110 protein-coding genes, 2 tRNA genes and 1 pseudogene (2 of these 113 cut by a window edge) are annotated in these 113,264 nt (G+C 56.7%); 51 read left to right on the forward strand and 62 right to left on the reverse strand.

Features of this window, described 5'->3' with window-relative positions; genetic code table 11:
* The 9 genes from ispG to trmJ all read right to left on the reverse strand — a co-directional run.
* Positions 1-1,107 carry the 5' portion of a flavodoxin-dependent (E)-4-hydroxy-3-methylbut-2-enyl-diphosphate synthase gene (gene ispG / locus E5Q11_RS04515; RefSeq protein ID WP_135802177.1) on the reverse strand. The gene continues 12 nt to the left of window position 1, outside the view, so the window shows 1,107 of its 1,119 coding nt (coding positions 1-1,107); it begins with the start codon at positions 1,105-1,107; its stop codon lies beyond the left edge, outside the window.
* A gap of 65 nt (positions 1,108-1,172) precedes the next feature.
* Positions 1,173-2,291 carry a RodZ domain-containing protein gene (locus E5Q11_RS04520; RefSeq protein ID WP_135802178.1) on the reverse strand — a complete coding sequence of 373 codons (1,119 nt, stop codon included), beginning with the start codon at positions 2,289-2,291 and terminating at the stop codon, positions 1,173-1,175.
* Positions 2,281-3,024, reverse strand: coding sequence for a tetratricopeptide repeat protein (locus E5Q11_RS04525; protein WP_135802433.1), 744 nt, complete (start codon positions 3,022-3,024; stop codon positions 2,281-2,283). The genes E5Q11_RS04520 and E5Q11_RS04525 overlap by 11 nt, the downstream gene beginning before the upstream one ends.
* 98 nt (positions 3,025-3,122) lie before the next feature.
* Complete coding sequence (rlmN, locus tag E5Q11_RS04530; protein ID WP_135802179.1) at positions 3,123-4,235, reverse strand: 23S rRNA (adenine(2503)-C(2))-methyltransferase RlmN; 1,113 nt, start codon at positions 4,233-4,235, stop codon at positions 3,123-3,125.
* A gap of 63 nt (positions 4,236-4,298) precedes the next feature.
* On the reverse strand, positions 4,299-4,727 hold the full coding sequence (gene ndk, locus E5Q11_RS04535) for a nucleoside-diphosphate kinase (RefSeq protein ID WP_135802180.1): 429 nt from the start codon (positions 4,725-4,727) through the stop codon (positions 4,299-4,301).
* A gap of 68 nt (positions 4,728-4,795) precedes the next feature.
* On the reverse strand, positions 4,796-5,956 hold the full coding sequence (locus E5Q11_RS04540) for an IscS subfamily cysteine desulfurase (protein WP_135802181.1): 1,161 nt from the start codon (positions 5,954-5,956) through the stop codon (positions 4,796-4,798).
* Between the two features lie 38 nt (positions 5,957-5,994).
* Positions 5,995-6,492 (reverse strand): Fe-S cluster assembly transcriptional regulator IscR, encoded by a 498-nt coding sequence (gene iscR, locus E5Q11_RS04545; protein ID WP_135802182.1) that lies wholly within the window; start codon positions 6,490-6,492, stop codon positions 5,995-5,997.
* 75 nt (positions 6,493-6,567) lie between these two features.
* Positions 6,568-7,344 carry a serine O-acetyltransferase gene (gene cysE / locus E5Q11_RS04550; RefSeq protein ID WP_135802183.1) on the reverse strand — a complete coding sequence of 259 codons (777 nt, stop codon included), beginning with the start codon at positions 7,342-7,344 and terminating at the stop codon, positions 6,568-6,570.
* A 4-nt stretch (positions 7,345-7,348) separates the two neighbouring features.
* Positions 7,349-8,194, reverse strand: coding sequence for a tRNA (cytosine(32)/uridine(32)-2'-O)-methyltransferase TrmJ (gene trmJ / locus E5Q11_RS04555; protein ID WP_135802184.1), 846 nt, complete (start codon positions 8,192-8,194; stop codon positions 7,349-7,351).
* Positions 8,195-8,378: 184 nt separating this feature from the next.
* Between trmJ and E5Q11_RS04560 the strand changes: the two genes are divergently transcribed.
* Positions 8,379-9,176 (forward strand): inositol monophosphatase family protein, encoded by a 798-nt coding sequence (locus E5Q11_RS04560; RefSeq protein ID WP_135802185.1) that lies wholly within the window; start codon positions 8,379-8,381, stop codon positions 9,174-9,176.
* A 78-nt stretch (positions 9,177-9,254) separates the two neighbouring features.
* Here the strand turns inward: E5Q11_RS04560 and secF are convergent, their stop codons facing one another.
* From secF to flgB, 17 genes are all read right to left on the reverse strand, one after another.
* On the reverse strand, positions 9,255-10,211 hold the full coding sequence (gene secF / locus E5Q11_RS04565) for a protein translocase subunit SecF (RefSeq protein ID WP_135802186.1): 957 nt from the start codon (positions 10,209-10,211) through the stop codon (positions 9,255-9,257).
* A complete protein-coding gene (secD, locus tag E5Q11_RS04570) occupies positions 10,204-12,081 on the reverse strand; it encodes a protein translocase subunit SecD (protein WP_135802187.1) in 1,878 nt (625 codons plus the stop codon). The genes secF and secD overlap by 8 nt, the downstream gene beginning before the upstream one ends.
* A 103-nt stretch (positions 12,082-12,184) precedes the next feature.
* Positions 12,185-12,547: a preprotein translocase subunit YajC gene (gene yajC, locus E5Q11_RS04575; RefSeq protein ID WP_135802188.1), complete on the reverse strand. Its 363-nt coding sequence runs from the start codon at positions 12,545-12,547 to the stop codon at positions 12,185-12,187.
* A 54-nt stretch (positions 12,548-12,601) separates the two neighbouring features.
* Positions 12,602-13,720: a tRNA guanosine(34) transglycosylase Tgt gene (gene tgt / locus E5Q11_RS04580; RefSeq protein ID WP_135802434.1), complete on the reverse strand. Its 1,119-nt coding sequence runs from the start codon at positions 13,718-13,720 to the stop codon at positions 12,602-12,604.
* 14 nt (positions 13,721-13,734) lie between these two features.
* Positions 13,735-14,823, reverse strand: a complete 1,089-nt coding sequence (gene queA, locus E5Q11_RS04585; protein WP_135802189.1) for a tRNA preQ1(34) S-adenosylmethionine ribosyltransferase-isomerase QueA — start codon at positions 14,821-14,823, stop codon at positions 13,735-13,737.
* Between the two features lie 64 nt (positions 14,824-14,887).
* A tRNA-Leu gene (locus E5Q11_RS04590) sits at positions 14,888-14,974 on the reverse strand.
* A 73-nt stretch (positions 14,975-15,047) separates the two neighbouring features.
* Positions 15,048-16,259 carry a flagellar hook-associated protein FlgL gene (flgL, locus tag E5Q11_RS04595; RefSeq protein WP_135802190.1) on the reverse strand — a complete coding sequence of 404 codons (1,212 nt, stop codon included), beginning with the start codon at positions 16,257-16,259 and terminating at the stop codon, positions 15,048-15,050.
* A gap of 37 nt (positions 16,260-16,296) precedes the next feature.
* The gene (flgK, locus tag E5Q11_RS04600; protein ID WP_135802191.1) at positions 16,297-18,345 is read right to left on the reverse strand and encodes a flagellar hook-associated protein FlgK; all 2,049 of its coding nucleotides are present in this window, start codon (positions 18,343-18,345) and stop codon (positions 16,297-16,299) included.
* A 4-nt stretch (positions 18,346-18,349) separates the two neighbouring features.
* Complete coding sequence (gene flgJ / locus E5Q11_RS04605) at positions 18,350-19,354, reverse strand: flagellar assembly peptidoglycan hydrolase FlgJ (RefSeq protein ID WP_135802192.1); 1,005 nt, start codon at positions 19,352-19,354, stop codon at positions 18,350-18,352.
* An 8-nt stretch (positions 19,355-19,362) separates the two neighbouring features.
* Positions 19,363-20,460, reverse strand: a complete 1,098-nt coding sequence (locus E5Q11_RS04610; RefSeq protein ID WP_135802193.1) for a flagellar basal body P-ring protein FlgI — start codon at positions 20,458-20,460, stop codon at positions 19,363-19,365.
* Positions 20,457-21,158 carry a flagellar basal body L-ring protein FlgH gene (flgH, locus tag E5Q11_RS04615; RefSeq protein WP_135802435.1) on the reverse strand — a complete coding sequence of 234 codons (702 nt, stop codon included), beginning with the start codon at positions 21,156-21,158 and terminating at the stop codon, positions 20,457-20,459. The genes E5Q11_RS04610 and flgH overlap by 4 nt, the downstream gene beginning before the upstream one ends.
* A gap of 30 nt (positions 21,159-21,188) precedes the next feature.
* Positions 21,189-21,977: a flagellar basal-body rod protein FlgG gene (gene flgG / locus E5Q11_RS04620; protein WP_135802194.1), complete on the reverse strand. Its 789-nt coding sequence runs from the start codon at positions 21,975-21,977 to the stop codon at positions 21,189-21,191.
* A gap of 84 nt (positions 21,978-22,061) precedes the next feature.
* The gene (locus tag E5Q11_RS04625) at positions 22,062-22,814 is read right to left on the reverse strand and encodes a flagellar basal body rod protein FlgF (protein WP_135802195.1); all 753 of its coding nucleotides are present in this window, start codon (positions 22,812-22,814) and stop codon (positions 22,062-22,064) included.
* A gap of 84 nt (positions 22,815-22,898) precedes the next feature.
* The gene (locus E5Q11_RS04630; protein ID WP_135802196.1) at positions 22,899-24,791 is read right to left on the reverse strand and encodes a flagellar hook protein FlgE; all 1,893 of its coding nucleotides are present in this window, start codon (positions 24,789-24,791) and stop codon (positions 22,899-22,901) included.
* Between the two features lie 25 nt (positions 24,792-24,816).
* Positions 24,817-25,491, reverse strand: a complete 675-nt coding sequence (locus E5Q11_RS04635; RefSeq protein WP_135802197.1) for a flagellar hook assembly protein FlgD — start codon at positions 25,489-25,491, stop codon at positions 24,817-24,819.
* Positions 25,492-25,509: 18 nt separating this feature from the next.
* Positions 25,510-25,959, reverse strand: coding sequence for a flagellar basal body rod protein FlgC (gene flgC / locus E5Q11_RS04640; RefSeq protein WP_135802198.1), 450 nt, complete (start codon positions 25,957-25,959; stop codon positions 25,510-25,512).
* Positions 25,960-25,993: 34 nt separating this feature from the next.
* Entirely contained in the window at positions 25,994-26,395 is a 402-nt protein-coding gene (flgB, locus tag E5Q11_RS04645) for a flagellar basal body rod protein FlgB (RefSeq protein ID WP_135802199.1), read from the reverse strand.
* 77 nt (positions 26,396-26,472) lie between these two features.
* Here flgB and E5Q11_RS17760 point away from each other — a divergent pair, with 77 nt between their 5' ends.
* Entirely contained in the window at positions 26,473-26,625 is a 153-nt protein-coding gene (locus tag E5Q11_RS17760) for a hypothetical protein (RefSeq protein ID WP_168215608.1), read from the forward strand.
* Here E5Q11_RS17760 and E5Q11_RS04650 read toward each other — a convergent pair.
* Positions 26,606-27,160 (reverse strand): nitroreductase family protein, encoded by a 555-nt coding sequence (locus E5Q11_RS04650; RefSeq protein WP_135802200.1) that lies wholly within the window; start codon positions 27,158-27,160, stop codon positions 26,606-26,608. The genes E5Q11_RS17760 and E5Q11_RS04650 overlap by 20 nt on opposite strands.
* 115 nt (positions 27,161-27,275) lie before the next feature.
* Between E5Q11_RS04650 and E5Q11_RS04655 the strand changes: the two genes are divergently transcribed.
* Positions 27,276-28,709, forward strand: a complete 1,434-nt coding sequence (locus E5Q11_RS04655) for an adenylate/guanylate cyclase domain-containing protein (protein WP_135802201.1) — start codon at positions 27,276-27,278, stop codon at positions 28,707-28,709.
* Positions 28,710-28,720: 11 nt separating this feature from the next.
* Here the strand turns inward: E5Q11_RS04655 and queF are convergent, their stop codons facing one another.
* From queF to E5Q11_RS04670, 3 genes are read right to left on the reverse strand one after another with little or no spacing between them, the layout of a single operon-like run.
* On the reverse strand, positions 28,721-29,542 hold the full coding sequence (queF, locus tag E5Q11_RS04660; protein ID WP_135802202.1) for an NADPH-dependent 7-cyano-7-deazaguanine reductase QueF: 822 nt from the start codon (positions 29,540-29,542) through the stop codon (positions 28,721-28,723).
* 49 nt (positions 29,543-29,591) lie between these two features.
* On the reverse strand, positions 29,592-30,365 hold the full coding sequence (locus E5Q11_RS04665; protein WP_135802203.1) for an ABC transporter permease: 774 nt from the start codon (positions 30,363-30,365) through the stop codon (positions 29,592-29,594).
* Positions 30,362-31,321 (reverse strand): ABC transporter ATP-binding protein, encoded by a 960-nt coding sequence (locus tag E5Q11_RS04670; RefSeq protein WP_135802204.1) that lies wholly within the window; start codon positions 31,319-31,321, stop codon positions 30,362-30,364. The genes E5Q11_RS04665 and E5Q11_RS04670 overlap by 4 nt, the downstream gene beginning before the upstream one ends.
* Positions 31,322-31,534: 213 nt before the next feature.
* Here E5Q11_RS04670 and E5Q11_RS04675 point away from each other — a divergent pair, with 213 nt between their 5' ends.
* On the forward strand, positions 31,535-32,665 hold the full coding sequence (locus tag E5Q11_RS04675; RefSeq protein ID WP_168215609.1) for an organic solvent ABC transporter permease: 1,131 nt from the start codon (positions 31,535-31,537) through the stop codon (positions 32,663-32,665).
* Positions 32,666-32,680: 15 nt separating this feature from the next.
* Here E5Q11_RS04675 and E5Q11_RS04680 read toward each other — a convergent pair whose 3' ends face one another.
* The 5 genes from E5Q11_RS04680 to E5Q11_RS04700 all read right to left on the reverse strand — a co-directional run bounded on the left by E5Q11_RS04680 (position 32,681) and on the right by E5Q11_RS04700 (position 37,455).
* The gene (locus E5Q11_RS04680) at positions 32,681-33,988 is read right to left on the reverse strand and encodes an HD-GYP domain-containing protein (RefSeq protein ID WP_135802205.1); all 1,308 of its coding nucleotides are present in this window, start codon (positions 33,986-33,988) and stop codon (positions 32,681-32,683) included.
* Between the two features lie 197 nt (positions 33,989-34,185).
* Complete coding sequence (locus tag E5Q11_RS04685) at positions 34,186-34,776, reverse strand: hypothetical protein (RefSeq protein ID WP_191964446.1); 591 nt, start codon at positions 34,774-34,776, stop codon at positions 34,186-34,188.
* Between the two features lie 17 nt (positions 34,777-34,793).
* Positions 34,794-35,066, reverse strand: a complete 273-nt coding sequence (locus E5Q11_RS04690) for a PilZ domain-containing protein (protein WP_135802207.1) — start codon at positions 35,064-35,066, stop codon at positions 34,794-34,796.
* A 156-nt stretch (positions 35,067-35,222) separates the two neighbouring features.
* Positions 35,223-35,711 (reverse strand): thioesterase domain-containing protein, encoded by a 489-nt coding sequence (locus tag E5Q11_RS04695; protein ID WP_135802208.1) that lies wholly within the window; start codon positions 35,709-35,711, stop codon positions 35,223-35,225.
* Between the two features lie 76 nt (positions 35,712-35,787).
* Positions 35,788-37,455 (reverse strand): AMP-binding protein, encoded by a 1,668-nt coding sequence (locus tag E5Q11_RS04700; protein WP_135802209.1) that lies wholly within the window; start codon positions 37,453-37,455, stop codon positions 35,788-35,790.
* A 652-nt stretch (positions 37,456-38,107) separates the two neighbouring features.
* Here E5Q11_RS04700 and E5Q11_RS04705 point away from each other — a divergent pair.
* From E5Q11_RS04705 to E5Q11_RS04735, 7 genes are all read left to right on the forward strand, one after another.
* A complete protein-coding gene (locus tag E5Q11_RS04705; protein ID WP_135802210.1) occupies positions 38,108-40,246 on the forward strand; it encodes an adenosylcobalamin-dependent ribonucleoside-diphosphate reductase in 2,139 nt (712 codons plus the stop codon).
* Between the two features lie 29 nt (positions 40,247-40,275).
* Positions 40,276-40,971 carry a TSCPD domain-containing protein gene (locus E5Q11_RS04710; RefSeq protein WP_135802211.1) on the forward strand — a complete coding sequence of 232 codons (696 nt, stop codon included), beginning with the start codon at positions 40,276-40,278 and terminating at the stop codon, positions 40,969-40,971.
* A gap of 289 nt (positions 40,972-41,260) precedes the next feature.
* Positions 41,261-41,716 (forward strand): hypothetical protein, encoded by a 456-nt coding sequence (locus E5Q11_RS04715; protein WP_135802212.1) that lies wholly within the window; start codon positions 41,261-41,263, stop codon positions 41,714-41,716.
* A gap of 93 nt (positions 41,717-41,809) precedes the next feature.
* A complete protein-coding gene (locus E5Q11_RS04720) occupies positions 41,810-42,778 on the forward strand; it encodes an SIR2 family protein (protein WP_225314945.1) in 969 nt (322 codons plus the stop codon).
* 107 nt (positions 42,779-42,885) lie between these two features.
* A complete protein-coding gene (locus tag E5Q11_RS04725; RefSeq protein ID WP_135802214.1) occupies positions 42,886-44,031 on the forward strand; it encodes a hypothetical protein in 1,146 nt (381 codons plus the stop codon).
* Between the two features lie 77 nt (positions 44,032-44,108).
* Complete coding sequence (locus E5Q11_RS04730; RefSeq protein WP_135802215.1) at positions 44,109-44,618, forward strand: hypothetical protein; 510 nt, start codon at positions 44,109-44,111, stop codon at positions 44,616-44,618.
* 92 nt (positions 44,619-44,710) lie between these two features.
* On the forward strand, positions 44,711-44,923 hold the full coding sequence (locus tag E5Q11_RS04735) for a hypothetical protein (protein WP_135802216.1): 213 nt from the start codon (positions 44,711-44,713) through the stop codon (positions 44,921-44,923).
* 78 nt (positions 44,924-45,001) lie between these two features.
* On the opposite strand, the gene E5Q11_RS04740 is transcribed toward E5Q11_RS04735, so the two are convergent.
* Positions 45,002-45,271, reverse strand: a complete 270-nt coding sequence (locus tag E5Q11_RS04740) for a hypothetical protein (protein ID WP_135802217.1) — start codon at positions 45,269-45,271, stop codon at positions 45,002-45,004.
* Positions 45,272-45,360: 89 nt separating this feature from the next.
* Positions 45,361-46,116: an SDR family oxidoreductase gene (locus E5Q11_RS04745; RefSeq protein WP_135802218.1), complete on the reverse strand. Its 756-nt coding sequence runs from the start codon at positions 46,114-46,116 to the stop codon at positions 45,361-45,363.
* A gap of 140 nt (positions 46,117-46,256) precedes the next feature.
* Here E5Q11_RS04745 and E5Q11_RS04750 point away from each other — a divergent pair, with 140 nt between their 5' ends.
* The 3 genes and pseudogenes from E5Q11_RS04750 to E5Q11_RS04760 all read left to right on the forward strand — a co-directional run bounded on the left by E5Q11_RS04750 (position 46,257) and on the right by E5Q11_RS04760 (position 47,991).
* Positions 46,257-47,144 (forward strand): LysR family transcriptional regulator, encoded by an 888-nt coding sequence (locus tag E5Q11_RS04750; RefSeq protein ID WP_135802219.1) that lies wholly within the window; start codon positions 46,257-46,259, stop codon positions 47,142-47,144.
* A gap of 134 nt (positions 47,145-47,278) precedes the next feature.
* Positions 47,279-47,407 (forward strand): annotated as a pseudogene (locus tag E5Q11_RS17935) (isoprenylcysteine carboxylmethyltransferase family protein); the annotation flags it as partial.
* A 140-nt stretch (positions 47,408-47,547) separates the two neighbouring features.
* Positions 47,548-47,991, forward strand: a complete 444-nt coding sequence (locus E5Q11_RS04760) for a YtoQ family protein (protein ID WP_135802221.1) — start codon at positions 47,548-47,550, stop codon at positions 47,989-47,991.
* Between the two features lie 47 nt (positions 47,992-48,038).
* On the opposite strand, the gene E5Q11_RS04765 is transcribed toward E5Q11_RS04760, so the two are convergent.
* Positions 48,039-48,452, reverse strand: a complete 414-nt coding sequence (locus tag E5Q11_RS04765) for a glutaredoxin family protein (protein WP_135802222.1) — start codon at positions 48,450-48,452, stop codon at positions 48,039-48,041.
* Between the two features lie 118 nt (positions 48,453-48,570).
* Here E5Q11_RS04765 and E5Q11_RS04770 point away from each other — a divergent pair, with 118 nt between their 5' ends.
* From E5Q11_RS04770 to E5Q11_RS04795, 6 genes are all read left to right on the forward strand, one after another.
* Complete coding sequence (locus E5Q11_RS04770; RefSeq protein WP_135802223.1) at positions 48,571-48,837, forward strand: DksA/TraR family C4-type zinc finger protein; 267 nt, start codon at positions 48,571-48,573, stop codon at positions 48,835-48,837.
* A 95-nt stretch (positions 48,838-48,932) separates the two neighbouring features.
* Positions 48,933-49,904 carry a transcription termination factor Rho gene (gene rho, locus E5Q11_RS04775; protein ID WP_135802224.1) on the forward strand — a complete coding sequence of 324 codons (972 nt, stop codon included), beginning with the start codon at positions 48,933-48,935 and terminating at the stop codon, positions 49,902-49,904.
* 22 nt (positions 49,905-49,926) lie between these two features.
* Positions 49,927-51,066, forward strand: coding sequence for an alcohol dehydrogenase family protein (locus E5Q11_RS04780; protein ID WP_228260621.1), 1,140 nt, complete (start codon positions 49,927-49,929; stop codon positions 51,064-51,066).
* Between the two features lie 6 nt (positions 51,067-51,072).
* A complete protein-coding gene (locus E5Q11_RS04785) occupies positions 51,073-51,363 on the forward strand; it encodes a hypothetical protein (RefSeq protein ID WP_135802225.1) in 291 nt (96 codons plus the stop codon).
* A 54-nt stretch (positions 51,364-51,417) separates the two neighbouring features.
* Positions 51,418-51,774 (forward strand): thioredoxin family protein, encoded by a 357-nt coding sequence (locus tag E5Q11_RS04790; protein ID WP_135802226.1) that lies wholly within the window; start codon positions 51,418-51,420, stop codon positions 51,772-51,774.
* Positions 51,775-51,779: 5 nt separating this feature from the next.
* Positions 51,780-52,199, forward strand: a complete 420-nt coding sequence (locus E5Q11_RS04795; RefSeq protein ID WP_225314998.1) for a DUF4399 domain-containing protein — start codon at positions 51,780-51,782, stop codon at positions 52,197-52,199.
* A gap of 22 nt (positions 52,200-52,221) precedes the next feature.
* Here the strand turns inward: E5Q11_RS04795 and E5Q11_RS04800 are convergent, their stop codons facing one another.
* Positions 52,222-52,458, reverse strand: coding sequence for a DUF1289 domain-containing protein (locus E5Q11_RS04800; RefSeq protein ID WP_135802228.1), 237 nt, complete (start codon positions 52,456-52,458; stop codon positions 52,222-52,224).
* 153 nt (positions 52,459-52,611) lie between these two features.
* On the opposite strand from E5Q11_RS04800, the gene E5Q11_RS04805 reads away from it, so the two are divergent.
* Positions 52,612-53,781: a CaiB/BaiF CoA transferase family protein gene (locus E5Q11_RS04805; protein ID WP_135802229.1), complete on the forward strand. Its 1,170-nt coding sequence runs from the start codon at positions 52,612-52,614 to the stop codon at positions 53,779-53,781.
* Positions 53,782-53,793: 12 nt separating this feature from the next.
* Here the strand turns inward: E5Q11_RS04805 and E5Q11_RS04810 are convergent, their stop codons facing one another.
* The 4 genes from E5Q11_RS04810 to E5Q11_RS04825 form a co-directional block, all read right to left on the reverse strand.
* Positions 53,794-54,717, reverse strand: coding sequence for a LysR family transcriptional regulator (locus tag E5Q11_RS04810; RefSeq protein ID WP_135802230.1), 924 nt, complete (start codon positions 54,715-54,717; stop codon positions 53,794-53,796).
* A 49-nt stretch (positions 54,718-54,766) separates the two neighbouring features.
* Positions 54,767-56,047, reverse strand: coding sequence for a TRAP transporter large permease (locus tag E5Q11_RS04815; protein ID WP_135802231.1), 1,281 nt, complete (start codon positions 56,045-56,047; stop codon positions 54,767-54,769).
* Positions 56,040-56,540, reverse strand: coding sequence for a TRAP transporter small permease (locus tag E5Q11_RS04820; RefSeq protein ID WP_135802232.1), 501 nt, complete (start codon positions 56,538-56,540; stop codon positions 56,040-56,042). The genes E5Q11_RS04815 and E5Q11_RS04820 overlap by 8 nt, the downstream gene beginning before the upstream one ends.
* Positions 56,541-56,626: 86 nt before the next feature.
* Positions 56,627-57,634 (reverse strand): TRAP transporter substrate-binding protein, encoded by a 1,008-nt coding sequence (locus tag E5Q11_RS04825; protein ID WP_135802233.1) that lies wholly within the window; start codon positions 57,632-57,634, stop codon positions 56,627-56,629.
* Between the two features lie 400 nt (positions 57,635-58,034).
* Between E5Q11_RS04825 and E5Q11_RS04830 the strand changes: the two genes are divergently transcribed.
* Positions 58,035-58,823, forward strand: a complete 789-nt coding sequence (locus E5Q11_RS04830) for a polysaccharide deacetylase family protein (RefSeq protein WP_225314944.1) — start codon at positions 58,035-58,037, stop codon at positions 58,821-58,823.
* On the opposite strand, the gene E5Q11_RS04835 is transcribed toward E5Q11_RS04830, so the two are convergent.
* Both E5Q11_RS04835 and E5Q11_RS04840 read right to left on the reverse strand, forming a co-directional pair.
* Entirely contained in the window at positions 58,820-61,387 is a 2,568-nt protein-coding gene (locus E5Q11_RS04835) for an ABC transporter permease (RefSeq protein ID WP_135802235.1), read from the reverse strand. The two genes, E5Q11_RS04830 and E5Q11_RS04835, sit on opposite strands and share 4 nt — an antisense overlap.
* Positions 61,377-62,030, reverse strand: coding sequence for an ABC transporter ATP-binding protein (locus E5Q11_RS04840; protein WP_135802438.1), 654 nt, complete (start codon positions 62,028-62,030; stop codon positions 61,377-61,379). The genes E5Q11_RS04835 and E5Q11_RS04840 overlap by 11 nt, the downstream gene beginning before the upstream one ends.
* Before the next feature lie 164 nt (positions 62,031-62,194).
* On the opposite strand from E5Q11_RS04840, the gene E5Q11_RS04845 reads away from it, so the two are divergent.
* Together E5Q11_RS04845 and E5Q11_RS04850 are read left to right on the forward strand one after the other, a co-directional pair.
* A complete protein-coding gene (locus E5Q11_RS04845; protein WP_135802236.1) occupies positions 62,195-63,100 on the forward strand; it encodes a histone deacetylase family protein in 906 nt (301 codons plus the stop codon).
* A gap of 10 nt (positions 63,101-63,110) precedes the next feature.
* Positions 63,111-63,401 carry a DUF1330 domain-containing protein gene (locus E5Q11_RS04850; RefSeq protein WP_135802237.1) on the forward strand — a complete coding sequence of 97 codons (291 nt, stop codon included), beginning with the start codon at positions 63,111-63,113 and terminating at the stop codon, positions 63,399-63,401.
* Positions 63,402-63,442: 41 nt separating this feature from the next.
* Here the strand turns inward: E5Q11_RS04850 and E5Q11_RS04855 are convergent, their stop codons facing one another.
* From E5Q11_RS04855 to E5Q11_RS04870, 4 genes are all read right to left on the reverse strand, one after another.
* A complete protein-coding gene (locus tag E5Q11_RS04855) occupies positions 63,443-64,060 on the reverse strand; it encodes a TPM domain-containing protein (RefSeq protein WP_135802238.1) in 618 nt (205 codons plus the stop codon).
* 74 nt (positions 64,061-64,134) lie between these two features.
* Complete coding sequence (locus E5Q11_RS04860; protein WP_135802239.1) at positions 64,135-64,896, reverse strand: TPM domain-containing protein; 762 nt, start codon at positions 64,894-64,896, stop codon at positions 64,135-64,137.
* Complete coding sequence (locus E5Q11_RS04865; protein ID WP_404802769.1) at positions 64,896-65,456, reverse strand: LemA family protein; 561 nt, start codon at positions 65,454-65,456, stop codon at positions 64,896-64,898. Before E5Q11_RS04865 ends, E5Q11_RS04860 begins: the two co-directional genes overlap by 1 nt.
* Positions 65,457-65,647: 191 nt before the next feature.
* Entirely contained in the window at positions 65,648-66,367 is a 720-nt protein-coding gene (locus tag E5Q11_RS04870) for a substrate-binding periplasmic protein (RefSeq protein WP_168215610.1), read from the reverse strand.
* 399 nt (positions 66,368-66,766) lie between these two features.
* Between E5Q11_RS04870 and E5Q11_RS04875 the strand changes: the two genes are divergently transcribed.
* The 18 genes from E5Q11_RS04875 (at position 66,767) to E5Q11_RS04955 (ending at position 91,069) form a co-directional block, all read left to right on the forward strand.
* The gene (locus E5Q11_RS04875; RefSeq protein WP_135802241.1) at positions 66,767-68,908 is read left to right on the forward strand and encodes a hypothetical protein; all 2,142 of its coding nucleotides are present in this window, start codon (positions 66,767-66,769) and stop codon (positions 68,906-68,908) included.
* A gap of 614 nt (positions 68,909-69,522) precedes the next feature.
* Positions 69,523-74,424, forward strand: a complete 4,902-nt coding sequence (locus tag E5Q11_RS04880) for an OmpA family protein (RefSeq protein WP_135802242.1) — start codon at positions 69,523-69,525, stop codon at positions 74,422-74,424.
* Positions 74,425-74,716: 292 nt separating this feature from the next.
* Complete coding sequence (locus E5Q11_RS04885) at positions 74,717-75,649, forward strand: AraC family transcriptional regulator (RefSeq protein WP_135802243.1); 933 nt, start codon at positions 74,717-74,719, stop codon at positions 75,647-75,649.
* 123 nt (positions 75,650-75,772) lie between these two features.
* Positions 75,773-78,124 (forward strand): Tad domain-containing protein, encoded by a 2,352-nt coding sequence (locus E5Q11_RS04890; protein WP_135802244.1) that lies wholly within the window; start codon positions 75,773-75,775, stop codon positions 78,122-78,124.
* Between the two features lie 322 nt (positions 78,125-78,446).
* Positions 78,447-78,704, forward strand: a complete 258-nt coding sequence (locus tag E5Q11_RS04895; RefSeq protein ID WP_210426282.1) for a Flp family type IVb pilin — start codon at positions 78,447-78,449, stop codon at positions 78,702-78,704.
* An 85-nt stretch (positions 78,705-78,789) separates the two neighbouring features.
* Entirely contained in the window at positions 78,790-79,773 is a 984-nt protein-coding gene (locus E5Q11_RS04900) for a TadE/TadG family type IV pilus assembly protein (RefSeq protein WP_135802245.1), read from the forward strand.
* Positions 79,770-80,501: a hypothetical protein gene (locus E5Q11_RS04905; RefSeq protein WP_135802246.1), complete on the forward strand. Its 732-nt coding sequence runs from the start codon at positions 79,770-79,772 to the stop codon at positions 80,499-80,501. The genes E5Q11_RS04900 and E5Q11_RS04905 overlap by 4 nt, the downstream gene beginning before the upstream one ends.
* Positions 80,502-80,524: 23 nt before the next feature.
* Positions 80,525-80,647 carry a hypothetical protein gene (locus E5Q11_RS18070; protein WP_263641508.1) on the forward strand — a complete coding sequence of 41 codons (123 nt, stop codon included), beginning with the start codon at positions 80,525-80,527 and terminating at the stop codon, positions 80,645-80,647.
* A 25-nt stretch (positions 80,648-80,672) separates the two neighbouring features.
* Positions 80,673-81,527: a Flp pilus assembly protein CpaB gene (cpaB, locus tag E5Q11_RS04910; RefSeq protein ID WP_135802247.1), complete on the forward strand. Its 855-nt coding sequence runs from the start codon at positions 80,673-80,675 to the stop codon at positions 81,525-81,527.
* Complete coding sequence (locus E5Q11_RS04915; protein WP_135802248.1) at positions 81,524-82,855, forward strand: type II and III secretion system protein family protein; 1,332 nt, start codon at positions 81,524-81,526, stop codon at positions 82,853-82,855. Before cpaB ends, E5Q11_RS04915 begins: the two co-directional genes overlap by 4 nt.
* Before the next feature lie 12 nt (positions 82,856-82,867).
* The gene (locus E5Q11_RS04920; protein ID WP_135802249.1) at positions 82,868-84,508 is read left to right on the forward strand and encodes an ATPase, T2SS/T4P/T4SS family; all 1,641 of its coding nucleotides are present in this window, start codon (positions 82,868-82,870) and stop codon (positions 84,506-84,508) included.
* Entirely contained in the window at positions 84,505-85,344 is an 840-nt protein-coding gene (locus tag E5Q11_RS04925; protein ID WP_135802250.1) for a type II secretion system F family protein, read from the forward strand. The genes E5Q11_RS04920 and E5Q11_RS04925 overlap by 4 nt, the downstream gene beginning before the upstream one ends.
* A gap of 41 nt (positions 85,345-85,385) precedes the next feature.
* On the forward strand, positions 85,386-86,321 hold the full coding sequence (locus E5Q11_RS04930; protein WP_135802251.1) for a type II secretion system F family protein: 936 nt from the start codon (positions 85,386-85,388) through the stop codon (positions 86,319-86,321).
* Positions 86,322-86,332: 11 nt separating this feature from the next.
* Complete coding sequence (locus E5Q11_RS04935) at positions 86,333-86,713, forward strand: DUF192 domain-containing protein (RefSeq protein WP_135802252.1); 381 nt, start codon at positions 86,333-86,335, stop codon at positions 86,711-86,713.
* Positions 86,706-87,917 (forward strand): hypothetical protein, encoded by a 1,212-nt coding sequence (locus E5Q11_RS04940; protein WP_135802253.1) that lies wholly within the window; start codon positions 86,706-86,708, stop codon positions 87,915-87,917. Before E5Q11_RS04935 ends, E5Q11_RS04940 begins: the two co-directional genes overlap by 8 nt.
* Positions 87,901-88,443 (forward strand): tetratricopeptide repeat protein, encoded by a 543-nt coding sequence (locus E5Q11_RS04945; protein ID WP_135802254.1) that lies wholly within the window; start codon positions 87,901-87,903, stop codon positions 88,441-88,443. Before E5Q11_RS04940 ends, E5Q11_RS04945 begins: the two co-directional genes overlap by 17 nt.
* Positions 88,440-90,248: a hypothetical protein gene (locus tag E5Q11_RS04950; protein WP_135802255.1), complete on the forward strand. Its 1,809-nt coding sequence runs from the start codon at positions 88,440-88,442 to the stop codon at positions 90,246-90,248. Before E5Q11_RS04945 ends, E5Q11_RS04950 begins: the two co-directional genes overlap by 4 nt.
* On the forward strand, positions 90,245-91,069 hold the full coding sequence (locus E5Q11_RS04955; protein ID WP_135802256.1) for a serine/threonine protein kinase: 825 nt from the start codon (positions 90,245-90,247) through the stop codon (positions 91,067-91,069). Before E5Q11_RS04950 ends, E5Q11_RS04955 begins: the two co-directional genes overlap by 4 nt.
* On the opposite strand, the gene E5Q11_RS04960 is transcribed toward E5Q11_RS04955, so the two are convergent.
* The gene (locus E5Q11_RS04960; RefSeq protein ID WP_135802257.1) at positions 90,994-91,755 is read right to left on the reverse strand and encodes an SDR family oxidoreductase; all 762 of its coding nucleotides are present in this window, start codon (positions 91,753-91,755) and stop codon (positions 90,994-90,996) included. The genes E5Q11_RS04955 and E5Q11_RS04960 overlap by 76 nt on opposite strands.
* A 174-nt stretch (positions 91,756-91,929) precedes the next feature.
* On the opposite strand from E5Q11_RS04960, the gene E5Q11_RS04965 reads away from it, so the two are divergent.
* A complete protein-coding gene (locus tag E5Q11_RS04965; RefSeq protein ID WP_135802258.1) occupies positions 91,930-92,949 on the forward strand; it encodes a class I fructose-bisphosphate aldolase in 1,020 nt (339 codons plus the stop codon).
* 41 nt (positions 92,950-92,990) lie between these two features.
* On the opposite strand, the gene E5Q11_RS04970 is transcribed toward E5Q11_RS04965, so the two are convergent.
* The 7 genes from E5Q11_RS04970 to E5Q11_RS05000 form a co-directional block, all read right to left on the reverse strand.
* Positions 92,991-93,992 carry an MBL fold metallo-hydrolase gene (locus tag E5Q11_RS04970; protein WP_318527260.1) on the reverse strand — a complete coding sequence of 334 codons (1,002 nt, stop codon included), beginning with the start codon at positions 93,990-93,992 and terminating at the stop codon, positions 92,991-92,993.
* Positions 93,993-94,088: 96 nt separating this feature from the next.
* Positions 94,089-95,054 (reverse strand): tRNA dihydrouridine synthase, encoded by a 966-nt coding sequence (locus tag E5Q11_RS04975; RefSeq protein ID WP_135802259.1) that lies wholly within the window; start codon positions 95,052-95,054, stop codon positions 94,089-94,091.
* Positions 95,055-95,126: 72 nt separating this feature from the next.
* On the reverse strand, positions 95,127-95,348 hold the full coding sequence (locus E5Q11_RS04980) for a DUF2835 domain-containing protein (protein WP_135802260.1): 222 nt from the start codon (positions 95,346-95,348) through the stop codon (positions 95,127-95,129).
* Between the two features lie 60 nt (positions 95,349-95,408).
* Positions 95,409-97,301 carry a molecular chaperone HtpG gene (htpG, locus tag E5Q11_RS04985; RefSeq protein WP_135802261.1) on the reverse strand — a complete coding sequence of 631 codons (1,893 nt, stop codon included), beginning with the start codon at positions 97,299-97,301 and terminating at the stop codon, positions 95,409-95,411.
* Positions 97,302-97,675: 374 nt separating this feature from the next.
* Positions 97,676-98,110, reverse strand: coding sequence for a PaaI family thioesterase (locus tag E5Q11_RS04990; RefSeq protein WP_135802262.1), 435 nt, complete (start codon positions 98,108-98,110; stop codon positions 97,676-97,678).
* Positions 98,097-98,576 carry a PaaI family thioesterase gene (locus tag E5Q11_RS04995; RefSeq protein ID WP_135802263.1) on the reverse strand — a complete coding sequence of 160 codons (480 nt, stop codon included), beginning with the start codon at positions 98,574-98,576 and terminating at the stop codon, positions 98,097-98,099. The genes E5Q11_RS04990 and E5Q11_RS04995 overlap by 14 nt, the downstream gene beginning before the upstream one ends.
* Before the next feature lies 1 nt (position 98,577).
* On the reverse strand, positions 98,578-99,315 hold the full coding sequence (locus E5Q11_RS05000) for a DUF599 domain-containing protein (RefSeq protein ID WP_135802264.1): 738 nt from the start codon (positions 99,313-99,315) through the stop codon (positions 98,578-98,580).
* Positions 99,316-99,490: 175 nt separating this feature from the next.
* On the opposite strand from E5Q11_RS05000, the gene E5Q11_RS05005 reads away from it, so the two are divergent.
* The 4 genes from E5Q11_RS05005 (at position 99,491) to E5Q11_RS05020 (ending at position 103,513) form a co-directional block, all read left to right on the forward strand.
* On the forward strand, positions 99,491-100,771 hold the full coding sequence (locus tag E5Q11_RS05005; protein ID WP_135802265.1) for a M48 family metalloprotease: 1,281 nt from the start codon (positions 99,491-99,493) through the stop codon (positions 100,769-100,771).
* Between the two features lie 75 nt (positions 100,772-100,846).
* On the forward strand, positions 100,847-101,395 hold the full coding sequence (locus E5Q11_RS05010; protein ID WP_135802266.1) for a hypothetical protein: 549 nt from the start codon (positions 100,847-100,849) through the stop codon (positions 101,393-101,395).
* Complete coding sequence (locus tag E5Q11_RS05015; RefSeq protein ID WP_135802267.1) at positions 101,392-102,579, forward strand: iron-containing alcohol dehydrogenase; 1,188 nt, start codon at positions 101,392-101,394, stop codon at positions 102,577-102,579. Before E5Q11_RS05010 ends, E5Q11_RS05015 begins: the two co-directional genes overlap by 4 nt.
* Before the next feature lie 145 nt (positions 102,580-102,724).
* On the forward strand, positions 102,725-103,513 hold the full coding sequence (locus E5Q11_RS05020) for a substrate-binding periplasmic protein (RefSeq protein ID WP_135802268.1): 789 nt from the start codon (positions 102,725-102,727) through the stop codon (positions 103,511-103,513).
* Between the two features lie 37 nt (positions 103,514-103,550).
* Here E5Q11_RS05020 and E5Q11_RS05025 read toward each other — a convergent pair whose 3' ends face one another.
* Together E5Q11_RS05025 and E5Q11_RS05030 are read right to left on the reverse strand one after the other, a co-directional pair.
* A complete protein-coding gene (locus E5Q11_RS05025; protein ID WP_135802269.1) occupies positions 103,551-106,037 on the reverse strand; it encodes an ABC transporter permease in 2,487 nt (828 codons plus the stop codon).
* Positions 106,037-106,735: an ABC transporter ATP-binding protein gene (locus E5Q11_RS05030; protein ID WP_135802270.1), complete on the reverse strand. Its 699-nt coding sequence runs from the start codon at positions 106,733-106,735 to the stop codon at positions 106,037-106,039. Before E5Q11_RS05030 ends, E5Q11_RS05025 begins: the two co-directional genes overlap by 1 nt.
* Before the next feature lie 89 nt (positions 106,736-106,824).
* Here E5Q11_RS05030 and E5Q11_RS05035 point away from each other — a divergent pair, with 89 nt between their 5' ends.
* Positions 106,825-107,457, forward strand: coding sequence for an arylesterase (locus E5Q11_RS05035; RefSeq protein WP_135802271.1), 633 nt, complete (start codon positions 106,825-106,827; stop codon positions 107,455-107,457).
* A gap of 29 nt (positions 107,458-107,486) precedes the next feature.
* Here the strand turns inward: E5Q11_RS05035 and E5Q11_RS05040 are convergent, their stop codons facing one another.
* Positions 107,487-108,452, reverse strand: a complete 966-nt coding sequence (locus E5Q11_RS05040; RefSeq protein WP_225314941.1) for a YheT family hydrolase — start codon at positions 108,450-108,452, stop codon at positions 107,487-107,489.
* A gap of 73 nt (positions 108,453-108,525) precedes the next feature.
* Between E5Q11_RS05040 and E5Q11_RS05045 the strand changes: the two genes are divergently transcribed.
* A tRNA-Asn gene (locus E5Q11_RS05045) sits at positions 108,526-108,601 on the forward strand.
* A gap of 23 nt (positions 108,602-108,624) precedes the next feature.
* Here E5Q11_RS05045 and E5Q11_RS05050 read toward each other — a convergent pair.
* Positions 108,625-109,917 (reverse strand): M18 family aminopeptidase, encoded by a 1,293-nt coding sequence (locus E5Q11_RS05050; RefSeq protein WP_135802272.1) that lies wholly within the window; start codon positions 109,915-109,917, stop codon positions 108,625-108,627.
* 113 nt (positions 109,918-110,030) lie between these two features.
* Between E5Q11_RS05050 and E5Q11_RS05055 the strand changes: the two genes are divergently transcribed.
* Complete coding sequence (locus tag E5Q11_RS05055) at positions 110,031-110,510, forward strand: hypothetical protein (RefSeq protein ID WP_135802273.1); 480 nt, start codon at positions 110,031-110,033, stop codon at positions 110,508-110,510.
* Between the two features lie 101 nt (positions 110,511-110,611).
* The gene (locus tag E5Q11_RS05060; RefSeq protein WP_135802274.1) at positions 110,612-111,232 is read left to right on the forward strand and encodes an outer membrane beta-barrel protein; all 621 of its coding nucleotides are present in this window, start codon (positions 110,612-110,614) and stop codon (positions 111,230-111,232) included.
* 43 nt (positions 111,233-111,275) lie between these two features.
* Here the strand turns inward: E5Q11_RS05060 and rlmKL are convergent, their stop codons facing one another.
* Positions 111,276-113,264, reverse strand: the 3' portion of a protein-coding gene (gene rlmKL, locus E5Q11_RS05065) for a bifunctional 23S rRNA (guanine(2069)-N(7))-methyltransferase RlmK/23S rRNA (guanine(2445)-N(2))-methyltransferase RlmL (RefSeq protein WP_135802275.1). It continues 195 nt past the right edge of the window; the window shows 1,989 of its 2,184 coding nt (coding positions 196-2,184); its start codon lies beyond the right edge, outside the window — the gene reads right to left on this strand; its stop codon occupies positions 111,276-111,278.

The raw sequence follows: 113,264 nt of genomic DNA on the forward strand, positions 1-113,264 counted from the left end.
GCGGGTAATGATCGACTCTTCCTGCTCCTTCTTGCGGGCGACCTGTTCGCGAATCAGGCGCTCCAGGTCGTCCGTCAGGGTGGCGTTGTCCAGTTTCTGGTTGGGCTTGCCGGCCATGTACAGAAGATTTTTCGGGCTACCGCCGGTCAGGCCCATGTCAGCGACCTTGGCCTCACCCGGGCCATTGACAATGCAGCCGATAATGGCGACGTCCAGCGGGGTATTGACGTCCTCAAGTCTGGCTTCAAGGTCGTTCATGGTCTGAATCACATCGAAATTCTGACGCGAGCAGCTCGGACAGGCGACAAAATTGATGCCCCTGCTGCGCAGGCGCAGGCTTTTAAGTATATCGAAGCCAACCTTGATCTCCTGAACCGGGTCGGCCGCCAGGGACACCCGGATGGTATCGCCAATGCCGTCCATCAACAGCATGCCAAGGCCGATGGAGGATTTAACAGTGCCGGACCGCAGCCCGCCTGCTTCGGTAATACCCAGGTGCAGGGGCTGTTCGATCTGCTTCGCAATCTTGCGGTAGGCCTCAACCGTCATGAACACTTCTGAGGCCTTCAGGCTGACCTTGAAGTCCTGGAAATTGTGGCGATCCAGGATATCGATGTGGCGCATGGCCGACTCTACCAGCGCATCCGCGTTTGGCTCGCCGTATTTACGCTGGAGAGCCTTTTCCAGCGAGCCGGCGTTAACGCCAATGCGAATGGGAATGTTCCGGTCCTTGGCTGCGCTGATAACGGCACTGACCCGATCATCCCGGCCAATATTACCCGGGTTGATGCGAAGGCAATCGACACCAAGTTCTGCAACCCGAAGGGCTATCTTGTGGTCGAAGTGGATATCGGCGACCAGGGGTATAGAGACCCTGGAACGGATCTTTCCGAACGCTTCAGCGGCGTCCATATCCGGAACAGAAACCCGGACTATGTCGGCGCCGGCCTCCTGGAGTGCAGTAATCTGGCCGACGGTGGCATCGACGTCACAGGTGTTGGTGTTGGTCATGCTCTGAACAGCAATTGGCGCATCACCACCCACGGGCACATTGCCCACCATAATCTGCCGGGATTTACGTCTAACGATTGGAGATTCCTGTTTCATAACGTTCTAACCAGGGACTGAAATGTTAAAAATGTCGGGTTGCCAGAGTAACTGCCAGAGTAAACTCAAAGTGTCAGCGTGAATTCTGTGCGATTGTTGACCACCCGGAAACTGGAGAGATCAACAGGCTCCCCACCAAAACTGACCTCATCCACTGCGTCAACCGCGCCAATGACCACATTGAAGGGCGCCCGCCCCGATACTCGCACCTGATCGCCATTGCGCTGCAAAGAGGCCACCAGCCTGGCTCCGGAAGCATCCGTTACCTGCACCCAGCAATCGGCAACAAAGGACATTTCAAGTTGCGTCGTTGCGGCAACCGATGTTGGCTGGGCGCTTTCTTCGAACACCGGATCAGGTTGAATGACCGGTTCTACTGCAGCAACAGCCGGCGACGTTCCGACCGGCTCGTTCGATGGCTCCGAGGCCGTCAGGGACTCAACATTGTTTGTCAGTTCGGGACTGTCCAACGCCTCCGGGCTATCTGAGGGCTCAGAGCTATCCAACAGCTCAGAACTGACCAATGGCTCAGGGCTACTATCCACAGGCTCAGGGTTATCCAAAGGCTCAGGGCTGGCCAGCGGCTCTGCGCCGCCGGTCTGCTCTTGGGCATTTTCCGGCATGGTGCCTACGGAAGATTCAGAGACCTCTGTTGCCTCAGAGCCATCGGCGCTGGTCTCCTCGAGCATACCGTCTTCTGCCGGAGCCTTATCCTGTTCGGGCGCGATTGCCCCCTCATCCGCCGGCGCTTCAGCCACTGTGCCAGGCTCCAGAATCAGCTTCCAACCGGCCAGAGCCAGGCCCCCAAGCACCAGTATGATAAAAAGCGTCTTGGCCACCTGTTTTTTTTTGCGCCGCCGGCGCTCCAGATCAACCAACGGATTTTCCTGTTCCTGCTGCGCCCTCTGCCGGCGCAGCGGCTCCAGTTCGATATCCAGCGACTGGATCAGCGAGTCGGCGTCAGCTCCAACCTGTTTGGCATAAGCCCGCACATACCCTTTGAGGAACAGCTCACTATCAATCTGGTCGTAGTTGCCCTCCTCAATCGCCTGAATAATAAAGACTCGCAGATGCTGGGCATCCGCGACATCTTTCTGGCTCAGCCCAAGCTTTTCGCGGATCTGCCTGAGCTGCTGCCCTGCAGGCTCACCCACCGCGGGCTGTTGTGGCTCTTCACTGTCCATCAGCGTTCAACACCTTGTATTGTTGATATTCTAAGGAGCTTGGGAAATCGCTTTTCAGAAGCAGCGCAAGACTTGCTTCCCGATCAGAATCGCCGAAATAACGGGCGATCCGTATGCCGGTAATCAGACTTTCAGGGGAATGCCGAAGGTTGCTGTTTCTCTGCATTATCCCCATCAGCCGGGCGTAATAACCCTCTGCGGCTGCAAAGTCGCCGTTGGCTACCAGGGTTCTCGAAAGGGCAAGCAGGCTCTTCACGTCGCCCCGTGACAGCTCAACGGAGCGGCGGTACGCGCGGACAGCGGCATCCGTATCCTCAAGCCGCTCCTCAGACAACCCGAGGTTGAAGAAAACCGACGCCCGGTCCTGGTATTCGGTATCTCTCGACGCAGCAGCAAACTGGTCCCGAGCCTCCTCAAAACGCCCCTTGCCATAAAGAAAAGCGCCGTAATAGACCCGGGCACGGGTATAGCCTTCGTCGTTACTTATGGCAGAGCGATAGGCGCGCTCAGCAAGCTCATCCTCACTGTCAACCTGGTACAGCAGCCCTTTGGCAGCCAGAACCGACGCAGCGTCAGGAGCCAGCTCTGTGGCCCGGTCCAGGTGCACCCGGGCGCGATCCACGTTTCCCTGGCCAATGTATGCGGTCGCCAGTCGTACGTAATTTTCTATCGCTTCTTCCCGGTCAGCCTCGCGCTGGAAACGGCTATCAGTGGACGTGACGCAGCCGGACATCAACAGCCCCACCACGACCAGCGTTAACCAGAGACAGCTTTTACGGCACCATGGGTCTGTCACTGTCCAATCCCTCTTGAAACGTGAGGCGCCCGACACTAAGGGGCAACCTGCTGAACCTGAATGTAGCGCTGGCTTCGTTTGGTTCGATCTTCAACGCGCCCGACCAGTTGCCCGCAGGCGGCGTCGATATCGTCACCGCGGGTTGTCCGGATGGTAGCGACATAACCCGCCTCGTTCAGAACTTTCTGAAACCGGCGGGTGGCGTTCATGCTGGGCCTGCGGAAATCGCTTTCCGGAAACGGATTGAAGGGAATCAGATTGATCTTGCAGGGCAGATCCTTCAGCAGAACTGCCAGTTCCCGAGCGTGCTCAGGCTGGTCGTTCATGCCTTCAATGACCGTATATTCAATGGTTGCCTTACGCTTTTCCGGCAACCGTGCAAAATAACGTTTGGTGGCAGCCAGCAGTTCGGCGATCGGGTATTTCTTGTTCAGCGGAACCAGCTTGTTTCGAAGCTCATCATTTGGGGCATGCAACGAAATTGCCAGTGAAACATCAGTAACTTCCGCCAGTTTATCGATAGCGGGCACCACACCGGAGGTGCTCACCGTGACCCGACGCTTGGAAATGCCGTAGGCCAGGTCGTCCATCATCAGATTCAGGGCGTCGACCACATTGTCAAAATTCAGCAGCGGCTCGCCCATACCCATCATGACCACGTTAGTAATCGGCCTCTCGGGGCCAGGCTCAAAGGGCATGAAGGCTTTGCGCGCAACCCAGACCTGGCCGATGACTTCTGCCGCCGTCAGGTTCCGGTTAAAACCGCGCTTGCCCGTCGAGCAGAAGGTACAATCAAGGCTGCAGCCAATCTGGGAAGATACGCAAAGGGTGCCGCGCTCGCCATCGGGAATCAGCACCGTTTCAACGCTGTTGCCGTTATCCATGCGCATGACCCATTTTCGGGTGCCATCTTTGGAGGTTTCATCGAAGACCACCTCTGGACCACGGATTTCAGCAACCGCTTTCAGTTTCTCCCGAAGCGCCTTGCTCATATTGGTCATTTGATCGAAGTCATCGGCTCCGCGCTGATGAATCCACTGCAGCACCTGAGTTGCACGAAAACGCTTCTCCCCCAGGGAATCAAAAAATGCCTCAAGCTTTGCCTTTGGCATTCCCAGAAGGTTGGTTTTTTCCGCAACTTGCGTCATTTCATAACCTCGATCAGATAACCAATACGGGCCGGGGCGTTCCCCCGGCCCGATACGACAGGATCAACCGCGCGGGCAGATCTCGTTGTCGTTGAAAAAGTAAGCAATTTCTCGCTCGGCAGACGCTGCGGAATCAGAGCCGTGAACGGCATTCGCGTCGATGGACGAAGCAAAGTCGGCACGGATGGTGCCCGCGTCAGCTTCCTTGGGGTTGGTGGCACCCATCAGATCACGATTTTTCAGAATGGCGCCTTCCCCTTCCAGAACCTGAACCACGGCCGGACCAGAGGTCATGAACGCAACGAGGTCATTGAAGAAAGGACGCTCTTTATGCTCCGCGTAAAAGCCTTCGGCCTGCTCCTGAGTCAGGTGCATCATCTTTGCCGCGACAATGTTCAGACCGGCTTTTTCAAAGCGGGAATAGATTTCACCGATCACGTTCTTCGCAACGGCGTCGGGCTTGATGATCGAGAGCGTGCGCTCGTTAGCCATGATATTTCTCCAGTTGGTTTCCAATAAAAATTCAGGGTTGGGATTATACGCAGTCCGGGGCCGACTGCCTACCGCACTGCACGGAGACGGGTCACGACTTCAACAATCCGGGACGCAGCAAATTCAACCTCTTCCGAGGTTGTAAACCGGCCCATGGAGAAACGCAGAGCCTGATGGGCCTGCCTGTCGCTGAGGCCTATTCCACGAAGTACAAAAGAAGGTTCTACCGTCGCCGAGGAGCAGGCGGATCCCGAGGACACCGCGAGATCGTGCAGCCCAAGCATCAGAGACTCTGCATCAACGCCATCAAATGACAGATTGATAATCCCCGGAACCCGATGGTCTGGACTGCCGTTGACCGAGACGCCCTCAAGCTGGCTCAAACCCTCAACCAGCTGCGCTCGCAGATTTTCCAGGTGGCCCTGCTCTTCTTCGAGTTTGCCGGCCGCCATGTCGAACGCTTTGCCCATGCCCACAATCTGGTGCGTTGGCAGAGTTCCGGATCGCATGCCACGCTCATGGCCGCCACCGTGTATCTGCGCGGCGACGCGGACTTCAGGCGCCCGGCGCACATAGAGCGCCCCAATACCTTTTGGGCCATACACCTTGTGCGCGGAAAGCGATAGCAGGTCGGCGTTCAACTGCTCGACACTTATCGCTATCTTGCCCGCAGCCTGAGCGGCATCCACATGGAACATGATGCCTTTCTGCCGCAACATGGCGCCAATAGAAGCCACATCCGTAATGCAGCCAAGCTCGTTGTTCACCAGCATCAGACTAACCAGCCGCGTGTTCTCACGCAGTGCGTCCGACACCTGATCATAACTTATCCGCCCATCCCTTCCGGGAGTCAGCCAGGTGACGTCGACACCCCTCTGCTCCAGCCATTTACAGGTGTCCACTACGGCCTTGTGTTCGATGGCCGAGGTAATCACATGAGCGCTGCCCTGACCGGCAAGTGCATCCTCGACCGCCCCTTTAATGGCAATGTTGTCGGATTCGGTCGCGCCGCTGGTCCAGACGATTTCCCGCGGGTCTGCGTGGATCAGGTCGGCGACCTGCCGCCGGCTTTTCTCAACCGCCGCTTCGGCCTGCCAACCATAACCATGGGTACGGGACGCAGGGTTACCAAACACCCCGTCAAGGGTGAGGCATTTCGCCATTTCTTCAGCTACCGAAGGGTCTACGGGCGTGGTTGCCGCATAATCGAGATAAACCGGCTTTTTCATAGGCGTGTCGGGGCTTTACTCTGGATCGGTTCAGGCATTCAGGCTGAAGCCTGGTCAATAAGCCGATCGGTATTGATGGTCTGCGAGTCCTGCTCTGACTTGCGGAGATTCTGGCGGGTCGCCACAACCTGAATTTCACGTTTTTTCATCAGGTCGCCCAGGCTGATATCACTGAGAAACTGGTGAATCTGATCACTGAGGTCAGACCAGAGATGGTGGGTCAGGCACTTCTCACCTTGCTGACAGTCACCCTTGTTACCACAGCGCGTGGTATCCAGGGATTCACTCACCGCATCGACCACTTCAGCAATAAATACCGCGTCTGCACCACGGCTGAGCTGATAGCCGCCACCCGGGCCGCGAATGCTCGAAACCAGCTTCTGGCGTCTCAGCCGCGAGAACAGCTGCTCAAGGTAGGACAGTGAAATGCCCTGTCTCTCAGAGATATCAGCAAGGCTGACCGGCCCCTGGTCGCCATGGAGCGCCAGATCCAGCATTGCCGTTACCGCGTAGCGGCCTTTGGTGGTCAGTCTCATAGAGTCAGCACCGATCAGTGTTCGTTGCAGAATGCCTGATCGAGTATGAATTGACCAAGTATTTCAGTCAAGTATTCAGCCCCGGGGCGGCTCGTCCTCCCGGACACAGTCGAAATCCTCTTCCTGCAGGGGTGGAAGCGCTCCGCCGTTCTGATATTCACTGTTGACCTTTCTAAGAGCCTTGCACATGTTCTCGATCCGGTCGTCGACCACATGCATATGATCCAGAAGGCTACGCATGGCTCGGGCGACGGGGTCCGGCATTTCTTCGGTCACGCCGTAGGCGTCAAAGCCCATCCGCTCTTCCATTTCCTTGCGACGCTGGTCGTCATCCCCCTTGCGCTTGGCCACAACACGGCCGGGAATGCCAACCACGGTTGCGCCAGCAGGCACTGCCTTGGTGACCACTGAATTGGAGCCGATCTTGGCACCGGCACCCACCTCAAACGGTCCCAGTATCTTGGCACCGGCGCCCACAACCACGCCATTACCCAGGGTTGGATGACGTTTTCCCTTGTTCCAGCTTGTGCCCCCAAGTGTCACCCCCTGATAGAGCGTGACATCGTCGCCAATAATGGTGGTTTCGCCAATCACCACACCCATGCCGTGGTCGATGAAAAACCGACGGCCAATCGTCGCGCCGGGGTGAATCTCAATACCCGTTAGCCAGCGGGCAAGCGTGGAAAATGTGCGGGCAAGCCATTTAAGCCCCAGCCCCCAGAGCCAGTGGGAAAATCGGTGGCACAGGAGGGCATGAAGACCGGGATAATTGGTCAGCACCTCGAACGTATTCCTTGCCGCTGGATCACGATGGAACACACTGCCAACGTCTTCCCTCAAACGCTCAAACATAATGTTAGTCCTGTTCACCTGCGATTGTTTTCACTCGGGACCCACTGGCGGGCGCCCCTGAGGCCTTCTGAACCGATGTCAGAATGCCTCTGAGAATATTGATTTCCATCTGATCCATCTGCGCCCGCTGAAACAGGCGACGCAACCGGGTCATCAACTGCCGGGGCTTTTCCCGGCGGTGGAATTCCACATCCACAAGCACCTGTTCCAGGTGCTCGAAGAAGCCTTCAACATCCTGAACCGGCGCCGGAGGCACATCCCAACCAGGGTCGCCAGGTGCCACCATCGGCTTTAAATAGGGGCTGACCTCACCGCCTTCAATCCCCCTGAGGAAATGCATTCGTAATTCGTAGCAGACAACCTGAACCGCCATCGAAAGGTTCAACGAGCTGTAGTCCGGGTTGGACGGAATGTGAATATGAAAATGGCATCGCTGCAGCTCTTCATTGCTCAGCCCGTGATTTTCGCGGCCAAACACCAGGGCAACCGGTCCTGCAGCGGACTGCTCAGCCGCTTTTGCGGCGGCGTCTGGCGGCGCAATCACCGGCCAGGGCACTTTCCGGCCACGGGCACTGGTGCCCATCACGCAGACACAGTCCGCAATCGCTTCGTCCAGGCTATTCACAACCATGGCATTATCGAGCACGTCGGATGCGCCGGCGGAGCGGGCGTAGGAAGCTTCATCCGGAAAGGATACCGGGTTCACCAGACAGAGATTAGCCAGCCCCATGTTTTTCATGGCACGCGCAACGGCGCCAATGTTACCGGAATGGGACGTTTCAACCAGAACGATCCGTATCTGGTCGCCGAATCCACCGGCGCTCTCCTGGGGCAATGCGGACTTGTGCATGTTACGACTGTCTCTGTTTGAGTCTGGAAAGAACGCAATCATATCAGACTTGCGGTTTACACTGACCCCCGGTTTACCCGTAGCACCATGGTAAAGGTACTTCAGGCCGCGCTAAAACCATACAAGCGGATTCAGTTTTTGATATGATGTGCGCCCTTCACACACCTGGGAAATGAACACTCAGATGCAACCAGCGATTAAAATGGCCCTTCGCGTCGCAAGACAGGGCTCCGATTACCTCAAAGCACACTTTGAGCGCCAGGAACCTAACGGCGACAGCGAAGACCGCGCAAAACAGCTTGAACGTGTCGAACAGTCGGTTTATGGCAGTTTTTCCGAACAACTGGAAAAAGCCTACAAAGACCACTCCATTGCCGAACTGAACCAAGCAGATGCCGGTACCAGCGAGAAAAGCTGGCATATCTTTCCGGTTCTCGGACGTGAGAATTTCCTCAGAGGCATCCCGGATTTTGCGCTGGCCCTGGTTCAGAAAAAGAACAACCGCACGGAAAGCCTGCTGCTGGTTAACCCGGTCACTGGTGAGGAGTATTCCGCCAGTCGTGGCTATGGCGCTGCGCTGAACAGCCGGCGCGTGCGCACCAGTGAAACCAAACACGCCGACCGCGCCGCCATTGTCAGCAACCTGCTGGATCAGACCCGCAAGGGCGAAGACCCCCTGCTGTGGGGTGAGATGGCCTCCATGCTGGCGAAAGACAGCAGCATGTTCCGTACTGCCGGTTGCGTGGCACTGGATATCGCCCGGGTTGCCTCTGGCCACCTGGACGCTGCCGTTATTTTCCGACCCGAGCCAGCGGACCTCGCCATCGGCGTTACCCTGGCAATGGAATCCGGCGCATTGACCGGAGACTTCGCGGGCAACCCCTCCGCCGGCAAGGCGAAGCATCTGGTTGTCGCCAATCCCAAACTGTTCAAGGAAGTCCTGAAGACCCTTCACCCGTTCCGCGGGCGTTTGCCGCAATAAAAAAAAGCCGCTTTCCCACGGGAAGCGGCTTTTCTGTCAGGACCGGCAGCTAAGCCCGGCACCAATCACATCTTGGAACTACATCCGATTCAGCCATTCTGGTGGCTCTTCGTTCTCTTCCTCTTCACCTGCCAGGCCCTCTTTGGCCGGCACCATCAGATCATGGCGATCCACATGCAGCGCCAGCAGCAGATTTGCTGATACGTAAATGGATGAGTAGGTACCCACAACCACGCCGATAATCAATGCTATGGCAAAGTTGTTGATGGCTTCACCACCCAGGAAGAACAGGGCCAGCAGAACAACCAGCGTGGTGCCGGACGTATTGATCGTACGGCTGATGGTCTGATGGATGGACGTGTTGATGATGTGCCAGGAATCCCCTTCCCGCATGGTCCGGAAGTTTTCCCGGATGCGGTCCGCCACCACAATCGTGTCGTTCAGGGAGTAACCGATGACTGCCAGCAGAGCTGCCAGCACGCTCAGGTCAAACGTCCACTGGAACAGGGCGAATATACCCAGCACGATGATGACATCGTGAGCCAGCGGAACCACTGACGCGATGCCGAATTTGAACTGGAAACGCATGCCCACGTAGATCAGAACCACAGCCAGCGCGATCAACAAACCAAGACCGCTGTCTTCCTTGAGTTCATCGCCAACCTGGGAACCAACGAACTCAGAGCTGACAAGCTCTAGCTCCGTTCCATCCGCTGACAGAACCTCAACCACTTCCGGGGCCAGTTGATCATTAGACGATTCTGCCATGCGCACAAGAACCGTGGTATCGGCGCCGAAATTCTGCACGACAAACTGCTCATAACCGGCATCCGACAGCCGATTACGGATATCGTCCAGTGCTGGTGCCTGCCGGTATTCAAGCTCAACCGACGTACCGCCGGTAAAGTCGAGGCCGAAGTTCAGCCCGCGAACCGCCAACATGGCGATGGAGACAACGATCAGCGCAATGGACAGAACGGAAGCAATTTTCCGAAAGCCCATGAAATCAATAGGTTTCTTGGTAGATTCAGACATTGGCTTGCTTCCCTCCGATCGACAGCTTGTTGATGGTGCGGCGGCCGAATACCAGATTGACGATGCCACGGCTGACCATCAACCCAGAGAACATGGATGTGAGAATACCGATGGAAAGCGTTACGGCGAAACCTTTCACCGGGCCTGAACCCATGGCGAACAGAATGACGGCAACCAGGAGGGTCGTGATGTTCGCATCAACAATGGATACGAACGCCCTCGAATAACCGGAGTTAATGGCCGACTGGGGCGGCACACCGGTTTTCAGCTCTTCCTTGATCCGTTCGAAAATCAGAACGTTGGCGTCAACGGCCATACCGACGGTCAATACAATGCCAGCAATGCCCGGTAACGTCAGAGTTGCAGACAGGATCGACATGCAGGCAATCAGCATCATCAGGTTCAACGTCAGAGTGGCACTTGCGATCACGCCAAACCCACGGTAGTAAACGATCATGTAGAGCAGTACCAGCCCGAAGCCGAGCATCACCGACATCAGGCCGGCATCGATGTTCTTCTGTCCCAGGCTTGGCCCGATGGTGCGCTCCTGCACGAAGTACATGGGGGCCGCCAATGAGCCCGCCCTCAATAGCAGTGCCAGTTCAGAGGCTTCAGGAATCGAATCCAGCCCGGTAATACGGAAGCTGGCGCCCAGAGCCGACTGAATGGTCGCCAGGCTGATGATGCCCTTTTCCACAATCCGCTCGTCCACCAGCTGGGTTTCACCGTCGACCACTACTTCTTCTGTTTCGGTGCGATACTCAATAAACAGAACCGCCATACGGCGCCCGATGGCATTCCGGGTTGCCCGGTTCATCAGGTCGCCGCCAACCGAATCCATGGTGATGTTGACCTGCGGCTGGCCGTTTTCATCGAAGGCCGACTGGGCATTGGACACGTTGTCACCGGTAACAATCACATCTCGCTGGAGGCGAGCCGTGCGGTTTTCGCTGTCTCGGAAGGGGAACACCTCAACTTCGCTGCTGGGGGCGTCCGAACGTGCTTCCAGCCTGAACTCCAGATTCGCAGTGGCACCGAGTACCCGCTTGGCAGCGGCGGTATCCTGAACGCCGGGAAGTTCCACGATAATGCGGTCTGCGCCCTGGCGCTGAACCAGCGGCTCGGCAACACCGAGTTCGTTAACCCGGTTGCGGATAGTCGTCAGGTTCTGCTCAAGGGCGTAGTCCTGGATTGACTGGATTTCCGCATCGGACATGGTAAGCGTCAGCTGGTAAGCACCGTCTTCGGTCTGCTCATCATCAAACTGGAACTGCATGTACTGGTCGCGGATCAGGCTTTCCGCTTCGGATAGCGACTCCGCATCCCTGAATATCAGCGCAATGGAACGATCACCGGCCACGTCACCGCCACGATAGCGGATGCGCTCGTCGCGGAGCTCCTGCTTGATCTGCCCGGCCATGGCTTCCAGACGCTGGTCCACTGCAGTTTCCATGTCTACTTCCAGCAGGAAGTGAACACCGCCGCGCAGGTCCAGACCCAGCTTCATGGGGCCAGCGCCCAGGGAACGCAGCCAGTCTGGCGTCGACGCTGCCATGTTGAGAGCCACAAGGTAGTCGCGGCCCAACGCTTTCTGAACCGCCGGACGGGCTCTGAGCTGATCTTCGGCACTGTTCAGGCGGATCAATGCATCCCGCTCCTGAAGTTCGGCAGCCTTGATTTCGATGCCTTCGGCCTCGAGTGCGCCGACCGCACGGTCCAGAATGCGCTGGTCGACCTGTGTGCTGCTTCTGGCACCTGTGATCTGAACGGCATAATCGTCGGGGAACAGGTTCGGAGAGGCATAAATAAACCCGATCACCAGCGCAAACACGATGATCAGGTTCTTCCAGAGCGGATACTTGTTCAGCATGGGGTCCCTTTAAGCGGGTCGAGCGACCGGCTTTCTTACTCAGCTTGGCAAAAGAAACCGGCCCTCGAGGGCCGGCGTCAGATATCGGTCATCGATATCCTTCTCAGATGTCTTTGAGAGTACCTTTGGGCAGCGCTGCAGCAACGGCAACTTTCTGGATTTTGACTTCTACGTTGTCTGACACTTCCAGAACAATGAAGTCATCCGTTACTTTGGTAATTTTCCCTGCGACACCGCCGGAGGTGACCACTTCATCACCCTTGTTCAGGCCTTCCATCAGGGCTTTGTGCTCTTTGGTGCGCTTGGACTGCGGGCGCCAGATCAGGAAGTAGAAAATCAGGATAAAGCCGGCGAAGAAAATGATCTGACCCATCGCGCCCATGCCCTGCGGCGCTGCATCCTGGGCCATAGCCAGTGCCGGCATTGCAGCAATAATAGCGGCAACAAGCAGCTTGATTGATTTCATGTTTGTTTCTCCATTGGTCGATTAATTTGGCTAGCGCAGACACATTGGGCGTCGTCAGTCCGCAAGTGGCGGGACCGGCTGGTCCCGGCGCGCGTAGAAGTCGCTAATAAAGTCCGACAATGTACCTGCTTCAATGGCCCCACGCAATCCGGCCATGATGTTCTGGTAATACCGCAGGTTGTGGATGGTATTCAGTTGCGATCCCAGCATTTCTCCACACTTATCCAGATGATGGAGGTAACTTCTCGAAAAATTCTGGCAGGTATAACAGTCGCACTGATCATCAAGAGGCTGAGTGTCGTAACGGTGGCGGGCATTGCGGATTTTAACAATACCGGTGGACGTAAACAGGTATCCGTTGCGGGCATTACGGGTGGGCATAACGCAATCAAACATATCCACGCCCCGGCGCACCGCCTCGACAATATCTTCCGGCCGCCCTACTCCCATCAGATAGCGGGGCTTATCGTCCGGCATCTTTGGCGGCAGATCGTCCAGGATGCGGATCATATCCTCTTTTGGCTCGCCCACCGACAGGCCACCAATGGCGTAGCCATCAAAGCCGATATCCACCAGGCCCTCAAGGGAACGCTCGCGCAGGGATTCATACATACCCCCCTGCACGATTCCGAACAGTGCAGCCGGGTTGCCTTCGTGGGCGTCCTTGCTGCGCTTTGCCCACCGCAGCGATAACTCCATGGACTCGCGGGCTTCGGTTTCGGTGGCCGGGTAAGGGGTACATTCGTCAAATATCATGACAATGTCTGAGCCCAGGTCTCGCTGGACCTGCATGGCAATTTCCGGGGACAGTTCCACTGGCGAACCATCCACCGGGGAGCGGAAGGTCACCCCCTGCTCGGTAATTTTCCGCATTTCGCCCAGGCTGAACACCTGAAAACCACCGGAATCGGTCAGGATAGGCCCATGCCACTGGGTAAAATCGTGCAGGTCGCCGTGGGCCTTGACCACTTCCGTGCCGGGACGCAGCATCAGGTGAAAGGTGTTACCAAGAATGATATGGGCGCCAATATTTTCAATGTCCCGCGGCAGCATCCCTTTAACCGTGCCGTAGGTGCCCACAGGCATGAAGGCAGGGGTTTCGACAGCGCCTCGGGGAAAAGTCAGCCGACCGCGGCGCGCCCGGCCGTCCTCGCCAAGCTTTTCAAATGACATAAAGCTGGGTGTGCTCATTGCGCCGCTCCGGATTCTGGCTGTGTGTCGGTGTCAGTTTGGCAGGCGCCCAGGCTCGGCTGCTGCCCGGTAATGAACATGGCATCGCCATAGCTGAAAAACCGGTAGCGGTCGGCCACTGCTGCCCGGTAGGCCGCCATGGTGTGGTCATAACCTGCGAACGCACTGACCAGCATGATAAGAGTGGATTCCGGCAGATGGAAATTGGTGATCAGCGCATCCACCGTGTTAAAGCGATAGCCCGGGTGGATAAAGATGTCTGTCTCCCCCTGAAAGGCCGAAAGCACACCATTCCGGCTTGCCGATTCAAGAGAGCGCACAGAGGTGGTACCCACAGCCACAACGCGCCCTCCCCGTTCCCGGGCGGCCTGCACGGCCCGGACGGTCTGACCGGTGACGCGCACCACCTCGCTGTGCATCACGTGATCTTCAATCCGGTCAACCCGCACTGGCTGAAAGGTGCCAGCGCCCACATGGAGGGTTACGAAGGTGCTTTCAACGCCCTTATCCGCAAGCCGTGCCAAAAGCTCATCATCAAAGTGCAGTCCCGCAGTGGGCGCTGCCACAGCGCCAGACTCACGGGCATAAACGGTCTGATAGCGTTCGCGGTCGGTGGATTCGTCCGGGCGGTCAACATAGGGCGGCAATGGCATATGGCCGATGCGTTCAAGCAGAGCCAGCAGGGTTTCCGGGCCGCTGTTATCCAGCTGGAACAGTGCCCCTTCGCGCCCGCGCATCGTCACTCGGGAGCCATCTTCAAGAATAATGATCTGCCCTGGCCGAAGCGCCTTGGAGGCTTTTACATGAGCCAGCATCTGATGATCGCCGGTCAGCCGCTCCATCAGTATCTCAACCTGACCGCCGGTCTCTTTTTTGCCGAACAGTCTGGCGGGGATGACGCGGGTGTCGTTAAACACCAGCAGGTCGCCACTGTGCAGAAGGTCCAGAAGATTCTCGAAGCTGCGATGGCCGATATCACCGGTGCTGCCGTCAAGGGTCAGCAGACGTGAGGCGCTTCGTTTTTCCAGCGGGTATCGGGCAATCAGTTCGTCAGGCAGATCGAAATGGAAGTCAGAGACGTTCATGGGCAGGCTTGCACAGGTTGCAAAGGAGCTTTGCGTGAGTCGGACAGGCATCACTCTCGACAAATGGTAGCGGTGGGCGGACTCGAACCGCCACGCCCGTTAAGGCAACGGATTTTGAATCCGTCGTGTCTACCAATTTCACCACACCGCCATCTGTTGAGTGCTGGCGATTATACTGACGTCGTGTGCGAAAGCAATAACCGGCCGATCAGCCGGTTACAGGCCTAGAGCCGGTCAAACAGGGACAGCCGTGAGACCTGGGCAAAAGACTGCTGGGCAGCCTGAAGCACAAAACTCTGGAAGCTGAGCCTGCTGATGGCTTCTGCATAATCCACATCCCGCAGCTCTGAGCGGATTTCTTCGCTGTAAACCGACGAATCCTCAAGGAAGGATTTGGTAGACTCGACGGCGTTCAGGCGGCCCCCTATTTCCGTCTGCTTGAGAACAATACTTTCCTGGGCGTTATCCAGGTTGTTCAGGCTGTTGGCAATGAGGTCGTCGTATGCATCCCTGCCCGCTTCAGACCCTTTGTCGATGCCATCCAGGCCAGCGATCAGGTTTTCAATGGTCCGGAACACGGACTGCTTTTCACCGGTGCGGATGGTGAACTGGTCGCCGTCGCCTGCATCGGTAATGGTTGCGCGCACTCCGGCTATTTCAACTGGCTCGCCGCTGGTGTAGGGCAATGGCGGTGCCGTCAGAACAGTGCCCGTCCGGCTGTTTACCGCGGTCAGGGTTCCGGCGGTGGCGTCAACGGTAATCTCGATATCGTCCGGCGCCACGGCGTCGAAAGCGGTCTGATCGATCACTTCAACGCTGTTGATCCTGGCCCCGGCCTGGTTTCCGGGATCGCTTTCGGCAAAAGTCGCGGCAGGCACGGTGGAATAGATACCCTTACCGTGGTCGCTGATGGGCACGGTAACACCGTCATCAATTTCCAGTGACCGCTGGCCTTCATCGCCCTGGTAAACCCAGTTACCGTTTCCGTCCCTCGCATAGGCCGGGTTGGCCCCCTGGAAACCGCTGAAAATGTATTCGCCGGACGCGTCCCGGGTGTTGGTAATGTCCGCCAACTGCCCCAGTCGTTCCTTCATCTCTGCTGAAATGGATTTGCGATCATTGGCGGACAGGGAGCCGCTACCGGCCTGTACGGTCAATTCCCGAATCCGCTGGATCACATCAACCGACCGGTCCAGCGCGTTTTCTTCCTGCTCCAGCCGATTCTCAGCCAGGTCAGTATTGCGCTGATAGGTACTTATGCGCTGCAGTTCCTGGTCCAGTTTCAGAATCCGGGCGGCCGCCACCGGGTCATCCGATGGTCTGTTCACCCGTTTGCCCGTGGAAATCTGTTCCTGGGTCTGGTTCAGGGTTGAGTTCAGATCCTGCAGGCGGTTGATCCCACCCTGGAAAATTTGCTGTGATGAAATTCTGATCATGTCAGATCACCTCTTGTGCTGGCCCGGCTGCCACTGATCACCGGAAAGTCTGCAGCAACGTGTTGAACAAATCCTGGGCAACGCTCATGACCTGGGCAGAGGCGTTATAGGCGGCCTGGTACTGGATTAACCGCCCTGCCTCTTCATCCAGATTCACCCCGGACACAGATTCCCGCTGATTATTGGACTGTTCCAGCAGGGTCTGGCCGGAATCCTTGTCCAGCTGGCTCTGCCGGGTTTTAACGCCGATTTCACCCACCAGCCCGGCATAGCCCTCGGCAAAGCTCTGGCTGCCGTTGTTCAGGGTATTTCTGGTACCAAGCGCCGCCAGGAACTCGGCGTTGCGGTTATCAGAAATACCATTGGCGTTGTAGCCAATGCTGAACGAATCACCCGGCTGCGGGTTTCCGGACACTTCGAACTGGAAGCCATAATAGTTATCCGCTCGGGGGTCTTCGGTAAACAGCTTGTTGGAGACGCCGGGCTGGAAAACGTTGACCGGCGGAACAGCGGCAGCGTCCCCGGCCTGCAGCACCGTGCCGGTGTTGCCGTTAATCACGTCAAATACCAGTTGACCGCCGTCGTCCCGGAACTGGATGTCCAGTGGCGGCGACAGCTGGCCCTGCTGGCTGAAATTTGGCAAAAGCGCGTTGGTAAAGGGGTCCCGTACGTTCAGCATGGTGCCCTGGCTGATTTCGCCGTCACCGCCGTTGCCATCGCTGGCTTCGGCCCGAACCGGGCTGGCAAACGCGATGTCTTCCTCGCGGTTGATCGCCAGGTCGAGGTTAGCAGCGGCCTGCCGTGTAGGCTCAATCAGAAAGCTGTCACCGGCATTGAACGTGCCGCCCTCAATCCGGATGTTGAACCCGGGCATGGAAATTTCTGATTGCACGGGGTCGGGCAAACGCCCCTGATTCACTACATTACCCGTAGCGCGATCAACCAGTTCAAAGTTCCGGCCATCGCCCCCAAACCGCAGCGACCAGCTTCCCGCCGGCAGCGCTGAGCTGTCGATGATTTCAACCGCCAGCTGGGCATCACCCGGGGCACTGTTATTGGCATTGGGAATCACCCGCCCGCGTTGGGCGGCTGTGCTGTTGATGTCCGAGAAAAACGGCCCGCCCAGATCCCCTTCCAGGTCCATGCCGATTTCGTGCTGCTGGTTTATCGAATCCGAAAGCGCAATGGCAATGCGGCCCAGTTCGGCCTCGGCAGGGCGCAGCCCTTCCTCCTGGAAGCGCCGCAGGCCGCCCAGTTTGCCGCCGGTGATCTGTTCGTCCACCGCCAGGGTGCGCCCACCACTGGTCAGTGTGAACTCGAGGTAATTGGGATCTTCCGAGTTATCACGGGTACCCAGCTTTGATGCCGTGGATTCAAGCACCAATGACTGACCGTTCTGCAGCGATACATTGACCTGACCGCCGTCGGTCTGGAGCACCCGGATACTGACAATCTCGGACAGCTGGCGAAGCTTCTCATCGCGCTGGTCCAGCAGTGAATTCGGCTCGCGGCCCTGGGCCAGCCCCGGGGATTCCGCGATGGAACGGTTCAGGTCGGCAATGCTCTGGATCAGTGAATTGGCATCCTCCACGCCCTGTTGCATCTGGGTCTTGATGGATTCCCGCTGCTGAACAAATTCATTGTTGATGCCCTGAAATCGGTTAACGATCTGCTGGGCCTCGCTAAGCACCAACTGACGCTGGGGCAATGACGTTGGGTCTTCCGCGGCATTCTGCAGGCTGGAGAAAAAATTGTTCAAGGCGTTGCTCAGGCCAGTGGCGTTTCCGCCCAGAAGATTGTCCAGACGCGACAACTCCGAGTTGAGGGCGTCCTGCTCGCCAAACAGCGCACTGTCTTCCCGCACCTGCTGGGTGAGGAATTCATTGGCCAGCCTGCGGATATCGGTTACCTGAACACCGGTACCAATGTAACCGGCACCGGTATTGCGCCCGGACTGGGTATCAAACTGAACCTCCTGGCGGCTGTAGCCAGGGGTGTTGGCGTTGGTGATGTTGTTGCCGGTGGTATTCAGAGCGGACTGATGCGCCAGAATGCCGGTCAGACCAATATTGATCAAGCCTGCCATAACCTTACTCCTCAGTACCGCCAGCACCCAGCGACAGGATATCCGCAGGTTCAGGGTTCAGGGTGTCGGTATTCAGAATGCGCCGTATCTTCTCGCCGTAATGGGGGTCTGTCGCATAACCGGCATCCTGGAGTCCTCGTGCAAACTGCTCCGGATCATCCGCAGCCGACAGCACATTCCGGTATCTCGGGTTGGATTCCAGGAAGGACACATAGTCCCGGAAGCTGCTTTCATAGTCCGGATAGGCACGGAAGGAAGCGCGCTCGCTCATGGGTACGCCGTCGCGGAATTCGGTGGTGGCAATGTCCACGGAATCACCGGCCCAACGCTGGTCTGCCTTGATACCGAACAGGTTAAAGCTGGGCGCATCGGCTTCGCCTTTGATCATGTGTCGGCCCCAGCCGGTCTCGAGGGCCGCCTGGGCAATCATCACTTTCGGGTTAATGCCACTGGCTTCGGCCGCGCGCGCTGCCATGGGCAGCAGCTGACGGACAAAGTCCTCCGGGGACTCAAAACGCTCTGGCAGCGGCTCTGCAACGCTATCCTTGGGCATGGCTCCGACAGACTCCGCTACCCGATTGACCTCTTTGACCTGCTCCGGTAGACGTTTCGACAGCACCGGCAAGCTCCGATCATAATCATTCAGGTCGCTCTTATGGGCCGCCATGGGCTTGCCTTCCTGATCCATACCCGGAATCTGTCGGCTTAACTGGCGCACCAAGGCTTCCGCCAGGCCCGTGCCCTGCTTCTGGGAGAGGGTCAGACTCAACTGGCTGTCAAACATCTCGCGATAGAATTCGGACTGCTTGCTGTTCAGGAAATTACCCTCAGCAAACACATCTCCGGCTTTTCGCATGGACTTGACCATTTCCTGCAGAAACAGGCCTTCAAACTGCTTTGCCACCTCACGCAGCGCACCTTCCTTATCGGTGCGGGCCCGGGTTTTGAGGGAGTTAAGTCCCTCAAACTCGGTGTAAACCTGGGCTTTCTGAAGATTGAAGTCCTGCATCATCGCACCTATATCACGATCAGCTCGGCGCGAAGCGCACCGGCGGTTTTCAGGGCTTCCAGCACGGCCATCACGTCACCCGGTGCCGCGCCTACCTGGTTCACCGCCTGAACAATCTCGTTCAGGGTGACCGCAGGGCCGAACTGGAACATGCGCGCCGGGTCTTCAGTAATGGCAATCTGGGTGTTCGGTTCAATCACGGTGTCAGCATCCGTAAAAGGGTTTGGCTGAACCGCTTCCGGATTTTCCTGGATGGTGACAGTCAGGTTGCCGTGGGTCACCGCCGCGGCGGTGACCTGAACATTCTTGCCCACCACAATGGTGCCGGTGCGGCTGTTGATCACCACCTTGGCGGCGGCTTCAGCAGGCTCGACGGTCATATTTTCCAGGATCGACAGAAAGCTGACCCGCTGGGACGGATCCCGTGGCGCCCTCACGGAAATAGACGTCGCATCATGGGCGTATGCCATATCCGGGCCCAGAGCGTCGTTGATCGCTTCGACGACCCGGCGCGCCGTGGTGAAATCCTGACGCAACAGATTGAAGGTAATAGTGTCGCCTTCGTTAAACGGCGAGTTCACTTCCCGCTCGATGGTGGCGCCATTGGGAATCCGGCCCACGCTGGGCACGTTCACGGTAATGCGCGAGCCGTCTGCGCCGCCGGCACCAAAGCCGCCAACCACCAGGTTACCCTGGGCCATGGCATACACATGATCATCTACGCCTTTCAGGGGCGTCATTAGCAGGGTTCCGCCCCGCAGGCTGTCAGCGTTACCAATCGAGGAAACCGTGATATCCATCTCCTGGCCCGGCTTGGCAAACGGCGGCAGGGTTGCAGTTACCGTCACGGCGGCTACGTTTGCCAAACCGGGGTTCACTCCCGGCGGCAGGGTAACGCCGAACTGGTTCATCATGTTTCTGAAAGTCTGGTTGGTAAACGGTGCGGAATCACCGGTGCCGTCCAGGCCCACCACAAGGCCATAACCCACCAGCTGGTTATTTCTCACACCCGCAATCCGCGCCAGATCTTTCAGCCGGTCCGCCAGAACCGGGGCCGCAACCACTGAAAGCGCAATAAGTGCCAGAAGCAGACGAAGCGTTTTCATAACGGGAACCACTCGCTGTTGAAGAATCGGGACAACCAGCCCATCTGGTTTGCCTGATCAAAGTCACCGGTACCGCCATAGGCAATACGCGCGTCGGCAATGCGGCTTGAGGTCACCACGTTGTCTGGTGAAATATCCTGGGGACGCACCATGCCAGTCAGGCGGATGTATTCATCGCCGTTGGTCAGGGAAAGCCATTTTTCGCCCCGAATACGCAGCACGCCGTTAGGCAGCACTTCTACTACCGTGACGGTAATATTGCCATTCAGGCTGTTGCTCTGGTCTGCTTCAGCGGAACCCTCAAAGTCACGCTCGGCCTCCACTTCCGTGGCCAGATTACTCACGGCCCGGTTCAGCACGGTCGGATTTGGCAATGAGATTTCGTTATCCTTGGTGATGCTGCTCTCGGCGTTCTTGCTGGCCTGGGTAGACTCCTGTAATTCCACGGTCAGCACGTCACCTACGTTCAGGGCAACGGTGTCGCCATAGAGGCTGTAATTTCTCGACGGCTGGAAAATGGCACCGGAATGAGGATCACTCTGCATCATGGTTTCAGCACGAACCGGCGCGTAGTAGGGGTCGTCAGGTACCGGGCGCTCGCGGCTCAGCGCCGTGCAACCCTGCAGCAACGCCAGGACCGCAACCAGCAACCAGGTGCTTATTGGCGGCAGGCTGTTTCTGTTATCAATCGGATGCATCATGACGATCCCCCCGGTGGCCGTTCAGGCCTAACCGATGTTATTGGTAATGAACTGCAGCATCTGGTCGGTGGCTGACACCACCTTGGAGTTCATCTCGTAGGCGCGTTGGGTGGTAATCATGTTGACCAGCTCTTCTACTACTTCCACGTTGGATGACTCCACCATGCCCTGCTCCAGCGAGCCGAGACCTGCCAGACCGGGTTCACCCTCGGTGGGGTCGCCGCTGGCGTTGGTGGCCTTGAACAGGTTGTTACCAATCGCCTGCAATCCCTGGGGGTTGATGAAATCCACCAGGGTGATCTGTCCCAGGTTCTGCGGCGCCGCCTGGTCATCGGTAATGGCGGACACAGTGCCGTCCTTACCAATGGTGATGTTGGTGGCGTTTTCCGGCACGTTGATGTTCGGCTCCAGAGTGTAGCCATCCGGGTTGACGATATCGCCATCGGAATTGAGCTGGAACTGGCCGTCGCGGGTGTAGGCGATCTGGCCATCGGGCATCAGTATCTGCATGAAGCCGCGACCATTCACGGCCATATCCAGGGGCTGCTCGGTCACTTCCAGGTTACCCTGGGAAAACTGCTTGGCAGTACCGACGATGCGAACACCGGTACCCAGTTGCAGTCCCGACGGCAGCTCGGAATTCTGGGTGTTCAGGCCGCCCGGCTGGCGATCAATCTGATACAGCAGATCCTGAAACACGGCCCGGTCGCGCTTGAAGCCAGTGGTGTTGACGTTGGCCAGGTTGTTGGAAATGGTGGCCATATTGGTGTCTTGCGCGCTTAACCCGGTCTTGCTGACCCACAGTGCTGGATGCATGTCTCTATCTCCTTGCCGGCGCCGGGTCCAGGCGGCCAGATTTTGCCGCTTTGGCCCCCGCGAGGCCGATAATCATTCGGTGTATTACAGGTTCTGCAACAGTCGTGCCGAAGCCTCGGAATTCTCATTGGCGGTGGTCATCACCTTGACCTGCATTTCGTACTGGCGTGACAGCTGAAGGTTAGAAATCATCTCCTCCACTGCGTTCACGTTAGAGCTTTCCAGAAAGCCGGAGGCGATACGCTGGTTGGCATCCGGCTCCTCAGGACCATCAATCGCCTGATCCGCCTTGCGCCGGATAAATCCGTCCAGCCCCTTTTCCAGGGCTTCCCTGGGTGGGTTCACCAGTTTCAGGCGATCCACCTCTACAAGCTGATCCGGCGGCCCGCCCACAGGCACCACTGAGATGGTGCCGTCATTACCGATCTGGACATTGTCAAAAGGAGGGAGCGCCACCGGGCCGCCGTTGCCCATCACCATTTCGCCGCTGGAAAGGCGCATCAGCCCGTTCACATCGATCTGCAGGCTACCGGAGCGGGTAAAGACTTCCTCGCCGCGCTGGTTCTGTACCACCAGCCAGCCATCGCCATCAACGGCAACGTCCAGCTTTCGGCCAGTGTCCATCAGGGCGCCGGAAGACAGATCAGTGCCGGGCCGCTCAGCCATGGCGTAAGCGCGGGTAGGATGATGTTCGCCAAACACCGGCATGCTGCGGGCCTGCGCAAAATCGCGCTTGAAACCGGTGGTGCTGACGTTCGCCAGGTTGTTGGCGTGGGCGCGCTGGGACAGCATATTCTGCTTGGCGCCGGACATGCCGATAAAAAGGGCTTTATCCATGGGAAAACTCCTGCCGGATTATTGACTGTTTCCAGCCTTCTAAACCTGATCCTGCAGGAGTTATGCCATGTTCCGTTTTATCGGTTATCTGAGGTTGATAATGGTCTGGGTGACCGCATCGGAGGTTTCGATGGTCTTGGCGTTGGCCTGGTAGTTGCGCTGGGCAACAATCAGGTTCACCAATTCCGCTGAAAGGTCCACGTTGGATTCCTCAATCGAGCTGGACTTGATCGAACCCAGGGTACCGGTGTCCGGCGCGCCAATAATCGGCTGGCCGGATTCAAAGGTCTCAACCCAGGAGGTCTCGCCCACCGGCGACAGGCCGTTGGTATTACTGAAAGACGCCAGCGCTACCTGCCCCAGAGACTTGGACTGGCCATTGGTGTAGCGGGCAAACAGCACGCCCTCACCGGAGACGTCCAGGCCAGACAGGCGGCCAGTGGTGTAGCCATTCTGCTGCTGGTCGGTTACCCCGAACTCGCTGCCGTACTGGGTGGTTTCCGACAGGTTCAACACAAAAGCTGACGTTGTTGGGGGTTCCGGAATCGGTGTAGTGATAGTGGTGCCCGGAGCGGGCGGGCCATCAGCGCCATTGGGTGTGCCATCGGCGTTCTTTGGCGTCCAGTCATCAATCAGGATTTCACCGTTAGGGTCGCCATTGATGGACTGCAGGTTGCCATCCTGGTCGAACCGCGCCTGGTAAGGATTGGTGTCAGTACCGCCGACAAACTCACCGTCGATCTGCAGGTAAATAGACCATTCGCTGACGCCAACACCATTGCCGGGGGAAGGCTGCTTAACGTAGAACTGACTGACTTCATGGGAGTTACCCAGGCTGTCAAAAATCGTCGTGGTCGTGGCGTGATTGAAGGTGCGCTGGTCGCTGGGATTGAACTGGTTGGTGATGTTGATCGACCGCGTATCCCATGAATCAGCCAGGTTGGTCGTACCGGCAGTTGATTCAATGTCCACAATTTCACGATCGGCCTGCGGCCTTACTGTGCCGACCGTGGTCACCGGCGCCTGGTTCGGGCCATCGCTGGTGTAACCGGCGGTCAGATTGTTGCCACGGTTGTCGATCAGGCGCAGATTGCCTCCCACCAGAGACGCAGAGATCGTCGGGGCCTGGGCGTCATTGATCGCATTCACCAGAGAGGCCGCATCCGTTACCCCGACCGTATCCACCGGCACAGAGACATTGCCAACACTCAGGTCGAACTGGAAGTTGCCGGCAGCAATGGCCGTATTCAGATCAGCTTCACTGATGCCCTCATACTGGGTTGTCGCCGAAGCAGACAGCCCGTCAGGGCCATTCAGCACATCGACGACATCCGCCGCAGAGTAGTCGGCAACGTTGCCCGGATTGATCGTGGCCGTCACAACCGAACCATCGTCATAGGTGATTTCCAGCGTTTCCTGGGGAAATCCCGGCGCAGCGGCGGTGAAGTCACCCATATCGGCAACCCTGCGCTCAAGCACCGATTCCCGGGAATCCAGGTTCAGGTCGGACTGCAGTTCCGTGGTCCGTCTTGGCGCCAGGTTGCCGGATTCAATCTGAAGATCCCCGCGCACACCAGACAGGTTACCGTCTTCATCGGCCGTAAAGCCCTGAAGCCGCATGTCCTCGCTGTTGGTGATGAAACCCTCTTTATCCAACCCGAACTGGCCGGCCCGTGAATAACGGATTTCGCCGCCGTTGCTCAGCGTAAAGAAGCCGTCGCCGTTGATGGCAAGGTCCAGACCGTTATCGGTAAAGCTGATATTGCCCTGGCTGAACGACTGTTTAACGTCCTGAACCCGGACACCATCCCCCACCGGGTTATTGCCGGAGCTGAGAAAACCACTGGCATAAAGGTCGCCGAATTGCGCCTTGCTGCCCTTGAAGCCGACGGTGCTGGCGTTCGCGATGTTGTTGCCGGTAACGTCCAGGTCAACCGATGCTGCCCTTAACCCACTAAGACCCGTGTTGAAAGCCATACTTCACCCCTTCCGTCTTCCGGAATCAATTAATCTGCTGTACATCAGACAATGCAATCGAGCCCATGCCCGCCAGATTCAGCGTGACGCTGCCGCCCTTACCCAGGGAAACGCTGTCCACATTGGCGCTAACCATGGTGCCAAGCTGTTGCTGGCCGTCCGGGTAGGAGGCTTCAGCGACAATGCGGTAAGGTCCGGGTGGCAAACTGTTGCCGTTGCCGTCCTTACCATCCCAGCTGAATCCAGCGACACCGGCCTGCCGGGAACCCAGGTCAATCTGTCTTACCCGCTCGCCCGCGCCATTCTCAATGGAAACCCGAAGGCCAGACGTCGTTGCGGGCACTTCAACATTGCCGGAAATCTTGCCAGACGCGCCCAGCACCCCCATATCAGACGGCGCCAGAACGGTTCGCCCCACCATGGCCGACGCCTGAAGCGCCTGGGTTGAGCGGAACTGGCTGACCACGTCATCCACGCTGCCGGAAAGACTCTGCATTTCCTCAAGGGAACTGAACTGGGCAAGCTGCGAGATGAATTCCCCGTTGTTCTGGGGCTCAAGCGGGTTCTGGTTCTTGAGCTGTGCAATCATCAGCTCCATGAACTCGTTCTTGCCAAGCTCATTCTTGTTGCCGGTCTGTTCTTGATCGAGCCGGTATTTGCTCAGCACATCCGAGGCGTTAGCCGGGTTGACGACACTCATAATGAAATCCTCGCTCGATTACTGCTGACCCAGAGTCAGGATGCGCTGCATCATGGACTTGGCGCTGTTCATGATGTCCACATTCATCTGAAAGCTGCGGGAAGACGACATCATGTCTGCCATCTCTTCCACCACATTCACATTGGGGTAGAACACATAGCCGTCTTCGTTAGCGGCCGGGTGGTCTGGCTCGTAGCGCATCTGCAGCTCGGCATTACTCTCCACGATACCTTCCACCTGAACGCCAGCCCCGGGGCCATCGTCGCTGGGCAACCCGAGCCCCTGTTGCGAGGGATTCAGCATGGACTGCTGAATGGCCGCAAATACCGGCTTTCGGGCGCGGTAGGTCTGGTCAATACTGGAACTGGCAGTTTCAGCGTTGGCGATGTTGGATGCGGTGGTGTTCAGCCGCAGTGACTGGGCTGTCATGCCCGAACCCGCGATGTCAAAAATGCTACCCAGAGACATGATGGTGCTCCTTATTCAATGAATCGCAGCCCGCTTACTGGCCGGAAATGGCCTTTTTAAGCCCGGTAACCTTGCCGTTCAGAAACTGGAAACTGGCCTGGTATTCCATGGCATTACGCATGAACCGGCTCTGCTCCTGCTGGGCATCCACCGTGTTGCCATCGACCGACGGCTGGTGCGGAATGCGGTAAAGCAGTTCGCCGTCCGGTGCCATCGAGGAATCGATGTCCATATGACGCTCATGGGTTTTATCCATACCCAGGCCGCCCAGGTCCTGCTGCGCTTTCTGCATCATCGCGGCGAAGTCGATGTCCCGCGCCTTGAAGCCCGGTGTATCGGCGTTCGCCAGATTGTTTGCCAACACTTCTGCACGCTTGATGCGGGCCTCGAGTGCGGGTTGATGAATCCCCAGGGCGCTGTCGAGGGAAATAGCCATAATGCCTCCAGAATCTGAGCCTACCGGCACAACAGTTATTGCCGGTTATCTGCTTTGAGAGGGTTAAAGCAATCGCAATGCCAGTTTGGAGGAGTCAGCAGGAAAATGGCCCGGGGCGGGCTCTGGATGGCAAAAGGCGGGAAAAACGGGGCAGCTTCGGCCTGCCGGGAGAGCGGCAAGCGGCAAAAGCTTTCCCCAGCGAGCGAGTGGTCAGCCCGGCCAGCGGCTGACAAACTCGGACGGGTCCGGGCGAGGCACTGCCGGTTTGGAGCTGGCAATGGTCCCGGCATAAAGGAAGCCGGTAATCTGCTCGTGGCTTTGCAGTCCCAGGCCTTTGGCCACCGCTGGGTGATGGGTAATGGAACCTGTTCGCCACATGGCCCCGTAGCCAGCAGATTGAAGCGCAAGCAACAGGTAACCCATGCCCACCGCCGCAGACATCGTCTGCTCCTGCTCCGGCACTTTCGGGTGAACCTGATGACTGGCAATACCGATGATGACCATGGGCGCGCGCAGTGGCGAGTTCAGTAATTTCGTCCGTTGCTGCTCAGTGGCATCCGGGCCCAGGGTTTCTGCAAACAGCTCGCCCAGTCGGCTCAGGCCATCGCCCTCAACCACCAGGTAGCGCCAGGGGCGAAGCAAGGCATGGTCCGGCGCCCGCGCGGCACAGGCAAACGCTTTTTCAAGGGTCTGCGGGTCCGGTGCAGGCCCTTCGAGCCTTGGTTCCGAAGACCGGTTGAGTAACGCTTCTATGACTGCGGTCATAACACCTCGCTTTTCGTCAATTGTGACACAGTGGGTTTGCTGTTAGGCTTTGGTCGTAGTTTTCTAACAAAAATAAGGCCTATCGGCCACATCAGACCCCGACATCAGACGCTGAATGATGAATGCACCCGTAGACCTCCGGAGTACCGGTTCGACTGCCAGCAAGAGCGCCCTTCTGGATGCTCAGAACAATCCGGTGGCCATCCCTCCCATGCCGGATTACAACGGCAGGATTCTGGCCTACACGGCAACCGGCAGCGTTATCGCGGCCGGGCTATCCCAGAATCTGTTCCCGGCCTGGATGATCTGGACGCTCGCTGCTGCCCTGATCTGGCCCCACGTGGCTCATCAACTTACCCGCCGGACCTTTCTACGCCATTCTGCCCGCATCCGGCAGAAAATGCTGCTAGTCGATTGTGCCATTGGTGGTGGCTTTATCGGCACCATCGGGCTTGTGGTCATTCCGTCAATTTCGGTATTGCTGATGCTGATGTTCAGCTGCCTGATCATCGGCGGGGTCCGCCAGTGGGTGTTTGGCAGCCTGCTGACCATCGCCGCTGCGGCCGTCGCTGTCTGGATTGTTGGCCTGGCGCCCTCACCTCATTCGCCACTGCTGACCAGCCTTGTCTCGATACTGGCAACCGGCAGCTATATCTGTGTCACCGCATTCTATTCCCATCAGCAGGCCAGAGCCCTGATGATGGCGAAAACGCAGATCCAGAACCAGCGGGAGCAGTCCATTGCGCTCTCGCACAAGCTGTCGAAATATCTCTCGCCCCAGGTCTGGCAATCCATTTTCACCGGCGAGCGGGACGTCCGCCTGGAAACCCAGCGCAAAAAGCTCGCCGTGTTTTTCTCCGACATCAAAGGCTTCACTGAATTGTCTGAAGAAATGGAACCGGAAGCCCTGACCGAACTGCTGAACCACTACTTCAATGAAATGTCCGAGGTTGCCCTCAAGTACGGCGGCACCATCGACAAATTCGTGGGCGACTCCATCATGATCTTCTTTGGCGACCCTACCAGCCAGGGCCAGAAACAGGACGCCCTGTCCTGCGTGTCCATGGCCATCGATATGCGAAAGCATATGAAGATCATGCGCCAGAAATGGCGAAGCCAGGGCATCAAGACACCCCTGGAAATCCGTATGGGCATAAGTACCGGCTATACCACTGTGGGTAACTTCGGTGCCGAGAACCGGATGGATTACACCATCATCGGAAAAGAGGTCAACCTGGCCAGCCGCCTTGAATCCCTGGCGGAACCCGGTGAAATCCTGATTTCCTATGAAACCTTTTCACTGATCAAGGATCGGATCATGTGCCGGGACAAGGGCGAGATCACCGTGAAAGGCTTTGGCCGCCCGGTACCGATTTACGAAGTCGTGGATTTCCGCCGTGACATGGGGCCGAACCGGAGCTTTCTGGAACACGAACACAGTGGCTTTGCCATGTACCTGGATTCCGACAAGATCACCGAACGGGAACGGGAAACCATCCTATCGGCCCTGGAAGACGCCGCCGACCGGCTTCGGCGAGAAGAGGAATAATCAAGACACAGTTATTGCCTGATCAGCCTTGGCCCGAAAGGCGCGTCCGGCGCCGTACTTCTCAGCGGGTTGATGTCCAGCCCCCCACGCCTGGTGTAGCGGGCACAGACGGTCAGGTGCTCCGGCTGGCACCTTGCCATCAGGTCGGTAAAGATGGTTTCCACACAGTGCTCATGAAAATCCTGGGTCTGACGAAAACCCACTACGTAGCTCAGCAGCGCCGCCCGGTCCATCGCCGGGCCAGTGTATTCCACCAGCAGTGTTGCCCAGTCCGGCTGGCCGGTGACCGGGCAGTTGCTTTTCAGCAGGTGCGAGCAAAGCCTTTCGGTAACCCTCTGATCTGACGCTGCCGACAGCAATTCAGGGTTGTACTCATAGGCAACGCTGGCGGGGCTCTCGTCATCGATCAATACAAACCCCTCCGGCCGGCCCGACAACCTGACGCCTTCATCCACACTGTGCAGCTTTACGGATACCGCCGCCCCGCTGACGCTCGATAAATCCTGCGCGACCACTTCTTCAACTCTTTCAAAGGATGAGAACACCGCCTGGTTCAGGGAGTTCAGGTAAAGCTTCATGGATTTGGATTCAATAATGCACGGCGACGCGGCGGGGACGAAGATCTCTGCCCAGGCGACGGCGGGAACGCCATCCGGCCGCAACCACGAAATTTCCCAGCCCTGCCAGAGATCGTCACCGAACCAGGGCCAGCGGCCATCGTCCAGGCCAATCCTGCGCCGGTTAACGTCGCGGGATACCGGAAACAGCAGAGCCGGGTCATAGCTGTCCGGGTATTCGCTGGCTTTTCCCAGTGGTGCATCAATCAAAGACATAAAACGGCCCCCGAGCCAGCCAGCAAAGATTCTTTCTGCATAGGTTCTATCAGCTGCGGATGCCTTTACCGCGCTCAAGCATGCGCAGCGCTATCGCAGACAGGATGGTAATAAACACCAGAATCATACCCAGCGCAATAAACGGGTTGACGTCCGATACCCCGAGAATGCCATAACGGAAGCCATTCACCATGTACAGAATCGGATTGATCATCGACACCCCCTGCCAGAATGCAGGCAGCAGGTCGATGGAGTAGAACACACCCCCCAGGTAGGTCAGCGGGGTCAGCACGAAGGTAGGCACGATTGATATGTCGTCAAATTTCGTCGCCAGCATCGCATTGATGAAACCGCCGACCGCAAACAGCGCGGACGTCAGGAATACCGTTGCCACCACCATCAACAGGTTATGTATGGACAGCTGGGTGAACGCCAGGGACAGCAGGGTTACTATCAGCCCGATGCCCAGCCCCCTGGCCATGCCGCCGGCCACATAGCCCGCCAGGATGATCCAGTTCGGCACCGGCGAAACCAGCAGCTCTTCAATGCTGCGCTGGAACTTCATGGAATAGAACGAAGACACCACATTGGCATAGGAACTGGTGATCACCGCCATCATGATCAGGCCCGGGACGATGAAAGCCATATAGTCAAAGCCCCCCATGTCGCCAATGCGGGGGCCGATCAGGTTGCCGAAAATGATGAAATACAGGGTCATGGTGACGGCCGGCGGCAACAGGGTCTGCGGCCAGATTCGCGTAAACCGGCGCACTTCGCGCAATACGATCGTGCTAAACGCGGTCATCATTGCATCGGTTTTCATGCCGCGCTCCCCCTGACCGTTTTTGCGGATTCAGACGGGCGGGCGTTGTCCTCCACCATGCGGATGAACAGCTCTTCCAGCCGGTTGGCTTTGGTACGCATACTCACTACCCGGATGTTCTGCCGTTCCAGTTCGATGAACATGCCATTCAGGCTGTGGCCCTTCTGAACCTCAACCAGCAGCGCACCCTCGTCGTCCAGGCGGCAGTCGAAATTTTCCAGCTTCGGCGCGGTCTTCAGGGGTACGTCGGTATCCAGAACGAAGGTTTCAACGCTGAGTTGCTGCAGCAGGTCGCGTTTGCTGGTGTGCTTCAGAATCTCGCCGTGATCGATAATGGCGATATTCCTGCACAGGGCCTCGGCTTCTTCCAGGTAATGGGTGGTCAGGATGATCGTGGTGCCTCGGCGATTCATTTCCTCAAGGAAGGTCCACATGGACCGGCGAAGTTCTATATCCACGCCGGCGGTGGGTTCGTCCAGAATCAGCAGTTTGGGTTCGTGAACCAGTGCCCGGGCAATCATCAGCCTGCGCTTCATGCCGCCAGACAGCATCCTTGCCGGGCTGTCCCGCTTGTCCCAGAGCCCCAGCTGCCGCAGGTATTTTTCCGCCGACACCGCCGCTTTCTTGAGCGGAATGCCGTAGTAGCCTGCCTGTGTGGTGACAATATCAAACACTTTTTCGAACTGGTTGAAATTGAACTCCTGGGGCACCACGCCAAGGTTCAGTTTGGCATCAGACAGGTGGGTATCAATATCCGAACCAAACACCCGGACCTTGCCGGACGTTTTGTTCACCAGTGAGCACACAATGCCCAGGGTTGTGGACTTGCCCGCACCGTTGGGGCCCAGCAAGGCAAAAAAATCACCCTGGGCGACATTCAGGTTGATCCCCTTCAGGGCCTCAAAGCCATCGCCGTAGGTCTTAACAAGATTCTCGATTTCAAGTGCGTTGGTCATAACCATTCCAAGTTCGAACCGGACAGGAGCACCTTTATGTGGCGACCAGGTGCCGGGAATTCAAGGTCAGTGAAAAGCCCAAACTGCGACAGGTTTCCCGATATAGCCCTGCGCGCATCTCTATAATGCCGGTTACAACAAATTACAATCGGTGCTGCGGCCACTCTACCAAAGGCCTGCGGCACAATTCTGAGCAGGGATGTACGCGCAACCATGAAATCCGTTCACCTTAAAACCGCTTCCTCCATTCTGATATCTGCATGGCTTACAGCGGGCTGCCTGGGCGGAGACGACAGCAGTGGCGGTGGCGACGGATCAAAAGCGGGCAGCATCACCCCCACCGGCATTTCCGGCCTGTCTTACCAGACTGCCAGCCGAACCGGCAAAACCGGTGATCAGGGCCAGTACCGTTATTTCCCCGGGGAGACCCTCACCCTTTCGGTTGGCAATCTGGAACTGGCAACCGGAGTACCGGTCGAGCCGGTAATAACGCCACTTGAATTCTTCACCTTCGAACGCGAGGCGCTGAAAATTGCCGGCACCACGGATGAAGGGCTGCAGAGCCACCGCATAACCGAACAGCAGCTGATTCAGAATTCTGACGCGGTGATGAACCTGACCCGATTCCTGATGGCGCTAAACTGGCGCCAGCGCACCAGCAGTGGTGACGGCATTGAAATCCGTGACCGGGTAATCCAGCAGTTGAATGCAGCCCTTCCACTGATCTCTGAACCCATAGATTTCAACGTTCCCCGAGGCGAATTCGCCCTGGAAGAAGAAGAGGCTCTGTCTCCGGCTAATCAGTTACTGGCTGAAATCTGTTTCTATCCGCCCGACGACGAGCTGTGTGAGGAACCACCAACACTGGAAGCCATTGAGAATGCACCACCACAGCCGGAAGAGGCTGAGGACCGGGACCCGGACATCGAGTACAGCGAAGACCTTCGCTCAAAACGCGAACGCATCCTCAAGGCCATTCGCACCGTGGGCGACGTTGCTGTGGACACTGCCGAAGCCTACCTGACGCGGGAGCTGGATATTCTGACCACCCGGCTTGGCATCCGCTATTACCTGAATGAGTTTGTCGCGGATTTACCGGCATCAGACACCGGCATCAAAACCGTCAACGTCAAGAAAATTGCGGGCAAACCGGACCTGGCAGACATAGAAGCGATCAGCACCCGTGATCAGGACGTCGTGGTCCACTCCTTTGGCTGGCAATCGGCATCGGTGGATTACTTTCTGGCGGGCGAGTCCGGCGGGGAATCGGAAATTCTGGTGAACTTCAAACCCAGCGATACCTACCGCTGGGTCAAGAAATCCTTACGGGTGGTGATCAACTAGGGCCTGTTTGAGCGATCAGGCCCCAATCATTCGGGACAGCGCCCAGCGGGTTTCTGCCCCGGTCACGTCGTAATTTTCAGGGTGCAGGCCATCAGTGCCGGTTGGCAGGCATTCCAGAATCGACATGGCCTCTTCCGCACTCCTGCCTTCATTGTATTTCGCAATATCGATAATGCGGGCCGTCTTCAGCGGTTTATGGGCGCGGTCCGTCATCACCATGACCTTCGGCCATAAGCGGCGTTCCGGTGAATGTGAGACAACCACGCCACGCTGCCCGTCGTTCAGTTCGACCAGGCTGCCGGTGGGGTAAACCCCGATGGCCGAAATGAACTTCTCAACCAGGTCTTCCTGGAATTCGATATTACGCAGATCATAAAGCAGACTGACCGCCCGGGCCGGTGTCATGGCTTCTGTCAGTTTGCGCGGGCCGATCAACGATTCAAAACACTCGGAAAGCCCGGCAACCTTGGCCAAAAGCGGAATTCGGTCACCGCGAATGCCCGCAGGGAAGCCGGAACCGTTGTGCCGCTCGCGATGGTGCTCGACAACGCTCAACACCGCGCGGGACACACCGCTGTCTTCAAGGCTCTGAACGCCCTTCTCTACGTAGGTCCGGTAAAGAACATAGTCTTCCGAATCCAGTCGCCCCTCATTTTCCAGAATCGAGGCAGGCAGCTTCAGTTTGCCAACCTGCGACAGCAGGCAGCCCATAGCCAGGTGATTCAGCAGGCCTTCATTAAGCCCGAGTTCACGCCCGCAGATCAAAGCCCACACCGCCGTGTTCATGGCGTGCCGGTAGGTGTAATCATCGTAATGACGGGTACGGCTGAGCCACAGAACCGCATTGGGGTTGCGAACAACGCTCGACACGATACCGCGGGTGACCCTGGCTACGTCGGTCAGTTCCGGCAGCCGGTTCTGGTGAACGCTCTGGAAGACCCGGTGAAGTGCCGTTTCGGCGTCAACCATCAGCTTGCGGGACACTTTCAGCTCTTTGCGCAGGGTTGTTACCGTCTCATGGTGGACCGGCTCGCGGATATTCAGCGGGGGCAACTTGATTTCCTGACGGCGGGAAGCGTCTGAAGACCGGGAGCGCCCAAAGACCGTCTTGCCGTCCTTGCTGGCGTTCTCTTTGTCGCGGCTTTCAGCAACGTCTACCGATACCCACTTGCAATGTGAGGTAATGGCGCGGATGTCGTCCTGCGTGCGAATGTAAAAACCCTGGATGGGAAACGGCGTCTGGTGCCACGGACGATCCAGATCAGACACAAACATGCCCAACTCCAGGTCGTGCACAAACACTTTTTTCTGTTGAACACCCATAACCCACCTCTATACATTCACTACTCGATGTTTCCATTCTGACTAAGCGAACGCCAGATTCCATTACATTTTTGTAGTAGCAGGTAACCTAAAGGCCACAAACAGTAACCATTACTATCAATAGGCAACAAATTGTAGTGTTGTGACACCTCGCACACTTCGAACAAGTTTACAAAATAGTAAGGGAACGCAGAGGGTTATTCGTCGTCGCAGACGGCATCGTCCAGTTCTGGCGGCTTGCTATCCAGCCGTCCCCGCGGGCCCTTGCGGCTGTAGACGGTATACGGAACCGAGGATGCACGCAGGTAATCGGTATTTACCGATTCGTCCCCTGCGAGCCGGCTGGTCCGGGTCGGGCGGCAGCTCATCAGGAGCTCAAATGATGATGAAATATCGGCAACAAGGGCCTCCGCATTCCCGGGATTGACCCTTACGCAGGCCCGTTCAGCAAAATCCTGACTGCCTTCGGTGGCGAACTGGTCCTCACCTGCCGCGCCACAAGCGCGTATGCCGGGCGCGCAGTCAGCGTCGCTGGCGCCGGAATGAGTACGGTCAACAATCCGCCAGGTGCGAGTGCTGCACTGGGTTTCCAGGCTAATGGGCGTGGATTTGTCGTCTGCAAACCACCATCCGGGATAATCGGCGGTCTGCCAGGTCAGTTTGATCTGGCGGTCTTCCCCCTCCGAGTTCTGTGCAGGGAAAACGGCGTAGTGAGTGTAATAGGACGCACAGCCGGAGAGCAGAACCGGAAGAATGGCAGTCAGTCCCTTGGCAAAACCTGAAGTCATGGTCAGAACAATCCCTGTTATTCGTCAGCAAACTGGAGGCCGAAACCATCGATGGTTTTTCGAACAACCACCATGTCCAGAACCGGCGCAGGCACTGGCAGGCCCTGAACCTGTACCTGAACTTTATCACCGATGGCAGGCCCGAATGGCTCGGTATCCACCACAATAAATACGCCGCCGTCCGAAATATCCCGAGTCGAGAACACGAACTCCCCCAGGGATTCGTGGGTCACCTTTACCTTTGCACTCATGGCGGTGCGTGAGTGTATACGTCGATCGTTCTCTGCCATAGTTCCGGCGCTCACCACTTTTTGCATAGTTTTTATAGTCTTCCGAAGCATAGCACTATTTGGGGGTACCATAGTGCCCAGGTCCGGTTTTGCGTGCGCGGAGCGGTTTCTGGCGGGGTATGTTTCGTTTATTCTGATGAGCCGGTCAATTGCCTATCAGCCAACGCCCATCCGGGAGCGTATTTCCTGCACCACAAACCGGCCCTGGAATACCGCGGCCGGTTCTGCACTGGGGGTCAGCGACGGCTCACCGCAGTAGACTTCGGCAATCAGTGACAGTCGCGCGCGGCCGTGGCGGGCCAAGCTCTTACGGAAACGGTCAGGCACTTCACCACCGGGTAGACGGCACAGAGCGTAGAAGTCGGACGTAACGGGCTCCAGGTGTTCAATCTCACCCACCTGAATCACCACATTGCCCTGCAGACCCATGTCGCCCAGTACAAGTTCAACCAGACCCCAGGCAGAGACAACCGCGACGGAATAGACGCTGCCGCCGAAGCCAGTGCCCTGATGGTTATGGTTGGGTTGAAGCGGAGCGCTGACCAAAAGCGCATGGCCATCGTACGACTCCAGGCGGATGCCCAGGGCCTCAGACAGCGGAATCATTTCGTTGATGCGTTTCTGAAAACGACCTAACTGGGGCATATTTCCTCCTGAAATCTGCCCCAGTTTAGGCACTACATACGCAATTCCCTATGCGACTTATGTCGATTATTTCTGCTTACTGCCAGATCACCGGCTGACGCTTGGCGTACCAGGCATCCACCTTGTCCAGGTAAGCATCTTCAACCACATTACGCTTCAGCTTCAGGGTGGGCGTCAGGAAGTTGTTCTCGATGGACCACTCATCACTGACCACCGTAATAAACGCCAACTGCTCGTGGGGATCAACGGTCTTGTTCACGTCCTTGATCAACTGCTTGAAGCTTTCCTCGATCTCGCGGCGGAAAGACTCATCCGCCATTTTCGGGCGGAGTTCTTCGCTCAGCATCACCAGGGCAAACGGCTGGGTCTGATTCGCACCGGACACACACACCATTTCAATGGAATCGTGAGACATCAGGCGGTTTTCAATCGGCGCCGGGGCAATGTATTTGCCTTTGCTGGTCTTGAAAATTTCCTTGATACGGCCGGTCAGCTTCAGGCGGCCCATCTCATCGATTTCACCCTTGTCGCCGGTTTTCAGGAAACCGTCTTCGGTGAATGTCTCTTTGGTTTTCTCTTCGTCTTTATAATAGCCGACCATGGTCGCCGGGCTTTTCACCAGCACTTCACCTTCGTCGCTGATTTTCACTTCAACGCCCGGCGCGGCCTCGCCCACATAACCGGTGCGTGAACGGCCCGGCTTGTTCATATGCGAATAGGCGAAGTTTTCTGACATGCCGTAGCCTTCAAGCAGCTCCAGGCCCAGGGCGCGGTACCAGTCCAGCACATCATGGGACAGCGGCGCCGAACCGCTGCCGGCCAGCTTGACGTTGCTCAGGCCCAGACCCTTGAGGACCTTCTTCTTGATCAGCTTGTTGACCACCGGAATCTTCAGCAGCTTTTCCAGCTTCTCTTTCGGCAGCTTCTGCAGCACACCGTGCTGGAACTTCACCCACAGGCGCGGAACAGACAGGAACAGCGTGGGCTGGGCGCGCTGCAGATCCTGAACAAACGTATCCAGAGACTCTGCAAAATACAGCGTAAAGCCGTTGTAGATGGAGGCCAGCTCAACAAAGGTACGCTCGAACACGTGGGCCAGTGGCAGGTAAGACAGCATGCGGTCTTTCGGGCCGACACCCAGAACTTCAGCACCACCGATGGCGGCAAACGCCATGTTGTTGAAGCTCAGCATCACACCTTTTGGCCGGCCGGTACTGCCGGAGGTGTAAACAATCGTGGCCAGCTCGTCGGGGTCACGCTTTACGTTCTCTTCAAGCGGCGGGTACTTGGCAACAATGTCGTCCCAGCTGTCAAAATCTGTGGGCGGGCTCAGCGGGAAAGACACGCAACGCAGGGATTCTGGAACTCCGGGTTTCATCATGTCCCAGTCGTCCAGCTTGCCAACGAACAGCAGCTTGGCCTCGCTGTGGTCCAGTATATAACTCACGGTATCCGCGTTCAGTGTGGGATACAGCGGCACGGAAATGTGGCCGGCCATCCAGATTGCCCAGTCCGCCATGATCCACTGGGCGCAGTTCTTGGAGATAAGGCCGATCTTGCTTTTCTCCGGCAGATTCAGGGATTTCAGGTAAGAAGCAACGCGGCGGGCTTCATCCACAGCGCGCTTCCAGGTGTATTCCACCACCTGGCCATTGCCGATGGGCTGGGTCATATACACGGAATCGGGAATGGTTTTTTCCCAGTGGTAGACCATATCGAGCGGGAGTTTGTTCGTTGTGTCCATGGACCTTCCTTGCTTGCGGTTTCTGTCTTTTAGTTTTTGGTGTTTTCTTATAATTGCGCCACAGAATAGGCATTCGACTTTAGTCGAACATTCGAGCACATTCTAAACCATCAAAACGTGATGAATCTAAAACTATTACAGTTATGACATTAAAACGGCACTCTAACAGACTGATTCATCAATCGTCGTGCAGGCGTCACTTTTATGGCATCAATCCGGTGATAAACTGATCAGATTCCGACCACTACATCTTGTGGTTTCGACATAAATGCCTTAACAGCGGGATTCTGCAGGCATTCCGGGATTTTCAAGCGCCCGGCGATTGATTTTCTATGTAGTCAGCCGCCTATCCATAGTTCTCTTCTTGTTCACAAACCACTACATACTGTTGTACTCTTCGTATATCCGCCCATATATAGGGTTTTTGGGAAAGCAGCTGACCACAAGGCAGCGCTCAAAAACCGGCAATAGCATGGGCGAGAAGCTTTCCCGGCATGTCGGCACCCGCCGGCGAGCCAAGCAGATCAAACACCAGATGTAGTGGTTGAATAAAAGTACGTCAGAAACACTTTCAAACGGGGCATGGCCAGCCGCTGAAACGCGCTGGCCATTCAGAACAGAACGAACGTAATCAGTGAAACAGAGGGTGGCAATGAACGCTAAAGCACAGGCCGTGGTAACAACAATTCCAATGCAGGAAGCTTCGCTGGACATCTGGAACAGCAAGTACCAACTCAAAACAAAAACCGGTGAACCGGTCGACAAGGACATCGAAGCAACCTATACCCGCGTTGCCACTGCCCTGGCCGAAGTCGAGAACAAGGCTGACCGCGCCAAGCACATGAAAGACTTCGCCTGGGCCCTGCGCCACGGTGCTATTCCGGCGGGCCGTATTACCTCCAACGCCGGTGCCGAAGCCCACAAGCCGGCAACCTCTACTATTAACTGTACCGTGTCCGGCTCTGTTCAGGACTCCATGAACGACATCCTGGAGAAAAACCACGAAGCCGGCCTTACCCTGAAAGCAGGCTGCGGTATCGGGTATGAGTTCTCTACCCTGCGCCCCAAAGGCGCCTATGTTGCTGGCGCCGGTGCGACCACATCCGGCCCGCTGTCCTTCATGGATATCTTCGACCGCATGTGTTTCACCGTGTCTTCTGCCGGTGGCCGCCGCGGTGCCCAGATGGCCACCTTCGACGTTCACCATCCGGACGTGATCGACTTCATCCAGGCCAAGCGTGAAGACGGCCGCCTGCGCCAGTTCAACCTGTCGCTGCTGATCACCGAAGACTTCATCGAAGCCGTTCGCAACAACGACGACTGGCACCTGTCTTTCCCGATCACCGAGAAAGAAGCCGCCGACGAAGGCCTGGACCTGAACGACGCCAGCCAGTTCGTGTACCGCGACTTCCCGGTGCAGAAAAACTACGTGGTGAATGAAGAAGGCAAGGTAGCCTGCAAGATCTACCGCACCCTGAAAGCCCAGTTCATCTGGGACACCATCATGACCAGCACCTACGACTATGCCGAGCCGGGGTTCATCCTGATCGACAAGGTCAACCAGATGAACAACAACTGGTTCTGCGAAGACATCCGCGCCACCAACCCCTGTGGCGAGCAGCCCCTGCCCCCTTACGGCAGTTGCCTGCTGGGCTCTGTGAACCTGACCATGTTCGTGGACTACCCGTTCACCGAAAAGGCCAGCTTCAACTACGAGAAGTACCGCAAAGTGGTCGGCATCTTCACCCGCATGCTGGACAACGTGGTTGAAATCAACGGCCTGCCGCTGGAAGAACAGCGCCACGAAATCACCTACAAGCGCCGCCACGGCATGGGCATTCTGGGCCTGGGCTCTACCCTCGCCATGCTGCGTATGCCCTACGGTTCTGCCGAATCCGTACAGTTCACTGAAGACGTTGTGCGGGAAATGGCCGTTGAAGGCTGGCGCCAGTCCCTGGCCCTGGCCGAAGAGAAAGGCCCGGCGCCGATCATGGACGACGAATTTGAAGTTACCCCCAAGATGTTGAGCAAGTGCCCGCAGCTGTCTAAAGACGGCTACAAACTGGGCGACAAACTGAAAGGCAAGGTGCTGCACGCCAAATACAGCCGCTACATGCAGCAGATTGCCGGCGTCGAGCCGGAGCTGATTGAGAAACTGGCAGAGAATGGTGGCCGCTTCACCCACCACACCTCCATCGCGCCGACCGGCACCATCAGCCTGTCGCTGGCCAACAACGCCAGTAACGGCATCGAGCCAAGCTTCTCGCACCACTACGCGCGCAACATCATCCGCGAAGGCCGCAAGACCAAGGAAAAAGTCGACGTATTCTCCTTCGAGCTGCTGGCCTACCGCCACCTGGTCAACCCCGGTGCCATGCCCTTCTCCGAAGAAGAAGACAAGCGCCTGCCGCTGTACTTCACCACCTCTGAAGACGTAACACCGGCACAGCACGTCGACATCCAGGCCGCGGCGCAGCGTTGGGTGGACTCGTCCATCTCCAAAACCGCCAACGTGCCCCAGGACTTCGCCTACACGGACTTCAAAGACATCTACATGTACGCCTACGACAAGGGCCTGAAGGGTTGCACCACTTTCCGCTTTAACCCGGAAGCCTTCCAGGGCGTACTCGTGCAGGAAAAAGATCTGGAAAACACCCTGTACGAATTCACCCTGGACGACGGCAGCAAAGTGACCCTCAAAGGCAACGAACAGGTGGAGTACGACGGCGAAATCCACAACGCCGCCAACCTCTTCGATGCGCTTAAAGAAGGCACCTACGGCAAGTACTGATCTGCGAAACCGACACAGGACAAGACATCATGACAGTTAAAATCAGCAACAAAATCGTCGGCTACCGCGTCAAGAAAGCCGACCCCGAAGCCGCGGCGGCAGCTGCCCCGGCGCCAACGGAAATCAAACCCGTTCAGATGAACGAATACATCGAACGGCCGGACTTCCTGCTGGGCACCACCTACAAGATCAAGCCGCCAGTGGCGGAGCACGCGATGTACATTACGATTAATGACATCCTGCTGAACGAAGACACCGACCACGAAAGCCGGCAGCCGTATGAAGTGTTCATCAACTCCAAGTCGATGGAACACTTCCAGTGGGTTATCGCCCTCACCCGCGTTATCTCTGCCGTATTCCGCAAAGGTGGCGACGTGACCTTCCTGGTGGAAGAGCTGCGCAGCGTATACGACCCAAACGGCGGCTACTTCAAGAAAGGCGGCGTATTCATGCCATCCCTGGTGGCTGAGATCGGCGGCGTAATCGAGAAACACCTGAAGGCCATCGGCCTGATGGAAAGCGAGGAAATGAGCGAAACCACCAAGCGCATCCTCGCCGAAAAACGCGCCGAATTCGAAGCCAGCCACACCACCGCCACCAACGACGACAAGGCCGGCGAATTCCCGCCCAACGCCACCATGTGCGGCAAATGCAGCACCAAGGCGGTGATTGTGATGGACGGGTGTGCGACCTGCCTTTCCTGCGGCGACAGCAAGTGCGGCTGAGGTGAAAACAGAAAGGTGAGAAAACCGGCCCGGGGTGCGAACTTCGGGCCTTTTTTGTTTTGGGCGATGGAATCATTTGAGCGCCACATGATTAGCGGGGGTTTGACAGCTTCGTTATTACATTTGGCCTAGAAGAATGACCGGCGGGACGGAGATCCAAATGGTTGGTTTGAGTGGTTTTTCAGCCTCAGCGCCACTTGTAGGTGTGCAGTTTTCACCGGGACAACGTTGCGGTCACATTTGGCGCGGCGCTGCGACCGACGCCTAATCACTGTTAGGAGGAATATAGATGCTGACTGAGACCATATTCTCTCCCATCTGGTGGATCAGCGTAGTTTTCGTTGGTCTGTTGGTAAGTTTATCTGCATCGTATCTCAAGGAGTCACTGGACAACGCGCTAGCTAAAGTTAGTGCTCACCGCCGAGAGAAGAATGCGCAACGAAAGCAAGAATTTGATCAGACGGTCGAGCGTTTAAAAAGCGATCGATCTGAGTTTGCGGAGTATGTGTTACTTACCAATGATCTATCGCACCGTTTCCTCACGGCATCTTTTGCAGCAATATTTATTGTTGGCGGAGTAAATCTGCTACTCCTTTCTTTCGGCGAAGAGACCTTGGATGGAATAGCCAAGGCTGCCTTTCTTTCTGGGATGGCGCTGCTAAGCGTTTGCATGGTATCCGCTTACTCGGATATCGAAAAAATCGGAGAAAGACGCAAGGTCATTGATCATGTTTCGCGCTCCTAACAATCACAGGCACGGCGACGGTTACTGCATTGCGGCTACGCCTCCATTCCGTAACCGCGCGTGCTGAGCGGCGTTATAACTAAAGGAGGGGCCGTGAGTAGGTGCGCATTTATATTCGGGAATGGTCTGGGGCGGTCTCTTGACAATGACTATTTCCAGCTTTCCTCCGGGCTTTCGCATGTATGGAATGATCGAGAGGGATTTACCCAGGCCCAGAAGGATTTGGTTATTTCAGCCATCGAGGGATTGAATGCTGAAGAATATCCACAGTCTGAGGAACAGCTTGATAAATTGCAGGTTGCCATCGTTGCGGCGGGGTTCTTACGTTCATTCGAGACCGATAAAGTTCAGTGGCTGAATGACCATTCGAGAGATTTGCCGGTAGCTTTTCGAAAATTCATTCACGAAGTTGCATGTTATTTCCATGATTCTGGAAAACAGCTACCGAGAGAATTTATAGATCCTCTGGCGCAATTTGTAAGGGAAACTGCATCGCATATTGGCGTTTTGAACTATGACAACCTTCTTTATGACGGGTTTGTTAAAGAGGGCATCCTAAACGGTTATCGGGATGTCTTGAATGATGGGTTTAGAGCCGCTGGGTTCAATCCTGACTTCATGAATCGACATAGAATTAGCCGTCAAGCATGGTACATGCATCTCCATGGTTCACCATTGTACATCGGAAATAAAAAGTTAATGGGAGGAGCTCGAGCAGACCTTTCGCCCTCTTCAAATTCGCACATCGTTCTCACTCACGTCAGACATAAGCCCCTGATCATCAGCTCGTCAAATGTCCTTTCAGAGTATTGGCAGCGCTTAGGAAAGGCTCTCGGAGAGTCAACGCGTGCAATTCTCGTGGGTTACTCAGGGTACGATGAGCATTTAAACCAGCTCATACAATCAAGGCTTCGAGAAAAGAATATTCAAATCCTTGAAAGGAAGGATCAGGAAACACAGGAAAGCCGAGAGCGATTCTGGAGAGCACGGTTCACAAAATGTGATGTTCGTGTCACTCGTGTCGAGAATATATTGGAGTTCGCAGCATGGCGCGACCTTTAGTTTATAACCATGTGGTCAACGGGACGCCAACTGCGCTGCGCTCCGTTGTCGCCCATTACCACTGGCGTTAGCTAGGAATGGATTGCATAACATAAATCGGAGTTTTTATGGCGGACAAGTCTGAAGAAGAGCGTATTAATGATGCAAGAGCCAAAAAGGCGGGAAAGCAAAGGCCGTTCCCAGCTTGCCCTTTTTTGGAAGCGTTAGATTTGGCGAAGTCCCTGCTTGAGTATGGGAGTGGGCAGCCAGTTCGGAGGATAAGTCTTTTTGATCATATTGGTAAATCTCCGGAGAGTGGTACATCTAGACAGTGGATAACCAACGCTAGCAAATATGGTTTAACAAAGGGAAGTTATAAAGCAGAGCATCTGGAATTAACCCCAGAGGGAGCGAAAGCAGTTGACGAGGAGCTCTCAGAGCGAGAAAGAACGAAGGCAAAAGTGGGCCTCGCAATTGAAAATATTGACACATTCAACCAGCTTTACGAGAAGTTCGTCGGGAACAAATTACCTGCACGTGCTGCTATGGTCGATTCAGCCAGAGATATCGGGGTGCCAGAAAAGTTTCTAGAGGAGGCTGTAGATACTTTCATTGTTAACCTCCGGGATTTGGGATTGTTGCAGACTTTATCTGGGGCAGAGCGCATAGTAACAGTTGAACACTTGCTCGACACACTCCCAAGCGGGACACCTAGACAAGCTACACCAAAACCCCATCCTCATTCCCCTAGCAATTTGGTTACGCTTGAGCATGCTTCGTTCGAAAATACTTGTTTTTATATCACTCCGATTGGCGAAGATGGTAGCGAACAACGTAAACACTCCGATTTATTTTTAGGATCAATTATAGAGCCCGCCCTTGAGCAGTTTCAGCTAAAAGTTGTTCGAGCTGATAATATCGATAAGCCAGGATTTATAACACGTCAAATTATTGATTACCTGCTACGCTCGAGGCTTGTTATAGCCGATTTGTCATTTCATAATCCAAATGTCTTTTATGAGCTGGCTATAAGGCACGCTGCTCGGTTACCGGTCGTGCAAATAATTCGTGCAGCGGAAAGAATTCCTTTTGACCTTAATCAGGTTCGGACAATAAAGATTGATACTACCGACATATACTCACTCGTGCCGCGTATCGCTACCTATCAATCGGAAATTAGCAATCAAGTTCGGCGGGCACTGGAAGATCCTGATTCGGTCGACAACCCAGTTTCGTTTTTTTACCCAAATTTTGTGGCACGTATCGACGGTTGATAGCTAACAATTGCAGCCAAGGGACGCTCCTGGCGTCGCGCCCCTGCTGCTGGCGTTAAGCATAAAGGATTCACAATATGGCAGGACGATTTGATCCCTCAAGGATTATGCAAGGATTTCAAGGTCTGACGGATAATTTCGCGTCGGACTACGAGCTGCCATCAATACCTGTACCGGACAATCGCAGTAGGACAGAGGTACGGGAGGATTTCGAGAGGAAATTGGAGGAACTGGACTTTGAGTCCATTGAGTTGTTGAAGGAAAAAGCCGACAGCATTATTGAGCCAGACGAGTTCTTTAAGCTCAAAGATGATCTTGAAAATTCCTTGGTCAAGTTTCTTCGTTTTTATAGAACATTCCAAGATCTGAACTCAGAAGAATCACGCAAAGTGGCTCTTAAAGAAAAAGAATTAAAGCTAGAGGCCAAGCACGACTGGAGAAGCAAGTTTCGGCTGTTCTTTTTCCGAATTTTAGCATCGGTACTCTTGGTGGTTACTCTGTTTGCCATTGGTTATATTGAACACCAATACGATTGGGCAAGGTTACCAATGACGAAGTATTTCTCGCCGACCGTAATCCAGCCATAGATGCTTAACAAATAGTTCCAGTTCGTTATGCACTTCCCGCTGAGCTCCAAACCAGCGGAAAATGGGCGCGCTGTGTGCAACAGAGAAAACAAATGAAGATTGAAATCTTAGTCCCTTTCTTCAAATGTGAAGAAGATGAAAATATCTTCTTTTCACGAATATCCTCTTTACTTGGTTATGACCGCGTTGTAGTCAAAGGAAAATATTTATACCTAACGCTCAAAGACGATTCTGGGAATCTAGCCCTCGATCAGGTTCAGGAAATTTCTGATTTCTGGGGCATTACCTATAAAGTTTTGGAGTAGTGAACCCAGAATTCCTGCTAACGCAAGTATCTTTCTAATGCGGGCAAGCCAGACTCGACCGCCACTCCAGCACCACCATCACGCCGATAAGAACTTGCGCTTTATAAAAACCGCAACCGCAATAGGCAGCAGATAAGTCACCAGGAAAATGGGCAATTCCTGCATAAACGTATAACCGGCCTGCGTCACCCCTACCCAGATGTTCCAACTGGTGATCACCAGCCAAACAGCCGCGAAAATGCCTGTAGGTGTCCAGCTACGTCCCGCCTGATTATTCAAAAGTTTGGTGACTCCTGTAATAACTGCCCAAAGCAGAATTCCCCCAACAATAATCACTAATGTTCTCATGCTTGCCTCCAGCCATTCTGGGTATGGATCATTCGAACTCGATCATCGCCCCCGGCACACTCGGCCGGGGGCGTTATAGGCTCAATGCGCTATCGGGTGGTGTATCCGCCGTTCGCAAAGAGCGTCTGGCCGGTTATCCACCTGCCCTCGGTTGCCAGGAATTTCACAATGGGAACGATGTCCTCAATCATTGTGAGCCGGTTACCCATGCCCTGCGACTTGTGGAATTCTACGCGCTCCGGAGTTTCCTGGCCGTAGAAAAACGGTGTGTCCATCGGGCCTGGTCCAATATTGTTGACCGATATACCCCGGCCAGACAGCTCCTTGGCCGCGGCGCGGGTAAAGTGTTCCACGGGCGCTTTGCCGCCGGCGTAGGTTGAGTAGCCATCGGTGAATGCGGCCAACAAGGCGGTCACGATGGTAATCAGCTTGCCGTTGTCGTTCAGGTGCAGGCCTGCCTCTTTGATAAAAAAATAGGCGGACTTGGCGTTGATGGCCATCATCTGGTCGAACTCTTCTTCCGTTGTTTCGATGATGGGTTTGCGCAGCACTCTGCCAACGGTGTTGACCGCCACATCAATGCCACCGAAGTGGTCTTTTGCCTGTTGGAAAAGCGCCGCGACGTTATTGGCTTTGGTCAGGTCGCTCTGGATGGCAATGGCGTTGCGGCCCAGGCCTTTGATGGCGTCTACCGTTGCGTCTGCGTCTTTCTCAGTGGCGTCGCTGTTGTAGTGCACCACAACATCCATGCCGCTTGCCGCAAATTCCCGGCTGATAAGGCCGCCGAGGTTCTTGGCGCCGCCAGATACAAGAGCGACTTTCCCGTTCAGATCATTACTAGCCATGATTACTCTCCTGCAGTTTATGAAGGGGTGATCCCGGCCCTGTTTGCGAGCCCGATCACCGTAGATTCAGAGTATGCAATTGGGTTAGGCGCAGGAAGGGTGATAATCTGCAATCAATAATTGCATTTGGCGCAATAAGCATGGGAAGTGTTGAACAGATTTTTGTGCGGGTGGTGGAATCAGGCAGTTTCAAAAAGGCCGCAGAATCCCTGAATCTCGAGCCCTCCTCCGTCAGCCGACAGATTGCGGCCCTGGAAGATCGCCTCCAGGTCAGGCTGCTGCGTCGGTCCACGCAACGGACCACGCCAACGGAGCTTGGGCAGCGCTACTATGAGCGCCTTCGGGTGATTATCGATGATCTGACCGAACTGGAAGAGGAAATCAGGAGCGGCGTTTCCCTTCTTACCGGCAAATTACGCATTACTGCGCCGGTGGATTTTGGCACCCGGTTCGTAGTGCCAGTCACTTGCCGACTGCAGGAGCTGGCCCCGGATTTGTCGGTAGAGCTATTACTGGGCAGCCCTTTTGAGAGCCTGCTGGAGAGCGATATTGATGTCGCCGTGCGAATCGGCGCCCTGCCCGACTCTAGCCTCATCGCCAGGCATCTGGGCCACAACAGACGGGTTCTGGTGGCCAGCCCCGAGTATCTGGAGAAACACGGTACGCCAGCATCCCGGGAGCAACTGGAGCCGCACAATTTCATTCTGTACTCGTCCAGTCAGGCAAGAAGTGACATCGAGTTTTCCGATGGAAATCGCTTTCCGCACACGAAGATCCGGAGCAATATGACTGTCAACAGCGTGTCTGCGGTGCGCAGGCTGGTGCTGGAAGGCAAAGGCATTCACCTTGGCCCCCTGTGGGTATTCGCGGAGGATATCGAGAGCGGCAGGCTGGTTCGTTTACTGCCAGACCAGCCTTTGCGGAGCTTTCCGGTGCACGCGGTTTATCCCGCGCGCTCCTACCTGCCTGTTAAGGTGAGGGAGTTTATCCGGCTGTTGTCGGAAGAGCTGGATTCTCAGATCAACTAGGAAACCAGCCCAGATCTATTTTTCTGAGAATGCACTTTCGGAGATAGCCATGCTTGAGAAACGCATACCTCCCCTGATTCTGGTGCTGATTGTCGGCGCCGCCATGTGGGGTGTTTCTGGGGTCTGGCTGGGGGTTACTCGGAATTGTGTTTTTTGTGCTCTATATGAATCGCTTCCAGATCATTCCTGAGGAACGTGCCCTGCAGCATCTGTTTGGAGACGAATTTCGGGCCTACGAGCAGCAAGTTCGGCGGTGGCTGTAAGTCAGACTCGGCTGCTCAGGCGCTGGCTGCATTTTCGACAGAGAATTGGCTGAGATTCTGTAAAGTGGCGAGCTATGGTAGTGTCTCGCCACTTCAACGCTCCCCATTAACCCTATCCGATGACAACTTAGGAGAACCCCATGATCTGGACTGTCTATCTTTCCGGCGAAATCCACACAGACTGGCGCGAACAGATTAAGGCCGGAGCAGAGGCCGCCGGCTTGCCAGTGGAATTCACCGCACCGGTCACCAATCATGAAGCCAGCGACGCAGCAGGCGATATGCTCGGCAAACCAGACGTAGGCTTCTGGCGTGATCATCAATCGTCCAAAGTAAACGGCATTCGCACCAAGACGATGATTGAGCAGTGCGACCTGGCGGTCATTCGCTTCGGTGACAAATACAAACAGTGGAACGCAGCCTTTGATGCCGGTTACTGTGCGGCTCTGGGCACACCTTATGTCACCCTGCACAATGACGACATTGTGCATCCGCTGAAAGAAGTAGATGCATCCGCCATGGGTTGGGCGCAGACGCCTGAGCAAGTGGTTGAGATTCTGAAGTACGTTACGACAGCCCAGTAGAATCTGAACGCTCTTTGATCAAACGCTGAGATGACAGCCGCTACCGCTCAGGCGTTGGCGGCATCTTCGACAGACGGATCAAACCGCTCTCTCAGCCACTGATTGATGGCTGAGGATTCGTACAGCCACTCCTGCTTTCCATCGCTTTGGGTAACGCGCAGGCAAGGCACTTTGATTCGCCCGCCGCCCTCTTCCAGTTCGGCGCGATGGTATGGGTTGTTCCGGGCATCGCGGTATTCGATGTTCAGGCCCAGCCGGGCAATTTCTTTCCGCACTTTCACGCAGAAGGGGCAGGCCTGAAACTGGTACAGAGCCAGATCCTTGCAGGCGCTATCAATAGCAGCCTGGTCTTCAGCAGACCGGGCCATGGCCTTGGGGGTGGTGAACTTCTCCATCACCAGAATTACAGGGGTCAGTACCAGGCGCAAAAATCGAAAGAAATAACGCATAACGATGTTCATTTAATCAGCCTTGGGTCGGAATATGGTCTTTGGCGTGGGAAGATGGTAACAGTTTGCTGCCCGCAAGGTCAGTGCAGGAAACAGCGGCTCGATTAGACTTCACCCATCGGAGGGTATCATGGCAGGTGGATGGTCACGTGATGGTGCGGTTCAGGATCAGATAGACGCAAGCGTAAAGGATGAGATTGAGCGGGCTCGCAGCCAGTTGAGCAAGGGCGAAAGTGCCGCGGAATGTGAGGAATGCGACCGCCCTATTCCGGAAGCCCGGCGCAAGGCGATTCCCGGCGTGCAACTGTGTGTGGAATGCCAGGCGGCGCTTGAGAAAAAAGATACTCATTCCGGCGGCATCAATCGTCGGGGCAGTAAGGACAGTCAGCTCAGATAATTAGATCGTTAAGGGATAAGCCAAAAGAAACCGGAAAAGATCTTATTCAGCTTAATTCGAAAACATATTCCTCAGATAAGAGCCATCAGACACCCATGACGAGAAAGACATTAGGGTTAACCCGGAAACCAAGTAAAGCAGCTCAACCAGCGACGAACGAAGCCGGAGCTGCGGCCGAGGTTGAAACCGAGACTGATCCTCAAAAACGGTTTTTGAACGGTGTGGCGATCAATCCGGCGCCGGGGATTCGCCTGGAGTCAGGTTCAGACAAACTCACGGTGCGCGCGATAGACTTGATCACGCCGATTGGTATGGGGCAACGAGGGTTGATCGTCGCACCACCGGGGTCTGGAAAATCGACAATCTTAAAGGACATCTGCCAGGCGGTGGGAAAAGCCTACCCCGATATCAAGCTTTACGCGTTACTGATAGATGAGCGACCCGAGGAGGTCACTGATTTCAGGCGCAGCGTTCCGGCTGAGGTACACGCGTCTTCTTCGGATGAAAGCTATGCCCATCACGCCCGCGTTGCCGATGAGCTTCTTGATACCGCACGCCAGCAGGCTGGTGAGGGTCACGATGTAATGATTGTGATTGATTCCCTCACCAGGCTCGCGCGGGTGCATAATGCACAGCAAAAGAGCGGCGGCCGAACCATGTCTGGCGGTGTTGATTCTCGCGCAATGGAGATCCCGCGGAAGCTGTTTGGCGCGGCAAGAAACCTTGAAAATGGCGGCTCGCTGACCATCCTGGCAACCGTTCTGGTTGATACCGGCAGCCGAATGGATCAAGTCATCTTTGAGGAATTCAAGGGCACGGGCAACATGGAACTGGTGTTGTCGAGAGACGTTGCGAACCAGCGAATCTTCCCGGCGCTGGACATTTCCAAAAGCAGTACACGCCGTGAAGAGCTGCTACTGGACCCGAAAAACCTGGACAGCATCAGAGCGTTGCGTCGGGCGCTCAGCAGCCTCAAACCGCTAGAGGGCACAAAAAAGCTGGTTGAACTGCTTGAAAAATACCCTACAAATGCCGAGCTTCTCGAAAACATCCCCGGCCTGACATAGCATCGCCGAGCAAGGTCCCTCAATGCCCAATCTGACTTACCTACGCCCCTTCAACCCTGCCCGCTTCACCCGTCAGAGCGGGCAACCGACCATGAAAGCAGTAGTCACCACCGGCAACGGCGGCTATGACAAGCTCGAATACCGCGATGTGCCCATTCCGGTACCCGCACCCGGCGAGGTTCTATTGAAGGTGTTGGCCGCCGGGGTCAATAACACGGAAATCAATACCCGGCTGGGTTGGTATTCGTCGTCGGTTGAGGGTGGCACCGAACAATTATCGCAAGCCGGGGACGGACCAGCCTCTGAAGACGGCGGCTGGAACGAGTCGACACCCTTCCCTTTCATTCAGGGCACCGACTGTTGTGGGGAGGTAGTTGCCTGGGGTCCGGGTACGAATGGTCCGGCTATTGGCAAGCGGGTTCTGGTCCGGGCCTGTATGCGGCTGAACGGTTTTGATTCGCTGGACAATATCTGGATGGCGTCGGATTTTGATGGCGCTTTTGCCCAGTATGTGACGGTACCGGCCAGCGAAGTCTTTGAAATTCACTGTGACTGGAGCGACGTGGAGCTTGCGACTATCCCCTGCGCCTATGGAACGGCGGAGAACATGCTGCACCGGGCGGGCGTAACCAGCGCTGACCGGCTGCTGGTGACCGGGGCGTCGGGCGGGGTTGGTTCAGCCGTGGTTCAGCTCGCCAAGCGCCGGGGTGCCCATGTAATCGCTGTTGCGGGTGAACGCAAGCTGGATTCTGTAAGGAGCCTGGGCGCGGACCAGGTGGTTGCAAGGGGCCTGGACCTGGCTGTACAGATTGAGGATTCGTCAGTGGATGTGGTGATCGACAATGTCGCCGGTGAGCAGGTGGGCACACTGCTGAAGTTGATGTCCCGCGGTGGCCGGTATGCGTCGTCCGGCGCTATTGCCGGGCCGATCACCACCATCGATATGCGCGACTTTTACCTTAAGGACCTGAGAATGATTGGTTGCACCGCCTGGGACGAACCGGTCTTTCCGAACCTTATCGGTTACATTGAAAACGGTGAGCTTCGTCCGCTTGTTGCGAAAGCCTTTGAACTACAGGACATTGCCACGGCACAGCAGGAATTCCTCAAGAAGACGCATTTTGGTAACTTTGTGCTGGTCCCGCCGCTTATAAGAGAGTAACTCGCCATGACAGATCAATCGCAACATCAGGCATCGAATATCGAAAGAAAATGGTGGGTCGCCGGTATTGCGACCATTCCGGCCTATCTCGTTATTGCACTCATGATCGGTCAACTCGGCCCTTTTACCTGGGTTCTGGCGTTTATTGGCGCCATGCTTGGCACTGGGCTGCTCTACCGGCTGTTCGTATTTCGTCTGGTCGACCGAGGTTTCAGCCCGTGGTATGCGCTGGCCTGGTGGGTGGCGATCCAGTTTATTGCGATCAGCCTTATTATCTGGGCGCTTCAATCATTCTAAGGCGGGCCTTGCGGTAACTGAGCCCAGTTTGAACGCCGGTTTTCTGGAGACTTCATGAGCTTTGATACGAAATACACCGACGACGAACCCGGCATAGAAGAAGTGCGCCAGTCCCGCGGCCTGCTCGTTCTTGAATTCGGCACCAACTGGTGTGGCCATTGCCAGGCCGCTCAGCCTCACATCAGGGAGGCCTTTGCCGCCCACGACGATCTGCAACACCGAAAGATCGAGGACGGCAAGGGTCGGCCCCTGGGCCGGGCCTTCAAGGTCAAGCTCTGGCCAACGCTGATTTTTCTGCGGGATGGTCAAGAGGTTAAGCGCCTGGTTCGCCCTACGGATACGGCCGCTATCGATACTTCACTTACTCACCTATACTCAGATGGGAATAACAAAAACGAGGAAGTGAAATGAACAGGATCAAGATGACACTGTTGTCCGCGCTGCTGATCGCGCCTATCAGTGCGTTTGCACAGGATATGTCCTCAGCCGCACCCGATAACGCCGAGGTATATTTTATTGAGCCAGCCGACGGCGCCACGGTTGAAGGTACTTTCAGGGTTGCGTTTGGTTTACGCAATATGGGCGTAGCGCCTGCAGGTGTTGAGAGAGACAAGACCGGGCACCACCATCTGCTGATCAATACGGATGTGCCTTCGGACATGAGCAAGCCGCTGCCAGCAACAGACCAGGTGAAGCACTTTGGTGGTGGACAAACAGAAACAGAAGTTACGCTACCACCCGGCAAGCATACACTGCAGTTGCTACTGGGCAACTACGCCCACGTGCCCCACAGCCCTGCTGTTGCTTCCAAGAAGATCACGATCACCGTCAAGTAATTGAACACATCATGGGCGGGGCTCAGGATTTCTGGGCCCTGTCTCTCGCCTTTTCATAAAGCTTGCGCAAGGCCCTGGGCTTTTTGCCTTTCCCTGTCCCGTGGGATTCCAGAATCCGAGTCCAGATCGCCTGTTTTTCGTCTGCGGTAAGCTTTTTCCATTCTTTCTTTTCCTGCCGGGTTCGACCGCAAGCTTTGCAGATCTCTTTCTTGTTGAACTCGCAGATGTCGATGCAGGGCTTTTTGGTGACGGGTTCCATCGTAGGTCGGCTCTTTACCTCTCACTAATGTGTGATCAATATGGTGGTGTCCGATCACGCTGTATTCAAGCTATTGCTCTGATATCAAGGCTTGTCCGGTGGGCAGTTCGTATACGCTTTTACAGTAAATCTTTTCAATGACAGGAGCACCCCATGACTGGCCCGCTAGACGGCATCCGCATTATCGACCTTACCGCCATGATATCCGGCCCGCTGGCCACGATGATGCTGGCAGATCAGGGGGCGGAGGTGATCAAGGTGGAGAATCCGGTAGGCGGGGATTTCACCCGCTCGGCCGCGAACCGTCAGGGGGACATGTCTGCGCTGTTTCTGAATAACAACCGCAATAAGAAGTCAGTAGCGCTAAATCTGAAGGAGCCGGCGGGTCGCGAGGCCCTGCTAAAACTGGTGGCCACAGCGGATGTATTTGTACAGAACTTCCGGCCGGGAGTGATTGAGCGTATGGGCCTGGGGGAAGACGAGTTACGGAAAGTAGCGCCAAACCTGATCATGGTGTCCATCAGCGGTTTCGGTGATACCGGCCCCTATTCCCAGCGACCGGTCTATGACCCATTGATTCAGGGGCTGTCCGGCCTAGCGACGGTTCAGGCAGGCTCTGACGAGCGGCGCCCGCAGCTGGTGAGAACCATTCTGCCGGACAAGCTCACCGGCGTAACGGCCGCCCAGGCCATAACCGCTGCCCTGTTTGCTCGCGAACGCACCGGCGAAGCCCAGCACGTAAAACTGTCGATGCTGGATGCGATCATCGCGTTTCTGTGGAGCTCGGACATGGGCAGCCAGACATTTGTGGCTGGTGATCTGCCACAACAGGAGGCTGCCAGCTTCCAGGATCTGATCTACGAAACCACAACCGGTTACATCACCATTGCGGTGCAGAATAATCGCGAATGGCAAGCGCTGATCCGCGCAGTCAATCGGCCGGAATGGGCCGAAGACCCTCGCTTCAAAACGGCCGAGCTAAGGCAGCAGAACATCGATGCACGATTGGAGCTAATCCAATCCGTAATCAGAACCGAATCCGCTGAGCACTGGCTAGAGAGGCTTGAAGAAGAACAGGTGCCCTGCGCACCGGTGCTCACGCGCACCCAGATGCTTGATCACCCACAGGTGAAGGCCAACGACCTGCTGGTGAACTACGACCACCCGCAAGCTGGCGAAATTCGCCAGGCCCGAGGGCCTTCAAGATTTTCCGGGGCGCCGGATCAGCGCATGCAGAGTGCGCCCATGCTGGGCCAGCACACAAAGGCCCTGCTTCTGGAATGCGGTTACTCCGAAGATGAAATCGACAGTCTGATGGCCTGATCGATCAAGGCTTTACTTATCAACTTCCTGAGTCTGGGCGTTGAACACCTCAACGATGGTTTCGCATAGCCATTTATGGCCGGATTCCTTTTCTGAACTCTTGTCCCAGCAAAGGTCAAAGGAAAAAACGACCTCTTCAAGCGGAAGCGGCGCGGCCTTCAGCTTTTTCAGACGTTGATCAAGAGACAGAAGGTGGCTGGGCACGATGGCAATCATGTCGGTCTGCATCAGCAGGTCGGGGATGGTATCCCAGTTGGACACGATCAATGCAGAGTGGCGTTGAAGACCGCGCTCGGCCAGTGCGTCATCAATAACGGTGGTACCTGTTGAAGACTGGGACAGCTTAACGTGGGGCAGGCTGGCATAAAGCTCTGCCGTCATGGGCTCTGAGGCACTGGGGTGATCGGGCCGCATGATCACCACAACATCATCCAGCATCAGCCTTTGGCTGCGCACGGCCTTTGGTTTCAACCGGCCGGGTGTCAGCCTGATCTGCACATCCACCCGGTCCCAGACACTGTCTGCGGAAATGGAGAACGGCACTATATCAATGGTGATGTTTGGCGCTTCCTGGCGGATTCTGCTGGAAAAACTTGGCAGGAAGAAACCGGAAACATAGTCTGCCACCTGCATGCTGAACACTCTGGTTGAGGTGGCAGGCACAAACTGCTGCTGTGCGCTGATGGCATTGGACAGGAACGCCAGCCCGTCCTCAACCTGAACTATGATCTCGTTCGCCCTATCCGTTGGCTCAAGCCCTTTCGCGGTTCGGTAGAACAGCTGATCATTCAGCATGTCGCGTAACCTGCCCAGGGCGTGGCTGACCGCCGAGGGGGACAACCCCAGCTCGTTTGCGGACCTGGAGATTGACCGCTGTTCCATAATCGTTTTGAAGATAACCAGTAAATTTAGATCAAAATCCCTCAGATTCACCATTGTTGCGCGTTCTCTTGGCCTACGGATCTCCACGAAGTGTAGACTCAGCTCAGCCAAATTTCTCGGGCAACCAGAGGGTAACGGCCGGAACATAGGCCACCAGGGCAACCACTGTCAGCAGTACCAGCATAAACGGCCATATGTGCCGTGCCACGGTTTCCACCCGCAGGCCACTGATGCTTGAGGCCACAAAGATGGAATAACCGACCGGTGGTGTCACCATGCCTACGGCAAAGTTGATGACCACCATCGCGCCCAGTTGAACCGGGTCCAGACCGATCTGCTGGCCCAACCCGATCAATACGCCGCTGAGGATAACCATGGCAGAGATGTTGTCCATCACCGCGCCCAGCAACAGCAGCATCACGTTTACGATCAGCAGCAGAATGATCGGGTTGTCCGTTAGCAGCAGCAGTGCCTGGGTCAGCCGAGCGGGAATCTGCTCGCTGGCCATCACCCAGGCAAAACCATAGGCCACTGCGATGATGAACATGATCATGCCGGTGGTTTTCATGGAACTCATCAGAATGGCCGGTATCTGCCGCCAGCTCAGGTCCCGATAAACGAACAGGCCAATGATCACACTGTACAAAGCGCCAACCATGGCCGCTTCTGTGGGTGTGAACATACCGCTGTAGATACCACCAAGAATGACAACCGGCGCCAACAATGCCCAGATCCCATCTTTCATGGCGATCAGAACTTCTTTCACGGTTGCCCGGTTTTCCTTGGCAATACCGTGGTAGCGGGCATAGATAACGCTCACAAGGCAGAAGCCGGTGGCCGCAATCAGGCCGGGGATGATCCCCGCCAGGAACAGCTTGGCGATGGATTCTTCCGCAAGCACACCCCAGATGACCATGGGAATTGAAGGTGGAATCATCTGCCCGAGGGGGCCTACTGCTGTTGCCAGTGCGGCAGCGTAGCCCCGTTGGTAACCGCGGTCCTCGAGTTCATCAATCATGATGGAGCCGACCGCAGCTGTCGTCGCCGGGGCGGAACCGGAGATGGCGCCGAAGAAGGTGCCCGCCGCCACCGTGGACATGGACAGGCCACCGGTCAGGTGCCCGAAAAACTTCTCGGCAACACGAACCAGCCTTCGAGACAGGCCACCGGCGCTCATGATCTCCCCTGCCAGGATGAAGCCAGGAATAGCAAGCAGGCTGGTAACACTGCTTCCGGCAATGAACTGCTGGGGAAGAATCATCGGGTTGATATCCGACATCCAGATACCCACCGCCGCCAACAGGCCAATGGTAAAAGCAATTGGTACGCCCAGTGCCAGCAAGACCACCAGTCCAATCATCATGACTGCGCCAATGTCACCCATGATCAGTCTCCACCGGTTGCCGAATTCGCGTAGGGCGCACAATCAATACCAGCGCATGAAAGCAGATCAGAAAGCCGCTGAAGGGCACGGCCGCGTTCTTGATCCAGATAGGGTATCGCAAAGCTGCAGATTCCTGACCGCTGGTAAATTCAGCAAAGTTCCAGCCGGACCAGAGCATCAGCAAACCGAACGCGAATATAAGCACCAAAATCAGCCTTTCGGTTAGCTCGGCCAGTAAAGGCGGCAGCGCATCCACCAGCAGGGTGACACGCACATGCCCGCCCTCTCTGACCAGGGCACTGGCAAACAGAAAGATGGTCCAGGTGAAAGCCAGCGACGCCACTTCATCGTTCCAGATCAGGGAGTCTTCCAGCACATATCGGTAGAAGACGCCGAGCAAGAGGCTTGCAACCATGATCAGTGCCGTCACGGCGCCAGCCACCTGAGCCCCGAAAGCCAGGCCGCGTCCCACATTATCGAGATAGTGATACATCTGAACGTTTCCTGGTTTCGGGGTTTCGGATTTAAGGTATCCGGATTTAAGGTTTCAGGATGGCCGGGGTTCACAGCCCGTGGCCGTTATTCAGCCACTTGCTCAAGGGCCTTGTTGACGATGTCTTCACCGATCACCTCGCTGTACGCATCATAGATGCCGGCGACGCGCTCGCGGAATGCAGCCACGTTAGCCACTTCGTTAACAGCCATACCGGCTTCCCGGATCTGATCCAGAACCTTGTCGTTATTGGCAGCAACGGTCGCACGCTGACGATCAATGGCGCGTCTTGCGGCCTTATGGACGGCTTCCTGATTTTCCGCAGACAGCTTGTTAAAGGTCTGCTTGGACATCAGCAGCGCCAACGCGTTGTAGGTATGGCTGGTCAACGAAAGGTAGTCGGTCACCTCCGGGTATTTGTTGGCATAGATCACCGGTAGCGGGATTTCCAGGCCATCAACGGTTCCCTGCTGCACGGCGGTGAATACATCGCTCCAGGCCATCGGTACCGGGTTCGCGCCGATTGCACGGAAGCTGTCGAGGAACAGATCGCTGGGCTGAACCCGAAGCTTCACGCCTTTGAAGTCGGCAGGGCTATTGATGGGGCGTTCGTTATTGATGGTGTGACGGAAACCTGCTTCGGGAAAACCGAGCCCGACGATGCCCTTGGAATCGAGCAACGACAGCAGCTTCTGCCCCACTTCGCCGTCCAGAACCTTGTGAGCCTGCTTGTTATTCGCGTAGAGGAACGGAAGATCATTCAACTGGAATGCAGACTCAATTGTGCCGACCTGGGTTCCGGTAATAACACCCGCACCCATGGTTCCGAACTGCATGGCCTGAAGCATTGCGGTGTCGTCACCCAACTGGTGGTTCGGGAAAAACTGAACATTGAACTCGCCGGGTGCTGCAGCTTCGAGTTCTTCCGCAAAGTAACGGGCAGCAATGGCGTAGGGGTCTACTTCGCTGTCGGCCGTTGTCCAGCCCAGCTTGATGGTTGTTTCAGCATGACTGATTGCCGCAGCTCCAAGAAAGACAGCAGCTGTTACACCGCCAAGAGCGGATGTCAGGTACTTGCGGTTAAGTATTTTCATTGTTGTTCTCCGGTGCAAAGCAGACTGAAAATCAAGCCCGGGCATACTGTTTTCATTATTTCAGTGAAACCTGTTTTGCCAGACTTAATCTCATTATTGTTTTCCCGATTTGTGTCGGTAGCAAAAATATAGAGTAAAGATTTTTAAAGCGCAAACTTAATATTATGCAGCTTAAAGTGCATGTGATTCAGGTTGATCAAATTCAATTTCATTCACGCTCAAGTGCATGAAATTGAACTAACAAAATACTTTTATTTTCTCAATATCAGGTATATATTCAATGCACGGAATCCTTAAGCGGGCTTGACCCTGGCAGGAAATAATAATGAATAATATTATTAAATGTGAAAATAAATATTTAAATAAAGGATTTAAATGGCCAGATAATAAAAGACTGGCCATGGTCTTCAATGTGGCCTATGAAATGTGGACTCCGGGCAACTGCTCCAGCGTCAACCCGATGGGTAATGTGCTGTCAGGCAATGTCACTGACCCGAACGCCGACAGCTACGGCCGCTACAATGCGAACGCCGGCTGCCGCAGGCTGTTTGATATAGCCGAGCGCCATGGTGTCATCACCAGCGTGTTTACCTCAGGGCTGGTTGCAGAAAACCACGCGGGGGAACTCAGAACCGTGGCGGATTATGGCCATGAAATCATCGGCCACAGTTACGGGCAGGATATGCTTTTCCCCTATCTGACCGACGAGGAACGGGAAGACAACATCGTAAGCTCCACCCGCTTTTTCGAGCAGGCCACCGGAAAGCAGCCCCAGGGCTGGATAAGCCCCCGCATCACCTCGGATCTGGATGTGCAGCGCAGGCTAGCCAGGCACGGCTACCAATGGCACGGAGACGCACTTGACCATGATCTGCCCTACCTGCAGTGCTTTGACGACAGTGAGATCCTGGCGATACCGGTGACCATTGATTTCAACGACCTGCCCCACGCCATGCGCTTTGGCCGGACCCCCGAACAGTTTGTTCAGATGTTCATAACGGCATTGGACAAATTGCTGGCATGCAACACGGAAACGCTGATTCTGGATGTCATCGTGCATGGGCACTGTTACGGCAGGCCAGCCGCAGCCTGGGCCTTTGAAGAAATCGTGAAGCGGTGTGCCAGCGAAAAGGACCTGTGGCTGACAACCCGCGGTCAGATTTTCGATTACACCCGGCCGTTTTTCTAACTGTCCCGCAACAACTCCGCCGGGTTCAGGCGCATGGCCTTCAGCGTGGGTAGCAGCCCACCCAGCAGTGCCAGAGCGCTGACACCCCCGGCCACCAGAGCACCGATCCACCAGAGATCCCCCGCCGGTAGCTTCAGGGCCAGATCCGCCACTGGCAATGCAATCAGCGAGCCCAGGCCGGTGGCAAAGACCGTCGCCAGTAACGTCAACAGGCCCGTTTCCAGCAGCATGGACTGGCGAATGGCCTGATGCCGGGCACCCAGACAGTGAAGCAGGTTGGCCTCGTAGAGCTGCCGCCTGCGGCTGACACTGACCACGCTGGACAGCACCAGCAGACTTGCCATCAGGCTGACTGCAGCAACGGCGGCCAACCCAGCCGCCGCTTTGCCCAACAGATCACCGGCGGTTTTCAGCCAGTCTGCGGTGCGCAGGGTGATAACATTGGGGATATTTCTGGCCAGCCACTGCTGGGATTGTTTCGCCGCCGCGTCACTCTGGTAAACCGCCCCCACGTACAGGTTGATCAGCTCGTCCAGCGCCCCCTCCTGAAGAATCCCTTCAAACCAGAATCGGGTCTGCAGGCCTTTCTGGCGGTAGATCGCGCGGATCTCGATGTCAATTGGCTGATCCTGGGCGGTAAAGGTGATTCGATCACCCACAGTCAGCCCAAGCTGGTAGGCCTCCCTGTCTTCCATGGCCATGTATGCCGGTTCACCTTCAGGGGCGGGCTCCTCCCACCAGCTGCCCTCAATTACTTCCAGGCCTTCCGGGTTGCTGGACAGGTAGCTGAGTTTGTATTCGTCCCCCATGGCCTCGCGCCGCGCTCGTGAGTCGTCTGCCAAGACTTCGGATAACGGCTCACCGTTGATGGTGGACATGCGCGAGCGCACCAGTGGCAGCAGCTCTACCCTGCTGGAATCATCCAGTTCGGCAAGGCCGGCTTCCAGGTCGGCCATCTGGTCCGGGAACACTTCATACAGAATCAGCGCCGGTGCATCCGCCGGTATGGTGGTTTCCAGAGCGCGCAGCAGTGTGGTGACCACCAGGGTACAGGCAACCACCAGCGTCAGCGCTGTCCCCAGGGACAGAAGCGTTGCCCTTAGGGGTGAGTCGGGCCGGTGAAGGTTGGCCAGTGCCAGCCGCCGTGCGAAATTACGGTCCGCGAAGCCGCTGTCTTCCAGCCTTTTTGCGCCCTTTCGAAGCCCTTTGATAATGGCTTCGAGCAATCCCCAGAGCAGGACCACCGCCAGCAGGAACAGAAAGCCCAGTTGCGGTGACGGCAACCAGAACAGGGTTGCGGAGATATACACCGCCAGCAGCAGGTAGCTGGCCATCCGCCAGCTGCGCGGTTCATTCTTGGCCGCCTGGACCTGACCCCGGAACAGCCCGGCCGGCGAAGCCGCAAGGGCCCTGGCCAGTGCCGGCAAGGCGAATACGTAGGCCGTAAGCACCGCAAACAGCCAGCTTAGCAACAGCGGCACAAACCACAGGGAGATCCAGTCACCGGCGCCGGCAGGGCCTGCCAGATCGTAGGCGTCACCTGCCATGCTGATGGCCACAGCAGCAAAGCCCAGCCCGACACCGCCGCCCACCAGGCCAGCAATTGTGCCCAGTATGCCAATCTGTAACAGGTAGATGCCCACCAGTGGTTTGCGCCGCAAGCCCAGCGTCTGCAGGGTGGCGATGGTGCCCAGTTTTTCATCCAGATAGGCATGGATGCTGTTAGCAACGCCCAGGCCGCCAATAAACAGCGTGGTAAAGGCAATCAGAATCAGCGCCGTGGCGATCTGATCCAGCCGTTCGGAAATGCGTTCGCTGCGTTCGGCAAAGGTGGTGGTGTCCCAGTTGGTTGCCGGGAAGGCCCGTTCGAAGTCTTCCAGCCAGACCTCCAGGTTCTGGTCGGTCTGGACCCGGTATTCATAATCGACGCGGCTGCCGGGCCGGATCAGGTTGGTGGCATCCAGTGCCTCTTCAGAGATCATGATGGGCAGGCCTCGCCAGTTGGCGTTCAGGCGCCGGTCCGGTTGCTGTTCAATAAGGCCACTGATGCGAAAGGTAGCAGCACCGATGTCTATCTCATCACCAATGGACTGACCCAGACGCTCCGCAAGCATGGGGTCGATGATCGCACCCCAGCGCCCATCCTGTTTTGCGTTAAGCTCAGCTCGAGGCTGATCCGGCGTCAGTTGCAGGTCGCCGTACAGTGGGTAGGCCTGGTCCGGGATCAGTATTTCCGCCCGGAAAAAGCCGTCACCTTGGCTGCCACTGACAATGGTGTCGAATTCCCGCACCAGGGAAATACGACCGGTATTGCTGATCCAGTTCCGCACGTCATCCGGCAGGGGTTCATTGGAATCCAGCTCCACATCCCCGCCCAGAAGCGCGCGGGTATCCGCCAGCAGGCTCTGCTCGATCACCCGGTAAAGGCTGGCCGTGGCCGCTACCAGGGTAACGCCCAGAATCAGGCAGGCGAGGAAGACTTTCAGGGCTGAAATGCGGGATCGCAGATCGGTCACCGCGAATTTGAGCATCCACAAGGGCTTCGCGGCAGTTTCAGATTTCATAAAGACGCCCGCCCTCCATCCGTACCCGGTGGTTGCAGCGCTCGGCCACGCGTTCGTCGTGGGTGACCAGCACCAGGGTGGATTTGCTTTGCTTGTGCAGGTCAAAAAGCAGCGACAGCACTTTTTCTCCGGTTTGCTGGTCCAGGTTGCCGGTTGGCTCATCGCCCAACAATAGGCTCGGCTGGTGAACCAGAGCCCGCGCAATGGCTACACGCTGCTGTTCGCCGCCGGACAGCTGCCCCGGATAATGCTGAACCCGGTGGCTGAGCCCCACCGCATCCAGCATGGCCAGCGCCTGTTCCCGGGCACTGGCCTGCCCCGCAATTTCCAGCGGCAGGCTGACGTTACCCAGCGCAGTCAGGCCCGGCAGCAGGTGGAAAGACTGGAAAATGATGCCAAGATGTTCGCTGCGCCAGTCTGCCAGGGTGTTGGCGTCCATATCCCCAAGGCGCTGGCTGCCAACCAGGATTTCACCGCTGTCAGGACGTTGCAGGCCGGATAGCAATAGCAGCAAAGAGGTTTTACCACTGCCAGAGGGGCCGGTTATGGCCAGTGTGTCACCAGGCGGGACCGTGAGTGAGGCTTGGTTAAGCACCGACACGGTGCCTGATTCAGTCGGGTAAGCGAGCTGGATGTCACTCATCTGGACGCTGGTGGACACTGAATATTCCTCTGTTTGCTGGCGTGTTTGGATAAGGTGTTGAGTGTACGAGCCAACCCGGGCACTGGCGCACTATGAATGACCGGCAATCCCACCTGCAACCGGGTCCGTAAGACCTTATCTGATTCATCGTTGCCGGAAACCCCATGGCCGTCCCCATTGTCTATCACCCGGATTACAGTTTTCCGTTTCCGGACAAGCACCGCTTCCCAATGGAAAAGTTCGGGCTGCTTGCCGACCACATGCGCGCGCTGGGACTGCTCACGCCCCGGAATGGCTTCAGGCCAGGCCCTTGCCGTCAGGCCTGGCTGACCCAGACCCACTGCCCCGACTACCTTGCCCGCTTTGCCGCCAACCGGCTTTCAGCCACAGAGACCCGGCAGATGAACCTGCCCTGGAGTGAAGGGCTGGTACGGCGTACTTTTCTGGCGCCGTCCGGTACGGTTCTGACGGCGCAACTGGCCCTGCAGCACGGCATTGCCTGCCACCTGGCCGGTGGCACCCATCACGCGCATTTCGATTACGCGGCCGGTTTCTGCATTCTCAATGACCTGGCCATAACGGCGAAGGTGCTTCTGAAACAGCCGGGTATCAAGCGGGTCCTGATTTTCGATGTTGATGTCCATCAGGGCGATGGCACCGCCGCGCTTCTGGCGAACGAACCGGGCGCTTTCACCTGCTCAGTTCACTGCGAGCGCAACTTCCCGTTCGAGAAACAGGTCAGCGATCTTGACGTAGCATTGCCGGATGGAATGGTTGACGAGGATTATCTGGCGGTTGTGCATGACACGCTGAACAAGGCGTTGATGTTAGCGAAGCCGGATATCGTTCTGTATGACGCCGGGGTAGATGTTTTTGAGGGGGACCCACTCGGCAGGCTGAATATTTCAGAAACGGGCATCCGGGAACGGGATTATCAGGTGCTCAGCGAACTCAGGCGTCGTGGCATTCCGGTGGCGACGGTGATTGGCGGCGGCTACGACGATGATCGGATGGCATTGGCCCGGCGCCATGGCATTGTAGTGGAACAGGCAAGCCGCGTTTTCCAATAAGAGAATAAAAATGACAGCCTATGCAATTGGTCAGATAACCATCAAAGACCCCGTGAAATGGCAAGAATACAGAAGCCGGGTTCCGGAAACGGTCGTACCCTGGGGCGGCGAACTTGTGCTTCGTGGCACCCGCGCGAAAGCCCTGAGCGGACAGCAGCGCCACACGGATACGGTTGTGATCCGGTTTCCCGATATTGAAGCAGTCACCGGGTGGCATGACTCTCCTGCCTATCAGGAGCTGGTACCACTTCGAAAAGAAGCCGCCGATGTGGACCTGATCAGTTACGAAGCGGACCAGTAGACGTCAGAGCGAAAAAGGCGGCCCTGTCAGGCCGCCCTCTGCTAGTCCAGAATCACCAGGTGATTCGGTAACTCGTTTCGCTCATGGGTTGCCGGCAAGTTGCTCTTCAGCAGCGTTCCGCAGGCAGCTATGCACTCCAGAAACCCTTCACGCGTTTTGCCCTGACGGACCTTGGCCGTGAAATCCGCCACTATGCCTTCCCACATTCTGTTGTCCAGAACGTCCGCGATGCCCTGATCCACCAGGATTTCAACGTAGCGCTCAGCTTCTGAAACAAAGATCAGCATGCCCGTGCCACCCCGGGTGTGATGCAGGTTCTGCTCCAGAAACTGACGGCGCGCCAGGTTTGAGGCGCGCCAGTGCCGAACCTGCCTGGGAATCAACCGGGTATTGATGCCTGGCAACCGGAACACCAGGCTCAACATAACAAACATACCCCATTGCACCAGCATCAGAAGGTCGGCGCTGAACCAGCCGCCAAAATAATTGGCAATACCGGGCACCAGCAGTGCCAGTATGCCGGCCCAGACCAATGGGATGTAGCTGTAATTGTCAGACTGGGCCGTCAGCACGGTCACCAGCTCTGCGTCGGTTTCCCGCTCCACGTCGTTGATGGCGGCGGTAACGGCTTCCTGGTCGCTCTTACTGAGTAATGTCATGATTTTTGGCTCTCGCTTCTGTGGCTTTCCATGTCAAACGTGGGGATTCAGCGGGTGTGTTGCCCGGTGCGGGCTTACCAGCCACCGGACGCACCACCACCGCCAAAGCCGCCTCCGCCGCCGCCAAAACCGCCACCGCCGAAGCCACCGCCACCACGGCCGCCCATGGCACCGCCGAGCATGGCTGCACCCAACAGCGCTGCGCCGCCCCGGCCGCCGCGCCCACCGCGGCTGCCGATGAAGAACACCGTTGCCATCATGATGATAAAGAACAGCGCGACCATTCCTCCGTTTGGCTTCTCAGCAAGCGCAGTGCGTGGGCGACCTTGGGAGACCGCCAATGGGTCACCGCCAAGCACCTGAACCATGGCTGAGGCACCATTGAATATCCCCGCTTCAAACTGGCCCTTTTTAAATGCCGGCGTGATAATCCGGTTGATAATGACTGAGGAATCAGCGTCAGTAAGCCTGCCTTCCAGGCCGTAACCCACTTCGATTCGCACTTTTCGCTCTTCCTCTGCAACGATCAGCAAGGCGCCATTATCTTCGTCCTTCTGACCGATGCCCCACTCACGGCCCAACTGATAACCATAATCCTCAATGGTATATCCCTGCAGGTCTGGCAGTGTCACCACCACAACCTGCTCCGTGCTGGCCTGTTCGTGGGCTTGAAGCATCTGGGTCAGGCGGGTTTCAACCTCCGGGGACAGCATTTCGGCACGGTCGACTACCCTGCCCGTCAGCTCTGGGAAATCCGGAGTCGACTGAGCCAGTGCCGTGCCCGGAAGTAACAGTAATAACGACAACAGCAGGCTTTCGCGCGGCAGAACAGACATCAGAATTCCACCGCAGGTGCTTCGTCTGCATTTTCCGTGGTCGCTTCAAAATTGGCGCGGCGCTCAAGATCGCTGTACAGAATGCTGTGCCAGATCTTGCCCGGGAAAGTACGCAGCTCAGTGTTGTACTGCTCGACGGCCTGGATGAAATCACGGCGCGCGACTGCGATTCTGTTCTCCGTGCCTTCAAGCTGTGACTGCAAGGCCAGGAAGTTCTGGTTGGATTTCAGATCCGGGTATCGCTCAGACACCGCCATCAGCCTGCTCAAGGCACTGCTCAGCTCGCCCTGGGCCTGCTGGAACTGCTGCAGTTTTTCTGGGTTGTTGAGGATGCTTTCGTCCACCTGAATCGAGGTCGCTTTGGAACGCGCCTCAATAACGGCGGTCAGGGTTTCCTGCTCCTGGGCTGCAAAGCCTTTGACGGTCTCAACCAGGTTCGGAATCAGATCTGCACGGCGCTGATACTGGTTTTCTACCTGAGCCCAGGCGGCGGTCACCCGCTCATCGTAGGTGGGAATGTTGTTAATACCGCAGCCAGTGAGCAGAAGAACCAGCGCCATAAGCGAAGGTAGCCGCCAGAAGGACCGGCGGTAGAACGAAATTGAGGGGGTTTGCATCATGCTCTATCCCTGAGTTGGTTGCTTTGCAAGGGTGGATAGTCAGCCGCGGGGCCAACTTTTTCTGATGGTCCGTAATTTGGGCCAGATCCTGTGTTTTCAAGGATCTTACTTTCGCAATCATGGCGAGAAGATTAATCCGTTATGACAGGCACTTCCGGAAGGTTCAACTGATAGCTCTGGAGAATGGAATCAAAAGTGGCGTCCGCCTTGATAGTTTGCAGTGCCTCGTCAAATTCCCGGACATAGCCAGGTTCAACTCGCCGTTTTGAGAAAGCGACATAGGTTGGCGATGTAGACACAACCAGGGGAAGGCCAGTTTCGCTTGCCCGCACGATCTGGATCTGGTTTTCCAGGCCCATTTCCTTGAGGTAGTACATGGTCGGCAACAGGTCCCCGATGAACACATCAGTGCGCCCTGCTTTGAGCAGCTGAAGATTCCGTGGGATGGTCTGGGACACCTCCAGCGCCCGGAAGGGCTGGTTTTTCAGCATGCGATCAAAGCGCTCGCCATAGTAGTAACCCAGCTGGATTCCCACACTCAGGCCCGGGGCTTCACTCAGCTCACTGGACAGGGTCATAGGCCCATGGGAGAAAAACACGTAGGTTTCATCGATCAGAACAGAGTCGTGGTAATGGCCCCAGGCCGAGCGCTCTTCTGTGAGCCCTGCGTTGAATGCGGCATCGGCGTTACCTACGGCGACCTCCTGCAGCACGCGCTTCCAGGGATCGATTCTGAACTCGACTTCATGCCCGGTCTGGCGAACCGCTTCCCGAATGACGTCCACCAGAATTCCGGTGATGTTGCCGTTTTCATCGGTGTAGGCCAGCGGTGGGTTTTCCAGGGTACGCATCTGCAGAGGCTCACCCTCTAATGGGCGCGGGGGTTCATTCAGGGCGTACTCACCAGAAACGGGGAGGCAGAATATGAGCGCAGCCAGCCCAACCATCAAAGGCCTGGCCGTGACCCATTTGTGAAATTTATTACCCTTACGGTAAACAACTAACAAACTATTCTCCCTTGCGCCCTGTGGCATTTTCCCGCCTGTCCTTCCGGGAAATATAGCCCCTATTGCATAGAATTTCCCATTCTTATCAATGTTTATTGCCCGGGTAAAAGTAACGACGACCAGACCTGATGAAAACCCGTCCTCATACACCATATGGGGTATGACCGCTCACAAACGATCCTCTATTCTCGATCGGCGGGTAATCATGCCTGCAAAAGCTAGTAGATCACTGAGGATAAGTGCATGAAAAAGCAGTTCACGACCTTATTAACAGCTGGGCTTTTAACGGCATGTGGCGGCGGCGGTTCGGGCAGCAGTTCGTCTGACGGAAATACCAATCCGGGTGGCAGCACTCCGGAGATTACTGCATCCAATGTGGGCGTGCTTTCTGACAGCCCGGTCGCCGGTGTCAGTTACCTCACATCACCCAGCGGAAGCTCTGGCGTAACCAACGCGCTGGGCGAATATGGTTACGAAGAAGGCGATATAGTTCAGTTCAGCATCGGCGGCATTCAGTTTCCGCCTGTACCTGCAAAAGGCAAAGTAACACCCCTGGACATGGGTGGTGACGGCGCGACCCTCGCAACACCAAGTGTCGTAAACGTGCTGCGCCTGCTTCAAAGCCTTGACGAGGATGGCGACCCGGACAACGGCATCACGGTCAGCCAGGCAACTTCGACTGCGCTCATTGATACAGTGCTCGATTTTGAGGCGGGCACCTTTGAGTCCGAAGCTAATACGGCTGTGGGCGTTGCTCTCAATAGAACTCTAATTACCGAAAACGAGGCGATCTCGCATTTCGAGGGTTCCCTACGTAACGATCTTCTGGGCAGCTGGATCTACACGGAGCCCAATGGCGGCAACAATGTGCTGACGTTTTTCGGCGATGGCCTATACGTGATTGCCCATTCCATGGCTGATGATGGCGATCAGCAGGCAGGAAGCGCGGAGTACGGATCCTACACCTGGGACCCGGTGACCGGTGATTTTTCAGTCACCCTGATCCGCGAATCCGATGGCAGCGGTGGCCTTTATGACGCCAGCAACCCTGCAGCATCCCAGGGGATCCAGTTGACCGTCGGCGATGATGCCCTGAACTTCACCCTATCTGACGGTGAGGTACAGTTCACCGCCATTGAAGACACAGAGAATGATCTGGTGGGCAGCTGGTTCTTCCCCGAAAGCCCCGACGCCTCTGTGCTGCTGACATTCCTGGATGACCAGAATTACGTCCTGGTCCAGACGAACAACGTCGAAGCCTACGCCGGGGACACTCTCACTTCTGTTTCCTCAGAATGGAATACCTACACCCTTGCCGCCAGCGACAGCAGTTTCGCTGTGGGCATGCCGAGTGTTGAGACTGATGGCCCAGGCGGACTCTACAACGCCGAAGGTAACGAGGGCGAGGTTGATCCTAAACTGTCGCTGAGAACCGGGGGCCAACTGATCTTCCAGCCCAACCCGCAGGAAAGTGTGGCCTTCGCCGATGTGCGCCCATTCGATGCGCAGCTGGTGAGAGTTGACGGCACCACAACGTCAGCACCGGTCAAGCGGATCTACGGCGTCTACACCAGCAGTATCGCTGCTGAATACAATTTTGAGATTCCCGTTTCCGGGCAATTTGAAAGATTTGCCGCATTGCTGTCAGATAACACCATCGAGTTTGACCTCGAAGCCAACGGCACCGGACTTGTCTCATTCTCATCGACCAGCGCCAATGCGGCTGAATGGACGGTGGCCACCAATGGTGTTCTGAACGTGACTGAGACTACCGCGACTGCAGATGTCTGGCTCTGGGAGATCATTCCGATCGAGGGCAATGTCGGCAGTGCCATCATCTCGACCGGTTCCCTGGGAAGTGCTGCCAGTGCCAGCTTTATCGGTATCGTGAATGATGGGCCTGCTACTTTTACGCCGGAATTCGTCTCTGGCCCTTACCTGCTGACTGACACCATTACCTCATCCGTTGGACCGAGTCAGGACACTGCCTTAGAAGGTGAAGGCGCAGACGGGACCTTCTATAGCGTGTTCTGTCGCGGACCGGAAGATGCCATTGGTATTGTAGAACAGGACCCGGGCCAGTTGACCTTTAACCCGGATGGCGGATCTTTTACGCTTACCATCGGCAGCGGGCCGGACAGTGACGTAATCAGTGGTAGCCTGACCTCAGATGGCCGGCTTTCCTATTCGGAGCCGGTTGAGGAGGAGATTCCAGTGGAAGACTTTATCAGCCGCAGTAGCGCCAGTTATGTTGGCCAGTACGACTTCGAAACCGGCGTGGTCAGTGGCACCTACACCAGCCAGCGGGAGACAATCTATACCCCCGAAGGCGTCTCGGCATCCTGCACCATCACCAGCTCATCGGTTTTTACCCCGACCCAATAGGTTGAAGCACTCAACAAACCCCCGCCGCACTGGCGGGGATTGGTTGCCAACGAAAAAACCGCAGCTCAGGCTGCGGTTTTCGATATAAAACCGGTTCCACACGGTGGGTGTGACTACCAGTTGATGGAAGGAGCAACACGTACTCATTCTCGGAAGCCTTGTACAGGGACGAGTTATTCTTCGGATGCACAGAGGTTTATCTGAATGCGCTTGGATTTGTGCTTTTGGAGAGACCACGGATTCCCGCCGCTGAGAACTGTTACACACGCTATTACTGCAGATAACCGTTTTATATTGTTGCGGTGACGCAAGGCGACACATGTCGGAAAAATACGGATTCAAACTTTACAAAGTGGCAATTTTCCACAAAGCTGAAACCGCTGGGAGCCCGCCTGTCATGCGTCGCTAAAGCGCACGCATCGATAGCCGGGCTGTAAAGCCAAGGATGCATACCAGTCTTCGTACCCCCGCAAGGGGTTGCAACGAAGCACCAATGACAAGGTTGTCTTGCCTAAAGTGACACTGTCACGTTCGGGCCCGGTTGTATTGTCTGACGAGTCTGCCCTTTGTGGTGACGTCGACAGGGATGCTGATACAACAGGACAGGACCGACTATGTCAGAACAACTGCGTTTATACATCACCCCTAAGGAAAACACAGATAACACGGACGCCGAATCGCTACAGGTTCGAATCACCTACCAGACACCTGAAAGGAAAGGCGATGAGGAAAGTAGCATTCGTCCCGCCAGTGAAACCTTTCGACTGGACCGGCACGCCCGTGCCGAAGCAACCATCGAGCCTATCGAGATCGAGCAACCCATTACTGCCATACTCGAGAACCGACAGGGGCTGGAGCTTGCCGACCTGGGCACGATATCCCCCGACACCGAATCCGATTGGTACGCGGCCAGGCTGACGATACCGGCAGCCATCTTGAAGCAGGCCTTGACCCGTCTTGAGCCCTCAGAACAGCCAGTGCTGGACCGCGCCGGCCGGTTCGTCCGTATCGGGCAACCGGATCAGCGCTTTGATACCTACTCACTGAGCGTGGATATTATCGATACCCCGGCGAAACAGGAGGCCCTGAAAGGGCTGCTGGGTCAGTCTGACCACGACGGCCTTAGTCCCCTCTCCAGCAGGATTGCCATGAGTCCGGAGGCCGGCAACCAGCTGGGAGCATTGGCACTGACCGCCGCCGACCTGAAATTCGACGGCACCTTTCACATCAACCGGCCGTTTGACCCCGGCACAGAAGCCGCCGGCTGGGCGTGGATGCTGAACGGCCCGGAGCTGATCATTGGCTACCGGGAGGACGGCTCGCTGCGTCGGCCGCAGCATGACCTGAGGCTGCTTCTGCCGTGGCATGAGGAAAACCAGAACGACGGAGAGACGCCCCAACCCGCTGCCGGTAAAGGCTCAAAGAACCCGCCACTGGACGTTGATGAAGACAGCGTTCTGAACAAACCCGACATGTTCAGTGATGACCCCGGCTCTTTCTGCAAACCCTTCAGCAACCCGGCGCGAATTCTGGGTGAGCGTCGGTTTCACACGGTCTTCCGGGTCGAACAGCCGGAAATAGAATCCACATCAAATACCCGGCCTGACTACAAGGGCTTGATGCACCCCAAAGACGCCGGTCGGCCCATGGTTTTGATGAACGCCATGGTTCGGGAGGGCGGAACCAACAACCCGGATTTTGCTGCAGACCTGCCCCGAATACGCAACATGAGCGCCAGCCTGACTCGCTTCCTGCCCCAGGACCCGGCGTCGCTGCTGACACCGGTCAAGGCCATTGATTTTCTGCCTTTATTTCCGGTTGGGCGGGGGGCAGACCGCCGCCAGCCCGTAGGCGCCAGCAACCCGATTGACTGGGACGGCGACTCAACGCAATATCAGGCGCTTTCAGTGGCTGGCGGCCACATTATGGAATGGCGTGTGCAGTGGCGCTCCAATGGCTATTCACTGGGGGATGTCGCCCATACCCTGACTCTAGCTCCCAGACAGACGCGCCGGATCGTCAAAATGGACTGGCGTCGACGCGAAGAGAGCTCTCGCAGGGAACGCAGCGGCGTCTCGGAAGAAGTGGCCCAGAGCACATTCCGGGAGCGTGACTATAGCGATGCAGTGCGCTCTAACCTGAACGAATGGAGCAAGGGCGGCAGCGAATCACAGACCACTGGCGTGGCCGGAGGCATCGGTTTCGCCATGGGCCCCGTGGTTATTGGCGGTGGCGCCGCACACGGCCAGGCCAGTTCCAGCAGCTGGCAGAAAGGCGGCCGCAGCGTTGCCGCCGCCGAAGAACAAAGTCTGCGGGATGCCGTTCGCCAGTATGGGGATTCCCTACGGCAGTTTGAAAGCACGGTTGTCAACGAGGTCACCCAGGAAGAGACCGTCGAAGGCGTTTCCGAGGTAGTTCGCAACCCCAACTATTGCCATTCGCTGACCGTGATCTACCACGAAATCCTGCGCCATATCAGGGTCGATACGGTTCTGGCAGGCGTCCGTGAATGCCTGTTCGTGCCCTTCTCAATCCGGCCTTTTACCCTGCCCAGGCTGGCCCGATGGCGAGACGTGTTTGAGCGATACCTCAAGAAGCCGGAACTGCGCTGGGCCCTCAAATACGCGGAAGACATCGCCAACGGGTGGGAAGGCGTGGACGAGCCACCAGATGGCCAACGGATGAAGCAACGGCTGGAAAGCCTGACCGGTTCAATCTATATAAAACTGGGTATTGAGCGCCCCCGCGACGAAGTGGTCTCCGAAGACATCGATGACCAGCTAAAAGAGGAAGGCGCGGTTGGCGAACGGGTCACCACCAAGGTCTGGCAGGCCTATGCTGGCATTCTGCCCTTTCCCGTCGGCCAGATTGTCGCCCGTATACGTGACTACAGTGCCGCCCAGCGTGACGCCTATTTCCAGCGTGAAATTGCACCGGGTATGGCCCGCCGGTGGTGCGATCGCCTCAAACTTGAAAGCAACAATGGAACCCTGGAGGGCGCGGATTTCACTCTTGTCGGGGAATACCGGTTCAACCGTACCGTTCGGGTGGATTTCACCGTTCCCGCCGATGCCCTGGAAGACAACAAACGGGAGGACATCAGCACACTGGTGCTCTCGGCCATCGAAAGCCTGCCTAAGGGTTCTGTCGCCAACGTCACCAGTGCTTCCGTGGAATTTCACACCGCGCACTATCATCGTCGGGTCAGCGCACCACGAGGCACCCATGACCTGATTGCACCGCCCGCCTGGGACGACGATTCAGCGCGGCCGGCGTCTTCAGAAAGCGCCACCCTCTCATTCCGGCCCACCAACTGGGAAACACAGAACCCGAGGAGGGACGCCGAAAAGGCCGTCGACAAGGTTCTGGGGCACATCAACGATAACCTTCACTACTACCACAAGGTTCTGTGGTGGACGATGGACCGGGATGAGCTCTACATGCTACTGGACGGCTTTGCCATTTCCTCCAGCGACCGACGCTCGATTGCCTCGGTGGTTGAGCGGGAGCCCATTGCCATACTGGGCAACTCACTGGTGTTCAAGGTGGCCGCCGGCGCTTTTCTGGGCATCAACGGCCACGACAGTTACGAGGACGCATTCAATTACTACAAGGGCGAAGGTGCGCCGTCTGCGCCCATGCGTGTCAGTCTGCCCACAGACGGGCTCTATGCCCAGGCTATCATGGACCAGTGTGAAGCCTGTGAAGAGCACGAGGGATCGACCGACTGGGTTTTGAATGATACCGACCCTGCACTGGCCGATTTCCCCAGCAACTTCTTCGATTCCCGCCGCAGTCAACCTCAGAACACGACACCGTCGCAGATGCCTGAATCCATCATCAACCTGCAGAATGCCCCGGCAGCGCCCTCTCCCCAGGGCTTCGGTGACATTCTGAGCACGCTGGGCAGTAACAGTGGGTTCCGGGACATGGCCGGCCTGGAAGGCACCCAGAACAATGCCCTGTCTGCCATGCAGTCCGCCTCTGACCTGGCGGGCAAGTTTGGTAATTTCGCACTGCAGGCGCGGCTGGCCGATATTCAGGCAGAACGGGACGCAGGCAAGAATTTTGACCGTAACCGCGCCGCTGTGGATCGAGCAGTCGCCAATGGCTCTATGTCAGAAGAAGACGGCCAGAGGGCGATGCGGGCACAGGCGGACAATCTCGGGCGCGACGCGGCAAGAGGCGTTTCCGACCGGGCCCGATCCATCGTCGAACAATTCGGCAATGACCGGGATGTCACCGTTTCCGAGCAGGACGCGGAAGGCTCAAGATCGGTTTCGGTGAGAAGACCGGCCGCCACGGACACAGTGTCTGATGACGTAGGCGATGAGTCGCTGACACCCGAAACCACCACCGCAGAGCTTGAGGAGCAGCGGCGGCTGGAATCCCAGGCGCCGGCCTATTTCCTGAAAGAAAAGCGGCCGGGGGTCTGGGAGTTGGTGTTGCTGAATTTTGGTGTTGAGTCCAGCACCCTGAAAACCGCGCACGATGAAGGCCTACGGGCAGCCAGCCACCTGATGACCGAAAACCCCGCGCTGGGCACCTATCGAACAGAGGCATACACCAGCGCAACCGGCTCTGACGCATACAATAGGGAGCTAGCCTGGCGACGTGCCCGATCCGTTCTGGATGGTCTCAGAGATAAAGGCATTCCAGATGTTCAGATTGATGGAACCGAATTCGGAGCGTTCAGCGTGCATGCGGTAGGCGAATCCAGGTCAATGGCCGACTATCTTCGGGAGCGGGGCTATTCCGTTCCCAACGACCTGCCCCGGGAAAACCCATACGACCGCGGCGTTGTTATTCAGCTATCCACCTACCCCGAACTGCGGGAGGTCGATGCAGCCGCACCCTACTGGAAACAGCCTACCGATCAGTGGCGCCTTCGCCTGCTTTTTCCGCAGGAGGATACCGGCCCCGACCTTGCAGTGCCCAAGGGCCTGAAAGACCTGTTCGAAATCGGCCAGTATGGAGAGGTTACCTTTGAAGCCTACGGCATCTATGACGTCAACGGAGAAAAAGCCAACGGCCCTCTGGTTACAGGGGTGATTCGTGGCCACCTGATTAAAGCCATTACCCTGGCCACATCCCAGCGCAAAAACTGGACCGAGTGGCTGGAGCTGGATCTTGATCACGCTCCCATGGCGACCGTTGAGGAAGACTGGCTTTCAGCGGAGGCCAGCTTTGTCGGTGGTCAGTTCGATGTGTTCATCGAAAAAATTCTGGGCATCAGCCCGGTGCTGCGCGCGCTAATCGATGCTGAAGAGCTGATGGACGATGTGAGAGACAGGTTTGACCTCCCCGCAGGTGGTCAATTCGGGCTGCGACTCCTTCGACATATGAGCAGTATGGTCGGCCCGTTCACATTTGAGCGTATCGAACAAGAGCGCACGATATTTGGTGCGCTACACGCGCCGCTGCCGGAAGCAGTGGCAAAATGGACTGGCAGCCTGCCACCCGCCGAATTTGAGATATCGGAGATCGGGACAGAACCCTATTCACCCAATCCATGACATCTGCAATTCGTTAGAATCCACCACCAAGATCTGAATCATTATTCAGAGCATTCACCTCCACTGGCCTGAAACACCAGTGGAGGTCAAATAAAAGCATAACCGTAGTTTTTTGCAAAAACACAGGAGCTTTCTGCAAAATTTCTTCGACTTGATGACTTATCTTATTTGTGAAAATAAATTTAACAAAATATCTAACCACTGAAATAAGGAGCCAAACGCTACATGAAACGCCGTCGATAAAAGACGGGTATTAAATGCATCTTGGTGACATTGAGTGGTAGTAGACGACATGAAACCAAAAAAAGAAACTTTGAAACTAACAACGAAAACAATTATTCAATGTTTTCATACCGCCCACCAGTCTTTAAGTGATAGCTGGCATTATTATGAAGAGTATGAACTTCGTTACTGTCCCGATTTTAAAGGCGAAGTACATATCGGGGATTATTGCGGCCCGGTTCCATCATCATCTATTTTCCTGATCGCTCCCAATCTGGCGCGCAGCTGGGTAAGAACAACCGAAAACCCTCCGGGCGTTAAGAGTCACCACGACGGGTTGTCGTGCGCAGCCTTCTTTCCTGGCAGCGCCATCAGTAATGCTCAGCGCCTTTTCCCAGAGCTGAACAACCTGACCAGCATGATGGATGATGCCAGGTTTGGCTTACGGTTCGACCTCGGCCCGGAAACTACCGAAATAGGCACCGCTATTTCGCAGTTGAAGGAAGAGAACGGCTGCAAACGACTGTGCTCCTTTTTAACCATCCTTGATCGTCTAAGGCACGTGAGCTATCAGACCCTGTCCTCAACAACCGACACTGGCGAGAGCCAGAGCCAGCGATGCGAAGCCCTGGACCGCGCCCTGGACTACATCAACAGAAACTTTGACCAGGCAATAGACCTTGAAACTGTCGCCGGCGTGGCCTGCATGAGTCCAAGTCACTTTTGCCGCCTGTTCAAGGCAACGTTCAACACCGGCCTGATTGACTACGTCAACAGCCTGCGAACCCAACGTATGTGCGTGCTGCTCGCCCGAACAAACCGGTCCGTGTCAGCCATTGCCATGGAGACAGGGTTTACCAATCTTTCCAATTGTAACCGGGCATTCAAGGCCAGGATGAAAATGTCACCCTCCAAGTACCGGGATAAGTGCTGGGCGAAACAGGATGACCAGATTCCTGACCTGAGAGACGCACTGGGAATGGCCCGCGTTCAACCGGTGTGAACTGATCAAAATCCTACAGGCCTCGCGCAATTTTTGCGCAGCGCCTGTAGGAATCCCTGAGTAACCTCATTGTTAAAACCCGTAACAGCGGTTTAAGTTCTGTATCAGTGAGGAGAAACCGTCATGAGACAAAATCAACGCGGCCAGGTAATGCCCGTTCTTATGTTGGTTGTCATGGCCGTTCTTATTGTCGCGGTTGTTTCATACAACATGTCTCGTGCCACTGTCTCCAAAATGGAACTGGTCAACGCGGCAGATGGCGCGGCCTACAGTGGAGCACTACAGGCGGCCAGATCCATGAATTTCATGGCTTACACCACCCGCGGGATGGTCGCTAACACCATTGCCTCCGGATACATGGTTGCCTATGTGAGCCACCTGCGGCAGTTGGCGGATGGCATCGACACTATCTCCCGCCCAAGAATGCTGATGGCGGAGGTCATCAAGATTGCGGCAGCTTCCTATAAGGAGCAGGCAATGGCGTTGGTTGGCGCGGGCGACTCCGAATTCGCCGACGACGCAGATGAACCACTGCTTCCGGACGGCACCCCTCTAAGTGATGACGGCGAACCGCCAGATGACTGGACAGATGCTTACGAACCACCGGGCGATGGCAGCTTACAGGAGGAGGCGGATGACGCCAGAAAGAAAGCCGGCAAATCCGCAGGCGACAAGTTCCAGGCCGCCGGCCGTGCCGGTGGTGCCGCACTCGACATGCTGGCCACAACTCTGGGCTACGGCACAATCCCGCTGACCGATCTGCTGAATACGGCCTACGCCGGCATTCAACTTGCCGAATATCTTGCCATGAGCACCGTTATCGACAACACCATGAGCCAGGTCGCCCTCGGTTATGGCGCTGACATCAGCGTCGCCGACACCACGTCCAAGGAAATGTATGCATGGATGTTGCCCATCAGGCCGGGCCTCGACGGATTCGGGCTGTCGGTACCGGGCAAGGTGGATTTCAATCTGGGCAATCATCTCAGAACCCGTATGGCCTCTGGGGGAAGCCCGATCGGCGCGATTGCGGGCACCATTTCGGGGCTGGCGTTCAATGGACTGGATGCAGAGAACGACTTCAGCCATAAAGACAACACCTCTTTAAGCCCCATGGACCGGCTGATTGGCGATACCACCACGACCGAAGACGACCATTATATTTCCAAGCAACGGGCATGGCGTCAGTGTTTTCAGATGGTACCGCCGGTTCCCCCGATTAATTACCCGGTACCGGTTCCCCTGCCACCAGTCGTTCCTCTCGGCACGGATGACAGCGGCAGAATCATTACCACCCCACCCTGCACACCCCCGTTTGTGCCCCCGGCCCTGCCGTCTATGTCACAGATTGCGATCGACAAAACCGGCGGGTCGGATTTTTTCTTCGCCCAGGCAAACGGCTCTGAAAACGGCCGGGACATTCTTAAAAAACGCCGCGAAAAATGGGAGGGGGATCCAGAGCCAGACCCGAGCGGTACACCGGGCTATGATTTTGACCCTTTCGACGGTTATGCCGGTGACTCCGCGAACTCTGTTTCCATTTCAAGCGAGCCGCGTCCCAACGCCGACATTGCCGGTAGGGCCAATACGGACGCCAGCGGGCGCCGGCGCTCCGGCACCTCCAGCAACAATTCCTATTCAGACCTGACTGAAACAAGTCCCTATCGTCAGGCAGCCAGGAATGCCAAGCAGGCCGTGGTTGAAGCCTTCAAAACCCGGCTTTACAACAGCCCACTGGGGAAAAAATCCGGCGTGAAAGGACTGGCAACAACCCTGGCCCGCGGGGCCTCCTGGGGCGCTGACTGGCAATCCGAGGACTCGATCAAGATGGGTGCCTTTATCTGGCGACCACAGTGGTCAAAGAAGGTTCCGTTTATCGATATCAAAGACACCCTCTACAATTCCGGATTCGATTTCGAAGGTAATGAGCTTGCCTGGGGCGGCGCGACCGCCAAAGAATTCTGGCCAACCTATCAGGGCGTGCCGCTGTATATGGCGCTTATGGAAGTACCCTGGACGGACGGACTGTCGTTCGGCCTGGAAGCCCGGGAGGACCGGGCGATAGAGGTAACCGTCACAAGGCCAATCAGCAATTCATCCCTTGATCTGGGCTTTATGGCACCCCCGGATGACGGCGAATTCCAGGCAACCGCCAGTGCTGAAGTATTCTATTACCGCCAGCCTGCCGACGCCGACAACCCGTCCTATAAGTTTGGCGGCGACCAGGTTCCCGGATATTTCCCCAAGCCCGGCTCTGACACTGCGGAAACCCTGTCGCCATTCGGCTGGCTTGCCGCAGACACCATCTCTGGAATGCCCTGGATGGACCTGATGAAGAACTGGTACGGGCAGAAATGGCCCCATGACCAGATAGCCACGCCCATTGTGGGTAAACTCCAGGAAAAAATAGGTATATCAGAGGAGCTTCCAAACCTGTTAACGCCTTTGTGGGATGCCAGGCTGGTTAAATACTAAGAGGTATATCACATAAATAATAAATACATTTACGGTTAATAAAATACCCAATTAACTTGGTTCACTATTATTTTTTGGTAGTGAACCTTTTTTATGTGTTTCTTATTGTTCCCTATTCTGTTTTTTCTCAATTTTTCATCAGCATTGGGCAAAATCTGCATAGCCCGGAATGTAACGGCCGGTTAACTTTAAGTTGTGCGCTGCGGGTATTTTTACACAAAACCGCAACAATCCGTAACCAAACGGCCGGGTTGTCAGCAAGTGTAAACCGATGGCCGCGGAACACTGTTTTACTCTTTGAAACAAAAACCAGGAGTGCCTTATGAAAACTTCAAATCGGAAAATTTTTGGCCGCCAGGCCGGTCAGGGGATGTCGGAATACATCATCGTTGTCGCCCTGGTGGCACTTGCTGCCATCACCGTGGTGAGCATGTTTGGCGGCGTGGTCCAGAGCCAGTTCTCAAATATGGCCGCGTCCCTCGCAGGTGAAGACGGGGCGGATGCAACTGTCACCCGCGATGACACCGGCGAAAGCATGAACGACTTCTACAGCAGCGGCGGTGGTGGTGGCACACCGTAAGCCCAAACCAACCTTTCCAGGAGACAGGCCCTTGCCAGGCAGGGGCCTGTCAGAGCATAACTCATGCCCATGAGTCGGAGTTGCCATGGACAACCAGCATCAAAAAGGTCAGGCGCTTGTTGAAATGGTGGTGATCGGACCACTTATCATCGCGATTGCAGCTGGCATCATGGCGTTGGCTTTGTACTTTCAGGCGAAAACACTGTCGGTGAACGCTGCCCGTTATGCGGTGTGGGAGCGCTCAGTGTGGGCTGATCCTGAACGGCCCTGGAATGGCGGCCACGATGAAGAACTGGGCGGAAACGCCAGTTCGGTCCTCCGCTCCGACTATTCAACGCTCGACGCCGGCCTCGCCCTGTACTCTAACCCGAATCTCAGAATCCGCTCGGATCGCAGCATGAGTGAACTCGCTGACTACGGCGGAGACGACCATAACACTCAGGAAGTGCTTTCCTGGGGCGGCGAAACCCGTTCCGGCTTTGGTAGCTTTGGTGGCAACGTCGGCACGTTTATTCAGGGTGCGTCAGACACCGAAACCCGCAGTGCCTGGGAGCATCTGCACTCGCGGTATGCCGCCACGATGGATTACGAAGAACAGTCTGGCGCCAGACCCTCAAGCACGTTGCATGATTTCAACATTGACCCGATTGCCAACATGGGCCTGGAAATGCCGACGGAAGCCCTGGCCTCCGCAGACGCCACCATCAATCTTCGTAATGTCTTTCAGGGCGCCTGGAGCCTTGGGTGGCTGGATTTTGACAGCACGGACGGGTCCGACGAATTCACCATGACCTCGACAGCGTCCTTGCTGACCAACCCATGGGCGCCGAAGAACGAGGCCGTTTATAAAAAGAAAGTTCATAGCCTCTCTGTCAAACAGCTAATGGACTACATCACCATCGCCACTGACAAGATAAACAGCGGTATCACCGGGCGTCTGGGTGATCAGAGCAAGCTGCTGGAGTACGTGCCAATACTGGGCCCGACCATGCAAGCCAAGAATCCTGAGCTCGAGCCCACCAGTACCGCAATGCCGCTAACCCGTGTAATTCCGGGGAATGACGAATGAAAATCCCAACTTCCCCCGTGGCGCAGTTGCAGGTGCTGCTGATTCTGTTGGCGCTCGTAGACATCGCCGGGGCCGGTGGCAAGCCCCTGCCCGGAGACCTGCCCGAACTGGAATTCCCCAGATCGGTCGAGGTGGTCAGTGTCGCCAGCGACATGATCCGAAACGGACTGCCCATGCGCATTTACAGTTTCAAATCCCACCAACGGATCGACCAGGTCATTCACGCAGTCAGCGACCGGCTATCCCGTAACGGCTTTACCGTCGGCCAGGTCCAGGAAATGGGCGAGATGAAAACGCTGGGCATTTCAGATAGCAGACACTTTATCAATGTTCAGGGCCAACGTGCCCGTCACGGCCATGGCAGCAAGGGTTTTGTGGTGCTGACACCACGGCCGGACATCTTCAAGCCCGAAATGACATCACCATCGGTTCCCGTCCCTGAGGGCGTGACCCTTCTCAGCCATGAAATCTATCGGGACGGGCCCCGAACCGGCGAAACCTATCTCGGTTTTTCCGAGCGAATGGCGTCCGATGTCGGCGCATCACTGGTTGGTGCCTTCCAGAATGACGGCTGGCAGTCCGCCTCTGATCAGCATCAGCCTCAATCTACCGAAGTGGCGGTTTACCGCATCCTGAAAAAGGGGAACCGGGAATGTCGACTCATCTCTATGGATCAAACATTCAGAGGCCAGAACATGGCAACCGTAAACGTCACCTGTCACGACTGAAAAAAACCAGGAACGGCGGCAATGTGCTGGTGGAATACGTGGTTGTGGCGTCTTTTCTGATGATGAGCTGGTTCATGGTGAATCTGTTCGTCCAGGGCGCGGAAAGCTACCAACGCGGCTACTTCCAGGTGCTTGGCGCCGGTTGATTTCTCGGAAGAGGTATAAAAACAGATGCAGGTTAATGCAAAGCGCTCAATCATCATAATTGCCATCGCCTCGCTTCTTGTGGGCGGCGTTGCGGTCTGGCTGTCTGCCCAGTATATCCAGGGGCGTGTATCCGGCATGCAGGAAGAACTGGAAAGCAAGTACGATCTGATGCCCGTGATTGCCGCTGGTCCAACCATGGAGCAAGGCGCCAAGATCACCCGCCAGAACCTGATCGTGAAGGAGCTACCCAGAAAGTTCATTCCGTCGCAGGCGCTGCATCCCAGGCAACTGGAAAAGATCCAGGGTGCAAATCTGGTCGTGGATGTGGAAGCCGGTCAGCCCATTCTTTCCAACTATGTCAGCCGCGGCATCATCAGCCAGGGAACCTTCTCCGGTCAGATTACGGATGGCATGCGAGCGGTCACTTTTCCGGTTGACGTGGTGTCCTCGGTTGGCGGGCTGCTCAACCCGGGCGACAACATTGACCTGATGGCAACCATGAGAATGCAGAATCAGGAAGGCATCGTCACCCTGCCCCTGCTGGATAACCTTGACATTCTTGCTGTCGGTGAGGTTTACCAGGGCGCTAACGACCGCCGCTACCAGCACATTACCCTGGAAGTTTCCCCGAAAGACGCAGCGCGACTGCTGCAGGCAAGACAACAAGGGTCGCTCACGGCAGTGCTGCGCTCGCCCGAGGACAGCGATTCCGGCTTTGATAGCGCGATGACGGCAAGCGCACTTTTTGACGGGCCCTTCAGCAAGTATTTCAGCCAGCCCGAACCAACACCGGCCCCGATTCTTCCGCCACAACCGACGACTCCGCGCGTCGAGCCGCCCAGAAACATTGACCTGATCATCGGGGGAACCGGCCAATGAAACTGCATACTCAACGGATAACGCCAGCCTGTCGCCGCCTGGCAGAAATCGCCTGCCTGGTTCTAGCCATGATGTTGATGAGTTCGACACCAGCGACCGCCCATAACCTTTCCGTTCCGGTTGGCTTTACCCACCTGATGGACGTTCCCGGCGTCACCCGAGTCGCCATCGGTGATGGCGAGCTCGCTGAGGTTCACGCGCTTAACGAAACCGAAGAGGTGCTGGTCATTGGCCTGGTGCCCGGTTCCACCGACCTTCGGGTCTGGACCGATGACGGTGAGCAGCACCGTCACCGGCTAACGGTAGGATCCTCAGAAGCAAAGGTCTCCAGCGAAAAACTCCAGAGCCTGCTTGGTGAGCTTGAAGGCATCGAAATGCGGGAAATGGGCAACGGCGACATACTGCTCTACGGTCAGGCGCTTCGCCCCCAGGACGCCGCACTGATCGAAGCCCTGGCTGAGCGCTATGACGAAGTCATTAGCGAAGTGACGGTTTCCGAGGTTCTGGCCAAACCGACAATTAACCTGAATGCCCGCATTATCGAGGTTCGCCGCAACGGTCTGACCCAGCTGGGCATAGACTGGGCGGACACCCTCGCGGGCCCGGAAGTGGCCACCGTCAATGACTGGAGCACCAATTCCCTGTTCAGGCCAGCCTTGCCCAGCGGCGTCCAGGCACCTTCATCGCTCACCGTTCCACTGGACGCTGGCAGCCAGAGCTATTTCGGCTGGTCCACCCGGGTAACCTCGGCGATTAACCTGCTTGCCAGCGATGGCGTTGCCCGCCTGCTGGCCGAGCCCCAGGTGTCGGTTGTCAGCGGCAAGGAAGCGCGCTTTGTGGTGGGCGGCGAGATTCCCATCAGTGCGGTGGACACCAACGGCCAGCTGCGGATTGAGTACAAGGATTACGGCATCATTCTGGAAATTGAACCCATCGCTGATGGCGCCGGCGGCCTGATCAATACCCGTATTGGCGTTGAGGTCAGCTCCATCGATGGTTCGGTCAGCATCAACGGCATCCCCGGGATCGTCTCCCGCAAAACAGACACCCATGTCAGTCTTCTGAGCGGCGAGAGCTTCATTGTGTCCGGGCTTCTGAGCAGCGAAGAGTCCAAGGACGTGGATAAAGTGCCAGGCCTTGGCAACATTCCGATCCTGGGCGAACTGTTCAAATCACGTGCCTTCCAGAATAACGAGACGGAGCTGCTGGTCCTGGTCCGGCCGACCATTGTGTCTGCCATCGACGACGTCAACCAGCAACGTCTCGACCAATTTGACGACCTGGTTAATGAATCAGGCGATTCCGTTCAGTTCAGCCTTTACGATTGAGGAACCAGGCCTATGTGGTTAGTCAACATCTACGACTCATCCGGAAACCTGCTTCAGTCAGAGAGCCTGGCAGACGGCCGGTACATGATCGGAAAATCGGACGACTGTGATTTCCCGGTCGGTGATGCCTTTGTTTCCAGGGAACACGCGCTGCTGTCAGTAAACGGCCCCGAATGTGCGATTGAGGACCTGGACAGCACCAATGGTACCTGGCTGGACGAGGAACCCATTTCCGGCCCACAGGTACTCACCGAAAAACGAAGGGTCCGACTCGGCCGACGCGTCGAGATGCTCCTTAAGCCCGGCACCGAAGCATCCAGAGCCGATCACACGTCCGGAGCAGAAACCGCCCCTTCGAGGCAGACAGGCGCCATCACCAGGGAGGCACAGGAGAAGGTCCTCGAGTACATGAACCTGCGTAAGCGCGGCGACCTGAACAAGCTTGATTACAACGAACTACGGAACGAAACACGGAACGCTGCCGAAGCCTTGATCCAGTCCGGCAAGATCACACTACCTGCTGGTGTCGACCGGGAGGCCCTGATATCAGACATTGTCTCAGAGGCGATTGGTTTCGGACCCATTGAGCCTTTTCTGAATGACGATGACGTCACTGAAATCATGGTCAACGGTTCGTCACAGATCTATATCGAGAAAGCCGGCAAGCTCTTGCCCACGGACGTGTCCTTTTCCAGCGTCCAGTCGCTGATGAATGTCATCGAACGCATTGTCAGCCCTCTGGGCCGGCGAATCGACGAAGGCAATCCGATGATTGACGCCCGGCTGCCGGACGGCTCACGGGTCAATGCCATTATCCCGCCACTGGCACTCACCGGCCCCACCCTGACCATTCGAAAATTCGCCAAGGACCGCCTGCGGATCAGCGATCTGGTACGTTTCGGATCCCTGAGCGAGGAAATGGCAAAGTTCCTGGAAATCTGCGTCAAGTACCGGCAGAACATCGTGGTGAGCGGTGGTACCGGTTCCGGTAAGACCACCACGCTCAACATTCTGTCTGATTACGTCTCAACAGACGAGCGCATCGTCACCATTGAGGATTCCGCCGAACTTCAGCTTACCCAACCCCACGTGGTGTCGCTGGAATCCCGCCCGGCAAACGTGGAGGGAAAAGGTGCCGTGACCATCCGCGACCTGGTGCGTAACTCCCTGCGGATGCGCCCGGACCGGATTGTGATTGGCGAGTGCCGGGGCGGCGAAGCACTGGACATGCTGCAGGCCATGAACACCGGCCACGACGGTTCGCTGACCACCGGCCACGCAAACAATCCCCGGGACATGCTTGCGCGCCTGGAAACCATGGTGCTGATGGCGGGCCTGGACCTTCCCGCCAAGGCGATTCGTGAGCAGATAGCCTCTGCGGTGCAGATCATTGTTCAACAGATGCGCATGAGTGACGGCAAACGGCGCATTGTCTCGATCGTTGAAGTGGGTTCCTGGGAAGGGGACATCATCGGTCTACAGGAGGTGTTCCGGTTCAAGCAGAAAGGGATTGATGCCCAGGGCAATGTGCTTGGCGTCTATGAAGGCTGTGGCTACGCGCCTTCTTTCTATCAGAAGCTGAGCGACGCTGGCATCGAACTGGATTGGGACATTTTTGCATCAGAGAATCAGCAGGAGGCGGTGATCTCATGATTCTTGTACTCACTCTGATCGCTGTCGCCGCCATTACATTGTGCCTGACCCTGTTACTGATCGGACGGCAGTCTATCAACTGGTACAGCAAGCGGGTGGTTGATTCGGCCGTGTCCGACCTTGAGGGCGCGTTCATGTTCGTCAGCCCCAGCAAGCTGCTGCTTGTCAGTATTGCGGGCACCATCCTGCTTTCTGTGCTGGGCTACCTGATGATGTCCGTGCCAGGCGCCCTGCTCGGCTTTATCGGCGGTGCGGTCGCCCTGCCCCTGTTCATCATGCAGTTGAAAAAACGGCGTCGGGAGCAGTTTATCTATCAATTGCCAGACGCTCTTCGCTCCATGGCCGGCGCCATGCAGGCCGGGGCCACCGTGGTTCGGGCCATTGAACTGGTCGGAACCCGGCAGCCAAAACCGCTGGGCCAGGAATTTTCGCTGGTGCTATCAGAGTACCGCCTTGGCCGGGACCTGGAGCAAAGCCTGGAGAATCTGAAACAGCGGGTTGATTGCGAAGAACTTGAACTTGTCAACGCCGCAGTTCAGGTCAGCCGCACCGTGGGCGGCAACCTCTCTAATAGTCTGGAATCACTGGCCTCAACGCTGCAGAGCAAAGCCCAGACCGAGGGCAAGGTAAAAGCGCTGACCTCCATGGGAAAACTTCAGGGATGGGTACTGTCGCTCATGCCAGTACTTGTCGGTATCGCCCTTTACCTCCAGAAGCCGGAACAGATGGGACTGATGTTCACCACGCTGGTGGGTTGGCTGCTGCTCCTGGTTGCCGCCGTTCTGCTGGTGTCGGCGATTTACACCATTCGCAAGATCGTAACCATCGATATATAGGTGACGCCCCATGAACCAGGAAACGGTCACACAGGTGGAAGATGTTTGAAAGTGCCGGAATTACGCTGCTGGGCTGGGCAATGCTGGTTCTATTTGGCCTGCTTGCAGCCGGTTCAACCGCCCTGCTCTTGAAGCTTTACGCGATCACGCCGGAGAAAACGCCGGCGGACACTGAAATGGAAGAGCTACGCGAAACCCTGCCCGGCGGTTTTCGGATTGCGCTGTCGATTGCTGACCCGTTTGTTGAAATCCTTGACCGGCTGTCGACCCCGCGGCAACGTGATTTCATTCGTGCCCGCCTCACCATGGCCGGGCTGAGCTTCGTACTGGGGCCTGAAGAGTTCCAGGCAACCCGAATCGTCGGCCTGCTCGGCGGCGTATCCTTTTTTGCCATCCTGTCCATCAGCCTTGGCCTGTCAGGAACCGTCTATGCCATCACTTTTGTGTTTTTTCTGCTGCTCGGCACTTTCTATCCGGACATCGCCCTGAACGACCGGATCAAGAAACGCCGAAAAAAAATCACCAAGATGTTCCCCTTCTTTCTGGATCTACTGGTGCTGTCACTCAGGGCAGGCCTGACCTTTACCGTTGCCCTGCAGCAGTCTGTCATCAAACTGCCCAAAGGCCCACTGCGGACCGAACTGGACCGCTGCCTGAGTGACATCCGCGCAGGTATGCCCCGTAACCAGGCGCTGACAAAACTGGCAAACCGGGCCCAGGTGGCGTCTGTCAGTAACTTCATGGCATCCGTCAACCAGGCCGAAGAGACTGGCGCAGCCATTGCCCGCTCACTCGAGATACAGGCAGAGCAGCGCCGCACAGAGCGGTTCCTGGAGGCGGAGCGGCTGGCAAACCAGGCGCCGGTGAAACTGATGTTTCCACTGATGGTTTTCCTGTTTCCACTCACCTTCCTGATCCTTTTCTTCCCGATTGTGGTGCAGGTCATCGAGTCCGGCGGAATGGGCATGTTTCAGTGAGGAGTAACGCCATGAATCATCGAGTGTCACATCAAATTATCACCCGTGATCGCGACGGCAGAGTCATTTCCAGCCCCCTGCAGCTGGCCACCAGTTTCACCACTCGGTTACGGGGCCTGATGGGGCGTAGGGGCCTGGATCCGGAAGAAGGTCTGTTGCTCTCACCCTGCAGCGACATTCACACCTTCGGCATGAAATTCGCGATTGACGTGATTTTTCTGGATAAGCAGCTGAACGTTGTCGGCCTGCGGCCGGAGTGTCGTCCTCGCCGTTTTTTCCGGGGTGGCCGAAACGCCGCTATAGCCCTCGAAACCGCAGCCGGTCGCATTGCCGCAACAGGACTGGAGATCGGGGACACACTGAGACTGAGCAGGACAGACAGCCATGGTTAAAGACAGTGAACAGCACCCGGATAAGACCCCGGTTTTCGGCCTGGATGAAGTGGAGCCGCAAGTCACAGGGAGCGAAAACGCCGTCGCAACAAAAACGGATCCGCCACAGGACGTTGAAATTTCCCTGCATGACGCCCTATCCGGTGCCCGTTTGACATCCAAGGAACCCATTGTCGAGATTGGTAACGGCCGGCGCTTTGATCTTGCACTGAGGGGGCCGGGACCGGACGGTCTCTACGCTCGCCTGGAACAGGATCGGAAAAACGGCGTCTGCACCATTGAGAAAGCCCAGGACGGTCTGTTCATGGCCGTCGACACGGTAGAAACCGACCAGGCGGTACTGACGGATAACGCCACAATTCAGCTGGGCGATCACACCCTTCACTTTTCCCTGATCGAAACCAGAGCGGACTCCAACCCTAAAAAACGCCCGGCAAAATGGATTGCACTGGCCGTGGTGCTGGTGGTTGCAACCAGCGTCTTTGGCCTGAAGTTTCTGCTATCAGCGGATGAGGCCGACTCCCGCGTTACCGTTGTGGAACCAGACCAGGCGCCGAATCAGGAAACCGCCCCACAGATCCCAGAAAATCCGGAGCCACAAGCCCAACCACAGTCGGCCCCAAAGTCTGAGGCTCTGCCAGATTCGTCGCCAGACCCTGCCAAGAAGCCACAGCCCCCAAAGCAGGAGTCAGTTGCATCCAATGAGCCTGAAGCCCTCACCAGAATTGTCCAGACCAGCCCCCCAGCGCCTGCCTCAGCGGATCAACAGGCAGAACCACAGGCGCCGGCCCCTGAGCCAGAACAGAAGCCGGATCAGGGCAACCGTAACACCCTGGCCGAAGGCAATGAGGACAGTACCCCAGAGACACCGGATTCTGACCCACAGGCATCGAGTGCAGCCTTGCAGGCCAGAGCCGCAAGTGCCCGGGCCGCTGGCGATCTGCATATGGCTTATAGCCTCTACGCCAGGGCCGCTGAGCTTGGCAAGCAGATACCCGAGGGACGTCAATTCATGGCGAAAATGGATCAACAGGCAGAACGCCTGTATCGGTTTGGCTATCGCCTGAAATATTCAGACCCGGAAACGGCCAGTGACTACTGGCGTCGAGTCATCGATTCAGCCCCACCCCAGTCACAGTGGTACCAGAAAGCCAACCTGGCCTTAAACGACACGACAGGAGCCCAGAATGACAGAATTCAATAGCAGACAAACCCGCAGAAAAACAGGCGTCTGTCTGGCCCTGTTGTCAGCATCCCTGCTTATCGGGGGCTGTGCCATGGCGCCGATGAACTCCCAGGAAGATCAGCCGGCTGCGACCGAGGTACTCGAAGCCTGGAAACAGGCTGATCAGTATTATGCCCGGGGCCAGTTCACCAAGGCCAGGGAGTCTTACCAACTGGTTCACCAGCGTCAGCCCGACAATCCGGACGTGCTGTTGAAACTAGCCAACATCGCTTACTACCTGCAGGAACATGACCGGGCCCGGGACCTTTACGCCGAAATTGAGGACATCGGCAGCTCCAACCCCAGGTTCTACTACAATCGCGCCGCGCTGAACCTGACGTCCGCCTACCGCGACCTGGCCCAGTATCGCGCTGACGTCGGGCCCGGGGAAATCTCCAAAGAAATCCGTGCTGTCATGGCAGCCATTGAACGCATGTCCGAGGCCGACCGCCCGGATACCAGCAACGAACGCCTGAGCCCGCTGGAGGCCGAGGAGGCGCAGTGAACACTCGTAAACCCGGACACACCCAGAGGGGTGCCCTGCACGCGACCAGCGCCGCCATGATTGTGGTGATTGCACTGGTTGCGGCCATTGGCACCATTCAACTGGCCCTGGTCAGCAATGCAAAAACCACGCTCGACTACGCGGCGCTGATGGCAGCGCGAGCAGGGGCCGTGTCCCACGCTGACAGTCTGGAAATGGCCGTCGGGCTGCTGAACGGGCTGGCCCCGATGTACGGATCCCGATCTGCGCCTGCTGGTGGCAGCAGTGAAGCTGAGGGCGTTGACTGGGCGCTTCCGGACCCGTCCGCGGTGGCCGGCTTCGACTCGGGCCTGATGTCGGGCACGACACTGCTTGAGACTTACGAGGAGGGAATCGAACTCACCAGCAAAGGCGATGCAACCAGGGCTGGCGCAGCACTGACCGCGCTGGCGGACCTCAATAGTGCCGGCACGCTCTATGGCATCGCTATTACCAACCCGGTGCAGGAGGCCTTTGATGATTTTGGTGAATCCCTGGACGGTTATACACAAATCCCCAACAAGGGCATCTGGCGACGCACCGGGAATCCGGAGGGCGCGGCGAGCAGCATGGTCGAAATCTGCGAGCCGGTGACCATCCCCTACTATGAGGATCCTTCCACGCCGCCTTCTTTCAGCGAGCCCTCGGTGAGCACAGTCAGAGATATCGTCGGGGCCTTTACCTGGAATGCGGATATATTAAAAGAAGAACAGGATACCGACTGCGAATCCGCAGGTTTGATCGATGACTGCGACGGAATAAGCATTTCCGGTGATTCTATAGCAGAGAAGTACATTAACGAGGTTAGCGGGCCTCGCGGGCAAGCCTTTGCTAGCGAACTGGATGGGATTATTGACCGGTATTACAACGCAGAGATAGATGCCTCCGAGATGTATAGACTGATCCGAGTCGCAGCAGAAGACTTCAAAGCAGACTTCGCTGCAGCTGATGTTGAATCCATAGAATACTGTACGAAACGAGGCGGATTACTGGGAACTTGCCTCCCAAGAAACCGTGAAACCTACACCCCCGATTCCCCCGACTGGGGCCCCATGGAACGTGTCGACGAACTTATAGCAACAGTCACCGTTCTCGAGGCTGGCACCGGCCGGGTTCCATCCAGAGATACCCTGAACATGGAGGCCTTTGAACAGGCTATTGGCGATGCCCGGGAGCGCAACCAGCGTAACGGCTCCCCGGTCAGCGAATGGGACAGCTTCGTTGCCAACGAACTGGATCCACTCTGGCAGACCTGGGTCGAGGACCCACCAACGCCCATGTACAAGGAATTCATTTCCAGGGCCTCGGTGGCTGCCGATAATCAGGAAACCGGCGCGGACTGGACCACCACCCAGCAGAACTATCTGACCTATCTTCAGGCCATGGGAAACAACATAGACCGTCCGGAAAAAGCCTACGAAAAAAGCCAGGAGTGCCGAACAGAAGAGGTCGCCGGCTATGTCGATCCAACCATCGGGGCCCGGAGTGACCTGAACATTCAGGATGCCAACCTGCTGCGCATCTTTGTGATTTACGGCCATGAGCCTTTCTTCGAACTTCCCGACGCTTTCTACAGTGCCATGGACTGGTCCAACGATATGGTGCCTCGAAGCCGTGATACCGTGCCCGGGCCGCTCAGAGGCATCTATGACAACATCGTTGAAGCCGGGCGAATACCGCTCATGTCAACGTCGGTTGTCCGTATGCAGAGCGAGGCACGACTGAACGACTCAATGCTCAGTGCCAGCGACCCGTTTTTCATGTGGGACAACGTGGGGGTGGAATGAACGCTGATTGTCAGGTGTACACCAAAACCCTGGATCAGGTCGGCTCATTGCTGCATGACCGACGACAGGACGCGGAAATCCGGCTTATCAGGCAGCTGAATTGGGCGCCCGGGCTGCCAGAGTTTATTGATCATGGTTTTACGCCGGGTGGGCGACGTTACGTTAGCTACCGGCGACTGCCGGGGAAGAGCCTGGCCGAACGGCTGACATCAATCAACGCAGAAAGCTCTGATGTTTGGCTGAAGACCGCTGACTGGCGATCATTCGCAACCGGACTGCTGGGACGCATTGCCCACCTTCATCAGCAAACGCCACCCATCTTTCACGGTGACATCAGCGCCAATAATGTGCTGCTCAGTGACAACGGTACCGTCGGGCTGATTGATTTCGGAATTTCCAGAAGCCGCGCCCTGCCCTTTGTTTTGCGCTTGCCCAGCCAGATGAGCATTGCTGCCCCGAGGTATCTGAGCCCAGAGCAGGCCCAGGGAAAATTCTGGGCCAGCGCCAGTGACGTCTACCAGTGCGGCCTGGTAGTGATGACCCTGATCAGGGGCAAACCCATCAATCCCACACTGACCGTCAAGGAAATGCTGGAACGTCTTCGCAATAATCCATCCAGAATTCAGGAGCAAGCCGCCGAGATCGATGGGGCCGCAGGTCGTTTTCTTGCCCGGCTGTTACACCCACGACCACACCAGAGGCCAAGGGCCTTTGAAGCGCTGGCCATGTTGGAGACCAAACCCTATCAGACAGCAGTCGCACCACCGTCTAGTGGCAGCGCTACCCCCGTTGTAAATGCAGCCTCGTCGGAGCAGAGGTAAAGCACGGCGCCAGCGATTTCCTCTGGCTTGCCAAGGCGCCCGACCGGGTGCATCCCCGCTGCGTATTCCGCCTTTCGCGGATCGCTTTCTGCGGCGCGGCGAAACATGTCGGTGTCAATGACGGCGGGGCAAACGGCGTTTACCCGAACCCCTTTTTTGGCGTACTCAACGGCGGCTGATTTGGTCAACCCGATGACCGCGTGCTTGCTGGCGCTGTAGATACTCATCTTTGGAGCAGCCCCAAGTCCAGCAATGGATGCGGTGTTGACAATGGAACCGCCGCCCTGCGCCAGCATAACGGGGATCTGATGCTTCATGCAGCGCCAGACGCCCTTCACGTTCACATCCATGATGCGGTCAAACTCGTTCTCACTGCCGTCGGCCAGTTTGCTGTGTTCGATCTCAATACCGGCATTATTGAAGGCAAAATCCACTCGGCCGTATTCGTTGGTGGCCAGGGCGACCATTGCCTCAACGTCTGAATCAATGGTGACATCACAGCGGATGAACTGTGCCACACCACCCGCCTGGCGAATTTCTTCCACGACAGCTTCGCCGGCCTGGCTGTCAATATCAGCAACGATCACCGCAGCGCCCTGTTCGGCAAACGCCAGGGCTGTAGATTTTCCGATACCGGCAGCGGCTCCGGTGACAATAGCCACGCGGTTTTCAAATTTACGACTCATCAGGATTCCCTCAGGCGTTCAGTAAAAGAGTCGATAAGAGTAAAAGTTTCTTACGGAGTCGGGAAATGGATCTTACTAATGACTGCGAATAAGAAGGGCTGATGGTTAAGCTCAGTTATTGGTAGACTCTCTTCAGATCATTCCGATTCCAAAGATTCATCAGAGGAGTTCAGCATGACAGTTCAGGAAGAATTGCAGGCGACGATTCGCGAGCTGGTCCAACCCGGCAAAGGCGTTCTCGCTGCCGATGAGAGCAACCCGACCATTGCCAAGCGTTTTACGGCCGTGGGTGTGGAATCCACGGAAGCCATGCGGCAGCAATACCGCAGCATCATTTTTTCTGCACCGGGGCTGAATGAACACATCAGCGGCGTGATTCTGTTTGAGGAGACGCTGGAGCAGAAAAATCTGGACGGCATTCCCATGCCCGAATTACTGGCCAGCCAGGGCATCGTGCCCGGTATCAAGGTTGATAAAGGCAAGGGGCCCCTCGCTAATGCGCCGGATGAGGAAATTATCTTCGGACTGGACGGCCTGGAAGCCAGGTTGTCCGCTGCCCGAGAGTTGGGCGCCCGTTTCGCCAAATGGCGCTGCGTGTTTCACATTTCAGACACACTACCTTCCGAACTGGCCATCGGCGCAAACGCCGAGACCCTGGCCCGCTACGCAGCTATCTGTCAGTCCCTGGGCATTGTGCCAATCGTAGAGCCGGAAGTGTTGATTGACGGTGCCCATTCTATCGAGCGCTCCGCCGAAGTGGGTGAACAGGTGATTCGGGGCGTGTTCCGGGCGCTGGACCTGCATCGCGTGAACCTGGAAACCATGATCCTGAAACCCAGCATGATCACCCCCGGTAAGGACTCGCCGAAGGCCTCACCAGAGCAGGTGGCGGCCATGACTATCCGGACCTATCGCCGCTGCGTTCCGGCAGCAGTGCCCGGCATCTTCTTCCTGTCCGGCGGCCAGACCCCCGAGGAAGCAACACTCAACCTGAATGCCATGAACCAGCACGCCGACCTGCCCTGGACCATGAGTTTCTCCTATGGGCGGGCATTACAGGAACCAGCACAACACGCGTGGAAGGGTGAACTGGCTAATCGGGGTGCCGCGCACAAGGCCATGACAAAGCGCGCCAGGCTCAATGGTGCGGCTGCACTGGGGAGCTATTCATCTGACATGGAAAACCAGGGCTGAGCGCAACGCTCAGCCCTGTGATTACCGCTATTGGATGGCGATCAGCAACCGCTGACGCATTTGCCGTTGCCGCCAAAGGCCATGGTCTGACCGCTCAGGGGCACGTGAACCGCCATGTTGGCGTGCTCGATAAACGCGGCAGTGCGCGTGCCTTTTTTCACTTTCCCGTTTTCAGTGGCCGCCTCATTGGCGTGTGAGGCAATCACCGACGCCGGCCGGATCAGATCATTCACAACGTGGGCCGCCTGGGACGGGCCTGTGGTGAAGGTATCGCCAATGTTCATCACCACGAGGTTGGCGCCGTAATAATCACCAACCACGGTTTTCTGCTCCGCCGTGATACCGGTATCCCCAGAGAGATAGACCACCAGACCGTTAGAGAAAGTGATCACATAACCGGTAGGTGGCCCAACGCTGGCACCTACGCCCGCTGCCGCCAGATAGTCCGCCAGCGGACCGGTGAGAAAACTGGGCGATACGCCGTTACTGTGAGCGGCAGGCACGGTAGTGAAGTCGACGTCCCCAATGGTCCGGTTAGCACCAAAGCGCACCAGCGCCGATTTCGAAGGGTCACCCCCACCGTTTTTAAGCTTGGCGGCGAAGAAAGCGGGCATCTCGCTGCCGGTCAGGATGGTCGCCTTTTTCTCCAGGGCGATATCCACAGTGTTGGACTGGGGTAATGCCGATTCCGGCGTTTCCGGGCTGGCACAGGTGCCCGCGTTGGTTGCGGTGATGCGCTGATCGCCAACATGGTCACCGTGCATATGGGACACCAGAACCACATCGATATCCCCCAGGCGAGGATCATCCGCGCCAGCCACCGTGCGGCCTGCATCATAGAGAATACGGGTGCCGTTGGGGTCTTCAAATATCAGGGCGCGGTCGCGGCTGCAGAACTCGCCGTCATGGCTGCCGAGGGGCGTGACTTTGACAGCCTGATCGTCGGCCATGGCCGGCGATAAAACAATACTGGTGGATAAGACAGCGGCCGTGACCAATGACGTCACGCGGCCGTTCATCGATTTGGAGCGGGTTGATTTCATGGTGCCTCCGTTGCGTTATTTGTTATTTCTTCTGGCACCCATTTAATACGTACCGGAAAACAAATAAACGCAAAGGGTCGGCGAAATTTCCGCGGCTCAGGCAGCCCGAATGCCGGGAACCGGCTGTTTCAGGCAGTCCAGCATGGGCGGCACGTCGCGGATTTTTCGGGCGGCTGGCCACAGGGCCTGGGCTTCGGAGTATCCGCCACGCAGGTAATTCAGCCATTGCTTGATGCGCCCGGTAACGAATCGGTCTTCCAGGCGGGTTTTGAGTGCAGCGGCGTAATCGTCGATCAGGGCCACCACTTCCGGCCAGCTCAGCTCCGGCACCGATTCCCCGCGCTGGCTGGCGCGGATCTGCCGGGCCAGGTCCGGGCGGGCAATCAGGCCGCGGCCGATCATCACATCCTCACAGCCGGACACTTTCCGGCATCGCCAGTAGTCTGCGACCGTCCAGATCTCACCGTTGGCAATCACATGGGTCTTAACAGCCTCACGCACTCTGGCGACATCTTCCCAGTAGGCAGGCGGTTTGTAACCGTCCATTTTGCTTCTGGCGTGAACCACGATTTCCGAAGCCCCCGCGGCTTCCAGGGCCTGGCCGCAGGCAACGCCCATGGTGCGGTCGTCATAGCCCAGGCGCATTTTGGCGGTTACCGGGATGTCCGCCGGCACTGCACGGCGCACCGCAGCCGTGATGCCGTGCATCAGCTCCGGTTCGCGCATCAGCACGCAGCCGCCCTTGTGCTTGTTCACCGTTTTGGCCGGGCAACCGAAATTGATATCCACCTGCCCCGCACCGAGTTCGGCCGCCCTGGCACCATGAAGGGCCATCTGGTCCGGGTCTGAGCCCAACAGCTGCACGGCTACCGGTATTCCGGCACGGGTGCGGCACTGGTTTTCCAGCTCGGGTGCGAATTTGTAAAAGATACGGGGCGGCAGCATGCCATGAGTGACGCGAATGAATTCGGTAACGCAGCGATCGATCCCGCCGACACCCGTCAGTGTCTCGCGGATGGGCGCGTCAACCAGACCTTCCATGGGGGCAAGGATAATTCGCATCGGTGTTTGTCCAACAGGTGATCAGAATTCGTGCAGGGCCGCATTGTAATGAGTTTTGCGGTCAGATGATATTCAGGCGAGGCGCTCGACGCTTACGAATTTACCCTGATCATCGAACAGGATTCGGAAGCTGCCCCTGATGCCGTCTTTGAGGTAAAAGCGGGAGAGAATACGGGCCGGGAAGCGGACAGAGCGTCCGTCCCGGGCCGTGGTGTGAACATCGGTAGCAGTGCCCTCGTAGATCTTTATCCACTCGTCAGGGCTGATGAGGAGGTCCACGATGATTTGCTGCATCTTATTCCAGTCTGATTGTCGGATTAGCCCTCGGCGTAATCCGACATCAGTTTCCAGGCCTTAGTTCGCCAGTTCAAGCAACAGGCGGTTCAACCGGCTGACGTAAGCACCCGGGTCCGGCAGCTGCTCGCCACTGGCCAGGGTAGCCTGGTCCAGAAGCACGGCAGACAGCTCACCGAACCGGTCTTCGCCCTGCTCTTTTTCAAGACGCTGAACCAGCGGGTGGTCCACGTTGATTTCGAAGATCGGCTTGGCGTCCGGCACTTTCTGACCGGCGGCTTCCATGATCTTCTTCATCTGGGCGCCCATATCGAAATCACCGACGACCAGGCAAGCGGGAGAATCGGTCAGGCGGTTGGTCACCCTTACTTCCTGAACCCGGTCGTCCAGCGCTTTTTTGATGCGCTCAAGCAGGTCCTTGTGCTCCTCGGCCGCTTCTTCCTTGTGCTTCTTGTCTTCCTCGGTTTCCACTTCGCCCAGATCCAGGTCGCCACGGGCGACGTCCTGGAATTTTTTGCCGTCGTATTCGGTGAGGTAGCCCATCATCCACTCATCGATGCGATCGGTGAGGATCAGCACCTCGACGCCCTTCTTGCGGAACACCTCAAGGTGCGGACTGCTCTTGGCGGCCATGAAGTTGTCGGCGGTGATGTAATAGATCTTGCTCTGGCCTTCCTTCATCCGGGCGATATAGTCATCCAGGGACACGTTCTGGGTTTGCTCGCCGGTGTTGGTTGAGGCAAATCGCAACAGACCGCCAATCTTCTCGCGGTTGCTGAAGTCTTCCGCCGGACCTTCCTTGATCACGGTGCCGAACTCATTCCAGAACTGCTGGTACTGCTCCGGCTCTTTTTTGGCCAGCTTGGACAGCATGTCCAGTACGCGCTTGGTCACGGCGGTGCGAATGCTGTCTACCGTGGCATCGTTCTGCAGAATCTCACGGGACACGTTCAGGGACAGATCGTTGGAATCGATCACACCCTTGGTGAAACGCAGGTACAGCGGCAGGAACTGCTCCGCGTCGTCCATGATGAACACCCGCTGCACATACAGCTTCAGGCCACGGGGCGCTTCCCGGTTATACAGATCAAAGGGCGCCCGGCCCGGCACATACAGCAGGCTGGTGTAGTCCAGCTTGCCTTCCACACGGTTATGGGACCAGGTCAACGGGTCTTCAAAATCGTGGGAAATATGCTTGTAGAATTCCTTGTAGTCTTCGTCCTTGATTTCACTGCGTGAAAGGGTCCACAGCGCAGTGGCGTCGTTGACGGTTTCGTAATCGCCCTTTTTGTCCTCTTCTTCGGACTCGGACTTCATTTCCACCGGAAAGGAAATATGATCGGAATACTTCTTGACCAGATTGCGCAGGCGGAAGCCATCGGCAAATTCCTTGGCTTCGGGCTTCAGGTGCAGAACAATTCTGGTCCCGCGTTCATTAAGGTCGACGTTCTCAATGGTGAACTCGCCGTCGCCCTTGGATTGCCAATGCACGCCTTCCTCGGCCGGGGTGCCGGCGCGGCGGGTAAATACTTCGACCTCATCAGCCACGATGAATGACGAATAGAAACCCACACCAAACTGACCAATCAGCTTGCTGTCTTTCTTCTCGTCACCAGATAGCTGCTTCAGGAATTCGGCGGTGCCGGAGCGGGCAATGGTACCCAGATTCTGAATGACATCTTCACGGCTCATACCGATGCCATTATCGGACAGCGTGACGGTGTTTTTGTCCGAGTCATAATCCAGCCGTATCTTCAGGTCTGGATCGCTCTCAAACAGGCTGTCATCTTTCAGTGCGGCAAAGCGCAGCTTGTCTTCTGCGTCAGAGGCATTGGAAATCAATTCACGAAGGAAGATTTCTTTATTGGAATACAAGGAATGGATCATCAAGTTAAGCAGCTGCTTAACCTCAGTCTGAAACCCTAGCGTTTCTTTCTGCGTTTCAACCGTCATAGCGTCTTGATCTCCTGCTAAACAAGCTTCAGTGGAGCGGTGCGGGTACGAAGCCCTGTCCAAAACACGCTGTAAATACGTCCCTGTACGCTCGGGCTCCGCCATCCATGGCTCCGCACGGTTTTGGACAGGGCTTCGTACCCACACCACCAAACTGTTGAGTAATATCGATTCCTGCACAGCGCCCGAGCGAGCTGTTGGAGATGGGTTTACGGAACCGTGCGGAGCCATGGATGGCGGAGCCCGAGCCGCACAGGGACGTCTCGAGGCGTGTTTCGTAAACCCATCTCCAACTGCTTGCCTGCACCAGTGCATGGCATGGATCCAGAGATGGGGTCAGACGGGGCCTTTTCAAGGCCAAATGAAGGAGGAATTCAATCCTCTAGCAGGAAGTGGACTCTGGCCGTAGCAATAGGCTGAGACCGGGATTTTTGCCAGGCAGTGATCATCACATTGGCTACGCGATTACCCTGGCGGGTAAGTTGGCATTCAGCGAAAGTCTCACGGTCGAGACCGGCGCGGAGATAGTCCAGGGAAAAATCGACGATGCGCGGCATGCGCAACGCTTCTTGGGACATCATTAAGTAAATCACCGCAGACAGCTCCATGAAACCGCCGATCACACCACCGTGAATGGCCGGCAGAATCGGATTGCCCAGGTTCTGCTTCTTGCGCGGCAGGCGGAATATCAGGTCATCGCCAAAGCGGTCGCATTCCAGGCCGATAAACCGGGCGTAGGGAATGCTCTCCAGCATGCGGGAAAAGTCACCGGTTTCCTGGGTGTATTTCAGGATTTCAGGATTGGTCATCTTCCCCTCCCGTGATCAGATCCCGATAGGCCTTCGGGGTCGCTTCCTTGCCAATTCGCATAAAGGTGCCCACGCAGTTGGCGATGGTCTCCCCGCTCTCCTGGAAAGCCTCACAGCGGGTGAAGATGATGTTGCGGGTAATCTTGTAGGTTTCAGCCCGGGCGAACACCGGCTTGTGGGGCTCGGCCGGGCGCATGTAGTCCACGCGAAGGTCCAGGGTCGGGCAGAGTTCAAACTCGTCCAGGGCGCACATGATCACCGACCCGGAGGCGGTATCCATCAGCGTTGTAATGGCGCCACCGTGGATCACGCCGGTGTCGGGGTTGCCGATGATGTGGTCACTGTAGGGTAGGCGCATCACCAGTTGGCCCTCACGGGCGGATTCGACGGCAAGGCCCAGTTCGCAGGCCTGATTCAGGGTGGCAATGAAGCGGCGCACCCGTTCCATTCGCAGGGAATCGTTCATATCAGTCAGGGGCTTTATCATGAGCGTCGGATTTTGAAACAGGGTCGTCGAATACCTTGCCGGCGCGCAAGGCCATCAGCGCATCAGAGTGAAACTCCCGACGATAAAGAATAACAACGATCAGCGTAGATGCCCCGATAAATGCAACGGGATGGGCAAACCAGGCAACCACCGCCAGCGCGTAATAGAACGACCGTAGCCCAAGGTTAAAGGCGTCCCCGGCCTGATTGCACACGGTAGCGGCGCTCTTTGCAAAAGCATCACGGGCAGCCGGGCTTGTTTTCGTGTCCCCTGCCAGTGGCGCTGCGCCAATCAGTACCGCCAGAAAGTTATAGGTGCGCATGGACCAGGTAAATTTGAAGAACGCATAGATGAATATCACCATCAGCAGTACCATCCGCATCTCAAAAACCTCGCGGGAAGGCAGGGTGCCGAATGGCATGGCACTGAACACTTCCATCACCTGCTGGGTGTAGCCCAGGGCGGTTATGATACCGGCCAGAATCAGCAGGCAACTGGAGGCAAAAAAGGCGCCGTTGCGTTCCAGATTACCCACGACCGAGGCGTCGGAAATCCGGTTGTCACGGGACAGCATCACCCGCATCCAGTCCGTTCTGTAGAGGTCGAGCGTGTTCGACAGGCAGGGCCGCTTGCTGGCAGCGCGTCTTGAATACAGGCTGTAGCCAACCCAGCAGACCAGAAACCAGACCAGTGCGACCAGTTCTAGGTAAATTCCCATTCGGTTATTCCGGAAGTCAGAATTTCATGAAGAACCGCAAAGGATAACCCATTGTCACTGCAGGCTCTATCAGCGCAACCACTGATGCTTCGGAGCACTATTATCACGGGGTCACTTATACCCCGGGGACTGTGGTATAACCCATGCAGATGGCATCGAAAAGGAGCTTAATTCAATGATGTTCAGGCGCGTTTACTCTTTTACTCTCCCCCTACTGATTAGCTTTGTGCTGGCAGGCTGTTCCACCAATCCGGTGACCGGTGAAAAGCAGCTGTCGCTGATTCCGGAAAGCCAGGAGCTATCGATTGGCGCAGAGCAATACAAGCCCACCCAGCAGACCCAGGGCGGCCAGTTCTATCTGGACCCGGAGCTGAACCTTTACGTGCAGGAGGTGGGCATGAAACTGGCGCGGGTCAGTGACCGCCCTGACCTGCCCTACGAATTCGTTGTCCTTAACAGTAGCGTTCCCAACGCCTGGGCACTGCCCGGGGGCAAGATTGCGATCAATCGGGGTCTGCTGACCGAATTTGAAGACGAAGCCCAGCTGGCATCGGTTCTCGGCCACGAGATCGTCCATGCTGCCGCGCGGCACAGTGTCCAGCGCATGCAGCAAAGCACCCTGATCAGCCTTGGGGTGGCCGGGCTTGGCTATGCCATTTCTGATAACGAGTGGGCAAGCCTGATCATGGGCGGCGCGGCCATGGGCGCGCAGCTGGCGCTGGCACAATACAGTCAGGGCGATGAGCTGGAATCGGACGCCTATGGCATCCGCTACATGAAAGCCGCAGGTTATGACCCACAGGCAGCCGTTGAACTTCAGGAACTCTTCGTTCGCCTGTCGGAAGGCAACAACCCCGGGTTTCTGCAGGGCATGTTTGCCACCCACCCACCGTCCCAGAAGCGGGTTCGTGAAAACCAGGAGCTGGTCAACAAAATAGGCGCCGGTGGTTACCGCGGGCGGGAAGCCTATCAGGAAAAAACCGCGTTCCTGCGCAGCCGACAGCCTGCTTATGACGCCTATGACAGGGCCCGGAAACTGGCCAATGATGACCAGTTGGACAAAGCGATCACGGAAATAAACGAAGCGATTCGCATTGAACCTGAAGAAGCCGCCTTCTACTCGTTCCGGGGTCAGATTTACAAAGCCAAAGACCAGCTAAAACAGGCGTCAGCGGACTTTGACAAAGCCACGTCGCTCTACCCGGAAATGTTTTCTTATCAGCTAAACAGCGGGCTGACCGCCCTGGCATTGAACAACCTCACCAAAGCCCGGGACAGTCTCACTCGCGCTAACGAAACCGTACCCACATCCATCGCCTATTTAAGACTTGGGGACATCGCCGTGAAGCAGAACCGCCGGGAGGAAGCGGTCCAGTATTACAGCACGGCAGCCAAGGCCGTAGGCGCCGTGGCCGCAGAGGCGCAGCGCAAGCTTGCCGAACTGACGTCGAATTAGCGTCAGCTGCCTCATTGACTTTTAGAGCAATAACTCTAAAAATTGGAATACCTCGTCAACAACCGGAGTTTTGCCATGTTCGCAAAACACATCCAGCCGATGGTGTTCCAGGCTCGGCGGCTTTATGTAGATGTGATGTTTCAGGTTATGGGCCGTGCGCTTCAGGCGGTCAGTGAAATAGACTCAGCAGTTCAGGCTGAAGCCCGTGCCCTGCCAGACGGTTTTCTGTTCGAAATGATGGTCATGCCACACGGCTCAAGGCTGATTGTCGAACACATTGGCAGTGGCCGTCTCCATTACCATGGCGATAAAGCCCCGCGCCCGATTGATCTGTCCATTCAGTTCAAACACATCGCCCACGCGTTTCTGGTGCTGTCCTTCCAGGAGAAAACTTCAGTAGCTTTCGCCAATGATCGCATGCTGGTCAACGGCGAGATCAGCTACGCCGTGCGGATGACCCGCATCCTGAACCGCCTGGAAACCTTCATTCTGCCGAAACTGGTGGCTCAGCGTGCGGTCAAGGAGTATCCGAAATCCCTGCATTTACCCGAAAAGCTGATCAGCGCAGCGCGGATCTACCTGAAAGTGGCCACCAATTTTGTTGAGACAGCGAGAGCATCATGAGCAACAAGTACTACGAGTTTTTCTGCCCGGTCAAAGTCATTGCCGGTAAAGCGGCCCTGGAACATATTCCTTACGAGCTGACCGGTATGGGCGCCAAACGCCCCATGATCGTCACCGATAAAGGTGTCCGCGCAGCCGGGTTACTCGAGCCGGTTGTATCCGCCTGCGAAGAGAGCGGCCTCGAAATCATCAGCATTTACGATGACGTACCCCCGGATTCGTCAACCAGCGTGGTAAAAGACATTGCCGGTATTTACCGAAACGAAAAGTGCGATTCACTGATTGCAATCGGCGGTGGTTCCGCTATCGATACCGCCAAGGCTGTCAATATTCTGGTTTCCGAAGGCGGTGATGATATTGCGAAATACAGTGGCGCCGGTGTCATCAAAAAGCCGCTGAAGCCATTCCTGGTAGTGCCCACCACCGCCGGAACTGGTTCTGAAGTTACGTCTGTTGCGGTGATAACCGACACCAAAAAATCCGTCAAACTGCCATTCTCGTCATCCTTCCTGCTGCCAAATGCCGCAGTGATCGACCCACGGATGACGCTGACCTTGCCGCCTCATATCACCGCGGCAACGGCGATGGACGCCATGACGCACGCCACCGAAGCCTTCACCTGTATGGCGAAGAACCCGTTGAGCGATGCCTATGCGACGGCAGCCATCAAGAAAATCAGCCATTCGCTACTGACCGTTATGGACAATCCCAAAGATGCCGAAGGTCGGTTGGAGCTGGCTCAGGCATCCACCATGGCAGGCATTGCCTTCTCCAATTCCATGGTCGGCCTGGTTCACGCACTCGGCCATGCGACTGGCGCAATCTGCCACCTGCCCCATGGCCTGTGCATGAGCCTCTACCTGCCCTATGTACTGGAATACAATCTGGAAACCATCCGTGAACCTCTGGGCGAGCTGCTGTTATACCTGGATGGCCCGGAAGTCTATGCCGCCACGCCGTCGAACCGCCGTGCAGAGGCCAGCATTTCATCCCTGCGCAAACTTCGCGATGAGCTGCACAAACGCTGCAAACTGCCTCGTACACTGAAAGAAACCGGCAGCGTGACGGAAGACCAGTTGGAGACCATCGCTGAAGTGGCGCTGGATGATGGTTCCATTATGTTCAACCCCAAGGAAGTACTTCTTGAGGATGCCAGAGAGGTTCTGAAGCGCGCCTGGGCCTGATGCCAGGAATCGCAGCCTGCCACCGGCGGGCTGCGTCCCCGAATCCGGCATTGAAACCAACCCTTCAAACACGCAGAATGCATTATCGTTGGCAGGGACAAGCCGCATGAATGAGACTTAAGTCATCAATCAGAGCAGATCGCCTATGGGTAGTCCCCGCGCTAATTTCTGGCTTGCATCCCTCGCCGTCCCGTTTCTGATGCCTCTGGGGCCGCTCGCCCATGCGGAGGACCATTACTCTGCTGACCTGCCATCGGAGACCCGGGTCTTTCGTTTTAATGTTTCCCCGAACGGCTACCCTCCCTATCTGATTACCGAAGATAACCAGACCAACGGAATCATGTGGACAGTGGTTGAGGAGATTGCGGGTCGTCTGGGGTATCAGGTCGAGGCCCACAAAGTGCCCCGTAAACGGGTCGACCAGATGCTTCTGGAAGGCTTTATCGACGGAACGTCCCGGGCCATCGAGTGGACCGGCAACCCGGAAGACTTTGTGTTCACGGATCCAATCGTGAACATTGAGGAAGTGGTTTTCTTCCCGACCGATTCACCCCACGATTTCCGCGTGGTCGAAGATCTCTTTTCCCTGACCCTGGTGACCCACCTGGGTTATCACTATCCAGCGCTCAGACCGCATTTTGAATCGGGCCAGATTCAACGATTTGACGTATCCCGGGATCAGGATCTTTTCGTGTACGTTCTGCAGGGAGACGAGCTGGACGCCGCCATTGCCGACCGGCTGGTCGGACAATGGATACTGTTCAACGAAGGCATGAGGAACAGATTCAGGGTCAGCCCTGCTTCATTGAGCGAAGTCGGTTTCCGGATCATGCTCCGGCCGGAGTGGCAGTCCTTTGCCCGGGATTTTAATCGTGAACTTGCCGCGATGCGCAAAAATGGCCGCATAGACGCCATTCTCGCAGACTATCGCTGATCCCGGGCCGGGGACCGCCCGGGCACTCCTGCCACCGTTATTCCAGCCTTCGCAATAACAGCATTGGTGACACACTCAGCACCGGTTTGAGCTGCCAGCGCCCGAAGAGCGCAAGCACCAGCGCACTGATCACCGGTATTGGCAGAATCGCCTGCCAGTGCCACTGGAACTGGCCTTCGAACACACGGAACTGCAACGCCCAGACCGCAGCTTCCGCCGCAATCACCCCCAGAATACCGGCAAAGAAACCCAGCAGTGCGAATTCCAGCATGGTGCTGCGAACCAGCAATGACTGGCGACCACCCAGGGTTCTGAGCAGCGCCCCTTCTCGCTGTCGCTCCTGCATGGTGGCGCTAACCACGGCGGCCATCACCACCAGTGCAGCGGCCAGAATCAGAGCCAGTATGGCTTCGATAGCCTGGGTTACTTGGCGGACAATTTCCTGAATGCGCTCGATTATATGGTCGACTTCCAGTAGCGATACCGTCGGGAACTGCCGCGAAAACTCATTCAGCGCCGATTTCTGATCCCGCGGCAGATAGAAGGCCGTTATCCAGGTAGCAGGCATGTCGTCCAGCCCGCCGCCCGGCGGAAACGCCATGTAGAAGTTGGGCTTAATGCTGTCCCACTGCACCGTGCGTATGCTCGTGACGGTCTCCGTGACCTTGTCCGAACCGATGGTGAAGCCCAGCTCGTCACCAACTTCCACCCCCAGCTTACCGGCCAGTTCTGCCTCGATGGAAACACCCCGCTGATCCCCGGGCCGGAACCACTGACCACTGACGATTTCGTTGTCATCCGGCAAGCTCTCCATCCAGGTCAGGTTCAGTTCCCGGTTCAGAGCCCCGACCCGCTCTTCCTTGGTGACAGCCTCTTTGACCGGCTGCCCGTTAAGCTCGGTCAACCGCCCCCGGACCATCGGATAGAGATCCCGCAGCGGCTGGCCCCGCTCGGCCCAGAATTCTTCAACGCCATCGACCGCATCCGGGGCAATGTTGATCAGGAAGTGGTTGGGGGCATCGTCTGGAAGCTGCGCCTGCCAGTCGTCCAGCAGCGACGTTCGTACCAGAATCAGTGTGGCCGCCAGCATCAAGGTCATCGCAAATACGGCAATCTGCGACAGGCTCGCCCGCCGATGCCGGTAAAGCCCCACCAGCGCCAGACGCCAGGCATTGCCACCACCGCTGATTTTCCGGAGTGTGGTGACCAGCACCCAGCCCAGCATTGCCAGAGTCCCCAACAGCAGGGCAAGGCCGCCCAGCAGGGCCAGCACCAGCGACACCTCCCGGGCGTACATCCATACCAGGCCGAAGATGGCGAAAATCGCAATGGCCATATCCGGTATCGCTTCCCGGCCCGACTCTCCCGGCTGGCTTCTGAGCACCCGCATGGCCGGTACATTTTTAAGCCGCCTGATAGGCGGATAGGCAAACGCGAACAGCGACACCAGCGCCGTCAGCAGTGCCGGTGCCAGGGCATTGGGGTCCAGGTGCATATCCACCTGCTGCTCCAGAACATCGCCAAGTACACTGGACAGCAGCCAGAACAGTGGCAGGGCCACCAGCAGCCCACCAATGGCCCCGACCAGCCCCCACAGGCCGAGTCTGCGAAGATAAAGCCGGCCGATGCCCTTGCTGTTCACGCCCAGGGTTTTCAGGAGCGCGACTGTGTCTCGTTGGGACATGGCGTACTGGCGGCTGGCAACTGCGACCGCAACCGCCGCAAGCATAACGGCCAGACTGCCACCCAGTAGCAGAAAGCGTTCAGCCCGCTGCAGTGATTCAGAGAAGGTTTCACCATCACGGACACCTTCCCATTCGTGGCTGGGTTCCAGCTGTGGCTGCAGCCAGGAATAATAGTTATTGAGAGCGCCCTCATCGCCCGCGAAAAGATAAACGTATTCAACCCGGCTGCCCTCCTGAATCACCTCAGTGGATGCCACATCACTGGAATGCATCATCACTCTGGGAGCGAGCGACGACATCCGGAAACCGCCGTCCGGCTCGCGAACCAGCAGCCCGGATATGTTCAGCTGCCGATTACCCACATCCAGAGTGTCACCGACTTCAAGTTCCAGTAGGCGCAACAGACGTGGGTTCACCCAGACCTCGCCCGGGGCGGGGCCGCTGGTCACCAACTGGCGCGGTGCATCGGCACCTTCCTGAATTTCTACCTGGCCACGCAAAGGATAGGCATCGTTTACCGCTTTCACCGACACCAGCTGGAAATTGTCGGCGCCGTAAACCATGGTCGAGAATTCCACCATCCGGGCGGTTTGAATCCGCCGGCTACTGGCTTCCTCCAGCCAGGCTTCCGGAATTTCGCGGCCATTTTCGGATTCAAGCTGGCGATCTGCCGCCAGAAAAGAACTGGCAGAAGTGACCAGTGTGCGTTGCAACTGGCTGGCAAACAGGGCAATGGTAGCGACGGTAGCAACCGCAATGATCAGTGCGGACAACACCACCCGCACGTCCCGCTCGCGCCAGTCCCGGCGCACGGACATCAGTTTCTGGGAAGCAGCCATCAGTTTACTGCTCCGGTCTCGGCCTCAGCTGACCTGGCAGGCTCGGTCAGAACGCCGGCTTCGATAGAAAACTGACGGCCACAACGGGCGGCCAGCCGCTCATCATGGGTGACCATCACCAGGGTCGTGCCCTGTTCCCGGTTCAGGGTCATCAGCAGGTCGGATACGTCGTGGCCGGTGCGGTTATCAAGGTTACCCGTAGGCTCATCCGCGAACAGCACCGCAGGTTCCGAAGCAAAGGCCCTGGCAATGGCTACCCGCTGCTGTTCGCCGCCGGAAAGCTGGCGTGGCGTGTGGTAAAGCCGCTCGCCAAGGCCAACCCGCTCCAGCAGCTCTTTGGCCTTGGCCTCGGGGCCGGTTGAACCGCTCAGCTCCAGGGGCAGCATGACGTTCTCAAGGGCAGTCAGCGCAGGCAGCAACTGAAAGGACTGGAATACAAAACCCACGCGGCGGGAACGAAGCTGGGCGCGCTCATCCTCACCCAACTGACTGATCATGGCACCATCCAGCTCCACCGTGCCCTCGGTAGGCGTATCCAGCCCCGCGAGCAGACCCAGCAGTGTTGTCTTGCCAGAACCGGAACGGCCCACGATCGCCACGGATTCACCGCGGTTGATTTCAAGATTGACCCCCTGCAAGATCGTCAACGTATCAGTTTCCAGACTGACCCGGTGAGACAGATCGGTGACTTTCAGCATGGGGCGTAAATCTTGAGAATGATGTTCGCTCAGGTCGCTCACGGGGTCTCCAGGGTAATATTGAATTCTTCACGATAAACAGGATTCTTATGGATACGGCATTCCGACGCCTGAGATCAATAGTTTTCATCGCTTTAATGATTGTTTTCGCCCCGGCATATGCCAGCCAGGGCACACTCCTGATCATGGGCGACAGTCTAAGCGCTGCTTATGGTGTACAGACAGAAGAAGCCTGGGTTGCCCTGCTACGGGAGCGGCTCGACCAACAGGACCTGGAAGGATGGGAGGTGATCAATGCCAGTATCAGCGGGGAGACCACGGACGGGGGCCTGCGGCGCCTGCCGGACCTTCTGGAGCGTCATCAGCCGGACGTTGTGATGATTGAACTGGGTGGCAACGACGGTCTGCGTGGGTTCCCGCCCCAGGTCATCCGGCAGAACATCTCGAAGATGATCGAGCAGTCCCAGGCTGTAAATGCAGACGTTGTGCTGGTCGGCATGCAGATTCCCCCCAACTACGGCGAGCGCTACACCAGCGCTTTTGCAAACATATTTCCCGAACTGGCGGATCGTTTCGACACGCAGCTGGTGCCTTTCTTTCTTGACGGCATTTACGACAAGGAAGGCATGATGCAGGACGATGACATTCACCCGACAGCGGAAGCCCAGGGGCAGCTGCTGGACAACGTCTGGCCCGTACTCGAGCCGATGCTGACAGACTGAGTCAGCTCGCTCTCAGCGCAACCTCGGTCTCAGCGCAATAGGGACGCAAAGTGTCTGACGGCTCGCCGCTCTGACCAATAATAGCCACCGCCTGCCTGATCGACAAAGCCAACGTGCCCGCCCCACTTCGGGAATTCCACGCGGGCATGGGCACCCAGAACCGAGGGATCCGATGGAAAGCATCGGGCTGACAGAAACGGGTCATCCTGAGCGTTTACCATCAGAGCTGGCACCCGAATGTCCTTTAACCGCCCCAGCGCCGAGCAGTTCGCCCAGTAATCCTGAGCGTCAGAAAATCCGTGCAGCGGAGCGGTGAACCGGTCGTCGAATTCGTGAAAGGTCTGAATATTGTCGAAGCCGGCAGTATCGATCAGATCAGGAAACTTTCTCGACTTTTCCTCCATCTTTACCTTCAGGTCTCTCAGGAACCGCTGCATGTAGATTTTGCGGCTGGGCCGCGCAAGGGTGTCTGCACTGCCGGCAAGGTCACAGGGAACGGAAAACGCAATGCCGCCGCAGATGCGGCTGTCGATCTGTTCGGACTGCTCAGCGAGATACAACAAGGTCAGGTTGCCGCCCATGCTGAAACCCGCCAGCCCCAATGTGTCATACCCTTGCGCCAGGCCGTGCCTGACCACACAATCCAGATCCCCCGTCGCACCACTGTGGTAGAAGCGTGGCTGATGATTCATCACCCCACCGCAGGAGCGGAAATTCCAGGCCAGCACGTCCCATCCTTCCCGCAGCAACGCCCGGGCCAGACCCTGGATGTAGGGTCGTCGGCTATGGCCTTCCAGACCATGGGACAGAACCGCCAGCCGGTCACTGCCCTGTCGGTACCAGTCAAGGTGCAGTTCATCGCTATCATCGGTAGGCAGTACTTCCGGTTCCGGAGCCTGTACCTCGACTGAGCGAAACAGGGATGGCCAGATGGACTGGACATGGCCGCTGCGCAGCCAGAGCGGTGGTCTGTAATCTGATACCGGGTCGTACAAAATTTAACCTTTCAATTCATGGGGTTGACGCCTTCCTGGAAAGCCCCTACTATGCGCGCCATTCCAGCTTTGTTCCCCGATAGCTCAGTTGGTAGAGCAACGGACTGTTAATCCGTTTGTCGCTGGTTCGAGCCCAGCTCGGGGAGCCACTTCTTCTGAACACCCTTTCCAACTAGAACAGCGTCTTCCACTGCATGAATTCACGCAGCGCCTGATAGAGCGTTACGCCATCTCTGGCGCCAGCGGTTTCCCGGATGGAATGCATGGCAAACTGCGGCACGCCGATATCCAGAGTGGTCACGCCCAGATTTCCCGCCGTCAGTGGCCCAATGGTGCTGCCACAGCCCATATCGCTGCGCACCACAAACGTCTGGTATGGCAAACCAAGCTCATCGCTGATGTGCCGGTAGACGGCGGCGGAACGACTGTTGGTGGCGTAACGCTGGTTGTGATTTACCTTGATCACCGGGCCCTGATTCAGCAGGGGGCCGTGGTTTTCATCGTGCTTGTCCATGTAGTTCGGGTGCACGCCATGGGCGTTATCGGCGGAGATCATCATCGACCGGGCCAGTGACCGGCCGCGACCCGCACCGCACCAGCGATCCAGGATGGATGCCAGGAAAGGCCCCTGGGCGCCCTCGGCGGACATGCTGCCCACTTCTTCGTGATCGTTACACACCAGCAAAGCCGGCTCCTCGCCTGAGGCGTCGATCAGCGACCGGACCCCGATAAAGCAGCTCAGCAGGTTATCCAGCCGCGCTGAAGCGATGAAGTCGTCCTTCAGGCCCACCAGGGAAGCCGGTTGAGCATCGTAGAAACCGAGTTCGTAACCCAGGATTTTTCTGGCCTGTGTTCCCGGGTGCTCACTCTGGAGCTGGTCTTTCAAAATGTCTGAAAAGCGCGTGTTATCGCCTTCCGGCACCTGCATCAGCACCGGCGGCAGATCGGTCTGCGCATTGACCGTGCGGTTGCTGTTGGCTTCCCGGTCCAGGTGAATGGCCAGGCTGGGGATTGAGGCAATAGCCTTGCGGAAATCAATCAGCGCGTCCTGAACCTTGCCGGCGTCATCCAGATAAGTCACACGACCGGCCAGGGACAGATCGCGGTCAAACCAGGGGTTGAGCAGCACGCCACCGTATACTTCTACCCCAAGCTGCAGATAGCCTTTGCGGCGCAGTTCCGGATTGGGCTTCACCTTCAGGCAGGGACTGTCGGTGTGGGCGCCGACCATGCGAATACCCGCCTGATCTGTCGCGCGCTTGCCGGTTCGGAAGGCGACAATGGACGAGCCATTGCGAATGGCATAATAGCCCTTGCCCGATTCCAGACTCCAGTCTTCCTTTTCGTCCAGAGCCTCGAACCCGGCCTCATCCAGCATCTGTTTCATACTGGCGACTGCATGCCATGGCGTGGGTGAAGCGTTGAGAAAACCGATCAGCTGTTGATTAAAATCCGCGTGTTTCATAGTGGTTCTGAAAAAGCCCCTGATAAACTGATTTAAGCGGCGTCAGTATGGCATGATGGCGCCTTTCGTCCTACTTTCGCCCTATTGTCGACCTTTTAAAGGGAGATCCGATTTTGCCCGAGCCGCGTTTTCTCGATATCGAGTACTGCCAGACCGAAGACGCCCTGTTTCCGGTAGCTATGGCCTGGTCACTGGAAAACGGCCAGATGAAAACCGTGGTGATTGCCCCCGACGACAGCTGGATTCCGGACGACGGTGACCTGGGCGATTTCGACCTGCTCTATCTGGAGGAACAGGGCGTTCCATTAATCGAAATTGTCCATGAACTTCATCAGGACCTTCCGGACCAGACAGTTTACGTGGACGGCATGGACCCGGATGAAGTGCTGGTGGATATGATTTTCGACGCGGTCGATTCCGAGCCTCCCTTTGAGATCGTGGGCATCGAATCCCTGGTAACCTCCCTTTCCCGCGAAGCCCTGGATGATCGTCGCCGCCAACTGCTCACCGACGAAGGCCTGGAACCCCAATTACCGGAAAACGGTGTCTACGCCCTGCTGCTCATTGCCCGCGAGGAAGGTTTCTTCAACTAGTACCGGCGGCCAGCCCAACGAAGTGTGACTTGTGTCGACGTAACAAACCGTTACAGAAGGCAGAATCGTGCGGTCCCTTAAACGTCAGGAACCGCATGAACATGAAGTCTCTGCAGCCGATGAAATCTCTGGCGAATCTGACATTCGCTATCGCCCTTTTTCCCGCCACCCTGCTTGTATCCCAATCGGCAAGTGCCCGGGAAGAAATGCGCGAAGGCCGCACCTACCTCGGCGTCATGGGTACCCGGGTAAACCATCGGTCAGTGGACGAAACACTGAACGGGCAGGGATGGTCCAGCGCCGCGGCACTGCTCATCGGTACTCACGTTTCGGAGTATTTTCATGCCGAGCTGCGGCTTGGCACTGGCGTAACCCCTGGCACGGTGGACCAGCAACTTGAGGTAGACCTTGATTATTTTGCCAGTTGGTATTTTGGCGGCCACTACCCCATCACCAGTTACTCCAACGCATACGCCCAGTTCGGCTTTACCCATGTCAAAGGTGACGCGAAACTGACCGACGGTCAACGCGGCCAGAATTATCAGGACATTGCCGACAACAAATACCCCGGCAGTTCCTTCAGCGTCAGTTGGCTTCTGGGCCTGGATTTCGAAGTAATCGATAACGGCTTCGTGTTCCTCGAAGGGGGCAAGCTGTTCGAGGACACCGAAACCAACGCCAACGTTTTTCAATATTCAGTCGGGGCCAAGTACGAATTCTGAAGGGCTGGAACGTCTTCTCCAGCCTTTTCAGGAAATCCGCAACTCAGATTTTATGCTGAATGTGCCAGCAGCGATGAATTCGAGCGTTGCGCTGGAAATCCTTGTCCAGTGTATCCTTGCTGACCTCCAGCACTGCGTAATCCGCTTCAACACTGTCATCGAGTTTGAAACGCCGGAAGTTGTTAGAAAAGATCAATAAACCTTCAGACGTCAGTCTCTGCATGGCCTGGCTGATCAGCCGGGCGTGATCTTTCTGGATATCCAGCACCCCGGCCATTCGCGCAGAGTTCGAAAACGTCGGCGGATCCATGAAGATCAGGTCGAAACGCTGGTCCGACCCCGGCTTTTCTGCCAGCCACTGGAGACAATCCGCCTGCTCTACCCGGTGATGGGTCAGGTCAGCGCCATTGAGTGCCAGATTGTCCTGCGCCCACTTCACATAGGTCTTAGACATATCCAGGCTCAGGGAGCGGCTAGCGCCTCCCGCAGCGGCATGGACGGTTGCCGCACCGGTGTAACAGAAGAGGTTGAGAAAACGTTTGCCGGCGGCGTGACGCTGTATCCAATGCCGCACCGGTCGATGGTCCAGGAACAGGCCGGTATCAAGGTAGTCCTTCAGGTTCACACGGAAAGCACAGCCGTGTTCGTGAACTGTGAAAAATTCGCCGCTGGCTTCCTGCTTCTCATACTGATTGAGACCAGTCTGGCGCTGACGCTGTTTGCAGACCATGTCGCTACTGTCGATACCCAGCGCGTCTGGAATCACCGCCATGGCTTCCGCGAGACGTTCCCGGGCCGAGCCTTCGTCCACGGATTTGGGCGCCATATATTCCTGGACGTGCACCCTGCCCTCATACACATCGATGGCCAGGGCAAATTCCGGCATGTCGGCATCGTAAAGCCGGTAGCAACCGATATCCTGCTTCCGCGCCCACTGGCCGATGGTTTTCAGATTCTTCTTGAGACGATTGCGCAGCATATCTGCGCGTTCCTCATTGGTGATTCTTGGCGTGAGCTGCCCCGGCACATCCGGCGCGCGGGAGGTCCGGGCGCTGGCCTCGTCAACGGTAAACAGCAGAAGCTGGGCCGGAATCTTGCCGTTGTAGAGTTTGTACTGTTTGTAGCTGCGAAGGCCCAGGGATTTGCCGTATTCCGGCGCGCCGGTAAACACGCCCAGGCGCCAGCCAGGAAGCGCGCCTTTAACAGCCTCGCCCAGGGATCGATAGAGCGCGCCCAATTCCTTCAGCTCGCTGAGCCGCTCACCATAAGGGGGATTAACCAGCGCCAGTCCCGGTACCTTGTTCTCAGATTCCGCCGCCAGCGCGGAAATATCCCGCCGCTCCAAAGTAATCTGCTCACCTAGCCCCGCCCGCTGGACATTGTTCCGGGCAGTGGCAATCACTTTCGGGTCCTGATCTGAACCAAAGAACTGAATCTGCTGCTGAACCACCGCCTGTCGCCCCTCGTGGGCGCGCCGTTCGGCTTCCTGACGCAGCCCGAGCCAGAGCTCCGCATCGTGGCCCAGCCAGCGGGTAAAACCCCAGCGCTCTCGTTTGCGGCCCGGCGCCAGGTCCATGGCCATCATGGCCGCCTCGATCACCAGAGTGCCGGACCCGCACATGGGGTCCAGAAAATCGCCACCGGATCGCGCAATGTCAGGCCAGCCAGCGCGCAGCAACAATGCCGCCGCAAGATTCTCTTTCAGCGGCGCAGCACCCTTTTCTGTGCGATATCCACGTTTGTGCAGACTGTCGCCACTGAGATCGATACCGACGGACAGCTTGCCCCGGTGCAGGCGGGCAGAAACGGTGACGTCCGGATCTTTTGCATCCACAGACGGGCGTTGGCCACTGGCGGTCCGAAGTCGGTCGACAATGCCATCCTTGACCCGCTGGGCGCCAAACTGTGTGTTGCGGATTTCATCGTTCTGACCCACAAAATTGACCCGCAGGCTGCCGGTCACTGGCACGTGGTCTTCCCAGGGTAAATCAGTAACCCCGCCCAGCAGGTTGTCTGCGGAGGTGGCATCGAC

This window comes from Marinobacter confluentis, assembly GCF_004785685.1.
Taxonomy (GTDB): Bacteria; Pseudomonadota; Gammaproteobacteria; order Pseudomonadales; family Oleiphilaceae; genus Marinobacter; species Marinobacter confluentis.

What these genes read in the sequence shown, in the direction of transcription:
- E5Q11_RS04915 (WP_135802248.1), top strand. Translation starts at nt 81,524, where the DNA reads ATGAAACTGCATACTCAACGGATAACGCCAGCCTGTCGCCGCCTGGCA.
- E5Q11_RS05015 (WP_135802267.1), top strand. Translation starts at nt 101,392, where the DNA reads ATGAGCAACAAGTACTACGAGTTTTTCTGCCCGGTCAAAGTCATTGCC.
- E5Q11_RS04835 (WP_135802235.1), bottom strand. Translation starts at nt 61,387, where the DNA reads ATGAAATCTGAAACTGCCGCGAAGCCCTTGTGGATGCTCAAATTCGCG.
- E5Q11_RS04760 (WP_135802221.1), top strand. Translation starts at nt 47,548, where the DNA reads ATGATCTGGACTGTCTATCTTTCCGGCGAAATCCACACAGACTGGCGC.
- E5Q11_RS04810 (WP_135802230.1), bottom strand. Translation starts at nt 54,717, where the DNA reads ATGGTGAATCTGAGGGATTTTGATCTAAATTTACTGGTTATCTTCAAA.
- E5Q11_RS04610 (WP_135802193.1), bottom strand. Translation starts at nt 20,460, where the DNA reads ATGAAAACGCTTCGTCTGCTTCTGGCACTTATTGCGCTTTCAGTGGTT.
- E5Q11_RS04980 (WP_135802260.1), bottom strand. Translation starts at nt 95,348, where the DNA reads ATGCAGCAAATCATCGTGGACCTCCTCATCAGCCCTGACGAGTGGATA.
- cpaB (WP_135802247.1), top strand. Translation starts at nt 80,673, where the DNA reads ATGCAGGTTAATGCAAAGCGCTCAATCATCATAATTGCCATCGCCTCG.
- flgL (WP_135802190.1), bottom strand. Translation starts at nt 16,259, where the DNA reads ATGATCAGAATTTCATCACAGCAAATTTTCCAGGGTGGGATCAACCGC.
- E5Q11_RS04770 (WP_135802223.1), top strand. Translation starts at nt 48,571, where the DNA reads ATGGCAGGTGGATGGTCACGTGATGGTGCGGTTCAGGATCAGATAGAC.
- htpG (WP_135802261.1), bottom strand. Translation starts at nt 97,301, where the DNA reads ATGACGGTTGAAACGCAGAAAGAAACGCTAGGGTTTCAGACTGAGGTT.
- E5Q11_RS04850 (WP_135802237.1), top strand. Translation starts at nt 63,111, where the DNA reads ATGACAGCCTATGCAATTGGTCAGATAACCATCAAAGACCCCGTGAAA.
- E5Q11_RS04845 (WP_135802236.1), top strand. Translation starts at nt 62,195, where the DNA reads ATGGCCGTCCCCATTGTCTATCACCCGGATTACAGTTTTCCGTTTCCG.
- E5Q11_RS05060 (WP_135802274.1), top strand. Translation starts at nt 110,612, where the DNA reads ATGAAGTCTCTGCAGCCGATGAAATCTCTGGCGAATCTGACATTCGCT.
- E5Q11_RS04945 (WP_135802254.1), top strand. Translation starts at nt 87,901, where the DNA reads ATGACAGAATTCAATAGCAGACAAACCCGCAGAAAAACAGGCGTCTGT.
- E5Q11_RS04920 (WP_135802249.1), top strand. Translation starts at nt 82,868, where the DNA reads ATGTGGTTAGTCAACATCTACGACTCATCCGGAAACCTGCTTCAGTCA.
- E5Q11_RS04890 (WP_135802244.1), top strand. Translation starts at nt 75,773, where the DNA reads ATGAGACAAAATCAACGCGGCCAGGTAATGCCCGTTCTTATGTTGGTT.
- E5Q11_RS04680 (WP_135802205.1), bottom strand. Translation starts at nt 33,988, where the DNA reads ATGGGTGTTCAACAGAAAAAAGTGTTTGTGCACGACCTGGAGTTGGGC.
- E5Q11_RS05030 (WP_135802270.1), bottom strand. Translation starts at nt 106,735, where the DNA reads ATGCTGAAAGTCACCGATCTGTCTCACCGGGTCAGTCTGGAAACTGAT.
- tgt (WP_135802434.1), bottom strand. Translation starts at nt 13,720, where the DNA reads ATGTCATTTGAAAAGCTTGGCGAGGACGGCCGGGCGCGCCGCGGTCGG.
- E5Q11_RS17760 (WP_168215608.1), top strand. Translation starts at nt 26,473, where the DNA reads ATGCCAGTTTGGAGGAGTCAGCAGGAAAATGGCCCGGGGCGGGCTCTG.
- flgB (WP_135802199.1), bottom strand. Translation starts at nt 26,395, where the DNA reads ATGGCTATTTCCCTCGACAGCGCCCTGGGGATTCATCAACCCGCACTC.
- E5Q11_RS04860 (WP_135802239.1), bottom strand. Translation starts at nt 64,896, where the DNA reads ATGTCTGTTCTGCCGCGCGAAAGCCTGCTGTTGTCGTTATTACTGTTA.
- flgJ (WP_135802192.1), bottom strand. Translation starts at nt 19,354, where the DNA reads ATGCAGGACTTCAATCTTCAGAAAGCCCAGGTTTACACCGAGTTTGAG.
- E5Q11_RS04630 (WP_135802196.1), bottom strand. Translation starts at nt 24,791, where the DNA reads ATGGCTTTCAACACGGGTCTTAGTGGGTTAAGGGCAGCATCGGTTGAC.
- E5Q11_RS04895 (WP_210426282.1), top strand. Translation starts at nt 78,447, where the DNA reads ATGAAAACTTCAAATCGGAAAATTTTTGGCCGCCAGGCCGGTCAGGGG.
- flgC (WP_135802198.1), bottom strand. Translation starts at nt 25,959, where the DNA reads ATGTCTCTGGGTAGCATTTTTGACATCGCGGGTTCGGGCATGACAGCC.
- E5Q11_RS04930 (WP_135802251.1), top strand. Translation starts at nt 85,386, where the DNA reads ATGTTTGAAAGTGCCGGAATTACGCTGCTGGGCTGGGCAATGCTGGTT.
- E5Q11_RS04560 (WP_135802185.1), top strand. Translation starts at nt 8,379, where the DNA reads ATGCAACCAGCGATTAAAATGGCCCTTCGCGTCGCAAGACAGGGCTCC.
- E5Q11_RS04935 (WP_135802252.1), top strand. Translation starts at nt 86,333, where the DNA reads ATGAATCATCGAGTGTCACATCAAATTATCACCCGTGATCGCGACGGC.
- E5Q11_RS04665 (WP_135802203.1), bottom strand. Translation starts at nt 30,365, where the DNA reads ATGAAAACCGATGCAATGATGACCGCGTTTAGCACGATCGTATTGCGC.
- E5Q11_RS04940 (WP_135802253.1), top strand. Translation starts at nt 86,706, where the DNA reads ATGGTTAAAGACAGTGAACAGCACCCGGATAAGACCCCGGTTTTCGGC.
- rho (WP_135802224.1), top strand. Translation starts at nt 48,933, where the DNA reads ATGACGAGAAAGACATTAGGGTTAACCCGGAAACCAAGTAAAGCAGCT.
- E5Q11_RS04765 (WP_135802222.1), bottom strand. Translation starts at nt 48,452, where the DNA reads ATGAACATCGTTATGCGTTATTTCTTTCGATTTTTGCGCCTGGTACTG.
- flgH (WP_135802435.1), bottom strand. Translation starts at nt 21,158, where the DNA reads ATGCATCCGATTGATAACAGAAACAGCCTGCCGCCAATAAGCACCTGG.
- E5Q11_RS04870 (WP_168215610.1), bottom strand. Translation starts at nt 66,367, where the DNA reads ATGCGTACCCTGGAAAACCCACCGCTGGCCTACACCGATGAAAACGGC.
- E5Q11_RS04540 (WP_135802181.1), bottom strand. Translation starts at nt 5,956, where the DNA reads ATGAAAAAGCCGGTTTATCTCGATTATGCGGCAACCACGCCCGTAGAC.
- E5Q11_RS04715 (WP_135802212.1), top strand. Translation starts at nt 41,261, where the DNA reads ATGCTGACTGAGACCATATTCTCTCCCATCTGGTGGATCAGCGTAGTT.
- secD (WP_135802187.1), bottom strand. Translation starts at nt 12,081, where the DNA reads ATGCTGAACAAGTATCCGCTCTGGAAGAACCTGATCATCGTGTTTGCG.
- E5Q11_RS04970 (WP_318527260.1), bottom strand. Translation starts at nt 93,992, where the DNA reads ATGAAATCAACCCGCTCCAAATCGATGAACGGCCGCGTGACGTCATTG.
- E5Q11_RS04815 (WP_135802231.1), bottom strand. Translation starts at nt 56,047, where the DNA reads ATGGGTGACATTGGCGCAGTCATGATGATTGGACTGGTGGTCTTGCTG.
- E5Q11_RS04880 (WP_135802242.1), top strand. Translation starts at nt 69,523, where the DNA reads ATGTCAGAACAACTGCGTTTATACATCACCCCTAAGGAAAACACAGAT.
- iscR (WP_135802182.1), bottom strand. Translation starts at nt 6,492, where the DNA reads ATGAGACTGACCACCAAAGGCCGCTACGCGGTAACGGCAATGCTGGAT.
- E5Q11_RS04750 (WP_135802219.1), top strand. Translation starts at nt 46,257, where the DNA reads ATGGGAAGTGTTGAACAGATTTTTGTGCGGGTGGTGGAATCAGGCAGT.
- E5Q11_RS05005 (WP_135802265.1), top strand. Translation starts at nt 99,491, where the DNA reads ATGATGTTCAGGCGCGTTTACTCTTTTACTCTCCCCCTACTGATTAGC.
- E5Q11_RS04670 (WP_135802204.1), bottom strand. Translation starts at nt 31,321, where the DNA reads ATGACCAACGCACTTGAAATCGAGAATCTTGTTAAGACCTACGGCGAT.
- E5Q11_RS04690 (WP_135802207.1), bottom strand. Translation starts at nt 35,066, where the DNA reads ATGGCAGAGAACGATCGACGTATACACTCACGCACCGCCATGAGTGCA.
- E5Q11_RS05010 (WP_135802266.1), top strand. Translation starts at nt 100,847, where the DNA reads ATGTTCGCAAAACACATCCAGCCGATGGTGTTCCAGGCTCGGCGGCTT.
- E5Q11_RS05000 (WP_135802264.1), bottom strand. Translation starts at nt 99,315, where the DNA reads ATGGGAATTTACCTAGAACTGGTCGCACTGGTCTGGTTTCTGGTCTGC.
- E5Q11_RS05035 (WP_135802271.1), top strand. Translation starts at nt 106,825, where the DNA reads ATGGATACGGCATTCCGACGCCTGAGATCAATAGTTTTCATCGCTTTA.
- E5Q11_RS04655 (WP_135802201.1), top strand. Translation starts at nt 27,276, where the DNA reads ATGATGAATGCACCCGTAGACCTCCGGAGTACCGGTTCGACTGCCAGC.
- E5Q11_RS04780 (WP_228260621.1), top strand. Translation starts at nt 49,927, where the DNA reads ATGCCCAATCTGACTTACCTACGCCCCTTCAACCCTGCCCGCTTCACC.
- E5Q11_RS04650 (WP_135802200.1), bottom strand. Translation starts at nt 27,160, where the DNA reads ATGACCGCAGTCATAGAAGCGTTACTCAACCGGTCTTCGGAACCAAGG.
- E5Q11_RS04745 (WP_135802218.1), bottom strand. Translation starts at nt 46,116, where the DNA reads ATGGCTAGTAATGATCTGAACGGGAAAGTCGCTCTTGTATCTGGCGGC.
- E5Q11_RS04900 (WP_135802245.1), top strand. Translation starts at nt 78,790, where the DNA reads ATGGACAACCAGCATCAAAAAGGTCAGGCGCTTGTTGAAATGGTGGTG.
- E5Q11_RS04705 (WP_135802210.1), top strand. Translation starts at nt 38,108, where the DNA reads ATGAACGCTAAAGCACAGGCCGTGGTAACAACAATTCCAATGCAGGAA.
- trmJ (WP_135802184.1), bottom strand. Translation starts at nt 8,194, where the DNA reads ATGCACAAGTCCGCATTGCCCCAGGAGAGCGCCGGTGGATTCGGCGAC.
- E5Q11_RS04805 (WP_135802229.1), top strand. Translation starts at nt 52,612, where the DNA reads ATGACTGGCCCGCTAGACGGCATCCGCATTATCGACCTTACCGCCATG.
- E5Q11_RS04830 (WP_225314944.1), top strand. Translation starts at nt 58,035, where the DNA reads ATGGTCTTCAATGTGGCCTATGAAATGTGGACTCCGGGCAACTGCTCC.
- E5Q11_RS04955 (WP_135802256.1), top strand. Translation starts at nt 90,245, where the DNA reads ATGAACGCTGATTGTCAGGTGTACACCAAAACCCTGGATCAGGTCGGC.
- E5Q11_RS04885 (WP_135802243.1), top strand. Translation starts at nt 74,717, where the DNA reads ATGAAACCAAAAAAAGAAACTTTGAAACTAACAACGAAAACAATTATT.
- E5Q11_RS04740 (WP_135802217.1), bottom strand. Translation starts at nt 45,271, where the DNA reads ATGAGAACATTAGTGATTATTGTTGGGGGAATTCTGCTTTGGGCAGTT.
- E5Q11_RS04675 (WP_168215609.1), top strand. Translation starts at nt 31,535, where the DNA reads ATGAAATCCGTTCACCTTAAAACCGCTTCCTCCATTCTGATATCTGCA.
- E5Q11_RS04840 (WP_135802438.1), bottom strand. Translation starts at nt 62,030, where the DNA reads ATGAGTGACATCCAGCTCGCTTACCCGACTGAATCAGGCACCGTGTCG.
- rlmN (WP_135802179.1), bottom strand. Translation starts at nt 4,235, where the DNA reads ATGACGCAAGTTGCGGAAAAAACCAACCTTCTGGGAATGCCAAAGGCA.
- queA (WP_135802189.1), bottom strand. Translation starts at nt 14,823, where the DNA reads ATGAACGTCTCTGACTTCCATTTCGATCTGCCTGACGAACTGATTGCC.
- E5Q11_RS04865 (WP_404802769.1), bottom strand. Translation starts at nt 65,456, where the DNA reads ATGGCGCTGGTTCTTCTGCTCACTGGCTGCGGTATTAACAACATTCCC.
- flgK (WP_135802191.1), bottom strand. Translation starts at nt 18,345, where the DNA reads ATGGCAGGCTTGATCAATATTGGTCTGACCGGCATTCTGGCGCATCAG.
- E5Q11_RS04995 (WP_135802263.1), bottom strand. Translation starts at nt 98,576, where the DNA reads ATGAACGATTCCCTGCGAATGGAACGGGTGCGCCGCTTCATTGCCACC.
- E5Q11_RS04825 (WP_135802233.1), bottom strand. Translation starts at nt 57,634, where the DNA reads ATGAAAATACTTAACCGCAAGTACCTGACATCCGCTCTTGGCGGTGTA.
- E5Q11_RS04685 (WP_191964446.1), bottom strand. Translation starts at nt 34,776, where the DNA reads ATGACTTCAGGTTTTGCCAAGGGACTGACTGCCATTCTTCCGGTTCTG.
- E5Q11_RS05020 (WP_135802268.1), top strand. Translation starts at nt 102,725, where the DNA reads ATGGGTAGTCCCCGCGCTAATTTCTGGCTTGCATCCCTCGCCGTCCCG.
- E5Q11_RS04800 (WP_135802228.1), bottom strand. Translation starts at nt 52,458, where the DNA reads ATGGAACCCGTCACCAAAAAGCCCTGCATCGACATCTGCGAGTTCAAC.
- E5Q11_RS04905 (WP_135802246.1), top strand. Translation starts at nt 79,770, where the DNA reads ATGAAAATCCCAACTTCCCCCGTGGCGCAGTTGCAGGTGCTGCTGATT.
- E5Q11_RS04695 (WP_135802208.1), bottom strand. Translation starts at nt 35,711, where the DNA reads ATGCCCCAGTTAGGTCGTTTTCAGAAACGCATCAACGAAATGATTCCG.
- E5Q11_RS04635 (WP_135802197.1), bottom strand. Translation starts at nt 25,491, where the DNA reads ATGAGTGTCGTCAACCCGGCTAACGCCTCGGATGTGCTGAGCAAATAC.
- E5Q11_RS05050 (WP_135802272.1), bottom strand. Translation starts at nt 109,917, where the DNA reads ATGAAACACGCGGATTTTAATCAACAGCTGATCGGTTTTCTCAACGCT.
- flgG (WP_135802194.1), bottom strand. Translation starts at nt 21,977, where the DNA reads ATGCATCCAGCACTGTGGGTCAGCAAGACCGGGTTAAGCGCGCAAGAC.
- E5Q11_RS04625 (WP_135802195.1), bottom strand. Translation starts at nt 22,814, where the DNA reads ATGGATAAAGCCCTTTTTATCGGCATGTCCGGCGCCAAGCAGAATATG.
- E5Q11_RS04990 (WP_135802262.1), bottom strand. Translation starts at nt 98,110, where the DNA reads ATGACCAATCCTGAAATCCTGAAATACACCCAGGAAACCGGTGACTTT.
- E5Q11_RS04820 (WP_135802232.1), bottom strand. Translation starts at nt 56,540, where the DNA reads ATGTATCACTATCTCGATAATGTGGGACGCGGCCTGGCTTTCGGGGCT.
- E5Q11_RS04875 (WP_135802241.1), top strand. Translation starts at nt 66,767, where the DNA reads ATGAAAAAGCAGTTCACGACCTTATTAACAGCTGGGCTTTTAACGGCA.
- E5Q11_RS04925 (WP_135802250.1), top strand. Translation starts at nt 84,505, where the DNA reads ATGATTCTTGTACTCACTCTGATCGCTGTCGCCGCCATTACATTGTGC.
- E5Q11_RS04730 (WP_135802215.1), top strand. Translation starts at nt 44,109, where the DNA reads ATGGCAGGACGATTTGATCCCTCAAGGATTATGCAAGGATTTCAAGGT.
- cysE (WP_135802183.1), bottom strand. Translation starts at nt 7,344, where the DNA reads ATGTTTGAGCGTTTGAGGGAAGACGTTGGCAGTGTGTTCCATCGTGAT.
- E5Q11_RS04965 (WP_135802258.1), top strand. Translation starts at nt 91,930, where the DNA reads ATGACAGTTCAGGAAGAATTGCAGGCGACGATTCGCGAGCTGGTCCAA.
- E5Q11_RS04785 (WP_135802225.1), top strand. Translation starts at nt 51,073, where the DNA reads ATGACAGATCAATCGCAACATCAGGCATCGAATATCGAAAGAAAATGG.
- E5Q11_RS04725 (WP_135802214.1), top strand. Translation starts at nt 42,886, where the DNA reads ATGGCGGACAAGTCTGAAGAAGAGCGTATTAATGATGCAAGAGCCAAA.
- ndk (WP_135802180.1), bottom strand. Translation starts at nt 4,727, where the DNA reads ATGGCTAACGAGCGCACGCTCTCGATCATCAAGCCCGACGCCGTTGCG.
- E5Q11_RS04520 (WP_135802178.1), bottom strand. Translation starts at nt 2,291, where the DNA reads ATGGACAGTGAAGAGCCACAACAGCCCGCGGTGGGTGAGCCTGCAGGG.
- queF (WP_135802202.1), bottom strand. Translation starts at nt 29,542, where the DNA reads ATGTCTTTGATTGATGCACCACTGGGAAAAGCCAGCGAATACCCGGAC.
- yajC (WP_135802188.1), bottom strand. Translation starts at nt 12,547, where the DNA reads ATGAAATCAATCAAGCTGCTTGTTGCCGCTATTATTGCTGCAATGCCG.
- E5Q11_RS04735 (WP_135802216.1), top strand. Translation starts at nt 44,711, where the DNA reads ATGAAGATTGAAATCTTAGTCCCTTTCTTCAAATGTGAAGAAGATGAA.
- E5Q11_RS04700 (WP_135802209.1), bottom strand. Translation starts at nt 37,455, where the DNA reads ATGGACACAACGAACAAACTCCCGCTCGATATGGTCTACCACTGGGAA.
- E5Q11_RS04790 (WP_135802226.1), top strand. Translation starts at nt 51,418, where the DNA reads ATGAGCTTTGATACGAAATACACCGACGACGAACCCGGCATAGAAGAA.
- E5Q11_RS04975 (WP_135802259.1), bottom strand. Translation starts at nt 95,054, where the DNA reads ATGCGAATTATCCTTGCCCCCATGGAAGGTCTGGTTGACGCGCCCATC.
- E5Q11_RS04710 (WP_135802211.1), top strand. Translation starts at nt 40,276, where the DNA reads ATGACAGTTAAAATCAGCAACAAAATCGTCGGCTACCGCGTCAAGAAA.
- E5Q11_RS05025 (WP_135802269.1), bottom strand. Translation starts at nt 106,037, where the DNA reads ATGGCTGCTTCCCAGAAACTGATGTCCGTGCGCCGGGACTGGCGCGAG.
- secF (WP_135802186.1), bottom strand. Translation starts at nt 10,211, where the DNA reads ATGTCTGAATCTACCAAGAAACCTATTGATTTCATGGGCTTTCGGAAA.
- E5Q11_RS04525 (WP_135802433.1), bottom strand. Translation starts at nt 3,024, where the DNA reads ATGTCCGGCTGCGTCACGTCCACTGATAGCCGTTTCCAGCGCGAGGCT.
- E5Q11_RS04855 (WP_135802238.1), bottom strand. Translation starts at nt 64,060, where the DNA reads ATGACATTACTCAGTAAGAGCGACCAGGAAGCCGTTACCGCCGCCATC.
- E5Q11_RS04960 (WP_135802257.1), bottom strand. Translation starts at nt 91,755, where the DNA reads ATGAGTCGTAAATTTGAAAACCGCGTGGCTATTGTCACCGGAGCCGCT.